Here is a 114930-nt window from a genome sequence, read left to right on the forward strand (position 1 = left end):
AAGTGATAGGTGACGCCGACGATCGTCAGGCCGACGAAGCCGCCGAGCGCGAGTCGGTAGTGGGCGTCGAACGCGGTCGCCGGGACGCTCGCCGCCGGCGCGAACGCGAACCACAGTCCAAGCAGGGCGACGAGTGCACCGGCGCCGACGCCGGCGAGGACCGCCCGGCCCCCCGCGCGGTCCCGTTCGGTCTGTCGGTGGAGGTCGGCGTACGCGATAGCGAATCCGACCAGCGCGATCGCCTCGAGGCCGGCACCGACGCGAAACAGCGTGCCGCCGCGGAAGTCGATCGCGAGCAACGCCGGGGCGAGTGCGCCTGCAGGGAGGACGATCGCGACGAGGGCCGGCGCGGGGTCGGCGACGAGCAGTCGCGGCAACAGCCTGACCCCGATCGCGAACACGAGCAGGGCCGCCGTTCCGGCCGCGAGCAGGTGGGTCGTCGGCGGGCCGTTCCCGGGCAGTCCCGGCGGCCCGACGCCGAGGGCGGCCGCCAGGGAAAGTCCCGACCCGACCAGCAGGTACGCGAGCACGACCGGGATAGCGGCGTTGGCGAATCGATCGACTCGCTCGCGGTGGGCGTCGGTCGCCCCGGTCGCGGTCTCACGGCCGGTCAGGTTGTCCCGGACCGTCCAGAGCAGGCTCGCGGCGAACGCGAGACAGCCGACGAACCAGCCCGTCGCGCCGACGAGGGCGAGCGGCCGGGAGCCGATCCCGGCACCAGCCGCGAACGCGCCGATCGTTCCGACCGTCGCGAGCGGAAGGTGAACCGCCGGCGCCAGCGGAACGGCGAAGGTCCGCCCGAAGTACGAGGGGATCAACTGGTACCCTTTGCCGAAGACGACGTGGAAGACGAAACCGTAGAGGCCGAGCGCGACGGTCGCCGATCGGAGATAGCCGGCGAGCACGGCGACCTGCCACGCGACGAAGAAGGCGACTCCGGTCGCGACGAACGCGCGCGACCAGCGTGCGACCGTCGCAGAACTATTCGCCCCCATCCGCGCCTAGAACGGAGAGGACCGCGTCCCGTCGGTCGCTCCGGCATCCGACTCGCCGGGGACCGCCCCGGTCTCGCGAAACTCGGCTTCGAGGCGCTCCAGCGCCTCGTTCAGTCCCACCGCCTGGTGGTGAGACGGGTGGACGCGAACCCGAACCAGATCGTACTCGTGGCGATCGCGAAGGCCGTTCCACGCCCGGAACGCACCTTTCACGAGCGCGTCGGCCTGCGGGCAGAACTCGGTCGTCGGGGTGAACTCGGCGCGCAACACGGCCGGATCGTCCGCGTCTTCGGCGTACCTGAACCCCGCTTCCGGGTGGCGACGATCGAGGTTGAGTTTCGCGAGGTTGTAGCCGAACGTCGCGTCGTAGACGCCGCGCTCTTCGAAGCACTCCCGCGTGAGGGCGTGGAAGGCGGCGTGTCTCGACCCGTCGAGGAGGTCGTGCTCGGTCAGGAACGGGCCGGGATCCGGGACGTTCTCGGGAACGAACGCGCCCCAGTCGTCGAAGCCGGGATCGGCTGCCGAGTCGGACGCGGACGACGCGCGTGAGAACGGGTTCATACTCGTGCGTACGGACGTGATCGTCCAGTACCTCCTCCCGAACATGTACCCCTGTCCGATCGTCGGGCATCGACCGGCCCGTCGCGTTCGATTCGCGGACGGCCGAGAATGGGCGAAGACGTTCGGGGGTACCTTCTGGTCGCTATCCGCGCAACTCGCGGGCGATGGCCGCTGGATCCCCGTCCGATCGCGAACGCGACTCGTTGTCCGTACAGTGTCTCCAGCGAGCCTGCGACGTGGAACGCGAGCAACGCGCCCGAGCGATCGAGCGCCTGGAGTCGGCCGCTGGCGACGACCTCACGGACGAACAGCGCGCGCTCGTCGCGGACCTGGCGCGATCGCTCACCACCGCCCTGGCACCGGTCGTCATCGAGACGGTTCAACGGTCCGGTGACACGGAGAACTAACGAACCCGTGCCCGCGATCGATCGGACGGCTGATCGACACCGGATCGGTCGCACCTTCGTGCGCTCTCGGTCGGCCACTGCGGCACGCTGGCAGGCTTCGTACGGTCTCAGTCGCCCCGTTCGGCGATCCGTACGTCGCCGCTGACGGCGTCGACGGCGACCTGGACCGGCCCGGACTCGGTCTCGAGGTCGACGATCCACGACCCGCTGGTTCGGTGTGGCTCCCCGACGATCGAAACGTCCGCGTAGCCGGCGTCTTCGGCGGTCTCTCTGGCGAGGCGGGTCGCCTCATCGACGTCCTCGATGCGGATCTCGTCGGTCAGCCTGACGGTGACGACCGGCACGTCGGCCATCCGGACGAGTCGTTCGGTGACGCTGCCGACGAGGACCCGATCGAGCCCGGTCCGTCCTTGGGTCCCCATGACGATCAGGTCCGCCCCTGACTCGTCCGCGTAGTCGAGGATCGCCTCGTGTGGCACTCCCCGGCGGACCGCCGTCGTCACCGGAAGGTCGTCGTCCCGCGCGTCGGCCTCGACGCGGGCGACGGCGCGCTGGGCCGCTCGCTCCGCCTCGTCGCTCTCGAGCGTCCCGAGCGGCCCCTCCGGCACGACCGACAGCGCGTGGACCGTCGCGTCGAACCGATCGGCGATCGTCAGTCCGTGGGCGATCGCCCGTCGCGTACCGTCGCTGCCGTCGGTCGGAATGAGCACGTCCTGGTACATCGTTTGGGGGTGGGTTAGGAGCACGCCCGTAAATACCCTCGACCCGGTTCGGGCCCGTTCGCCGCTCGATCGCGACGTCGTTCGATTCCGTCCGTGGGACGCGTGCCCCGGATGGAGCGGCGTCGCTTCGTCAAACCTGCAGTACTGTTACCTTCGGTAAAGAAAACCGGGCATTGAACCGAACAATGTAAATCTTTTTTACGATACACGGCAACGTCCCCCACGAGGCATGTCAAATCTTGTCACTAACGTCGCGGCAGCCGTCGAGGAGTACGGCGACACCCCCGCGATCGGATTCCAGGGCGAGGAGACCACGTACGAGGAGTTCTGGGCGCAGGCGGGCGCGTTCGCCGCCGCCCTCGAGGAACGCGGTCTCGGCGCGGACGACCGGGTCGCGATCTACCTGCCGAACGTCCCGCCGTTCGTGATCGCCTTCCACGGGACGCTCCGGGCCGGCGGGGTCGTCGTCCCGATGAACCCGCAGTACAAGGCCCGCGAGATCGGCCACCTGCTCGGCGACAGCGAGGCCAGGGTGGTCGTCACGCTCGCCGACCTCGTCCCGTTCGTCAACGAGGTACGGGACGACACGTCGGTCGAGCACGTCGTCAGCGTGGGCGGCGAGGCGGAGGACGCGACGCCGTTCGAGGAGTTCCTCGTCCGCGGCGCGCCCGAGATCGTCGATCGGGCCGACGACGACGTCGCGGTCCAGCCCTACACCAGCGGGACGACCGGCCAGCCCAAGGGCGTCCAGTTGACTCACGAGAACCTCGCGTCCAACGCCGACATGGCGGATCAACTCATCCCCGACGGCATCCGCCCGGACGACAAGCAACTCGGCGTCCTGCCGCTGTTCCACATCTACGGGATGACCGTCGTGATGAATTCGACGCTGTTCAACGGCGGCACGTACTACGCGGTCCCCGAGTGGGACGCCCAGGAGGCCGTTTCGATCGTCGAGGACGAGGAACTGACGCTGATGCACGGCGTCCCGGCGATGTACAACGACATCATCAACCAGCCCGACGCCGAGGAGTTCGACCTCTCCTCGCTGCGGCTCTGTGGCGTCGGCGGCTCCGGCATTCCGGTCGAGGTCCTGCGCCAGTTCGAGGACCGCTACGAACCGAAAATCTACGAGGGCTACGGCCTGACCGAGACGAGTCCGATCACCCACTTCAACAGCCCGATCGAGGGCCGGCGCGTCGGCAGCATCGGCAAGACCGTCCCCGGCGTCGACTCGAAGGTCGTCGACGAGAACTTCGAGGCGGTGCCGCCGGTCGAGGAAGGGCCGATCGACGAAGACGACGCAAATCTCGGCGAGGTCACCGGCGAACTCGTCGTCTCCGGTCCGAACGTGATGAAAGGCTACTACGGCCTGCCAGAGGCCAACGAGGAGGCGTTCACGGAGGAAGACGGCAAACGCTGGTTCCACACGGGCGACCTGGGCTATCACGACGAGGACGGCTTCTTCTACGTCGTCGATCGCGAGAAGCACATGATCGTCACCGGCGGCTACAACGTCTACCCGCGGGAGGTCGAGGAACTCCTCTTCGAGCACGAGGCCGTCGCCGACGCCGCCGTGGTCGGGATTCCCGACGAGCGCCGCGGCGAGACCGTCAAGGCGTTCGTCGTTCCCACGCCCGACGCGGACGTCACGCCCGACGATCTCAAGCAGTACTGCCTGACCAACCTCGCGGAGTACAAACACCCCCGCGAGGTCGAGTTCGTCGAGGAACTCCCGCGGACGACGACCGGCAAGGTCCAGAAGTTCAAACTCCGCGACCGCGACGAATCGGCCGCGGAGGCAGAGTGATGGCGCTCGGTGACGCAGTCCGCCTCGAGATCGAGGACGACGGCGTTGCGACGATCACGCTCGACCAGCCCGATCGCCGGAACGCGCTCTCGGCGGAGATCGGCGCGGGCATCGTGGCGGCCCTCGACGAGATCGAGGAGAGCGACGCTCGCTGCGTCGTGGTCGAGGGGTCTGGCGGGTCGTTCTCCGCCGGCGGGGACGTCGAGGCGATGATCGAGGGCATCCAGGGCGACGTGCCGATCGACGAGCGGGTTCGCCACCTCGAGCGGACGACCAACGAGACGATGGCGCGACTCGTCACGTTCCCGCTGCCGACGATCCTGGTCGACGGGCCCGCCGTCGGCGCGGGCGCGAACCTCGCGCTGGCCTGTGACATCCAGGTCGCGACCGAGGACGCCGCCTTCGGGTTCGTCTTCCGGCAGGTGGGACTGAGCGTCGACGCCGGCACGTCCTACCTCCTCCCGCGGGTCGTCGGCGAGAACGTCGCCCAGGAACTGGTCCTGACGGGCGACATCGTCGGCGCGGACCGCGCCGAGGAACTCGGCCTCGTCAACCACGTCTACGGTGACGACGAGTTCGACGAGCGGGTCGCGGATCTGGTGGAGACGATCGTCTCCGGCCCGCCCGTGGCGATGCGACAGATGAACCGCCTGGTCCGCGAGGGGCTGGACAAGTCCATCGAGCAGGCCCTGATCGACGAGGCGACCGCGCAGGGCATCGTCTTCGGGACCGACGACCACGAGGAGGGCGTCACTGCCTTCTTCGAGGATCGCGATCCGGAGTTCGAGGGCCGGTAGGAGCCAGCTGTCGGCAATTGGGCCCCTCCAGCTACGATTCGTTTTCGAACGGCAGTTGCCGGGCTCGAACCTGTCGCGCTCTCGGCGATCGATCAGTCGCGTCCGGGTCCGATCGGAACGAGCGTCGAGACGCGCGCGTTCTCCTTGAGTTCGAGGCCGCCGTCCGGGACGGTGAGCGGAATCAGGGGGAGATGCGACGCGACCTGGACGGTGGGGTGTGACCCCCCGCGGGCGAGGAGTTCGTTCCGCGGCTGGAGGAGCAACGGCCGATCGGGGTCGGTGAGGAACTCGTTGTGCTGGACGACGTACTGGCCGCCGTCGAGGTCCCACCAGCCGTAGTCGTCGTCGGGGTTGCGGAGACCGGTCGGGACCGGTTCGAGGCCGGCGTCCTCGAGTTCGTCGCCGCCGAAGTCGATGCGACCGGGGTCAACGACCTCGTAGATCGCGCTGACCGTCAGATCGATTCCCCCTTCGTGTACCTGTACCGGTTCGTACACCAGGTTGTCGACGATGTCGGCGAGCGGGTTCTCGGCGGACATATCGGGTCGAATGACGATCCGGAACGGCAAAAAGGGTACCGTACCGACGTCGCCGATCGGCTACCGCGCGGATTCGATCGCTCGCGCCACCCGGAGTGCCGTCGTCTCGTCGTGCCAGTCCGCGATCACCTGCAACCCGACGGGCGCGCCGGCTCGATCGTCGTCGGCGTCGGCGCCGGATTCGCCACACGGTACCGAGACGGCCGGCGACCCGGTCAGGTTGAACGGCGCGGTGTTGGCCATCGTTCGCAACAGGCTGTCCATCCCCTGCACCGCGCCGAGCGCGGGCGCCGTCGTGGGCGTCGTCGGGGTCACCAGCGCGTCGACGTCGATGAACTGCTCGCGAACGGTCGCCGTGAACCGACGCCGGAAGTCCGCGGCCGCGACGTAGTGTCGGCCCCCGAGCGCCTCGTTGAGCGCGCCGTTGTAGAGCAACTGCTCGCGGACGTTCTCGCCGAACTCGCAGTCCGCAGTGGCGTCGACGATCGCGTCGCGGAGGCACTTCGTCGTCCCCGTTCCCAACCCGTACTGGACGCCGCGGTCGGCGACGAACGCGGCGAACTCGGCCCCGATGAGCGTCCCCGCCGCCGCGCCGACGAGGTCGTAGCCCTCGATCGAGACCCGATCGATCGTCGCGCCGGCCGCCGCGAGGTCGTCGAGGGAGGTCTCGATCGCGTCGCGAACGTCGTCCGTCGCGAGTGCCATCGACTCCTCGACGACGCCTATGGTCTGCCCGTCGACGCCCGCGTCGAGCGCCGCCGGGAACGACGATCGGGCGCGCCCGGCCGGCGTCGCGTGGGTCGACGGATCCGCGATGTCCGGCCCGGCGATCGCGTCGAGTACGGTCGCCGCGGTTTCGACGTCGGACGCCAGCGGGCCGACGTGATCGAGCGACGGCGACAGGTCGACGACGCCGAACCGGGAGACGAGCCGGTGGGTCGGTTTGATCCCGACCACGCCGCAGAACGAGGCGGGGATGCGGATCGAGCCGGCGGTGTCGGTCCCGAGCGCGGCGTCGACGAGTCCGCCCGCGACCGCCGCGCCGCTCCCGCTCGAGGAGCCGCCCGGCACCCGACCGTCGGCGGCGGGGTTCTCGATCCGCCCGTGGGCGCAGGTCTCGCCGGTCGTGAAGTAGGCGAACTCGTCCATGTTCGTCGTCCCGACGATCGACGCGCCGTCGGCCCGGAGCCGTTCGACGACCGTCGCGCTGTAGGGCGGCGTGTATGAGAAGCCGGACGATCCGCACGTGGTCTCGACGCCGGCGACGACCGTGTTCTCCTTGACCGCGACGTCGAGCCCTGCGAGCGGGCCGTCCGTCGCGGCCGGCGGGAAGTCGAATTCCCGCCGGAATGCGTTGTACGGATCGTCACCCGGGCGCACGTCGGCTGGTTCGTCGCTGACCGGTGGCTCCACCTCGAACGCCTCGGCGGTCGCCGCGAGCGTTCGGATCGTCTCGCGGTGGGCCGGACGGTCGTCGTCGGCGACCGTCATCCCGTACCGATCGGCGACGCGCTCGATCGTCTCGTCGAGGAGGTCGTCGTCCATGGCCTGCGGTTCCAGAGCAGGCCCCAAATACGTCTGCCTCCCGGAACGCTATGTAGTCCGCGTCCGACGGTCCCGTATGGTCGAGGTACTCACGCCGGAGATCACCCGGTTCGTTCGCGCGGTCGGTCCGGAGCCAGACGAGACGCTCCGCGAGATGGACGAGCACGCCGAACGGGAGGGGTTCCCCCACGTCGGCCCCGAAGTCGGCGCGTTCCTCCGGTTCGTCGCACGACTCGCCGACGCGGAGCGGATCTTCGAGTTCGGTTCCGGCTACGGCTACTCGGCGTACTGGTTCGCCGACGCGCTCCCGGAGGGCGGCGAAATCGTCCTCACGGAGGTCGACGAGGACGAACTCGACCTCGCCCGCGAGTACATGCAGAAGGGGGGATACGACGATCGCGCCCGGTACGAACTCGGGGACGCGATGGACGCGATCGAGCGCTACGACGGCCCGTTCGAGGTCGTCCTGATCGACCACCAGAAACACCGCTACGCGGATGCGTTCGAGGCGGTCCGGTCGAAGGTGCCGGTCGGCGGGACGATCGTCGCGGACAACGCGATCACGGCCGGCCCGATCGAGTTCGAGAAACTGCTGGCCCTGGCCGAGGGTGGAGCGCCCGACGACGTGAACGACCACACCCAGGGGATCGCCGACTACCTCGAGCGCGTGACCGCCGATCCGGCCTTCGAGACGATCGTGTTGCCGCTCGGCGAAGGAATCGCGGTGAGTTACCGGGTCGAGTGAGCGCCGCCAGTCGTCGGGGAAGAATCAGTAGTCAGAGGGCGTTTCGCCGTCGAGAACCTGTTCTTCCGGGATGTCGGTGACGGCGTGGGAGCCGTACTCCCGGAACCCGAGAAACGCGGTCGTCCCGCAGGCCGACAGCAACGTCGCCCACGTGACGGCGGTGACGGCGAGACCGATCGCGTCGGACGGCCCGTAGACGATCGAGCCGAGGGTTTCGAGCCCGATGGCGTGAAGCGGAGCGATCGCGAGGAAGGCAACCCAGTAGCCGAGCGCGGCGACCGCGAGGGTCCGTCGGGACACCGCGCTGGCGTACCTGGCGAGGGCGTAGACGCCAGCGACGGCGAGTGCGGTCGCGCCGAGCGTCGGCGCGAGCGCGTCGACCGGCCCGGTCGCGACGCCGGCGACGGCGAACGAGGCGAACGAAACGGCGAGCAGGAACCGATCCGACCGATGTGCTGTCTGGATCACGTCAGGCACCGTTTTGCTGGGAAGAGTGTGCCATCGTACAAATACCTGTTGGGCCGCCACGGCCGCCGATCAGTCGTCGAGAACGCGTTCCTCGGGCGTGGGACGTCCCGGGTGGATACCGTACGTGGCGAAGCCGTAGAGGATCGTTATCGCCACGGCACAGCAGAGCACGGCGCCGGCGATCGACTCGAGGACGATCGCGGCAAGCGGTCCGGCGAGGGCGTCGCCGACGGCCGCCGCCGACTCGCTCTCGGGGGCCGTCACGAGTGCGTACGGCAGGAAGGCGACGAACGCGAGGACCCACCACCGTCGCGTTGCGAGACGGAGTCGATCGGGGGTGTACTCGCGGGCGCCGCTGGCCACGCCAGCCACGCCGGCGGCGACCAACAGCAGGGCCGGGACCATCCGGTACGGCGAGGTCAAGCCGGTATTAACCGCGACGCCGACGGCGACGAGAGCGACGGAGCCGACGAGGTGAGCCGATTCCGGGACCGAAAACGGGCGAGTCATGCCTGCTGAGGGGGTTGCGGGTCGGCCTACATAACCCTCCCGAACCGCCGCCGACGAACCGCGGGTCGGCTCCGTGCGATCTCGTGGCGACGACAACAAAGGACGTATTACCAGTGCCGACAAGACGGGGGTGAACACGAATGTGGAACGCAATCCAGGAGACGGCGACGCAAATGCTGGCGCGCGTCCGGCGAGCGGCCCCGTCGAGGGGCGACGTCGCCTCCAGGTTTGCGGGCCGCGGCGTGCTGGCGGCCGCGAGGCGACACTGGAAGCGACGCGTCACGGAACGGCCCGATCGGTACCAGGCGTACGTCTCGTTCCCGACCGACGGCGAGCAGTCGGAGGTCGGCGACGTCCACGACTGCATCGAGGACCTGGAACGCGTTTTCGAGGGGCGCCTCGACGTGTACGCACGCACGAACGGGATCGCGGTCGTCAGCGATCGCGTTTCCGCCGCCCAGTTCGACAGGGACGCCTTCGAACGCGCCGTCGCGCGGATCGAGGACTATTACGCCGACACCCACAGAATCGCACGACTCGAGAAGTGGCGGCCGGGTGGCGATCGACTCGTCAAGTCGTTCGTGATCGTCCCGGTCAAGCCGCTCTTTCCGCGCGAGTCGTCCGAAAAAGCGCCGCGGGTTCGGTCGGCCGCGGAGTAACTCGTACTGCGCGGATCAGTCGTCGTCGCTCGGACCGGGGCCGGGTTCGGAGCCCGGTTCGCGGTCGGCGCCGCGCGACTGGCTGCGGGATGGCTCGGCCGATCCCGATCGCCCGCCGCTGCTGGAACCTTCTTCGGGCGCCATCCTGGAGGTGCGCCCCATCCAGTTGTCGATGTTGTCGGCGACGTAGTCCTTGCCGCCCCAGCCGAACGCGACGCCCGCACCGATGGCGACGGCCGCGGCGAGTCCCCACGCGAGCGCTCGCGCGAAGACGTAGAGGATCCCCACGTCGATCCCCATCGTGTCGAGGCCGATGACGATCGCCGTGAAGTAAAGGAACATCCGGGCGCCGTTGGCGAACCAGCCGGCGTAGGCGGATTCCGTCGCCGCCCGCGTTCGCTCGATGACGTCACCGATGAAGTCGGCGACGACGAAGCCGAGGACGATGACGAGCAGGCCGGCGATGAACGCCGGCAGGTACGAGACGGCCGTCGAGATCCACTCCGACAGCGTCGCGATCGCGAGGGCGTTCGCTGCCGCCAGGAACGCGAGCGCGTAGACGAACCACTTCGCGAGCGATCCGAACGCGCTGGAGACGGCCCGTTCGGTGCCGCCGAGTATGCGGCCCAGCGGCGTCTCGAGGACCATTCGATCGAGTTCGATACCGTCGGCGATGCGCCGGACGACGCCCGCGGCGATCCGACCGATGATCCAGCCGACGAGGAGAATCACGAGCGCGCCGACGAGGCGCGGGAGGAACGTCACCAGTTCGGCGACGGGATCCTGGAGCCATTCGGGTACCTGCGCTTGAGCGGGATGTGGCTGTAGCATGTGCAATTGGCGTTGCCGGCGGCCGTCCTTTGTAATTGAGTGCCTATCGATCTATCGTGAAATCAACCAGTCGTCGCCGAAGACGACGACGCTATTGAAGTGTCCGTTATCCCGAATTGCGCGACGCACGGACCGTGACGGATCGATGGCGGAATCGACTGCCGGACTCGCCCGAAGCGGGGTAGGGGGATGCGACGAACGCCGTGCCCGCTAGCGATAACCGACAATTGGATTCGCCGCCGCGGTCCGCTGAAGCCAGTCCGGCGTGGCGCGGGCGGCGTCGAGACGCGACCCCCGCGAGTATCTACCGAGTTTCATTCATGATCGATCGGCGAGAGGTCGGCCGTTCGTCGGTCGTCGCGGGCGTCGATCGAGGGGGTCGGTCCGGTTGAAACCGTGAACCCGGGAACGACGCCGGTCTGGACGGGTCGATCGACGGAATCGAGTCGGTGCGAATGGGATCGAATCCGGTTCGAGCGATAGCTTCCGTAACGATCGATTAGTCCGATTGCGCCTGCAACTGCCGGGAGCGGAGCTATCAGTCGTCGTCAGGCCGCGATTCCACGTACGGTTCCGGCAGAAGTACCTCCCTCGGTTTGTCGTCGAGCCACTCGAGAAGGGCGACGAGCTGGTCCGTCGCGGCCTCGAACAGCCGTTCGCCGACCTCGGGGGTCGCGTCGGTCTGGTCGCCGAAGACGCCGTTCGGACTGTTCTCGATCGAGTCGTAGAACGTGCGCGCGCCGTGGACCAGCGCGGCGTCGTAGTCGAACGTCGCGCCGCCGTCGCGGGCGTCCTCGAGTCGATCCGTCCGGACGAGTTCCTCGGCGATGTGCATGATCATGGCCGTCTCCTTCGGCCCGCCGTGGGGGCCGGGCGTCTCGAAAACCTCCTCGATGAGTTCGGGGATCGACTCGTCCCACATCCACTCGATCGCGTACGCCGTCTCGTCCTCGTGGAGTCGCCGACCGACCTCCTGGAGGTGGGCGACGTTGCCCCCGTGGGCGTTGACGTAGACGATGCGATCGATCCCGTGGGTGGTGAGGTTCCGCGAGAAACTCTCGACGAAGTCCCGAAAGACCGGGGCATCGACCCACATCGTGCCGGGGAACTGTCGGTGGTGCGAACTGACGCCGATCCGGAGCGGCGGGGTACACAGGAAGCCGGTCCGGTCGGTCGCTTCGCGAGCGAGCGCCTCGGCGATCAGGTGATCCGTCCCTTCGGGGAGGTGCGGGCCGTGCTGTTCGGTCGAACCGATCGGGACGACGGCGAGCGATTCGTCGGTGACGTACCCCGATAGCTCGGGCCACGTTCGGTGTGGAAGGTACATGAGTGTCGATAACACCGGATCCGCAAAACTTGTGGGGTCACCTGTCGCACCGAATCGGCCGTCGTCACGATCGGGATGATAAACCTTAATAGATTTTGGCGGTTGAGTTATTATATGGCAGTTGTCAGCGTCTCGATGCCCGACGAACTTCTCGAGCGACTCGACCAGTTCGCCGACGAACACGGCTATACCGGCCGAAGCGAGGTCGTCAGGGAGGCCTCGCGGAACCTGCTCGGCGAGTTCGAGGAGACGAGACTCGAGGACCGGGACCTGATGGGAATCGTCACCGTCCTCTTCGATTACGAGACCACGAGCGTCGAAGAGCGCATGATGCACCTGCGTCACGAACACGAGGACCTCGTCGCCTCGAACTTCCACAGCCACGTCGGCGACCACTTCTGCATGGAACTGTTCGTGCTCGAGGGCGAACTCGAGGACATCTCGACGTTCGTCGGGAAGATTCGGGCGACGAGAGACGCGCTGACCGTCGATTACTCCGTGACCCCCGTCGACGAGTTCGACCCGATCGCCCGGGAGACATAGACGGGAATCCGCCGAAACCCCTCCGCTGAGTTACAGACACCAGTATCGTTTTACTGGTGTCCCATCGAAGTACTCTACATGTCCTACCGGAAGGTCAACTACGAGGAGGTCGATCAGGTCTCGAGCGCGATGCACTTTCTCAGCGATCCGCTGGAGACCGAACAGGTCGGGGTGACGGTAGCCCGCTGCGATCCCGGCTGGAAGAGCAAACCACACGATCACACGGACAACGACCACGAGGAGGTCTACGTGCTGATCGAGGGCGAGGCGACGGTCGTCGTCGACGACGATCCCGTGGCGATGGAGACCGGCGACGCGCTGTGGCTCCCGCCGGAGTCGACCCGCCAGATCCGCAACGGCGATCGGGAGAGCGCGTTCGTGCTCGTCAGCGCCCCCGGTATCGCGGACGAAGACAGCGACGACGCCGAATGGCTCCTCTCGGGATTCGCCGGCTGATACGGATCGTTGTAACGTTTTACCGGCGATCGCCCGACCGGGGCGGCGATCACCGGTGAAGAATCACAACAGACCGTACGAGGCCGTCGGGACGGTTTAGTGACTCGGCGTCGTCGTCGCCGACGGGGACTGCGATGTACTCGAAACACCACGCGGCCGTCTCGTTCGTCGTCGCCCTGCTCGTCGCGTACGCGCTCTCGCCGGTCGCCGTCGCCGGCGTCTCCCTGCCGATTCCGCTCGTCGTCGCCTACGGAACCGCCGTCGGCGTCCTCGTCGATCTCGACCACTTTCTCATCGCACGACTCAAGACCGGGACCTGGGACGCCGTCCGGTTCTGTTGCTCGAACCCTGTCGCCGCCGTCGCCGACCAGCGCCGGATCTTCGATCGGGGCGACGTCGGCGTCCTCTCGCGGCTCCTGAGCCACCTCGTGATCGCCGGGCTACTCGTTCCGGTCCTCGCCGTGGTGAGCGTCCCGCTCGCGGTCCTGACGGCCGTCGTCCTCTACGTCCACTTCGTCAGCGACCTGGCGTGGGATATCTGGCGGTTCGATCGGTTCGCGGACGTGCCGCGGGACGAACTCGTCCGAGAACTTCGGTGAGCGATCGCGTGTCCTGCGATCGGCGACGTGGCGACCTTGCATCGTTGCCCCTCGCCCTTTTGGGTATTGCCATGGATGACGAGGCATGGACCTGCTCGACGACAGCATCGTCCCGGAACACGCCCGCGATGTCAAGGAAGAGGCCCGCGACTTTGCCCGAGACCACATCGAACCCAACGCCCAGGAGTACTTTCAGGCGGGTGAGTATCCCCACGAGATCCTCGAGGCAGGCCAGGAGGCCAATCTGGTCGCACAGGACATCCCCGAGGAGTGGGGTGGCCGGGGGCTGGACCTGCCGCAGTTGCTCGCGCTCACCGAGGAGTTCTACCGGGCCGACGCCGGCATCGCGCTGACGCTCCAGCTCGCGAGTTTCGGCTGCGAGATCACCTACGAGTACGGCTCCGACGAGCAGTGCGAGGAGTACATCCGGCCGGTCGCCGAGGGCGAGCAACTCTCGGGGCTGGCCGTCTCGGAGCCGGAGACGGGCAGCGACCTCGCTGGAATGCAGACCCGTGCGGAGAAAGACGGCGACGAGTACGTGCTCGACGGCGAGAAGTACTGGATCGGCAACGGCGTCGAGGCGGACTGGGTGACCCTCTACGCGCGGACGGGCGACGACGAGGACAACCGGTACGGGAACCACTCCATGTTCATCGTCCCGACCGACGCCGACGGCTACGAGGCCGAACACATCCCGGAGAAGATGGCGATGCGCGCATCGAAGCAAGCCCACATCACCCTGGACGACTGCCGGATCCCCGAGGAGAACCTGATCGGCCACGAGGGAGCCGGGTTCATGATGCTCGCGGACTTCTTCAACCACGGCCGCGTCGTCGTCGCCGGGCACGGCCTCGGTCTCGCCGCGGCCGCGATCGAGGCGGCCTGGGAGTTCACGCACGATCGCGAGGAGTTCGGCCGGACGATCAACGAGTTCCAGGCGGTCCAGCACGGCCTCGCCGACATGCTCATCGAGTTCGAGAGCGCCCGGACGCTCACCTGGCGTGCCTGCGAGAAGGTCGAGAACCGCGAGAACGCGGGCTACTGGGCGGCGATGGCCAAGACCAAGGCGACCGAGACGGCCGTCGAGGTCTCCGAGCAGGGGATGCAGTTCCACGGCGGCCGATCGATCCTCGACGAACGCCGCATCGCCCGCGTCTACCGGGACGCACGGATCCCGGTCATCTACGAGGGGGCGAACGAGGTCCAGCGCAACCTCGTCTACGGACAGGCGGCGTGAGAACTCACGCCTCGGTCTCGCGACCACTCCGGGGCGAGCGATCCAGCCGACCGGTTCGGTCGAAAGATCAATCAGTTCGCCAGCCATTCGTGCAGGTAGACCACGCCCGTCGCGAGGGAGGTGTTGCGCTATCGCGAATCCGACCCACGTGAACCGACCACGCGTCCTCTGTGTGAGCAGCGATCGCTCGACGCGTGCGTCCATCACGCTCGCCCTGACCGACACGCCGGTCAACGTCGTCATCGCCCAGGACGCGGCGGCGGCCGTCGATCGGCTGCAGACGGAGTCGATCGACGCGATCGTCGTCGACGCGCGATCGATCGACGACCTCTCGGCACTCGTCGGTGCGGTCGAGTCCACCGCGTCGGAGACGCCGACGTTCGTCAACTGGGGCCGGAACGCCGCGGACTCCGTCGACGTGCTGGCGGAGGTCGTCGCGCAGGCCGACGAGACCGATTCGACGGAGCGACTGGCGGCCGCGGTGACCGAACGGATCGGGACCGAGGTGGGCGAAGCGCCGACCGCCCGGTCCCACGGGGACGGAATCGACGGGACCGGCCCCCCGGATCTCGACGCGATCGTCGCGGCCGTCCGACGGCGACTCGTGGACGTCACCTCGGCGGTGGCCGTCGAACGGGTCCTCCGCGAGGAGTTCACCGGCGGCGATCGGTTCACGTTCGCGTGGGTCGGCGAGTACGATCGGGGCGAACGGGAAATCATCCCGTGGTTGACCGATCCACAGGCGATGGAGTGGCCGATGCAACGGACGTTCGGCATCGGCGACGGCGACAACTCGCTTCTCGAACGGACGATGCGCTCCCAGGAGTTACAGGTCCTCTCGCCCGTTGCCAGCAGGGTGGACGCCGTCCCGTTCGGCGATCACGCGGTCGATCGCGACGTCGAGAGCGTCGCCGTCGCGCCGCTGGCCTCCGCCGACGAGTTCTACGGCGTGTTCGTCGTCTACGCTCCCGATCGGCTCTCGGAGCACGAGCGGAACGCGATCGCGTCGGTCGCCGACACGGCCTCGCACGTGCTCGAGTCGATCGCGATTCGCGGGCGACTCGACCAGCAGGAACGGACGCTTCACCGGTACGAGCGCCTCGTCGAGACGGCGGGCGACGGGATGTACGTCGTCGACGATACGGGGCACTTCATGACCGTCAACGACGCGCTCGTCGAGATGACCGGCTACAGCCGCGAGGGACTGCTGGGCGAACACGTCTCGATCGTCTTCGATCGGGACGACGTCGAGTCCGGCGAAGCGATCGTTCAGCGGCTTCTCGACGACCGGAAGAGTACGGCAGCCATCGAGGTCGCGCTCGAGACCAAGGCCGGATCGACGATCCCCTGCGAGGTCAAGGTCGCCATCCTCGAACGGGACGGTTCGTCCCTCGGCTCCGTCGGCGTCGTCCGCGACGTCACGGCGCGAAAACGCAGCGAACGAAAACTCCGCGAACAGAACGAACGCCTCGACGCGTTCGCGCGGATCGTGAGCCACGACCTCCGGAACCCGCTGGGCGTCTCACAGGGCTATCTCGACCTGCTGGAAGAGACCGGTTCGCTCGAGCACGTCGACAGTGTTCGCGACGGACTCGACCGGATGGAGTCGATTATCGAGGACGTGCTCGCGATCGCCCGGGACGGCGAGTGGGCGACGGCCGTCGAACGCGTCGATCTCGAAACGGTGGCCGCCGAGGCGTGGGAGCACGTCACCACGGAAGGGGCGACCCTCTCGATTACGGAAACGATGGTCCTCGAGGCCGATCGATCGCGGTTCCTGCGACTGCTCGAGAACTGTTTCCGCAACGCCATCGAACACGGCGGAAACGACGTCACCATCCGCCTCGGCCCACTGGGGACGGCCAGTGACGACGACGCACCGGCTGACACTCGAGGGTTCTTCGTCGAAGACGACGGCCGCGGCCTCCCCGACGATCTTCAAGATCGGCTGTTCGATCCGTCGGTGTCCTCGTCGTCGGAAGGGCTCGGAATCGGGCTCTGGATCGTCAGAGAGGTCGCGACCGGACACGACTGGTCGATCACGGCGACCGAAAGCGAGGATGGCGGGGCTCGGTTCGAGTTCGAACTCGCGGGCGATAGCAGCCACTGAAAATCGATGCAGCCCCGATCGCAGGACGACTTCGCGATCAGTGTGTAACTCGTTTCAGTGGCCACTATAGTTCTCGGACTGGAGGTCCTGGAACGCACCGACGAAGTCGTCGTGGGAGGACATCCGCGAGACGATCTCGTCGACCCGTTTCTCGAGTGCTTCGACGCGATCACACAGCTCCAGGTACTCGTCGTTCGCGGCCAGTTCACGGTCCGCTTTCTCGGACTCGAGCAGCGCCTTCTTCGAGACGAGTGCGTAGTACTCCTTGATGTCGGACTCGTAGTCCGATCGATCGGCGACGTCTTCCACCATGGCGACGAGTTCGTCCTTCGAAACGGGCTTGACGAGGTAGTCGTCGAACCCCATTTCGATGATGTCGAAGTCGGGGTCGACCGCCGTCACCATGACGACGCGGCAGTCGTATCCCTCGGCCCGGATATCCTCGAGAACCTCGTCACCGGAGAGCCCCGGCATACGCCGGTCGAGCAGGACGACGCCGACGGAATCAGCCATCTTCTCGAGGGCGTCCGAGCCGTCGTAAGCCGTTTCGACAGTCCAGTCGGTGCCGAGCCACGCGGCAAACAGATCCGCCAGACGAGTTTCGTCGTCCACGACGAGGACGTCCGGCCCGTCACTCACTGGCTGCCCCTCCGTTCTCGTCATCGATTACAGCCACGGCTCACACATGGATGCTCTCTGTGATAAATCTCGCGACCAGTTGTCAGGCCCCTCCTATTCCTGGACGCCCCTCGCGGTGCCCGCAACGGCCCGAGGATCGCGTTTTCGACCCGACCGGCCGTGAGACGGTCGGGACGAAAAACTCGGTTCGGATCGATCGCCGGGCGGTCCTACTTCCCTTCGAACTCGGGTTCGTCGTCGCCGAAGAAGGCGTTGATCCCCTCGTGGACGTCCTCGGAGTTGACGACGTGTCCGAAGCCCATGGATTCGACCTCGAGTCCGGCCTCGTGGTTGTCCCAGCCCTTCTGCATCGCACGCTTCGTAAAGCGCATCGCGAGCGGCGGGCCGCCCGCAAGCTTCGCGGCGTAGTCGTGAGCGGCCGACTCGAACTCGTCAGGCTCGACGACCTCGTTTACGAACCCGAACTCCGCCATCTCATCGGCGGGGAACCGCTCCGCGGTGAAGATAATTTCCTTCGCACGCCCCATGCCGACGATGCGCTGAAGACGCTGCGTGCCACCCCACCCGGGGAGCAGACCGAGGTTGAACTCGGGCTGGCCGAACTCCGATCGCGAACTGGCGATTCGGACGTCCGCACAGGTCGCGAGTTCCATGCCGCCGCCGAGGCAGTAGCCGTCGATGGCGGCCACGACCGGCATCTCGAGTTCCTCCAGGCGGCCGAACGTTTCCTGGCCGTACTTCGAGAGTTCGACCGCATCGAAGGGATCGGCGCCACCGCCGGCGATGCTCATGAAGTCCGCACCCGCGGAGAACGCCTTCGAACCGGCGCCCGTGAGGAGGAGTGCGCGAACGCTGTCGTCGTCGTCGACGACGTCGATCGCGGTGTCGAGTTCCTCGATGAGCTCCAGGCTGATGGAGTTCATCTGCTGGGGACGATCGAGTTCGATCTGTGCGACCTTGTCGCCGGGGTAGGTCAGCTCGATCGTGTCGAAATCCGGCGCCCTGTCCCCTTCGTCCGCGTCGTCGTCGTAGAACCCACCCTCTTCCGCGGCGGTGGCGAGGTAGTCGAAGGGTTCGTACCGCGGGTGGCCGGTTTCCTCGTAGGCGTCCCGGAGCGCTTCGGAGAGCGCGGCGACGCCGTATTCGTCGGCGAACTTCGCGGGCCCTTTCGGCCAGCGCCCGCCGAGCTTGACCGCGGTGTCGATCTCCTCGGGCGACGCGACGCCGTCGCCGACGAGGAAGGCGACTTCGTTCGCGAGCACGGCGAGCAGGCGCTCCTTGACGGTCTCGTTGAACAGGTCGTCGTCCATGGAGACGTCCGCGCCGTCACCGTCCTCGTAGTCGTAGAAGCCTTTGCCGGACTTCTGGCCGAACTCCTCGTTCTCGACTTTCGCTTCCATCAGCGGGCACGGTTCGTAGCGCTCGCCCGCGACCTCGTTCATGTAGTCGAGGACGTGGTAGCCGACGTCGATGCCGACGTAGTCCGCGAGTTCGAAACTCCCCATCGGCATCCCGATATCGAATTTCGTCGTCGCGTCGACCTCCGCGATGGTGGCAACGTCGTCTTCCACGAGCCACGCGGCCTCGTTCATGAGGGGAACGAGGATCCGGTTGACGACGAACCCGGGGACGTCCTTCCGGACGCGCACCGGCGTCTTCCCGAAGTCCTTTGCGAGCGCCTCGATGACGTCGAGCGTCGCGTCTTCGGTGTGCTCGCCGGAGATGACCTCGACGAGGTCCATCCGGATCGGCGGGTTGAAAAAGTGCATCCCACAGAACGCCTCCGGACGATCCGTGAACTCGGAGAGCTCCGTAATGGAGAGCGAGGACGTGTTCGTCGTGAACACCGCGTGGTCGGGGGCGTACTCCTCCACGTCCGTCCACGTGTCCCGCTTGATCTCCATCTTTTCCGGGACGGCCTCGATGACGACGTCCGCGTCCGCGACCGTTTCCTCGAGATCGACGAGCGGCGTCACGCGATCGAGCGCTTCCTCGGCGTCGCTCTCGGTGATCTGGTCGTTCTCCGCCAGCTTGCCGAGCGACCACTCGATCTGCTCGTAGCCGTTCTGGACGAACTCGTCTTTGATATCGCGCATATTCACGTCGTACCCGGCCATGGCGGCGACCTCCGCGATACCGTGGCCCATGTTCCCCGCTCCGAGAACTGCGATGGTGTTGATATCTTCCAGTTCCATGGTCACGTATGCTATCGGCACCGGTTTCAACGTTTCCCTATTCGGCAAAGGAAACTGCAGTTCTGTTTACTCCTGGTTACAAAGGACTTTATCGGTGGCATGATAACGATCGTCCATGGAATTCGGACTCACCGAAGAACAGGAGCAAATTCGGGAAGAAGTGCAACGCTTCGCCGAAAACGAGATCGAACCCGTCGCCGAGGAGTACGACGAGGAGGAGAAGTACCCCCACGATGTCGTCGACAAGGCCGCCGAGATGGGGCTGACGGGCGCGTACATCCCGATGGAGTACGGCGGCGCGGGCTACTCCATCCTCGACACCGCGATCATCACGGAGGAACTGTTCTCCTACGATCCCGGTATCGCACTCTCGATCGTCTCGACCTCGTTCGGCTGCGAGGCGATCATGAACTTCGGGACCGAGGATCAGAAGGAACGCTTCTTAGAGCCCGTCGCGATGGGCGAAAAGATCTCCGGCGCCGCGATCTCGGAGCCCGACACCGGATCGGACGTCTCCTCGGTCTCGACCGCGGCCGAGAAGGACGGCGACGAGTGGGTGATCAACGGCAACAAGATGTGGATCACCAACGGGACCGTCGGCGACTTCTTCGTCGTCCTCTGTAAGACCAACCCCGACGCCGAGGGTCGCTACAACGGCTTCAGCCAGATCATCGTCGAGTCCGATCGCGACGGCTTCTCGGCCGACAAGATCACCGGCAAACTCGGCATCCGCGCCTCCGACACGGCGGAACTCATCTTCGACGACGTGCGCGTGCCCGAGGAGAACCTCGTCGGCACCCGCGACGCCGCGTTCATGCAGCAGATGCAGTTCTTCGACGAAACGCGGACCGCCGTCGCCGCGCAGGGCGTCGGCATCGCGAAGGGTGCGACCCGCGCCGCCCTCGAGTACGCTCAGGACCGCGAACAGTTCGGCCAGTCGATCAGCGAGTTCCAGGCGATCCAGCACAAACTCGCCGAGATGGCGACGGACACCGAGGCCGCGCGCAACCTGACCTACAAGTCCGCCTGGAACGTCGACCAGGGCAACGACATCACCAAACTCGCCTCGATGGCCAAGGAGTACGCCTCCCGCGTCGCCGTCGACGTCGCCAACGAGGCCGTCCAGATCCACGGTGGCTCCGGCTACGTCAACGACTTCCCGGTCGAACGCTTCTACCGCGACGCCAAGATCACCCAGATCTACGAGGGCACCACGGAGATCCAGAAGAACGTCATCGCCCGCGAACTGCTCGGCAAAGGTTTCTAGAGACGAACTTTTGCTCTGCGTGCGGTCGCCTGTGGCGACCGCACTCGGCAAAATCTTCAAAAGAGCGCGAAGCGCTCTTTTGGACCTCGCGGGATCTTCGATCCCGCTCAGCTTCGATGAAAAGCCTCCTTCCTCCGTTCTCTCGCTCCTTGCAGTCGCTCGGTCACATCAGTCGTCGGCCCGCTCGCTCGTCCTTCGGACTCGCTCGCGGTACAAGGGCAGGAGACACTGCCTGTCCTCCCCCGAATCGCGTGCTCGGCGAGAATCGCCGAGCACGCTCTCGGCCATCAGCGACGCCCTCGTTCTCGATCGGTCTCCGTCATCCGTCACTGTCGGAATCGGAATCTCCGTCGTCACTATCGGAGTCGGTGTCCCTGCCCTCGGTATCGGAATCGGTATCTCCATCATCGCGATCAGAATCGGAATCAGTGTCGCCACCGATCCGATCGGAATCAGTGTCGGTGTCTCCGGTCCCGCTACTCGTCGGTCGTCGATCGACGCCGCGCGTGTGGGAGCGAGCGGTCGCCGATCGCTCCGGTTCGCCGGGACCCGACTCGTTCGGCGACGTGGTTTCCGTCGCGGGCACGAAACTGGGCTCGAAGACGTACAGGACGACGGGCGGAAGGACGTACGAGCCGATCGCGAGCGCCGCGAACCACGGATCGACGAAGACGAGAATGCCGAAAATCGCTAGCGCCGCGGTCGCGGCCGTGTGAATCGCCGTAGCCGTGTACCGGCGGTAGAAGGACCAGAAGTCCCGAATCCGGCTCCCGATCGTCGGCGACATCATCGGATCGACGTACGTTCTCCGGAGGGAAATCCGTTCGTGCGCGTCGGCCGTGGTCACTGGGGACCGGTTGGGCCGGGGACGACGCCGTTTCAGTCGCGACCGCGGCTCGTTCCCCCGCCGCGTCCGGGTCGATCGAGGCCGACGGCCTGACCGCTCCGGTTCGGATCGGCCGCGCCGGTGAGTTCGTCCTCGTCGATGTCGATGACCTGCACGTTACCGAGGGTGCTCGGTTCGTCGTCCCAGTTCAGGCCCCACTCGTCGGAGGTCTCGCGAGCCTCCTCCGGGACGCCGTCGTCCCAGCCGACGCTACCGTAACAGTGGGTGTAGACGTTCGGCTCCGTCACTGCCTCGAGCGGGTCCAGCCCGTAGACGTACCGGTAGAGGATCGTCTGCAGCGTCGTGGAGATGATCGACCAGCCGCCGGGGGAGCCGGCGGTGAACTCCGGCCGTCCGTCGTTCAGGACCATCGTGGGGCTCATGCTGCTCAGCGGGCGCTTCCACCCCTCCGGCTCGTTCGGGCCGCCCGGCTGGAAGTCGAAGTCCGTGAGTTCGTTGTTGATCATGAAGCCGCGACCGGGCACCATCTTGCCCGAGCCCATGAACTGCTCGATGGTCGACGTGTACGCGACGGCGTTGCCCCACCGATCGACGACCGAGAAGTGGGTCGTGTGACCGCCCGTGTCGTACTTCAGGGGGTCCCCGCCGCCGAAGCAGCCCTCGGTGTCCTCCATGACCGACGATCCGAGTTCGATCATCGACGCGCGCTCTCGCAGGTACTCGTCCGAGAGCAGGCCGTCGATGGGAACGTCGACGAACTCGGGATCGCCCATGTACTCCATGCGATCGCCCCACGCGACGACCGTCGCCTCGGCGATGAGGTGGTACATCTCGGGCGATCGGAGGTCGTACTCGTCGATGTCGAGGAACTCGAGCATCCGGAGGATCATCGCCACGACGGAGGGGCCGGAACTCGGGAGCGGCTGCCCGACGAGTTCGACGTCGTACCACTCCTTGCGAACCGGATCTTCGTGTGTCACGTCGTAGGCCGCGAGGTCGTCCTCGTCGACGGCGTGTTCGGACTCCCGGGCGTGGCGCTGGATCTCCGCCGCGAGGTCCTCGGCGATCGGTCCCTCGTAGAACGCCTCGGCCCCGCCGCGCTTGATACGAGCCAGGGTCTCGGCGAGGTCCGGGTTCGTCATGGTGTCACCCTCCCGGTAGAGGGTCCCGTTCTCGTCGCTGAAGGTCTCGAGAGCCGCGTCGTTGAACTTCCAGGTGTTGTTCGCGATCTGCTCGGCGAGGAACCAGTCGACGGTGAACCCGTCGCGGGCGAGTTCGATCGCGGGGGTGATCAGTCGCCCGCGCGGCCGGCTGCCGTAGCGTTCGCGGGCGGTCTCGAGCCCCATCACCGTGCCGGGGACGCCCATCGCCTCACCGGTCTGGATCGCGGCGTCGAAGGGGATCCCCTCGCCGTTCTCGTCGAGGAACATCTCCGGAACCGCGCCCCGAGAGGCGCGTTCGCGGCAGTTGACGATCTCGACCGAATCGGACGCGGCGTCGTAGACGACCATGAACCCGCCGCCGCCGATACCCGACCCGTGGGGTTGCGTGACGGTCAGGACGTACTGGAGCGCGATCGCGGCGTCGACCGCGTTCCCGCCCTCCCGGAGGACGCGCGCCGCGACGCCGCCCGCGATCGGATCGACCGTCGAGACCATCCCGTCCGCGGCAGTCACCTCCTGGCCGCAGGTGAACTGCGGGTGGTCGCAACGGAACCCGGAGACGTCCGTGACCTCCTGGTACTCCGCGTCGGCGGTTGCCGGGTTCGATCCGACCGCCAGTGCGCCGGCCGTCGTCCCGGTAAGAGCGAGGAACCGACGGCGATCGATTCGCCGCCCGCTCCCGTCGAGGCAATCTTGTTGTCGTCCGTTCGACGTATTGTATCTTCCCGCCATAGGCACGAACAAAGTACTGTGACGAAGCAATGAACGTCGCGTCAGACATCACGTGCTGAAAACGAGGTGATCCCGATCCAACAGAACGGTCGGCTGTGGCTCGACTTCGTTCCGATCGAGGTGGGCCGTTCGCGGAGCGATCGGTCGGGCGAACTGGATCGTCGTGTCGGGCAGTGACCGGGAACCCTATTCCGGGTGACCGCGTGTGCACTAGTTATGAGAGAATTCGTCTTCACCCTCGAGTACGAACCGGGAACGAACCCGGTCGCCGACGTGCTCGCCGAGTATCCCGACACGTCGGTCCGATCGCTGTCGTGTCACGTCACGAGCGACAGCCTCTGGCGGGTCGACCACGCGACCGGATCTCCGGAGGCGCTCGAAGCGCTCGAGCGCGCCTACGAGAACGCCGACTACTGCGCGGACTGTCTCGTGAAAGACGACTGCGGCGCGGACTGCGAGACGCAGGTGCTCGATCGATCGAACGGGACGCTGGTCGTCTACACCTACTGGGACCGAACGGAGGTCTGCACCTCGGTTCCCCACGTCGCCCTAGAGCACCTCGGCGAGGGCCTGCTGTTCGAGACCTACCGCGAGGGCCGGCGCTACCGCTGGCGGATCGTCCTCGCGAGCGACGCGCCGGTCCACGACTTCTTCGACGCGCTCGGCGACGAGGTCGGCGAGTGTACGGGCATCGAGGTGCTGCGCCTGACCGAACTCGATCCCGATCGGACGAGCGTCGATCCCGGCGAGGCGCTGCCCGCCGAACAGCGAGCGGCGCTCGAGGCGGCCGTCGAACACGGCTACTACGAGACGCCCCGCCGGATCGAACTCTCGGACCTCGCCGACCGGCTGGACGTGCCTCGATCGACGCTCTCCTACCGGCTTCGGCGCGCCGAAGCCACCCTCGCGACGGCGTTCGTCGACGTGAACGAGCCGATCGAGACGCTGGCCGCGAATCTCTGACCCGGGCGGCGATCGGCCGAAGTTGGCGTGCGCCAAATAACCCGTATATGGATCCGACCGCTAGTCCCAGGTGATGAACGAGTCCACCCCAGAGCCCTCCAGGTCGGCGGACTCGAGTCGGACGCTCGAGTTGCGCGTGCCGGAGATGGACTGTCCGTCCTGTGCGGGCAAGGTGACGAACAGCGTCGAGCGACTCGACGGGATCGAGGCCCTCGAACCGCGCGTGACGAGCGGCCGCCTCGTCGTCGAGTACGACCCCTCACAAGTGAGCGAGCGCGAGGTCCGCGAGCGGGTCCGTGCGGCCGGCTACGAGATCGTCGACGACGCCGGGGAACTGTCGGTATCGGTCCCCGGAATGGACTGTCCGTCCTGTGCGACCAAGGTCGAGAACGCCCTCGACGCGACCGAGGGCGTCGACGAGATCGAGACCAGACCCGCGTCGGGACAGGTCACCGTCTCGGTGACCGGCGGGACGGACGCCGAAACCGTCGTCGACGCGATCGAAGGCGCCGGCTACGAGGCGGAGGCGATCGACGGCGACCGGGACGGGATCGGGAGCGAAGAGTTGATCTGGCGGAGTCGACGGGCCGTCGCGACGGGCGTCGGTGCCGTCGTCCTGAGCGCCGGTCTGGTCCTCGAGTTCCTGGTTCCGGCCGCCGATCCGGCGCTGTTCTCGGTGATCGGCCGGACCTACCACCTCTCCGCGCTGCTGTACATCGCGGCCGCGGCTATCGCCGGCGTGCCGATCCTGCGCAACGGCTACTACTCGGCGCGAAACCGGAGCCTCGATATCGACCTCCTGATGGCGGTCGGCATCCTCGCGTCGGTGGCGGCCCACCACCCCTTCGAGGGGGCCACGCTCGCGGTCCTGTTCAGCATCGCCGAGTTGCTCGAGCGGTTCTCGATGGACCGCGCGCGCGACTCCCTTCGGGAGTTGATGGACCTCTCGCCCGATACCGCGACCGTCAAACGCGATGACGGGACCGAAGAGACCGTCTCCGCCGAGGCGATCGAACCCGGGGACCGCGTCGTAGTCCGGCCGGGCGAGAAGATCCCCGCGGACGGCGTCGTCCGCGAGGGCGAGAGCGCGATCGACGAGTCTCCGATCACGGGCGAGAGCGTCCCGGCCGACAAGGCAGTCGGCGACGAGGTCTACGCCGGGACGATCCCCGAGTCGGGGTATCTCGAGCTCGAGGTGACGAGCGAGGCAGACGACTCGACGCTCGCGCGGATCGTCCGCATGGTCGAGGACGCCGAGCGGGAGAAGACCGAGCGCGAGCAGTTCGTCGATCGGTTCGCGAGCGTCTACACGCCGATCGTCGTCACGCTCGCGGTCGCGGTGGCGTTCGTGCCGCCGCTTTTGGCCGGCTGGTCGTGGAACACGTGGTTCCTCCGGGGGCTCACGTTGCTGGTCATCGCGTGTCCCTGCGCGTTCGTCATCTCGACGCCCGTCAGCGTGGTGTCGGGGATCACGAGCGCCGCCCGCAACGGCGTGCTGATCAAGGGTGGACGGCACCTCGAGGCGGTCGCCGAGAGCGACGTGCTCGCGGTGGACAAGACGGGGACGCTGACCGAGGGTGACCTCTCGGTTACGGACGTCATTCCGCTCGAGGGAGCGGACGAGGCCGAGGTTCTCCGCCGGGCGAGCGCCGTCGAGCGCCGGAGCGAGCACCCGATCGCCCAGTCGATCGTCGGCTACGCCGAGGAACGGGGGATCGCCGTGAGCGACCCCGAGGTCTCGAACTTCGAGGCGCTGACCGGGAAAGGCGTCCGCGCGGACGTCGACGGAACCACCCACTACGTCGGCAAGCCGGACCTGTTCGACGGGCTCGCGGACCTCGAACACGTCCACGCGACTACCGACGGCGGGACGTCGCTCGCCGAGATGGGCTACGAGTCGGCGTCCCAGTGCGAGCGCGACGGCTGTGTCGACGTCCTCGCGGAGGTCGTCCCCGACCTCGAGTCCGACGGCAAGACCATCGTCGTCGTCGGCACCGAGGACGGTCCGATCGGGGTCGTCGGCGTCGCCGATCGCGTCCGTCCCGACGCGAAGTGGGCCGTCTCGCGCCTGCAGGAGCGGGGCGTCCGCGTGGTGATGCTCACCGGCGACAACGAGGGGACCGCCCGCGCGATCGCGAACGAGGTCGGCATCGACGAGTTCCACGCCGAACTGCTCCCCGACGAGAAACTGGCGTGGATCGATCGACTCGAGGACGAGGACGCGAACGCCGACGGCGACCACGGCCGCGTCGCGATGGTCGGCGACGGGATCAACGACGCGCCGGCGCTCGCGACCGCGAGCGTCGGGATCGCGATGGGAGCGGCCGGGACCGACACGGCACTCGAGACGGCCGACGTCGCCCTGATGGCCGACGACCTCTCCCGGCTCCCCTACCTCTACGAACTCTCGGGGGACGCGAACGCGGTCATCCGACAGAACATCTGGACGAGTCTGGCCGTCAAGGCCGTGCTCGCGGCCGGCGTCCCGTTCGGGCTCGTCACGGTGATCCACGCGGTCGTCGTCGGCGACATGGGGATGAGCCTCGGCGTGACGGGCAACGCGATGCGACTCGCGAACGTGGAGCCGGAATCGCCCGACGTAGGCGACGGAACGGACGCCTAACGCGAGGTCTCGTTTTTAGCGGATCGCCGACCGCCGGAAGATCGATCGGCTGCCTCCGCCCGGTAGCACTGATCCGGCGAGCAAAAATCCCGTCTGGAGCAGGTAGAGTTTCTGCAGAGTCCGAATTGCGTCGTTTGGGACCGACCCTATACCCGTCCAGCACCGAGATAACATCGATGACAAGAAAACCGCCCATCGACCAGCGAGCATCGACGAGAGAGTATACCGGCGGTGTCGAGGGGCGACTCGATGCCGCGGACGGGACCGACGATCGCAACCCGGACTACGAGGTCGTCACGGCCCCCGTGCTCGTGATCGGGGCCGGTGCGGCGGGGGCGCGGGTGGCGATCGAACTCGCGGAGTCGGGGATCGACCCGCTCGTGATCGGCAAGCGCGACCACGGCGACGCGCACACGACGTGGGCTGCCGGGGGAATCAACGCCGCGCTCGGGTCGCTCGACCCCAAGGACGACTGGACGATCCACGCGGCGGACACGGTGAACGAAGGTCACCACCTGAACGATCCCGAGGCCGTGGAACTGACCGCGAAGGGGATGCCCGATCGGATCCGCGAACTCGAGGAGTGGGGGATGGCGTTCGATCGCACCGAGGACGGGGCGATCAACCAGCGGTACTTCGGCGCCCAGTCGTACCGCCGGACCTGTTTCGTCGGCGATCGGACCGGCGAAGCCATGCTCGAGACGCTGATCGATCGCGCACGGGAACTCGACGTCCCGTACCGCGAGAACGTGATGGTCACCCGCCTGCTCTCGGACGGCCGCCGGGTCGACGGCGCGATCGGGTTCGACATGGAAACCGGCCGCGGGCTGCTGTTTCGCACGAACCACGTCGTGCTGGCGGCGGGCGGGTTCTCGGCGCTCTATCACCGCCACTCCTCGCGCGACGACGAGAACAACGGCGACGCCCAAGCGCTGGCGCTCGAGGCGGGCGCCCGACTCCTCGACACCGAGTTCGTCCAGTTCCACCCCACCGGAATGGTCGGGGAACGCTACGGCGACGAGTGGGACGGTCGACTCGTGACGGAGGCCGTCCGCGGGGAGGGTGGCCGACTCTACAATTCGGAGGGCGAGCGCTTCATGGAACGCTACTCGCCGGACCAGATGGAACTCGACGCCAGAGACGTGGTCGCACGAGCGATCGCCCAGGAGGTTCGCGAGGGGCGGGGGACCGAACACGGCGGTGTCTATCTCGACATCTCCCATCGCGACCCCGAGTACATCCGCGAGCGACTGCCGACGATGGTCGAGCGATTCGAGGGCCTCGGCGTCGATATCACGGAAGAGCCGATGGAAGTCGGGCCGACAGCCCACTACACGATGGGTGGCGTCGACATCGACTTCCAAACGGGTGAGACCGGCGTCGACGGACTGTACGCCGTCGGCGAGGCCGTCGCGGGCGTTCACGGGGCAAACCGCCTCGGCGGCAACTCGCTGGCCGAAACCGTCGCGATCGGCAAACTCGTCGGCGAGCACGTCAGCGAGCAGGTCGCTGCGGGCGACCACGACCCCTCGATCACCGACGGCCAGCGAGCCCTGGCCGAACGCGAGTTCGGTGCGCTCGCGGAACTGGCCGCCTCGGACGGCGACGTCACGCCCGAGACGCTGCTCGAGGATCTCGGTGAGTTGCTGTGGAATCACGCCGGCATCCTCCGCGACGAGGCGGGCCTGCGCGAGGGACTGGACCGACTCGAGGACCTGCGCGCCCGAACGGCTGACCTCCGGGTCGACGGCGACCGCACCGCCCGGTCGTTCGAGTACGCCGTCGATCTCTCGATGAGCCTCATCGTCGCCGAGGTGTTGCTCCGCACGGCCCTCGAGCGAACCGAGTCCCGGGGCGCACACTACCGGACGGATTACTCGGAGACGAATCCGAACTGGCGACAGAACCTCATCGTCGCCGCCGACGAGGGCGGACTCTCGATCCAACGCCGAGGGGTCGCCGAACCGAGCGAGCCGGTCCGCGACGCCCTCGAGGAAGGGTACGAACTCGACTATCACCACCTCGAGTAACCGACTCGAGACGAGCAGTCCGACGGAGGGCGTTGCCGTCCGGACCGCCGTCAGGCCTCGTATTCGGCCCAGATGTACCGCGTCGCGGTGCTCCGGTAGGGCCGCCACGGTTCGGCGATCTCGCGCATCTCGGCTCGCGTCAGGTCCGCACCGTCGTTGTACAACCTCTCGATCCCTCGTCGAACCGCGAGATCGCCAAGCGGCAACACGTCCGGTCGCTCGAGGACGAACATGAGGTACATGTTGGCGGTCCACTCGCCGATCCCTGTGATCTCGGTGAGTTCGGCGATCACTGCCTCGTTGGAGTACTCGGCCAGGCCAGCACGGGTGAGATCGCGTTCCTGAAACGCGCGAGCGGCGTTTTCGACGTAGTCGACTTTCGTCCGCGAGAGGCCAGCCTCGCGGAGTGCGTCTCGAGACGCGGCGAGCACCGTGTCGGGAGTGACCTCGCCGTCGAGAACCTCGAAGACGCGCTCGCGGACGGCCGCGGCGCTTGCCGTCGAGAGCTGCTGGTTGATGATCGACACGCAAAGGCGCTCGAACTCGTTTGCGACTGGCTCAAGCGGATGTGGCTCGCGGCGCTCGATCACGCCGGCCAGCACGGGGTCCTCTCGAAGGACGGACTCGGGTGCGTCGCGAGCGGTGGAGTCGGGATCGGCCATCGTCATCGATGGAGAGGGTCGAGCGATCAAAAGCGCGTTGTTCGGACGGATCGAGTCGTGACATCATTCCGACATGTATTGGCTGGACCGAGCGGTGTAATACGCTCTTATTCGTCGGAAAAAGTATGCAGGACTGTCGGATCGACCGGCTAAGACGTAATTACACACCCGACTATGCAGGCCACGAGAGGGGTCTCGAGAAACGAGACAGTACACCGACGGGACGGCCCTGTTGACTGAAGTACAGATCGGTTCTAGCGCTTAGGGAGATGGTAGACGATACATCTTCGACCGAGACAGGCACAGCCGAACAACGACGAATGACAACCGATCCCGAGCGGATCAGGGAGTGGGCCGAGGCCCATGACGCCGTTCCCGTCAGAGTTCGGGACAGCGACGACCACGGCCACTCGTTCGCCCGCCGGGACGAGATCGGCGAAACACACGAGGAGTACACCTGGGACGAGTTCAACGACCGGTTCGAGGACGAGGACCTCGTGTTCGTCTATCACGAGGAAGAACCGACCGGCGAGGAGCTGGGCTTTTTCGAGATCGTCGAGCGCGAGCAGGCGTTCGACCGAGCCGATCTGGGTCGCGACGAACTCGAGGACTCGCTCCGACGCGGCGAGACGGTGACGACCGAAATCGTCGAGACACAGGTGATCGAACAGGAGATCGTTGAACGGGACACGATCGAGAGCGAAGTGGTCGACACGGATATGGTCGAGCGAGAGGTCGTCGACTCCGAACTCCTGAGCCGCGAGATCGTCGACACCGAGTTCGTGAGCGACGACGTCATCGAGCTGATCGTCGACGAGGCCTACCTCGAAACCATCGAGGAGATCGAACGCTACACCGTCGAGAGCCGCGTCGTCGACGTCGACATCGAGCAGGACGAGGAACTCGAGCGCGACGAGATCGAGGCGGTCGAGACGGACATCGAACTCGATAGCGTCCAGCGATCGATCCTCGAAAGCGACGTCGTCCGCTCGGACGTGATGGCCGACGAAGTGATCGAACGGGAAGTGATCCAGAGCCAGCGGACCGAGGGCGATACCGTCCGGAGCGAACTCATCGAGCGCCGAACGGTCGAGGAGGAAGTGAGCGAGCAAGTGGAGATGCGATACATCCTCGAGGAGACCGAACTGCTCGAGTCCGAGGTGATCGCCAGCGACGTAATCGAGGGCGAGATCATCGACGTCGAGGAATACGGTGCGATGGAAGCCGGCGGGATGGACGCCGAATCCACCGAGACCACGGCCGGCGAACCGATGACAAGCGCTGAGACCGAGACCGGAACCGGCACGGGAACGCCAGACGAGGCAACCGAGCCGGCGGCGATCGAACTCACCCACGACGAGCAGGGCAAGGACGTGATCGACGATTCGGGCCAACAGATCGGCATGGTCGCCGAGGTCGAAGGGCAGACGGCGTACATCGATCCGGAACCGGGCCTCACGGATCGACTCAAAGCACGCCTCGACTGGGGCGGTCACGGTGACGAGGACTATCCGGTCGACGCGTCACAAATAAAAGAGATAACGGACGACGAAGTCGTCATCTACAGCGAGTGATCGGCACACGCGTCCGATAACGGACCTGCCGTGGAACGGCCGCAGTGACGGCGGCCGTCCGCCGAACGGTCGCCGCGGCTCGGTTACTCGAGGTCGAAGCGATCGAGCTTCATGACCTTGCTCCACGTGTCCACGAAGTCCTGCACGAATTTCTCCTCGCCGTCTTCGGACCCATAGACTTCCGCGATGGCGCGGAGTCGGGAGTGCGATCCGAAGATGAGGTCGATGCGGCTGCCCTTCCACTCGACCTCGCCGGTCTCGCGGTCGCGCAGCTCGTAGACCTCCCTGTCCTCGGAAACCTGGTCCCACTCGTAGCCCATGTCGAGCACGTTCACGAAGAAGTCGTTGTTCAGCGTCTCCGGCTCGTCGGTGAAGACGCCGAGCTCCGTGTCCTGGTAGGTCGCACCGAGCGCGCGCAGGCCGCCGACCAGGACCGTCATCTCGTCGGCCGTCAGGTCGAGCAGGTCGGCCTTGTTCACCAGCGACTCCTCGGCCGGACGATCGTGATCGCCCGGGAGGTAGTTACGGAACCCGTCCGCGTCGGGTTTGAGCGCCTCGAAGGACTCGACGTCGGTCTGTTCCTGCGTGGCGTCGGTCCGGCCCGGTTCGAACGGCACCGCGACGTCGTATCCGGCGTCCGCTGCGGCCTGCTCGACGGCGGCGTTGCCGCCCAGCACGATCAGGTCGGCGAGCGAGACCCGCACGTCATCCGATCGCGAGCCGTTGAACTCCTCCTGAATCGCTTCGTAGGTCGAGAGCACCGTCTCGAGCTGATCCGGCTCGTTGACCTCCCAGCTCCGCTGGGGTTCGAGGCGGATGCGGGCACCGTTCGCGCCGCCGCGCTTGTCGCTGTCGCGGTACGTCGACGCCGCCGCCCAGGCGGTCTTGACCAGCTGAGAGACCGAGAGCTCCGACGCGAGGATCTCCTCTTTGAGTTCGGCGACCTCCTCGTCGCCGATCAGGTCGTAGTCGGCGTCGGGGAGCGGGTCCTGCCAGATCATCTCCTCGTCGGGCACCTCCGGGCCGAGGAGCCGTTCCGGCGGGCCCATGTCGCGGTGGACCAGCTTGTACCACGCCTTCGCGAAGGCGTCCTGGAACTCGTCGGGGTTCTCCTGGAAGCGCTCCAGGATCTCCCGGTAGTCCGGATCCCGCTTCAGGGCGACGTCCGTCGTCAGCATCATCACGTCTTCGTTCTCTGCGGGATCCGCGACGCCCGGCGCGGCCTCGTCGAGTTCGCCGTCCTGCGTGGTCCACTGCCACGCGCCGCCGGGCCCCTTCTCGGGCCACCACTTGTAGTTCAGCAGGTTGTCGATGAAGCCGGTGTCCCAGCGGGTCGGTGCGGACGTCCACGGCCCTTCGATTCCGCTGGTGATCGTGTCGGGACCCGTGCCGTCGCCGTACTCGTTCTCCCAGCCGAGGCCCTGCTGCTCGATGGGGGCCGCTTCGGGCTCGGCGCCGACGTGCTCGTCGGGGTCGTCGGCGCCGTGGACTTTCCCGAACGTGTGTCCGCCGGCGATGAGCGCGGCCGTCTCCTCGTCGTTCATCGCCATCCGGCCGAACGACTCTCGAATTCGTTCCGCCGCCGCCTCAGGATCCGGTTCGCCGTCCGGCCCTTCCGGATTCACGTAGATGAGCCCCATCACGGTGGCGCCCAGGGGTTCCTCGAGTTCCCCGGCGTCGCTGAACCGATCGGATTCCTCCATCTTGTTCTCGGGCCCCCAGTAAACCGACTTGTCGGGCTTGAAGTCGTCCTCGCGTCCGCCGCCGAAGCCGAACGTCTCGAATCCCATCGACTCCAGCGCGACGTTCCCGGCCAGGATCATCAGGTCGGCCCACGAGAGTTGCTGGCCGTACTTCCGCTTGACCGGCCAGAGCAGACGACGCGCCTTGTCGAGGTTCGCGTTGTCGGGCCAGCTGTTGAGCGGCGGGAGGCGCTGTCGACCCCCGTCGGCGCCCCCGCGGCCGTCGCTGGTTCGGTACGTGCCGGCGCTGTGCCAGGCCATCCGAATCATCAACGGCCCGTAGTGGCCGTAGTCCGCCGGCCACCACTCCTGGGACGTCGTCAACACGTCTTCGATGTCCGCCTTCACTTCGTCGAGGTCGAGTTGCTCGAACTCCTCGGCGTAGTCGAACTCCTCGCCTCTCGGATCGACCTGCTCGCCGTTCTGATCGAGAATCTCCAGATCCAGCTGATTCGGCCACCAGTCTTGGTCAGAACCTATCATCATCAGGCAGTTGTTACCTTCGCCTATTAAGATTGTCTAACTCGGAAAGGAAGTCTTCTTTATGACCAAACGAATCTTATACATCTATAAATTTTTGTTAGTGTGGTTCGCGCCGTGCCCGCAGCACAACCGCCGGAAGACGTCACCGATTGCGGGTTGCAACGAGGCCAGCGATTCGGCCGCCCCGAGCGTCAGTACTCGTCCGGTGACGGCGCGGCGGCGGGACCCGCTATTCCTCCTCTTCGGGCGTGTCCGGGGCATCCGCGTCGATCCGCCGACTGACGTCGACCTGGTAGTTCTCCAGTATGTCTCGGCCGAGCAGGACGGGGTAGTCCATGTGGCTGCGGTCCTCGACGCTCGCCGTGACCGTGTGCTGGTTCCCGCCGACGCCGACGACGACGTCGACGACCGGCCTGCTCTTTGCCGTCTTGCTGCTTCCGGACCTGATCCGGGTGATCGACTTGATCGGTCCGGCACCGATGTCGGCCGCGAGGCTGGTGTCGATACTCGTCCGCGTCGCGCCGGTGTCCGACTTCGCGAGGACGGACTTCGAACCGCTGGTCCCCGCGAGAACGACCTCCTCCGTGTACCCGATCACCGACGGTTCCGCTTCCGATATCGACGACTCCGGCGGTCGCGCCGACGGCTGGGAATCGTCGAGGACGGTCGACAACTCCGCTACGCGGTCCGGATCGACCTCGCCGCCGGCGCGCTCGATCGCGAGTCTGGCGATAGTGGGTGCGGGACTGATCCCGGTTGCCTGGTAGAGGCCCTTGAATCCCGCTGTGGGGTTCACCTCGAGGACGAACCAGCCGTTGTCGCTCTCGACGAGATCGACGCCCGCGTAGTCGAGCCCGACGGCATCGGCGGCGCGACGCGCCATCTCGCGGGCTTCCTCCGGAAGCTCGTCCGTCGCGTTTTCGACGGATCCGCCCAGGGCGACGTTCGTCCGCCAGTCGTTGTCCGGTGCGTACCGGTACATCGCGCCGACGATATCGCCGTCGACCACGTAGACCCGGATGTCGCGGTGGCGCTCGTCTTCGCGATCGATGAGTTCCTGCAGGAACGCGTACCTGTTCCCGACTTTCGCGTTGACCGGGTCGTCCGGGCCGATCTTCCAGGTTCCGCCGCCGTGCGTCCCGATCGCGGTCTTGTAGACGGCCTCTTCGCCGTAGTTCTTCCGGGCCCTGTTGAGCCCCTCGTTGCTGAGCGAGAGGGTGACGTTCGGCGTCTGGACGTCGTTCGCCGCGAGGGCCGTCGCCGTCGAGAGCTTGTGGACTGCCGTCAGCACTGCCGCGGGCTCGTTGAGCATGGGGACCAGCCCGGAGAACGTGTTCGCGAGGCCGAGTTCCTCGCAGGGTTGTTCGGTGTTCGACAGCAGCATCCGGTTCGCGATCACGTCGACGTTCGGTTCGAGCACGACGCTGCCGTCGGTGACGCTGATCGTCGTGTTCTCGGCCCGGAGCCACTCGGTGTCGTGGCCGAGGGCCTCGACTGCGTTGAGTATCGCTTTCGTTTCCTTGCTGGTGTGCAGACTCAATACCCCGACAGTAACGGGATCGGCGGCCATACTATTTCGACGACGACTGTGCGGATAAGTATTAACACTTACCCGTAGGCCTGCCCCGTATTTGTCGGATATCTATCAGTTCTCCATCAGGTAACGACCGATCGGACCTGCTGGGGATCGACCAGACCGCTCACGACGGCGAGGACCGCCCACGTGAGGGTCCCGACCCCGATCGCGGCGACGAGCATGGCCAGATTCGAGATCAGCGGGGTCACGAGCAGGACGGCGACGGCCATCACGCCGGTGATGGCACAGATCAGGCCGATCCGTCGCGCGAGGCGTGAGACGCGAAGCGAGAGTTCGCTGTGGACGATGTAGAGGTTCACCGCCACGTAGAACGAGTGCGTCGCGACCGTCGCGGCCGCGGCTCCGACCACGCCGATCGTCGGGATGAGCACGAGGTTCAGCCCGAAGTTCGCGGTCGATGCCGCACCCTTCGCGATCGCCCGCGAGCGAGCGCGGCCGAGGTAGTCCAGTCCGTCGCTCGTCAGGTTGGTGATCGCCATGAGGACGACGAAGCCACAGAGGATCTGCAGGACCGGCACGGCGCCGCTGTAGTCCGGGCCGAACACCATCGTGACGAAGGGATCGGCGACGATCGCGAGCCCCACTGCCGCGGGAATGTAGAACAGCATCGTCTGCTCGAGCGAGGTCTCGTAGATCTCCCGGGCCTCGTCGAGTTGGCCCGCCGCTTTCTGCTCGGCGAAGTTCGGCGAGATCGTAAAGCCGAGCGACTCCGCGGGGGCGAGCACGAAGTCGGTGATCTGTTTCCCGAGGGTGTAGAACGCGACCGCGACGGGCGAGAGGAAAAAGCCGACGAGGACGACGTCGATCCGCTTGTCGATGACGTTGGCGCTCCGCGTCGCCGTCAGCGGAACGCTGTACTCGAGCAGCCGCCGCGAGAGCCCTTCCTCGTACTCGATCGCGGGCTCGTAGTCTCGATAGAACTCGAGATAGATGATGGTCATGCCGACGGCGGCCGCGACCGTGTACCCCACGATGTAGCCGAGGAATGCGCCGAGCGCGCCCAGTCCGAGCAGGGCGAAGGCGACCGCGAAGAGCAGCCGTCCGGCCCCGCTGATCGCCTTGACGGTCGCGCTGTAGCCGAGGTGGTTGAACCCCTGGAGCGCGATCTGCGTGAAGGTGCTAAACGAGAAGACCACGACGTAGAGCACGCCGGCCGCGAGAAACGGCGCGACGTCCGGATCGCGCAACAGGATCGCGATCCGTTCGTGGAACACGAACAGCGAGCCCGCCACGACTGAGAGCAAGACGAGTTTGAACGCGATCGTCGTGCGCAACAGGTGCGGTATCTGTCCCGGGTCCGCCTCGCGATACTCCGAGATGTACCGCGCGGCGGACTTGCCCAGCCCGAGATCCGCGAACAACTGGACGATCGCGAGGATGCCGATCGCCCAGTAGAGCGCGCCGTAGCCGTCCGGTTCGAGTAGGTACCGCGCGAGGAGAAACATCAGGAGCGCGCTCGAAAGCATGTAGACGGCTCGAGCGACGAGCGTTGCCTTGAATCCGTGAACGATGTGGTCCTGTCTACTCATTCGAATGCACTGTGACGACTGCGGGACTCGCGAGCGGCCGACTGGGAGTCGATAGTACCCGTCGATCCGATGGATCGAGCGAGTGTGCAATTGTAATGCAGCCCGAACGCGCGTAATGCAGTCACAACAGCCGCGATCCCGGCGAGATCGCCGTCTCAGGGGTGCCGTAACGTCCACCTACACTGGACGAATCCGGAGCGAAAGACCGGACGTAGAACGCGGATCGGACGGGTCGCTGGCGGCGTCGCTGTGTCGATCGCGATCGGATAGATCGGAGAACGGAACGCACCGGGGCCGGTCAGAGGTACGACGAGTCCCACCGGGTCGCCTTCCGGCGGTTGCCACAGACGTTACACTGGATGCGACCCATGGTGTCCATCGCGTTGTCGAGGGAGTCGCAGTTCCCGCAGAACCAGCCGTAGAGGTCCTCCTGGTCCGGCGTCTCGTAGGCGACGTAGAACGGCGACTTGGAGCCGCGGGCGGCTTCGCCGTAACTGACGTAGATCGTCTCGTCGTCGACCGCGAGTTCGTCGATCGCGCTCCACTCCTCGCCGCTCTCGATGTCGCCTTCGACGTAGACGTTCTCGGTGAACGTCTCGTCGCCGATCCCGACCTCGCGCTGGTCGGCCTGCTGAAAGCCGTGATCCGCGTAGAACTCGTTGCCGCCCTCGTTGTCCGCGAGGACGAACCCCTGAATCTGGTCGGCGCCCTTCTCCAGCAGTTTCTCGCGCGTCCGAACCAGGAGGCGCACGCCCGTGCCTCCCCCGCGGTGGTCGGGATCGATGTGCAGCCAGAGGATCTGGCCCGTGCCGTATCGCTGCCCGACCAGTTCGCTCTGGGAGAACCCGACGATCTCGCCATCGCGCTCGACGACGAGGAAGAGCGCGTGTTCGTCCGCGAGCGCGTCGGTCAGGGCGTCCTCGTCGTACCACTGGTCGACGGCGTCCGCGATCGTCTCCTCGTCGAGAAAGTCCGTGTACGTGGAGTTGAGAGAGTCGGACGCGATCGACCGGATCTCGTCGACGTCGGCCTCGGTTGCCTCGCGTATCTCCATGCGCGGCTATAGCACGCCATCGTACTAAACGTATGCCCAGCGGGTTACATTCGCCCCGATTTCCGATCGGCTCTCGTCGATCCGATTCGGTGGAGCGATTCGTCCACCGACCGGAAACGTTCTCAGTGCTGCCGCCCGACCACCGTGTATGAGCGACGCGGACGATCCGCCGATCGGCGGGAGCGACTCCGATCCCATGAACGACGCGTTCACGTACAACGGGGGCCGGGTCGATCCCGGCGAATCGGCCAACATCCGCTACGGCATCAGCGAGACCTACCTCGGTGACCCCGTCAGGATTCCGGTGACGGTGATCAACGGCGAACACCCCGGTCCGACGATGTTTCTCTCGGCGGCCGCCCACGGCGACGAACTCAACGGCATCGAGGTCGTGCGCGAGGTCGCCCACGACTGGGACCACTCGGACCTGCACGGAACCCTCGTCTGTATGCCGGTGATGAACGTTCCCGGCTTTCTCGCCCAGGAGCGGTACCTGCCGATCTACGATCGGGACCTCAACCGATCGTTTCCCGGCCGCGAGGGATCGACGAGCGCCAGACGGATGGCCCACCGTATCTTCACGAACTTCATCGAACCCTGTGATCTCGGTCTGGACTTTCACACGTCCACGCGCGGCCGGACCAACATGCTCCACGTCCGGGCGAACATGGACGATCCGCTGGTCGAACGCCTCGCCTACGCGTTCAGTTCCAACGTCGTCATCGCGGGCGAGGGACCCTCCGGGACGCTCCGCCGCGAGGCGACGGTATCCGGCGTACCGACGATCACGATCGAGATGGGCGAAGCCCACCGCTTCCAGCGTGCCCTGATCGATCGGGCGCTGACGGGAGTCGCGAGCGTTCTCGCCGAGTTCGGCCTCCACCCCGACTCCTCGGTCCACTGGCCCGGGTGGCGAACCGTCATCAACGACGACGACGAGAAGACGTGGCTGCGGGCGGACGCGGGCGGTATCGTCGACATGAAGCGCGGTCGCGGCGCGCTCGTCGAGGAAGGGGAGGTGATCTGTACGATCACGAACCCGTTCAAGGAGGAAGACGACATCGTCACGGTCGAGGCACCCTTTACCGGGCTGATCGTCGGCGTGCTCGAGAATCCGGTGGTGTACCCCGGGAACCCGCTCTGTCACCTCGTGGGCCTCTCGCCGGACACGCACACCGCGCTCGAACGCGAGCGGACGGTCGAGCAGTCCCGCGAGCAGTTGCGGGGGTGAGAGTCAGCAGGGGCAGAGTCGTTGGGTGGGAGTCAGCAGTTGCGGGGGCAGAGTCGTAGTCGTCATCGTTTCGCGCGGGTGCGCGCGGTGACGCCGTTTCGATGCCACGACCGGCGCACGGGACGGTCTACTACACCATCTGACAGGTTGACGTTCAGTTCCCGAACCGATTCGGTTTGGGAGCCAGGAATTACTGACTTTCGAGTACCAACTGTCGTCGGAAACGGGGAAATCGGCGCGCCAAAAGTAACTTCTATACCTCCACGCTCAAACCCTCCACATGAGCGCATGAGTCAGTCTTACAATCGCGGTCTCATCGAGGACTTCGGTCGCTGGAAGGAGTTCTCGGCCGGCATGTGGGCGTGGATCTTCCACAAGTTCACCGGGTGGATCCTGATCGGTTACCTGTTTACCCACATCGCCGTGTTGAGTACCGCCATCGGCGCAGCGGGAGATGCATCGGCGATCCAGGCGGAGACCGACGTCTACACGACGACGATCCAGGGGCTCGAGGAACTGTTCATCGTTCGGATCATGGAGGTCGGCCTGCTCGCGGTGGCCGTCTTCCACATCCTGAACGGGCTTCGCCTGCTGATGGTCGACCTCGGCGTTGGCCTCGAGGCACAGGACAAGAGTTTCTACGCGTCGCTGGTGCTGACGGGCGCGATCACCGTCGCCAGCGTTCCGACCTTCATGGTGGGGGTGTAACGATGGCGGAACGATACTCTTCCTTTACCCCTGGCGGGACGGGATGGCTCCTCCAGCGGATCACGGCGGCGTTTCTGGTGGTCGCTCTCGCGTTCCACTTCTTCCAACTACACTTCGTCAACCACGCGGCGGACGTAACCTTTGCATTGACGCAGGGCCGAATGGAGAACGTCGGATACTTCCTGACGATGGTGCTGTTCCTGATCGCCGGGGCCTTCCACGGCCTCAACGGCGTCTACAACGCCCTCGTCAACCAGGGGCTGGAAGGCACCCAGAAGAAGGTGGTGCTGGCCGTGCTGGTCGTCGCAGGCGTCGCACTCGTCGTGCAGGGACTCTACGTCGCGATCGCTATGGCGGGATGGTAACATGAGCACGCAACAACCCGAACCCGAGACGCAGGAAGCACCGGAAGACCCGGAGATGAAAGGCGCGGAGTCGCCGGTCGACGAACGAGAGAAAGAGGGCGGCATGGTCGACCAGACGTCGGTCGACGACGCCGACCTCGAGGGAGAGACGGTACACATCAAGGTGTTCCGGTACGACCCCGAAGTCGAGGCGAAGCAGGAACCGCGCTTCGACGACTTCCACGTCCCCTTCGAGAAGGGGATGACCGTCCTCGACGCGGTCATCTACGCCCGCGACGAGTACGACTCGTCGCTGACCTTCCGACACTCCTGTCGGCAGGCCGTCTGTGGCTCCGACGCCTTCTTCGTCAACGGCAAGCAGCGGCTGGGCTGTAAGACCCAGATCGCGGACCTCCAGCAACCGGTCCGCATCGAACCGCTCCCACACCAGGAGGTCGTCAAGGACCTGGTCGTCGACATGGACCACTTCTACGACCAGATGCACGCCGTCGAGCCGTACTTCCAGGACGAGGACACGCCCGACGCGAGCGACCTCGAAGAACAGCGCCAGTCCCGCGAGAACCGCGAGAAGGTCAAGATGTCCACGCGCTGTATCTGGTGTGGCGCGTGCATGTCCTCGTGTAACATCGCGGCCGGCGACAACCAGTACCTCGGACCGGCGGCGATCAACAAGGCCTACCGGTTCACGATGGACGAGCGCGAGAGCGAGGAGATCAAAGAGCACCGACTCCGCATTCTCGAGCAGGAACACGGCGTCTGGCGGTGCCAGACCCAGTTCTCCTGTACCGAGGTGTGTCCGAAAGACATCCCGCTCACCGAGCACATTCAGGAGCTCAAGCGGGAAGCCGTCAAGAAGAACCTGAAATTCTGGTAATCTATGTACGAACACGACGTTATCGTGGTCGGCGCCGGCGGCGCCGGCCTCCGGGCTGCGATCGCAGCGCACGAAGCGGGCGCCGACGTGGCGATCGTCACGAAACTGCACCCCGTCCGCAGCCACACCGGCGCAGCGGAGGGCGGAATCAACGCGGCGCTCCAGGAGGGCGACGACTGGGAACTGCACGCCTACGACACGATGAAGGGGTCGGACTACCTGGGCGACGCCCCGGCGGTCGAGACCCTCGCGCAGGACGCCCCCGAGGAGACGATCACCCTCGAACACTGGGGGATGCCGTTCTCCCGGGAGGACGACGGACGGGTCTCCCAGCGACCGTTCGGCGGCCTCTCGTACCCGCGGACCACCTACGCCGGCGCGGAGACCGGCCACCACCTGCTCCACGTGATGTACGAGCAGGTCGTCAAGCGCGGCATCCAGGTCTACGACGAGTGGTACGTGATGAACCTCGCGACGAGCGACGAACCGGACCCGAACGATCGGGAGTGTCACGGCGTCGTCGCCTACGACGTCCAGTCCGGGAAGGTCGAGGGGTTCAAGGCGAACCAGGGGGTCGTCCTCGCGTCCGGCGGACCCGGTCAGGCCTTCGATCACACCACCAACGCGGTCTCCTGTACCGGCGACGGACACGCGATGGCCTACCGTGCGGGCGTCCCCCTCGAGGACATGGAGTTCATCCAGTTCCACCCCACGTCGCTCCCCTCCACGGGAGTCCTCATCTCCGAGGGCGTCCGCGGTGAGGGCGGCATCCTCTACAACAGCGAGGGCGAACGCTTCATGTTCGAGCACGGCTACGCGAACAACTCCGGCGAACTCGCCAGCCGCGACGTCGTCGCCCGCGCCGAACTCACCGAGGTCGCCGAGGGTCGGGGCGTCGACGACGAGTACGTCCACCTCGACATGCGCCACCTCGGGGAAGAGCGCATCATGGACCGCCTCGAGAACATCCTGCACCTGGCGGAGGACTTCGAGGGCGTCGACGGCCTCGTCGAACCGATGCCGGTCAAGCCAGGCCAGCACTACGCGATGGGCGGGATCGAGGTCGACGAGAACGGGCAGAGCTGCATCGACGGCCTCTACGCGGCCGGCGAGTGCGCCTGCGTCTCCGTCCACGGGGGGAACCGCCTCGGCGGGAACGCCTTGCCGGAACTGATCGTCTTCGGCAAGCGGGCCGGCCGCCACGCCGCCGGCGAGGACCTCGGCAAGGCCCAGATCAGGACGGGCTACGGCGACGACGTCGAGGACGAGACCGAGACCGAGTTCCCGGTGACGCCCGGCAACGCCGGTATCGACACGAGCGACGGCGTCGCCGCCGACGGGGGCGTCACTGCGGACGCCGAAGGCCTGCTCGAGCGCGCCGTCGAACGGGAGCGCGCTCGCGTCGATCGGCTCATGGACAAGGACACGGGGGTCCAGCACGCGGAGATCCGCCAGAAACTCCAGAACGCGATGACCGACTACGTCAACGTGTTCCGCACCGAAGACGGCATCCGGAAGGCGCTGAAGATCATCCGCGAGTGCCGCGAGGAGTACCAGGACGTCTACGTCGACGACCCCTCGCGGACGTTCAACACGGACCTGCAGATGACCTACGAGACGCGGAACCTGATCGACGTCGCCGAGACGATCGCGATCGGCGCGCTCGTGCGCAACGAGTTCCGCGGCGCCCACTGGCGCCAGGAGTACCAGGAACGCCGCGACGACGAGTGGCTCAAGCACACGCTCGTCTCGTGGAACGACGGCGAGCCGTCGGTCTTCTACCGCCCCGTCATCCTCGAGGGCCAGGAGAAGACCTACGAGCCGAAAGAGCGCAGTTACTGACGCATTTCGGCCACCGTTTCGATCGTCGTTTGGCTTCGCTTGCGATCGACGTCGGCAGAATTATACTTCGGTGCAGGCCATCTCTGGTCGATGAGCGACGACAGAATCGTTCGCCGACTGAACGTCGTTATCGGACTCCTCCTCGTCATCATCGTCCTGCAGATCCGGGCGTTCGTACCACCAGTCGTGTTTCCCGTCGGCGTCGCGATTCTCGTTCCTGCGGCGATCCTGCTGGTTATTTGGGTCCTGGCGAAGGGGTCGCTCGCGATCGAGTCGTCCTGACCGGGGCCTCCGCTGTCGTTACGCGCCGAGTACGTCGAGTAAATCGATCCCGACGTCCAAGTGGTCGATCAGCTTGTACCCGACGTAGATCCCGATAATTCCCACGATACCGGGGAGTTCCGGCGGCGCCGGAATCGGGACGTTGAGAAAGCGAAACAGGACCCCCGTGGCCAATCCGGTCAGGAGCGCGAGGAGAGTAACGTGCGTCGACATCGTTCTCGTGCTCACTCGCAGCGTCGGGTACAAAAGCGCCTCGCCTGCCGGGTAGGGGCGCGTTAGCACCCATCGCGCACTATCGTATCACCGGTCGAAACGATCGGTGAAGGCAGAAGGTATACCTGTCAGCGACGGAATCTCTCGGTATGGGTTCGTCACCATCACCGGGGACAGACGTCTCGGTTCCCGCGGAACTCGATTCCGCGCGCGGCAAACTGGTCTATCTCTACGTGGCGCTCAACGACGGCGCGACGGCCGAAGAGCTCCGGGAACACCTCGATCTCAGTCGCGGTGTCGTCCTCTCGATTACCGGGACCCTCCGCGACGAGGGCCACCTCGAACGAACCGACGACGGGTTCGAGATCGCCTGAGCTGTCGTGTCGATCGACTGACGCGCGACCCCCAACCTGTTGGCCGGGAGCGAGATGCACCGCAGCGAGTGGTGCGTCCCGCGACCCGACGGAAGAGCGAGCCCTTCCGAGCATCGCGGACCCTTTGGGTCCCCTCAACGGGGGAGGGCAGGGTAGTTCACAGCTCGATCCGTTCGACGAGTTGCTCGCGGTTCTCGTTCGTGTTGACCGCGACGATCCGGATCTCGTCCTCGAGGCCGGAGCCCCGGAGTTTGGCCTTGAGCAGGTTGTCGACCTGGTAGACGCCCGCGGCGTTGGTCATGGCGATCTCGACCATCACGGGGCGGGTGTCGCCCTCCTGGAGCGAGACGCGGCTGATCGCCTGGCTCGAGAGGGTGTTGATGCCGCGCCCGCCGTGTTCGTATGGGATCCGCGATCGGCCGCTCTCCATGTCGAGCGCGTCGGCGACCCGGATGACTCCGGCCTCGGTCGTCAGGGGGTTCTCGGCGGTGTGGTGACAGAGGATGGCGTGGAGGACTTCGCCCTTGACGCGGACCTGCTCGGCGACGTCGTAGAACTCGGGCAGGACGCGATCGAGGATGTCGGCCGCGAGCGGAATCGAGTAGTAGACGTGCTCGTCGCGGTGGACGACGTGGCCGACGTCGTGGAGGGTGGCCGCCAGCGCGATGATGACCGACTCGTCTTCCTCCGCGAGTCCCTGCTGGCGCGCGCCGTTGAAGTCGACGTCACCGGCTTTCAGCAGGTCGTACAGGCAGAGCGCGCGGTTGCGGACGATCTCGATGTGCTTTTTGCCGTGATCGTTGTATCGCATCCGATCGACGGCGTTGACGTTCTGGGCCTCGAGATAGGTCTGGATCTCCTCGTCCTCGTCGATGAACGCGAGGACGCGATTGAGTTTCTCGTCGGGGAAGGGGTGGTCGTCGTCAGGGTCGTAGATGCGGCCGGAGGACTCAGTGTCGGCAGAATCGCTCATGAACACACCTCGGCTGCCGGCTAAAAAAGCCCTGCGACGCCGGCGATCAGGCTGCGTCCGCGACCGCCTGTTCGACCTCGTCGTACTCGGGTTCGACGCCGGGGTCGTCGCTGACCCACGCGTAGGAAATCTCGCCGCCGCCGTCGACGACGAACACCGATCGTTTGGCGACGCCGTAGACGCCGAGGTCGGCGAAGTCCATCTCGACGTCGTAGTCGTCGACGATCTCCTTGTTGTAGTCGCTGATGAGGCCGAACTCGAGGTCGTTCTGCGCGCGGAACTCGTTCAGGGTGAACGGGGAGTCGCGACTGACCCCGTAGACGGTCGCGTCGAGGTCGTCGAACGCCGCGAGGCGGTCCTGGAACTCGCACATCTCGGTGGTACAGACGCTGGTGAACGCGCCCGGGAAGAACGCCAGGACGAGCGGGGCCTCGTCGAGGCGGTCCGAGAGGGTGAACGACTCGATGTCGCCGGTTGCAAGCGGTGCGGTGAAGTCCGGAGCGTCGTCGCCAGTGGTTACCATCGTCGGATCATTACGGGTAACTCGGAAAGACAGTTTCGTTCGCGGAACAACGCGCCCGGCGGGCCGCCGATCGATTCACCATCCGGGCCGGACGTATCGGGACCGGTGAGTCAGAGGAGGGGCCTGGCAACCCGGAGGAAGGTATCACGCCGACGATTTCAGGGACGAGACTGAAGGCCGTCTGTTGGGTCATATCCACCAGGGTATGGTAACCAATGGACGTCACCGGCGACCGGTCGAACCCGACGACCGAGAGGGCACACACTGTGGCCACAAGAAGCGATCGGCCACGGATCAACGACTGGGATTGTGTTACGCCTGTCGCGAGACGAGGCGCACGAGCGACGAGAACTGGGTCTGACCGACCGCTGTGGCGATCGGATCGCCCGACGGCAGACCGTTCAGGCCGCTTCCGGGCCCGGGATCGCACCTGAAAGGGAGTCGATAGGACGGCGATAATCGGGGTGGTGCGTCGACCCGAAAGTCGTCGAGAGACCTTGTTCTCAGGGCGGAAGGTGTTTGATTCGGGTAGTGTCAGGCTGCTCGCTCCAAAAAGGTTATAATTGCCAGTCGGTAAGCCACGCATAGAGATGGTAGCCGAAATTGCACCGCTGTTCATCCCCGGCGCACCCGGGGGTCCGGAACTGCTGATCATCCTTTTCATCGCCATCTTGCTGTTCGGGGCCAACAAAATCCCGAAACTGGCGCGCTCGACCGGCGAGGCGATGGGTGAATTCCAGAAGGGGCGTGAAAAGGTCGAAACGGAACTCGAAGAGATGCGTGAATCCGGATTCGAAGAGGACGAGGAAGAAGACGACTTCGTCGACACCGAACCGGTCACCAGCGAGGAAGAGACCGAAACCGAGACCGAAACGGAAACCAACTGAGTTTTTCCGGGGCGTGTGGCCTAGCGGAGAGGGCAGGAGGTTCCTAACCTTCTGATCGCGGGTTCGAATCCCGTCACGCCCGTTATCGGGTGAGCGATAGCGAAGCCGATAACTGATCGTGCGGGAGTCGAATCAGGGAGTGAAGCGAACGCGGAACGACCGCGGTTCGAATCCCGTCACGCCCGTTCTGCGAGGAGCGGACGCGACGAGCGAACGGGCCCGGAGATTCGAACGAGAGAAGACGCGCGCAACGAAGTGAGCACGTCTTCGCGTAGTTCGAATCCCGTCCACGCACAGTCACCGATCGCCGCGAGCATCGAATCGATCGGACGGGTTATGGAGCACCGGAGCCGATCGATCTCCGGGAGAGTCACGAACGTCCGGAGCGATCGCCGACCGATTCGGTGCCGGAGGAGCTGATCGCTGTAGCAGACGCATTACTAACCCATCTCTCGGTGGGTGATTCCCTAACCGAATGAAACGGCGCAGATACGTTGCCGTGGCGGCAACGCTCTCGATCGGTGGCTGTCTGGGGACGGGTGGCGATGCGGGAGGGAACGAGACCACCGACGGGACGAGTGATTTCGACGCCGACGCGGATCCCGTGGCCGTCGAGGCAGGTACCTACGACGACTTCGAGACGCTCGAGGAGTGGCTCGTCGCGGGTGGATCGCTCGAGGCGGACGGGGAGCGGGCCGTCTCGGGATCGCAGTCGGGTCGGGTCACGACGAGCGAGACCGCCGATCGAGTCAGCGTCGTCTACGCTCCGGGCCAGCCGCTCGACGTGACGGGATACGCGCCCGGACTGGCGGTCGCGGCCGAACGGGACCTCGTCCTGCGTCTGCGGCTGCACGACGCGGCGGGTGACTTCGTCGAGTACCGAACGCGCGTCGTGGGCGGGCTGCCGTTCGATCGCCGGCAGTTCGGGATCGATCGCGTCGTCGGTGAGCCGTCCATAGACGAGGTGAGACGAATCGAGATACTGCGACACACCGGTGACGGGCCGTCCGACCTGTGGATCGACGACCTCCACTTCGTTCCCCGGCCCGATCCGGGGGCGGTGATGGTCCACTTCGACGGGGGGTACGAAACGGACTCCACGCGGGCCCTCCCGATTCTCGCGGAGCACGACGTCCCCGCAACGACGTTCGTCACGCCCGATCGGCTCCGCACGAACCCGCGTCACGAGGGTGACCGGTTGACGATATCACAGGTCGAGACGCTCGCGAACGCCGGCTGGACGATCGGGAGTCACGCGGCCCGCGGACTCGCGCTCACCGACGTGGCCGACGCGCGGGCCGACGTCGACGGCGCAGTGCGGTGGCTCGCGGCGAACGGCTACGACGAGGGTGCGCGATACTTCTCGTATCCGGCGGGCCAGTACGACGCGGCGAGCTACGGCCTCGCCGCCGAATATCACGATCTCGCGTTTGCGGGCGGCGGTGTCGCCCACGGTCACGTCACCGATCCACACCGGATCCCGCGTGTCGTCCATCCCGACGCCGAGACGGCCCGCGACGCGATCGACCTGACGGTAGCCCGTGGCGGAATCACCTCGTTCGTCTTTCACGAACTCGACGCCGACTCGGAAGCCGTGCTCGTGGACCTCGTCGATCGAATCGTCGAGCACGAATCGGCCGGCGACCTCTCGATCGTCACGCCCGAGGACCTGTCGGCGGAGTACCGCTATCGGCCGAATCAGTGACCGGCGACCGATCTGTCGTCGGAAACGGTATCGCGCCGCCCGTACCGGGACGTCAGTGACCGGCGACCGATCTGTCGTCGGAAACGGTATCGCGCCGCCCGTACCGGGACGTCAGTGACCGGCGCCGGACCGTCTGTTCGGCTGACCGAACCGGGTGACGGGCTCGAGTTCCGCCTCGTCGACGTCGTCGAAGGCGTGGCGGGCGATGACCCGGCGGTGGACCTCGTCGGCCCCGTCGACGATGCGGAACTGGCGGACCGACTCGTAGAAGTCCGACAGCGGGAGATCCTTGCCGATACCGTTCGCCCCGCAACACTGGACGGCGAGATCGATCGCGTCCTGGGTGACGTTGGCGGTGAAGACCTTGCACATCGAGACGGGCACCCGTGCTTCCTCGCCGGCGCTGATCCGATCGGCCGCGTCGCGGATCGCGGTCCGGGCAACGTGCAGTCGCGTCTCGGCATCGGCGATGCGGTGGCGGATGGACTGCTTGTCCGACAGCGCCGAGTCGAAGCCCTGCCGCTCGCTCGTGTAGGCCTTCGCGATGTCGAGCGATCGCTGGGCCATCCCCGAGAAGCGCATGCAATGGGTCAATCGCGCGGGGCCGAGTCGCTCCTGGGCGTGGACGAACCCCCGATTCAGTTCGCCGAGGAGGTGTTCTTCGGGAACGCGGACGTCGTCGTAGACGATTTCCGCGTGCGAGATGCCGTGTGCGCCACCACCCATGTGTGGGACGTTTCGGACGACCTCGACGCCGTCGGCGTCCGCGGGCACGATGAAGATCGAACACCCCTGGTAGGGGTGAGCGTCCTCGTCGGTCCGGGCCAGGACGAACAGAACGTCGGCCTCGACACCCTGGGTCGTCCACCACTTGTGGCCGTCGATGATCCACTCGTCGCCGTCCTTCTCGGCGGTGGTCTGGATCATCTTCGGATCGGAGCCGGCCCCCTGCATCGGTTCCGTCATCGAGAACCCCGATCTGATGTCGCCCGCGACGAGGGGATCGAGGTACTGCTCCTTCTGGAGGTCGTCCCCGGCGAGTTCGAGCAGGTGCATGTTCCCCTCGTCCGGCGCGTCGACGCGCATCGCCACCGGGCCGAGCAGGCTCCGGCCGGCTTCCTCGAAGACCGGGAGTGCGTCGCGGAAGTCGATTCCCATCCCGCCGTGCTCCTCGGGGATCTGTGGCGCGTAGACGTCGTACTCGCGTGCGGCTTCGCGGAGTTTCGTAATCGTCCCGCTCGAGACGGCCATCCCACCGGGACGCTCTCGCTCCATCGGGAGGACGACTTCCTCCATCAATTCGCGTGCGCGCTGAGCGAGTTCCTGGGCCTGCTCCGAGTCATCGTATCGCATATGCTCTCCTCGTTCGCGCGCTCGAAAGGTATATCTGCCGTTCCCACTCGGTAATTCTGATACCCAATATATTTATATATGGTTCCTATGAGTACTATCTTGGCTTACGATGTTAATATAACGGACCAGATTCCGTCCGGTGGAAGAACCCGGTATCGGCTCTCGATGGGAGAATCGAGGCCGAAATCCCTACCGTGCCGTCCAGCCACCGTCGGCCGCGACCACCTCGCCGGTGACGTAACTCGCCGCGTCGCTCGCGAGAAAGACCGCCGGGCCGGCGATCTCCTCGGGATCGGCGAACCGATCGAGCGGCGTCCGGTCGATGATCGACTGTCGGAGTCCCTCGTTGTCCCGGAGGTCGTCGGTCAGTTCCGTCGCGACGTAGCCCGGTGCGATCGCGTTGACCCGCACGTCGGGGGCCCAGTCGATCGCCACGCTCTTCGTGAGGCCGATGAGGCCGTGCTTCGAGGCGACGTAGGGGTGCTGGCGCGGCAGTCCGACAAGCCCGCCGACGCTGGCGACGTTGATCACCGCTCCGCCGTCGCTCTCGAGGAGGGCCTCGGCGGCGGCCGTCGTCACCTCGTAGGCACCGCTCAGGTTGACGTCGAGCACCCGATCGAGGCTCGCCGTCGAGACGTCTTCCGGGCGACCGAGCGCGTCGTCCGGGTTGAACCCGGCGTTGTTGACGACGATATCGACGCCGCCGAACGCGTCTGTCGTTCGATCGATGGCGTCCGCGACGGCGTCCGGATCGGTCACGTCAGCGGAGATGGCCAGCGCATCGCCGCCGTCGTCCTCGATTCGATCCGCTACGGTCTCGATTTCGGCCGTCGATCTGGCCACGGGGACGACCGTTGCCCCCGCGTTCGCCAGTCCGACGGCGATCGCGCGCCCGATTCCGCGTCCGCCACCGGTCACCAGTGCGACTCGTCCGGAGAGGTCGAAGAGATCACTCATCAGTCAACACCACGTCGATCCGTTCGCGTAATCCTTTCTTGTCGAACTTGCCGGTGGCCGTCTTCGGGATCGACTCGACGGGCCGTATCTCGTCGGGAAGCCACCAATCGGGTTGGTCGAGTTCGTCTGCGAGGTGGGACGCTAATTCGTCCTCGTCCGGGTCGGCTCCCTCCGCAGTCACGACGCAGGCGAGCGGGCGCTCCTGCCACTTCTCGTGGGGGACGCCGATCACCGCCGCCTCGACGACCTCTTCGTGGGCCATCAGTGCGTTTTCGAGTTCGATCGTGGAGATCCACTCGCCACCGCTCTTGATCACGTCCTTCGCCCGGTCGACGATTTCGACGTACCCGTCCTCGTCGACCGAGACGATGTCGCCGGTCTTGAGCCACTCGTCCTCGAAATCGGCTTTGGTGGCTTCTGGCCGATTGTAATACTCGGAGACGACCGTCGGGCCGCGAACCCAGAGTTCGCCGACGGCCTGGCCGTCCCACTTGATCTCCTCGCCGGCATCGTCTACGACGCACATCTCGAGTCCCGGAGAGAGCAGCCCCTGTTTCTTGCGTTTGTCGTACTTCCGGCTGCGGTCCCAGTCCGCCATCCGGGATTTAGGCCGGGAGACGGAACCGATGCTCATCGTCTCGGTCATCCCCCACGCGTGCTCCATTATGACGTCGAATTCGTCCTCGTACCGGCGCATGACACCCTCGGGGGCCGCGCTCCCGCCGACGACGATCCGGTCGAGGCTGGAGAGGTCGCCCCCGTGTTCGTCGACGTGTTCCAGAAGGTTGATCCAGACTGTCGGGACGCCAGCGGTCATCGTGACGTCCTCCCGCTCGATCAGGTCGAGCAAGTCGGCCGGTTCGGGCGACGGGCCGGGGTAAACCTGGGTCGCGCCAGCCATCGTCGCTGCGTAGGGAAACTCCCACGAGTTGACGTGGAACATCGGGACGACAGGCATCACGACGTCGTCCTCGGCGATGTTCAGCCCCGCGGGCGTCATTACCATCATCGCGTGGGCGTAGATCATCTTGTGGGTGTACTCGACGCCCTTCGGCCGCCCAGTGGTTCCGGACGTGTAGCACATCCCCGCGGGCAGGTCCTCTTCGAGATCGGGGAACTCGTCGTCCGCGATCGGGTCATGTTCCCCGAGCAGGTCCTCGTAGGCGATCGCGTCGACGTCGGTGTCGGGCACCGAGTCGTCCATGACGACGACCCGCTCGAGGGCAGGTCGGCCCAGAGTCGCTCGATCGTCTCGAAGGGGTCGCCCGGATCGACGAACAGGATATCGTCACCCGCGTCCTCGACGATGTGGACGATGTCGTCGTCGCCGAGCAGGACGTTTATGGTGTGCAACTGTGCCCCGGACAGCGGCACCCCGAAGTACGTTTCGAAGTGCCGGTGGTGGTTCCAGCCAAACGTCCCGATCCGATCGCCCTGCCCGAATCCGCGGGCGGACAGCGCGGCAACCAGCGATCGGACACGATCGCCGAACGCGTCGTAGGTGTAGTCGGTGATGCCAACGTGGGTTCGCGAGACGATTCGATTCTTCGGAAACAGGTTCGTCGGCCGCCAGAAGAACGGCCGGAGCGTCAGCGCTGTCATTGTCAGACGACTTCTTCGGGTGAGACTGCGAGGTACTTCTCGAGGAGATCCTCGCGGTTCTGGATCTCCTCGATCGATCCGTCGAACACGATCTGCCCAGTGTCGATGACGTACCCGCGGGTCGCCAGTTCGAACGCGAAGGCGACGTTTTGCTCCGAGAGCAGGACGGTCACGTCCTGGGAGACGACGTCCTGGAGCATCTCCCGGAGGTCGTCGACGATGACCGGGGCGAGCCCTTCGGTCGGTTCGTCGAGCAACAGCAGCGACGGTCGCTGGACCAGTGCACGAGCGACGGCGAGCATCTGCTGTTCGCCGCCGCTCAGGTTCTGGGCGTTGCTCGACCGCAGATCGTCGAGCATCGGGAACAGGTCGTACATCTCCTCGACCGGTTTCGGGTCGGCGGCGAGTTTGTGCGCGAGAACGAGGTTCTCCTGCACCGTCAGCGTCGGGAACACCCGCCGGTCTTCGGGGACGAGGGTGATCCCCCGTCCGTTGATCTCGTCCGGCGTAAGGCCGACGATGTCCTCGCCCCGGTAGACGATCGATCCACGGCGTGGCGGCGTTACGCCCATGATCGATCGCATCGTCGTCGTCTTCCCGGCGCCGTTGCGGCCGAGCAGCGCGACGACTTCGCCCTCCGCGAGATCGAGTGAGACGTCGTGGAGGACGTGGCTGTTTCCGTAGTACGTGTCGATGTCGTCGAGTTCGAGTACCGTCATACTGCTTCACTCCCCAGGTAGGCTTCCGTCACGCGTTCGTCGGCCAGGACTTCCTCGGGGTCGCCGTCGGCCAGTACCCCGCCCTCGGCGAGAACGACGATCCGGTCAGAGATGTCAGTGACGACGTCCATGTCGTGTTCGGTCACGACGAACGTCGCGTCGATGTCCTCGTTCAGTTCGTGAATGAGCGAAACGATTTCCTTCGTCTCGCTCGGATTCATTCCGGCCGTCGGCTCGTCGAGTAGGAACACCGTCGGTTCGATCGCGAGCGCGAGCGCGATCTCGACGGTCCGCTTTTCGCCGTGGCTGAGTTCGTCACACGGCGTTTCCGAGATATTCGTGAGGCCCGTGAGGTCGAGCAACTCGTCAACGTCCGCGTTGAGTTGCTCGTCTGCGGCCACAAGCGACCGGAAGTCCATCGTTCTGCCGTCGTGGCTGATCCGAGCGACCTGCAGATTCTCGCGGACCGTCAGCCCCTCGAAGACGTTCGTTATCTGGTAGGACCGCGAGAGGCCGCACTGTGCGACCTCGTGTGGCGGGGCGTCGGTGACGTCCCGGAGTTTGCCGTCTCTCCGCAACCAGATCGACCCGGCCGTCGGTTCGAGAACGCCCGTCAGTAGGTTGTAGAACGTCGTCTTCCCGGCCCCGTTCGGGCCGATGATGCTGGTGACGTCCTCTCGGTGAATCTCGAGCGAGACATCGTCGACTGCGACGAGGTCGCCGAACTGTTTGCGCAGGTCTTCGGTTTTGAGGACGGTCGTCATCGGGTCGCACCTCCGTGACCGATCGAGCGCACGCGATTCCACGCCGATCGGATTTTCGCAACGACTCGCTCGACGTTCCAAACGATCGCGTCCTTCGCTTCCCGGAGTTTCGTGGCGATCGAGTCGCGGACGAACGCGATCGCGGCGTCGGTGCCGTCGCGTTCGTACACCGACTGCACCTCGCGGAGCCAGTCGCGGAGCATGATCAGGCCACCGGCAGCGCCCTCCTTGAAGTAGAGGACGACGACGATGAGCATGAGCCCGAAGAAAAACTCCCAGTAGGCCTCGAGCGCGCCGAAGCGGCTGATCCCCCAGCGCACGTACAGGTAGACGAACGCGCCGATGATCGGGCCGCCGAAGTACGTCGCGCCGCCAATGACGGTGGCGACGACTGGAGTCGCGCTCTGGGTCCAGTGGGAGTGGGTGGGCGAGGCGACGCTCACGAGTCCCGCGATCAGGACGCCGGCGATTCCGACGAACACGGCCGAGAGAATGAACGTCATCCAGCGGTGGTACCGAACGTCGACGCCGAGGGCTGCCGCCCGGTCGGGGCTCTCGCGGATCGACTTGCAGATCGTCCCGAACGGCGAGTGGACGATTCGCCAGATCGCGTACGACGACGCGAGTACCGTCACGAGCGTCAAGTAGTAGTACGTCTGCCGATCGCCGAGTCTGATCTCAAGTCCGCCGAGTTCGATCGTGCCGAGCAGCACGAGGAGCCCGTCGGTTCCGTTGGTCAGTCCCCCGGGATCCTGGATGATGAGCGAGTAGCCGAGCATGCCGAACGCGAGCGTGATCAGTGCGAAGTAGATCTCTTCGAGGCGGACGGAGAGCCAGCCGACGGGGATCGCGATCGCGAGGACCAGCAGGACTCCGAAGAGGCCGCCGCCGGCGAACGTCACCAGCGGCGCGAGACCGCTGCCGACCGCGTCGGCGACCTCCGGCCGTAGCTCCGTAATGAAGATTGCGAGCCCGTAGGAGCCCCCGGCGTAGAACAGCGCATGACCGAACGAGAGGAGGCCGGTGTAGCCGTACAACAGGTTGAACGCGAGCGCGAATAGCGCGATGATGAGGAACTCGGTGAGCAGGTACACTTGGAACGAGGGGCCGAACCCGGCCAGGAACAGGCCAAGCAGTCCGAGCAGTACGAACCGCTCTGTGGTCCAGCCGTTCCGTACGGCCTCGTAACCGAACGATTCGATCCGTCCACTGATGCTGTCTTCTTGCGTTCTCATTCGCCGAACCCTCCGAAGAGTCCTTCCGGCCGAACCAGCAGGACGAGTACCATCGCGACGAACGGGATCGCGATGGACCCCGCTGCGATGAATTTCGGGCCCATCGCCTGCATCATGCCGACGAGCATCGCGCCCACGAACGCTCCCGACAGCGAGCCGAGGCCGCCGATGACGACGATGATGAACGCGTCGATGATGACCTGATCGCCGAGCGCCGGACTGATCGACTGCATCGGCGCGGCGAGCGCCCCGCCGAGTCCCGCGAGGAAGCTGCCGGCGAAGAACACCGCCGTGTACAGCCGCGGAACGTCGACGCCGAGCATCGAGGCCATCTCGCGATCGGACGACGTCCCGCGCACGAGCGCGCCGAAGTAGGTCTTCGTGATGAACACCCAGAGGCCGACCATCACGACGAGCGCCGCCCCGATGACGAACAGACGGTACGCGACGAACGTGCTGCCGCCGATCGGAATGGAGAAGTCGAGGAGGCCGGGGTATGCCATCCGATAGGGCTGGGACCCCCAGATCGACCGGACACCCTCGTGAATGACGAGGACGAACCCGAACGTGACGATCAGTTGGTCGAGTTCGCCTTCAAGTCGACCGTACAGCGGCCGAATGGCGATGACCTCGATGAGGACGCCGATCAGGCCGACTGCCGTCGCCCCGACGACGACGGCGAGCCAGAAGTTACCGACGTACTGGTTCGTCACGGCGAGCGCGACGTATGCACCGATCATGTAGAACGCACCGTGTGCGAAGTTGAGGACGCCGAGAACGCCGAATATCAGGCTCAATCCGACGGCGATCAGAAACAATCGACTCCCGAGGCTCAACCCGATAACGACGTCCGAAAGGCCGATAAACGCGGGCGTATTCATCGAGCGTCTCACACCCCCGAAGGGAGATCGGAGTCGCCGAGCGCGTCGTCGATTTCCTCAGGCGTAATCTCGTAGCGCTCGACCGGGTCGAGCACGTTGCTTTCCCAGTCGTCGTCGTAACTAACCGTGCCCCAGATCGAGGCCACAGTCGCCTGGTTCGTCTCCTCGTTGAACTGGTAATCGCCGACCGGTCCCGAGTGTTCCATCCCGGTGAATGTCTCCACGAGCGAATCGGGATCTGTGGATCCGGCCGATTCGATCGCCTCTTTGTACAGGTAGACCGCCCGATACGCACCTTCGGCGTTGTACGTCGGGAGCGTATCGTACTCGTCGGCGTACCGTTCGCGGAACGAGTTGTTCTCCTCAGTGTCCGGCACGAAGGGATCGTACCGCGTCGACACGTGCTGTCCCTCCGGGAGTGGCGAACCGTCGGAAGGGAGGTCAGTTCCCATGCCGACGCTAAACAGCGTGTACTCGATCTCGTCGAACCAGCCTCGGTCTTCAGCCTGGCCGAGGAAAGTGGTCAGGTCCGAGCCCCACAGCGGTGTAATCACGCCGTCCGGTGCTGCGTCCATGACCGAACTGATATACGGCGAGTAATCACCCGTCTCGAGGCCCGGATACTGCTCCTCGGTAAACTCCAAGTCGGCACCGAGGCCCTCGGTGAACGCCTGGAAGTAGTCCCACGTCTCGTACCCGAACGCGTAGTCAGGGCCGATCGTCGCCCACTCGGTCGCGTCGAGTTCCGTGGCTGTCTGGGCGGCACCGTACATATCCTGGGCGAGGTTGTTGCTACACCGGAACACGTAGTCGTTGCCGACCGAATTCTCGTGTTCGCCCTCCGGCGACGTCAGGAACGGCGTCGCGGCGTGGGTGACCATAAACGGCATCTGCATCTCGGCGATCTGCGGAGCCAGCGACTGGGCGACGCCACTGCTGTCCAGTCCGAACAATCCGTCGACGTTCTCCTCCTCGATCAGGCTTCGGAGCTGTCGGATCGCCGTGTCGGCGTCCGCTTCGGTATCCCGAGGGATCACCTCGACGTCTTCGCCGTCGATCCCACCGTCGTCGTTGATTTCGCTGACGGCGAGTTCGAATCCTTGCGTCGCTTCTTCGCCGTAGAGTGAGGCGAATCCCGAAGTGATGTACATCGCACCGAGCGAGATTCCGTCCCCACCGTCCCCTCCGAGACACCCCGCAACCGCGGTCAACCCCGCGCCGACGGCCGTCGTCTTCAGGAACGATCGCCGATCGAGGCCGGCGCCGCTCGTTTCGATCCGTGACGTGTTACCCGTGTTTGACCCTTCCATGGTATTGTAAGTCACATGGCCAACTGTGAAATGACCATATAAATAGATTATGTTTATAATATTATATTACTGGGGGAACTATCGATCGGAATTCCGTACTTTCCCGCGTATATCGATTGAGCAGGTAGTGTCATATTTCGAACTACAGAAAATATACATACTGTTTTCTTTACATTAGTGGCGCCGACATCGCCACTCTTACGCGGCCCCAGGTCCGACGGTCCCGACCGCCGAGAAATGAAGTAACGTCTACGGACCGTATTGTAATCGATACTATATTTATTTGAACGTACGGATTTCGAACCTATATATTACGTATCGGCGTTTCGTTACCATAGACACGTCGGAGAACCGATTCAATAGACGTGAAAATACCCTAAGAGCGGAGTACGACCTGTTCACTCCGAAGTTATCAGAAGTGGTAATCCGGACATGAATTTTTTGAAGGGGGAGGGATAGGGTGGATTCAATGGCTATTGACGACGCCGACCAGGCGGATGCCGGGCAATTTTCTGAGGGCGAGGCGTCCCAGTCTGTGTCGGAGGACCAACGATCCCACGAGTCGGACTCGAACGCTCACCCCGGTGAGTACACGTGGGCGGACTTCATGGAGGAACACGGACACGCTGACGAAGTTTCGGAGCTCTATCCGGACGATCCGCCCGGAGCCAGGAACCGGCTCGGACTCGACACCGGCGCGATCGATCCGGTACCGAGCGGGGACGACTGGGACCGGGTCGACTTCGATCCCGAGTCCTATCTGGGATTCCATCCGGACGACCTCGAGTCGATCATCACGGACACTGCGGTCCCGAACGCCGGGATGCTCCAGCGGATCTTCCTGGACCACGTCGATCCCGAGACCACCCCAGTCGTCAAGGACGTCTACTCGTGGGAACACTACAAGTGGGAGTACTACTACGAGGACGACGGCAGTCGACCTCGCGATAGTAACGGCGAGATCGTCCGTCACGACGAGGAAGCGGCGCTGGGCTTCGATCCCGACACGCTCGAGGACCGCCTCTCGATCGGCGACGACATCGCGATGGAACTCGACGACGTGGTCGAGGAACGGACGGTCAACGTCCAAGAGGACCTCGACGAGGACGAGTTCTTCTCGACGGCCGCGGGGAACACCACCGTCACCAACCGCTACGATCTCGAGAAAGCGGTCCCGATGGACAAGAAGACCCACTTCCAGGAAGTCGAGCGCTACTGGGTAAACAAACCCTACGCCTGCGTCGTCATTTTCCACTCGGAGAAGGAAAACGAGAAGAAGTACTACATGATCGAGCCGTACCAGAACGAGATCGAGACGGAACTCCAGGAGTTCCTCTCGGGCAAACTCAGGACGGCGATCAAGTACTCCGAGGAGGGGATCAAGGAGAAAGCGGCCGAGGAGGGTCGCCGGGAGGTCATCGAGGAGGAGACGCGCCGACTTCTGAAGCGGTACGATCTCTTCGAGAAGACATCGAGCGAGGCGTCGGCCGGGATCCTGGAGACGATACGGAACCTGCTGGACGACGAGGAGGACGACGAGGTCGAGATCGGTCCGAGCCAACTCGAGGGGATCGAGGTCCGCCCGGAGCCGGCGATCCTCGAAGACGACCCGGACACGTTGAACGAGTACCAGGTCGAGAAACTGCTGTATCTCCTGAAGCGCAACTTCATCGGCTACGAGCGGATCGACGGGATCAAACACGACATCAACGTCGAGGACATCTCCGTCGACGGCTACAACTCGCCAGTGTTCGTCTATCACTCGGAGTACGAGCAGATCATCTCGAACATCTACCACGGGGAGGAGGAACTCGACGACTTCGTCGTTAAACTCGCCCAGCGCTCCGGAAAGGGGATCAGTAAACGGCTGCCGCAGGTCGACGCGACCCTCCCCGACGGCTCGCGTGCCCAGTTGACGCTGGGCAAGGAGGTGTCCGATCACGGGACCAACTACACGATCCGCCAGTTCAAGGACGTCCCGTTCACCCCGATCGACCTCATCAACTGGAACACCTTTAGCCTGGACGAGATGGCGTTCCTCTGGCTCTGTATCGAGAACCACAAGAGCCTGATCTTCGCCGGGGGTACCGCGTCCGGGAAGACGACGAGCCTGAACGCCGTCTCCCTCTTTATTCCGTCCAACGCGAAGATCGTCTCGATCGAGGACACCCGCGAGGTCGAACTCCCACAGCGAAACTGGATCGCGAGCGTCACGCGACCCTCTTTCGCCGACGACGAGCAGGGTGACGTCGACGAGTTCGACCTGCTCGAGGCCGCACTGCGCCAGCGACCCGACTACATCGTGATGGGTGAGATCCGCGGCGAGGAGGGCCGGACGCTGTTCCAGGTCATGTCGACCGGCCACACCACCTACACCACGTTCCACGCCGACTCCGTCGACGAGGTGCTCAAGCGATTCACGACGGACCCGATCAACGTCTCGAAGACGATGTTCACCGCGCTGGATCTGGTGTCGATCCAGACCCAGACCCGCGTCCAGGGGAACAAGGTCCGCCGGAACAAGTCCCTGACCGAGATCAACCACTACGAGGCCGAACACGACGAGATCAACGTCCAGGACGTCTACCAGTGGCAGGCCGAGACCGACGAGTTCCTCAAGATGGGGGACTCCAACACCCTCGAAGAGATTCAGTTCGATCGGGGCTGGAACTCGGAGAAACTCGAGGACGAACTGTTCAAGCGGGAGGTGATCCTCGCGTACCTCATCAAGAACGATCTGAACACGTACGCGGAGGTCGCCGCGACGGTCCAGGCCTTTATCAACGATCCCGACACGATCCTCACGCTCATCGCGAACGGACAACTGGAGGACAGTCTCGACGACCTGCGGGAGATGGAGAGCGTGCTGATCGACGTCGACCAGGAGAAAGAGGAACTCGTCCCGCGGCCGGAGTCGACGTCGGAGACGTACAACCTCTCGATGGACATCCTCGAACGGGCCGAGGAGTCGCTGTTCGACGAGTACCGCGGAAAAGTACCGAGCGGCCTCGCGAGCGCGCTCGGTGACGTGGAACAGGAGAGCACGATCGAGGTCGATAGCGCGGACACGGACGACTTCGCCTTCGCCGGTGCCGTCGACGGCGAGGCCGGCCCGGACGAGTGGGAACTCGGTGACGGTACGACCGACTTCAGTGCCGGGACGGCCGGGGACGACGAACCGGCGTGGCTCGACGACGACACCGGCTTCGATATCGGAGGCGACGACGCCGAACCGGACCCGGCCGGCACGGAAGCGACCGCGAGCGCCGGGGCGGGGGCCGATGACAGTGAATCGTCTGCCGCGACTGGCGGTGGCTCGACCGGCGACGTCGGGACGGCCGACGGACCGACCGAGTCCGCGACGCTCCCGGACACGGTCGATCGGGACGAATCCGAGGTTCGCCCCGCGGACGACGCCAAGGACGGTGATCTCGGCGGCCTGTTCGACGACATGGGCGAAACGCTCGATCGGATGGAGGACGACTCCGGGCACGATGCGCCCGCGTCGACCTCCGGTACCGAGCACGACACCTCCGGATTCGACGCGATGTTCCCCGACGACGATCTCGACTCGATCTTCGATCCGAGCACCGACGACGACCAGTCGAACACGGACTTCAGCGACCAACTCGAGTCGGAACCCTCCGGTGTGGGGACCGACGCGATCGACCCGAGCGCGACGGCACCCGACGACGCCACCGACGGGACGTCGGAGGCTGACGACTCGACTACGCTAGACGCGACGCCCCCGACGATCGATCTCGGGGACGGTACGGCGACGGACGATCCGAGCGACGATCCCTCCGGGACGGACCCCGCACCACCGGACGCCCAATCGACCGATCCGCCGTCGACGGACGGCGAGGACGCGAGCGGCGACGGAGTGGCTGGTTCGGACGCCGAAGCGGATCCGGCGGCCGAGTCGACCGCGGATGCGTCCGGATCTGGAGACGGCACCGACACCGACGGCGAAGGATCGATATTCGGCGACGAATCGCAATCGATCTTCAGCGACGACGCTGACGACGGAGACGACGGAGACGACGGTGGGTCGCTGTTCGACGACGCTGAGGATGGTTCGCCGTTCGACGACCCGGACGAGGAGAGCGACGACGGCATCTTCGGTGGCGACGACGGGGAGAGCGACACATGAGCCTGCAAACCGACGATAGCGGGGGGTCGGGCGTCTCGACCGGATCCGACGCACTCGGCGAACGGTTCTACCCGCTGTACGATCGGCTGTTCGGCGAGGAGAGCGAGTTCGTCTCCGATCTGGAGAAGAAACTCGCGCAGGCGCGGATGACCGACACCGTCGAACTCTACCTCTCGCGTGCGCTTGGGATCGGGTTCATCGCGGGGCTCGGGTTGTGGCTGGTCGGGTTGATGCTCGGTTACGGGCTGTTCGCCACGGGCGTCGTCCAGGTCGACGAAATCCTCGGCATTCCGATCGGGAGCGAGGCGGTCCTGGAACTCATCGAAATGCTCCGTGTTCCGGCGCTCGTCCTGTTCACGGGCCTGCTCTTCGGAACGATCGGGTTCGCGCTCGGGTTCGGGACGCTGGTCGCGATTCCCTACTCGCGCGCCTCGGCCCGCAAGCGCGAGATCAACATGCTCCTGACCGACTCCGTCTCGTTCATGTACGCGCTGTCGGTCGGCGGGCTGAACCAGCTAGAGATCATCGACTCGATGGCCCAGGCCGACGACACCTACGGCGAGGTCGCAAAGGAGTTCCAGAGCATCGTCAAGGAGACGGAGTACTTCGACGTCGACTACCGGACGGCGATACGCAAACAGGCGATCGAGACGCCGAGCGACGAACTCTCGCAGTTCCTGACCGACATGCTCTCGATCGTCAACAGCGGTGGGGACATGGAGAGCTTCCTCGAGGACAAGAAAGAAAAGCACATGCGGACCGCCAAACAGGAGCAGGAACTGACCCTCGAGACGCTCGAACTGTTCGGGGAGATGTACATGACGCTGTCGCTGTTCCCGCTGCTCCTGATCATCATCATGGTCATCATGCAGATGATTCCGGGCGCGGACGTGACCGACCAGATGCTGTACATGACCGTCTACGGGCTGATTCCGCTGACCGGCGTCGGGTTCATCGTCCTCGTCTCGACGGTCAAACACGACGAACCCGGCGACGGCTACCTCACGCTCGGGAGCGGCGATCGCCGGATCGAGAACGCCACAGATCGGGGACTGCTCAACCTCGGCCTCGTCGAACAGTTCACCGGCGAGTACAGCGTCTTCGATCGAATCAAGAACCGCGAGGGGACCCACGAAACCGTGAGCGTCCTGAAGCGGCCGCACATCTTCTTCCGTGACAACCCGCTGTTGACGCTCCTGCTGACCGTCCCGACGGCGACGGTGATCGTCGTGACGGCGATGGTCTCCGGGTCCGCGCCGACCTCGTGGAACAGCATGGTGTCCAACCCGGTCTGGGGGACGTTCATCTACGTCTACCTCCCGCTATACCTGGTGGCGGTTCCGCTCTCGATTTTCCGGGAGTGGAACGTTCGCCACCGCAACGCCGTCGTGAACAAACTTTCCGAGGACCTCCGGAAGCTCTCGAGTGCGAACGACACCGGGCTCACGTTGCTCGAGTCGCTCAAGTCCGTCGCGGACACGACGAGCGGGAAACTGGCCCGCGAGTTCGAGATGATGCACACGAAGGTCAACTACGGGATGAGCCTGAAACAGTCGCTCATCGAGTTCAACAACAAGTACCACATTCCACGACTGGCCAGGACGACGCGGCTGATCACGGAGGCCCAGGAAGCGTCCAACCAGATTTCCGACGTGCTCCGGACGGCGGCCCGTGCAAGCGAGAATCACGACGACATCGAACGGGAACGCAAGTCCCGAACGCGGATGCAGGTCGTGATCATCATCATGACGTTCATGACGGTGCTCGCGGTCATCACGATCCTCAAGACCCAGTTCATCGACACGATGGCCGGACTCGAAGGAGGTAGTGCGGACATCGACGCGGGCGGTGCTGGAGGTGGACTCGCCGACGCCAACCTCAGCGAGAACATCGACGTCGACATGCTGTCGATGTTGTTCTTCCACGCCGTCACGCTCCAGGCGATCATCTCCGGGTTCATCAGCGGCTACATCCGGGACGCGGACCTGTTGAGTGGGCTGAAATACGCGATCCTCCTCGCGACGATCGCACTCGTCGGCTGGACGCTCGTGGCCTAACATGACCGGAGGAAACAGCCCCGAATCCCGGACGCGACGCAGTCGACCCCGGACGGTCTCGATATCGCTGTCGGACCGCGGACAGACGACGCAGGACTTCGCCGTCGGAATCGGCGTCTTCATCCTCGCGGTCGCGTTCGTCTTCTCCTACGTGCCGTCGCTGGTGACGCCGTACGACTCGTCGGTCGGCGGCGCCGAGACCGCCCAGGCCGATCGGATCGCCGATCGGATCGTCGAAAATACGGCCACCTCGTCGACGCCGAACGAACTCGACGGGAAGGCCTATCAGGAGACCTTCGCAGACGATCCCGAGAACCTGATTGCAGAACTTGGACTCCGGGCGAACGACGATGATGACGTCTTCGATCGGGTAAATATCACGATCGAATCGCTCGGTGACGACTCTGTCGACCACACCGACTGGAGCGGGGGCCACGACTACGACAACCAGTCCGCGGCCAGTTCCGCCCGGATCGTGACCGTCGACCATGAGGGCGCGTCCGGGAGTATCGACTGCGATCCGGCCTGCCGACTCATCGTGAGGGTCTGGTGATAGCATGAGGGGACAGACAGACCGCGCCCAAGCGTACACGCTCGAGGGGTTCATCGGCGCGATGATCCTCCTGCTGGCGATCCTCTTCGCCTTGCAGGCGGTCGTCATCACGCCGACCACCGGCGGGCTGGCCGATCGGACGGTGCAGGCCCAGCTCCAGCAGGAGTCACAGGACGCACTCGCCGTCGCCAGCGGGAGCGGGAACCTCTCGGAGATGGCCCGCAACTGGAACGCGTCCCAGGGGGATGATGGCCAGTTCCACGACGCGACCGAGTCCAGCAGCCCCGGGCAGGAGGAACAGACGTACGACCCCGACGAGTTCGCCAGCCAGTCGCGACTCGGGGCGATCCTGCAGGACCGGTACACGAACGACGGCTGGAGTTACAACGTCGAACTCGTCTACGAGAACGAGACCGGTGACGGATTCAACAGTACCCACTTGGTCTACCAGGGATCGCCGCCGTCGGACGCGTTTACAGCGAGTCACGTCGTGACGCTGTACGAAGACGATCACGTGATAGAAGGTGACCAGCGGCGTCTCACGGAAGTCGATGAGTATCCGATTCCACAGGCAGATTCCAGGAACGACGCGATCTACAATCTCGTTGAGGTACGGGTGATAATATGGTGAGATACGAACGGACGAACCGAGCGAATAGCACCGACCGTGAGCGACGCGACCGTGGACAGCTCATCCTCATCGGCGCGATCACGCTCGCGTTCATCGTCCTCGGTGTCGTCGTCGTGTTCAACGGCGTTCTCTACACCGAAACGCTGTCTTCGAGTGCGACGAGTCAGAGCGGCTCCGATGCAAACACGGTCGACGCCGAACTCGACAGCGGAATTAGCGGGGTGGCCCATCACGCGAATATCGAGGACCTCGATCTGAACGATACGATTGAAGGTGAGGGTGGATACGCCGAGAAGTACCTGAATGCCACGTCGAACAATCGGCCAGTGATTACAAACGTGAAAGTATCGGACACCGACGAGGCTCGCGTCGTCAGTGAACCGATCGGGAACGCCAACTACGACCTGTCCGATACCGAGATCGGTCACCTCGTGTTCGAACTCGAAGCGGTTGGCGGTAACGACGTCACCATCGAGGCTAACGAAACCTCCGCCGCCGATCCCGACAGCGTAAGGATCGAGGATCAATCCTCCGGGTTCGAAGTCTCTGGCCTCGACAACGACTGCACTATAGAACGGGCAAACGCGAATGTCGATCTCGTTGCCGGTACGGTCAACGGATCGGTGCCGGACGACTGCGACCGCGACGATCTCGCCTTGATCGACGTCGAAACCGAGTATAATAGTATAAATATCATCGAAGATGATATGCAGGGCTCGTACGAATTCGTTTCGAGAGGCGACGATAGTTTCGGGTCCGACGGTGTCTGGGCTGTCGAGGTCAAGATCGAGTATGACTCAAATGAGGTGTCGTACTCGAAAACCCACAAGATCGATGTCTACGGTGATGGCTCATGATCGGTCCTGCCCACCAACCGAACGATCGCGGCGTGTCGATCGCCGTCACGCACGTCCTGACGATCGGGATCACGACGATCCTCATCGCCCTGCTGGTGACGAGTTCGGCCGCGATGCTCGACACCGAGACCGATCGCAGCGCGGATCGATCGCTCGAGGCGATCGGGGAACGGCTGGCGGGCGAGATCGCGAACGTCGACGCGATCGCTTCGGACAGCGACGATGAGGACGTCACACTCACCACGGAGCATCCACGGACGGTTGCGGGGTCGGGCTACAGGGTCGAGGTACTCGATGCGGACGAAGACGTCTGTAGCGAGGCACCCCTTCTCACCGACGAGACCGACTGCCTGCGACTCACCGCCTCCAGCGCAGATGTGGAGGTGTACGTGCCACTGAAGGTCGACGTCGACGTCGATCACGAGAGTTCGGCCTCCGGTGGACTGATCGAGATCCGGTACGACGAGAGCGAGGACCATCTCACGATCGAGAGTGGGAACACATGAACGCACCAGGCACACCGATCGGACGAACCGACTCGAAGCGAGAGCGTGGCGTCACGGAGGTGATCGCGTTCATCCTCGTGTTCGCGATGGTCCTCAGTTCGGTGGCGGTGTTGTACACCACCGGCTTCCAGGCGATGGAGAGCTACCGGGAGACCGAACAGGGTACCAACGCCGAACGCGGGATGATCTCTCTGGCGGACAACTTCAACGACGTCCTGCGGTACGACGGCGTCGAGCGACGGTACGGCGAACTGACCCTCCGCGACGGGACCATCCGGACCGGCGGCGAAAATACCACGGTACACATCGCAACCGGCTGGGGGGGAGCCAACACCTCAAACGCACACAGTATGGAACTCGGTTCGTTCACCTACGAATCTGGTTCCGATTCGATCGCGTACGAGGGCGGTGGCGTGTTCCGCGCGAGCGGAGACAACAGTGTCGTAATCAAGCAACCACGGATGCAGTGTAATCCCGATGAGACTGCTATCGTGTCGATCTTGCGTCTCGATCACGACGGTGAGCGATCGATCCAGAGCAGCGACGGTGTCGGGTTCACGATCGACGAGACTGAGACGATACGACACACCGATATCCCCGAGATCGATCCGGACGAAGGCGAGATCAGGATCGTCGTCGACGACGGGCCGTATCAGGACGGGTGGAACCAGTCGTTGGAACGGAGCGACTGGAAAGATGACGATCCAGGATACACCTGCGACGTCGAAACCCTCGAGGTTCAGATCGTCACGGCCGAAATCGACTACTAATCAGGACACAGGATCGGCCGAACTAGCTCGGTTGATTCCTGGCGTGCCGTTACGATCCGTTCAGTCCGCGTCGGACTCCCAGTCGCCCGTCAGCATCGCCCGGAGTCCCGATCGGGAGGCCAGCGCCGAGACGCGGGCAGCGCGGTCGTCGACGCTCCCTCCCGTATTGAGATAGAGCCCGTTCGAGAGTTGTGCGGCGTCGGCCATCGGCGTGCCGTCCGCGCGAACCGGCTGGTCGTTGAGAACGGTTTCACCGTCGTCCGGGCCCCAGGGGAGGTCGACGCCGGAGAGGCCACGATCGAAACAGTACTCCGCGGCGTAGACGAGCGCCCGTTTTGGCGTCGAGTGGCCGATCGCTCCGATCGAGCCGCGATCGTTGAAAAAGCGGACGACGTACTCGTCGTCGTTGCCATCGGTCCCGCTGCTGTCGTCGCCGTCGCTGTCGTCGTCGGGACTACCGTCGGTGTCGCCATCGACCTTGCCGTCGCGATCGTCGATGTCGTCGCTCCCGTTCCGATCGTCGGCGTCCGCTACATTCGGTTGGGTCGTCTCCGTCGCCCCGTCCGCCGGAGCGTCACTGGAGTGGGCAGGGTCGTCCAGTCCGGTCGCGGGATCGGTGAACTGGATGGAGACGCTCGGTTCGGCGTCCGAGTCGTCGGCTGCGGGAAGTGCCGTGGTCTCGGACGCGAACGACGCCACGAGCCGCTCTATAAAACGATCGGTCGCGGATTCGAACTCGCTCTCGTAGGTCGACCCGCCGACGGCAACGAGGTCGTCGACGATCGAGTCGATCAGCGACGATCGATCGAGGGCCAGTCGTCGGGCGACGTGGTCCCGCGAGTGGCGTTCGAGACGGCGGCCGAGTCGGTCGGCCGTGAAGTGAGCGAGCGAAGACTCGTGGTCGTCGATCGCGGCGAGCCGACAGCTAGCCTGGTCGACGTCGCTCGAGCCGACCAGTAGCACCAACCGCCGTCCGTTCGTGTAGATGGCCCGATCGACGCCCGTCCATGCCATCGTCTGGCAGATCGCGGATGCGCGGTCCTGGTCCAGCGACTGGGGGAAGGGGTCGACGGCGACGAACAGCGCGGGAGTCGAGTCGACCGTACAGACGTACTCGAAGCGGGTCCCGTCCACGACCCGATCCGTCAGGCACGAGTCGGCGTGGACGTTCCAGCCGAGCGTTTCGAGGAGGGGATCGACGAGCCAGGCACGCGTCTCTCGACGGCCGGTCGGCGGCGTGCTGTCGACCAGCGCCCGGTAGCGCCTCGCAAACGAGCAGAGGTCGAGATCGGTCATTCAACGGAGCTACTCGAAGCACCTTCATGTAAGGACTGGTTATCTATCAATACACGTTGAAATAGGTGAATAGTTCTCACCGATGATAATCGTCCCAGAGGATTTATTGTTTTTCATGGTTTTTACCGGACCATGTCTGGCCCGGTACGAGACGCCATACCTGATTTCATCAGGAGGAGCTACGCACTCAAGTTCGCGCTTGTGTTGCTTCTTCTGGGTCTATCCGTGGGGGCGGTCGGGTACGTGGGAACGGAACTGGTCGCGGGAGAGGTCCAGGAACAGGTCCACGACGATCAGGAACGACTCGCGGCACAGGAGGCGAAGAACATCGAACAGTGGAGCGAGCGCAACGAATTTCTGGCGAGCGACGTCGCCAGTGGAATCGCGAACGCGGACGACGTCGGAGCGTACCTCGAGTCCGAAAAGGAGGCCGAGGACGGCATCTACGACATCCACCACGTCAACACGTCGACCGGCCTCATCGCGCACAGTACCAACGAGGAACTCGACGGCGCGACGATCTTCGACGCGAACGAGACGTGGGCCGCGCTCGACATCGAGGCGGCCGAGGAACGCGGCGGGATCGACAGCGAACCCCTGATCGGGACGGCCCACGACGGCGAAACGGCAGTGTTGTTCTACGCCGCGTACGTCGGGGAGGATCGAAACGAGGTCGCCGTCGTCGTGATCGACGTCTACGACTACGTCGACGAGATGATCACCGGCGAGGGGAGTGCCACCTATACGGTCTACACCGGGGACGCGAGTGGCATGCTCAACGAGGATCTCGCCGCCGAGGACGAACCGGTAGCCAGGGAGGAAGACGTCGTCGTCATGGACACCTCGGGTGAGGCGTTCTACGAGAACTACGAGAACGACGCGATCGACTTCGACGAGGTCACGCTGGAGCCGCAACTCTACGAGATGGGAACGCCGGGGGAACCGCTGACCCAGTCGATCGAGTCGGATCGCCACGACGACGAGTTCCTCGCGACGGCCGCACAAGTAAAGGAGGGTAGCAACTTCTACGTCGTGATCCACACCTCCAAGGCCGACGCTTACGGGATCGTCAACGACGTGACGACCTACGGCATCTACGCGTCGATCGCCGGCATCTTTCTCGTCATGCTGGTCGGCGGCGTGATGGGCCGGAGCACGTCCCGGTCGATCGATCTGCTAACATCGAAGGCCGAGCGGATGGAACAGGGGGACCTCGGCGTCGATTTCCAGACACAGCGCATCGACAGTATCGGTCGGCTGTACGAGGGCTTTGCCAGCATGCGCGACTCACTGCAGGACAAGATCCGGACGGCCCACGAGGCGCGCGAAGCGGCCGAACGGGCCCGCACCGAGACCGAACGAATTAACCAGCACCTCGAGGCGAAAGCCGACGCGTACAGCGACGTCATGCGCGAGTGTGCCGACGGCGACCTCACCGCCCGGCTGGATCCCGAGAGCGAGAGCGAGGCGATGGAGGACATCGCCCGCGAGTTCAACGAGATGATCGCCGAGATCGAACGAACGACGGGCGAACTCAAGGCGTTCGCCAACGACGTCGCGACGGCGTCCGAACAGGTGACGGCCTCGAGCGAAGAGGTCCGGTCGGCCTCGAAACAGGTCACCGAATCCGTCCAGGAGATCGCCAGCGGAGCCGATCGGCAGAACGAGTCGCTCCAGTCGGTCACCCACGAGATGAACGGGCTCTCGACGACGGTCGAACAGATCGCCGCGTCCTCGAACCAGGTCGCCGACCTCGCCGAACGAACGGCGACGACCGGTCGCCGTGGCCAGCAGGCCGCCCGGGAGGCGATCGAGGGGATGAACGAGATCGAAGCCGAGTCCGAACAGGCGGTCGAAGAGATCGCACGGCTCGAGGAGGAGATGGCCCAGATCGACGAACTGATCGAGTTCATCTCCGAAGTGGCCGAGCAGACGAACATGCTGGCGCTGAACGCGAACATCGAGGCCTCTCGCTCGTCGAACTCCGGGGAGGGGTTCTCGGTGGTCGCCGGCGAGGTCAAGGACCTCGCCAAGGAGACCCAGGAGGCAGCAGAGAACATCGAGGCTCGCCTCGAACGCATCCAGGAACAGACCGAGCGGACCGCCGAGGAAGTCCAGCAGACGAGTTCACACGTCGCCGAACACACGGACTCGGTCGAGGAAGCCGCGGACGCGCTCGAGGAGATCGCCGACTACGCCGAGGAGACCAACAACGGCGTGCAGGAGATCTCGGCCGCGACGGAAGAACAGGCCGCATCGACCCAGGAAGTCGTGGCCATGGTCGACGAGGTCGCGACCATTTCGGAGAAGACGACCATCGAGACCGACAACGTGGCCGCCGCCGCCGAGGAACAGACGACCGCCCTCACCGAAGTCTCCGAGAGCGCGAGCGACCTCGCGAGCCAGGCCGCATACCTTTCGGAGGCGCTGGACCGGTTCGACACGGACACCGACCCGGACGTGAACGCCGCTTCAGGTGACGACGGGGTCGCCGTGGAGGACTCGCCGCCAACCGCGTCGGAGTCCGGGGATGTAATCCCGCTCGGCAGTGGCGACGGTCCGGCCCGCGACGCCACGGATGCCGACTCGACCGAATCCGCCGACGACGATCGCGCCGACGGGTCACCCGATGCGGACGAGGTCTTCTCCTTCGGGAACACCGAAGACGACCAGTGACATCCTCCCCGGCGTGAACGCTGGGGCTTCCCGTACCGCAGGTTGGGATATTTGCCGGTCTACGACACGACCTGTTCTCTCGTACGAAACGTCCCGCTCTCGCGGTCGAACAGGTGTACCGATGGCTGTGCCACACAGCCGTTACTCCTATCCTCGCCATGAGGACTCGGAGTTATCTTCTGGCGCATATTCTCCGCCCCGTTACAATCCGCGTTCCCGACCAACTCACAGGACGAGCAGACGTACAGGCCACGTTCGACACGGTTCGACTTCGTGTCGTCGCCACATCGTGAACACGTCTTCGAGGTATCCCACTCGTTCTCCTTCAGCACCTCAACGCCATGTTCTTCGCCTTTGTACGCGAGATACTGGTAGATACGGTCGAACGCCCACGTGTGTAACTTTTTGTTTCCGGTCCTCCCCCAATCCCATTCTCGAACTTTCTCGGGCCAACTCACCGCGAGCGTGCCAACCTCTCGTTCGACGCATTCGGTGATGATGGTGTCCGTGAGGGTGTGGTAGAAGTGGGTTTCACGATTAGTGAGTTTCTGTCGTGCCCATATCGACTTCTCTGACGGCCCGTTCTCACCTTCGGTGTCGTAATCGGCACGTGTGTAGTAGTGCTTGTCCTGTTTGAGCGAGTTGCCGGGGTACAGGACGTACTCGTCTGGGAACGCGACCGTGGCAATGTTCTTGACGCCGAGGTCGATGCCCGCCACTCCGTCGCCTGCCGAATCGTTGGTTTCGAGTTTGACTTTGCAGACGAAGTGCAGTTCCCACTCGTTGCCGTTCCAGACCGCTCGGACATTCTGCACCTGGTTGACTTCTGAGAGGTCAACATCCGGGCGCGTCTGGTATTCACAGAGGATGAAGTCCGACCAACTCTCTTTCAGGCTCAAGCCTTTCGAGAGTCGGATACGGTTGTTTTCGGGGTCGTGTGTGAAGCCGTCTGTTTTGAAGGTGACCGTGCTTCGCAGGCGAGTATCGCCGTGTTTGCGGTAGCCGGGTGGATTCGCCTCGTCGTCTTTTTGCCGCAGGTTGAACCACGACTGGAAAGCGTCAGACAGTTCTTCGATGACTTTCTGACTGGATTGTGCGTTCAAGTCTTTCCAGCACGCTTGGTTCTTCATGTACGCTTTCAGCGTTCCTTCATCGGGAATTCCGCCGGTTTCTTCCCATATGCGGTCGGTTGTCCAGCGTGCGACGTTCCAGATTTTCGAGGCAGAATCGCCGAGCGAGTCGAGGTCATCGCAGACCTGTCGCTGGTTCTGAATGGAACCAACGTAGGTGCGAGTGACCTGAATCGCCATACATAGCCTATGTAGAAAACCCAACTTGATGGTATGGATTAGTGTTGAACATCCATTCTGCTATCAACGGTGGCGTGGTAGTCGAGTGACGCGATTCACGCCCGGCGTAAACGCCGGGATTCTCTCGCTGATTAAAGATAGACAACCCGCAACGGGTCGTCCGGTCGCCACACGCCGGTGCATTTTATGGTGGCCTGAATCGACGACAGTCGTGGATGAGCGTCCAGTTCCGGACCGATCGACCGACGAGGGGGGAGTGACGATCGGCGGGACGAGGTCTCGAGTGGCAGACGCAGGGACTGACGCGGCGCTCTCGACGATCAAGTCGCAGGTCGCCGGAAAAACCAGTATCAGATGCTGGAACCGGTGTCTACACGGCCCGTGTTGGGTTCGCCCTCGGCGTCAGCTGGGTCGCGTTGATAGATTCGAAGCCGGGCGTCGCGGACTGAAAACGCCGACTTGAGGTTCGGCGGGATCGTCTCCGCCTTGCCGATGACGAGGTAGCCTTCCGGACGGAGGGACCGCGAAATCGTCCGGAGCATGGGCTCTTTGTACGCGTTGTCGATGTATATGAACAGGTTCCGACAGACGACGAGGTCGAACCCTGACTTTGGCTCGTCGTTGATCAGGTCGTGGCGTTCGAAGCTAACGTTTCGTTTCACCCCGGGCCCGATCTCGTACCGTCTGCCGTCGACGTCGACGTACTCGCGGTAGTCGTCGAGAAAGTCGAGTTGGTCGTCCAGGTCGACGGTCCGGGACTCTTCGTAGACGCCCGATCGGGCCGTCTCGAGCGCCGGAGTACTGATGTCGGTCCCGAGGATGGAAACGCCGGACTCGTCGATCCCTGGATCGGCCCGAGCGAGCATCGATAGCGAGTACGGCTCCCGACCGTCCGCACAGGCGGCACTCCAGATGCGGACGGCGTCGTTGGCGGCCGACAGCGATCGGAGCACCTCGCGGATGCCCGCCCAGACGTCGGGGTTGCGAAAGAAGCCGGTGACGTTGATGCTCATCGAATCGAGCAACGCCTCCTGTTCGTCGGCGTCCTCGCGCAACAGGTCGAAGTACTCGCCGTACGTGTCTGTCTGTGTCCGACGCATCCGGGAGGAGATGCGTCGATCCAGGTAGCTATCGTTGTAGTGGCTCGTCGCGAACGCCAGTTCGTCCTCGACGTACTCGAGGAGGGCGGTAAAGTTCGCGTCGCGATCGTCGCTCACAGTTCCGTCACTCCGTTCACGTCGTCGGCGGAGGTCTTCACGACGAGCGTGCCCGATCCCGGCGTGAACTCGACGGTGCGGCCGTGTTCACCGCCGACGTCCTCCGCGACGAGCGGGACCCCGAGTTTCTCGAGTTCCTCCTTCGCGGCGGCGATGTTTCGTTGGCCGACGCCGTCGCCGAAGCTCTCGAACTCGAACATGTCGCTGCCGCCCGCGATCTTGGCTTCGACGGTCGTGTAGTTGGCCCCCTGCTCGACCATCCGGCGCAGGAGCGCGCGGATCGCCGTATCCGCGTACTTTCCGGGTTTGACGTCGCTGTTTTCGGCCTGATCGCCGTCGGGGAGCATAGAGTGTGCGAGGCCGCCGATCGCGGAGTCCTCGTCGTACAGTGCGATCGCGAGACAGGACCCGAGTCCGTAGGACTTGAGCGTGTCGTCGCCCTCGCTGACCACCAGTTCGGAGATGCCAACCTGGACCGGCGTCGGTGCGCCCGGTTCTGAGCCGTAGGTCTTCATGCGTTATCGACTTCCTGAAACTCCGCAGTCGTCGGTGCCTCCTCGATCCGATCGACGTCGAGATCGTTCAGTGCCCGTTCGAGGTCGTCTTCGTCGGGGATGGCGTACACTTCGCAGTCGAACTCGCATCCGTCCGCGACGACGACGGTGTCGAAGACGAACGCGAAGTCCTGGTTCTCCCCGAGCTGGATGATGACGGGATCGACCGCCGCCGCCCCGATGTCGTGGATGAACTCCGGCGTCGAGTGGTCGATCGTCGTGTCGAGCACGTTCGCCCAGCCGTCGAGGAAGCCACTGGCCATGATGTTGCCCAGTTCCTTGATCGCGCTGGTCCCCATCTCGCCGAATCCGTCCTCCTCGATCTCCGTCGGGACCATCGCGTCGACGATCTCGTGGGCCGACTCCTCGTCGAACATGAAGACGAGATAGCCGCTCGGCATCCCGTCGAATTCGAAAGCGACGCCGACGAGTTTCTCGTTCGCGACCTGTTCGGGGATCGCCTCGAGCGAGACGAAGTTCAACCGGCGGATCTCGACGCTGGTGTCGATCCCGGTCAGGGTCGTCGCCGTCTTGGCCATCTCTTCGGCACCGCGTTCGGCCATCCGATCGAAGCCGTCGAGTTTGTCGTACTCGATCCCGTCGTTCGTCCGGAGCTGTTCTAACAGTTGGGACATCGACTCCCGTTTCGGGAAGAGATAGTGGCTGAATCCGACCTCGGTGCCGACGGTCTCGATCCGGCTCTGGAAGAGCAGGGCGAGGTCGTCGTCGTCGGGTGCTTCCGCGATGTCGCCGAAGAACGTCTCCGCCGACTGGCCCTCGACGAACTCGGGAGTCGAGACGTCGATCACGGCCTCCAGGACGTCGGCCCAGCCGTCGATGAACCCGCTGTTCATGATGTGGCCGACCTCGGTGGCGGCGCTCCGGGTCATCTCGTCGAATTCCTCGCCGTCGGCCTCCGAGAGGAGGGTCTCGACGAGTCGGAGCGCATTTTCGCGTTCGAAGATCACCACCGAGTAGCCCTCGATGGCGCCCGTGAGTTTGACGCGGATACCGACCTTCTCGTTCGAGTCGTCGAAGTCGCGGCGGATCTCCCGACCACGCATGAAGTTGAGTTTCGTGACCCCGACCTGCGTCTCGACGTCGGTCATGTGTGTCAGCCGGCCGGCAGCGAGGCCCGCGCCCTCGCGAGCCATGCGATAGAACGTCCCGAGCGCGTTGACGTCGAGCTTCATGCAGGCTGGACTTCGATTCCGTTGACCATCTCGACGAACTCTGCGAGGTCCGGGAACGCGTATATCTCCGCCTCGATCTGGTAGCTCGGCACGGTCAGATCGGAGTCGAAAAACAGCGCGAGGTCGTCGCCGCCGAGGCTGGCCGTTCGGGTGACGATGTCGCCTGCCGGCGCGTACACTAGCTGTGGCGCCGCGATATCGATCGCCCGCCCGAGCACGTCGGCCCAGCCGTCGATGAAGCCACTCGCCATCATGTTCCCCATCTCCTCGACGGCGCTTCTGGCCATTTTGCCGGAGACGTCGGACATGTCGTCGACGACGTCGCGAAGCATGATCGCCGTGATCTTCTTCGCGCTCGCCTCGGGGAACAGGATCAGGATGTGTCCGTGCGGGGGATCGAGGAGCCGAACGCGGACGCCGACTCGTTTCCCGGGATCGAGTTGACTCTCGATGTCGTCGACGTCGATGAAGTTCGTCTTCGTGACCTCCATCTGGGCGTCCTCGCCCGTCAGTTTGCTCATGTTGTCGGCGACGCCGTTCGTGCCGACCTTTGCCATTTCGTTGATGAAACTCAGCTTCCGAATGTCGACTTTCATCGTCATAGGTTCCTCTGTGGGTGTTCGTGTTCGTTCATAGTGTCGTCACGTCCAGAATGTTGACTACCTCTCCCCGACCCCGCACCGTTGCCCCACTGAGTCCGGGGATACCACGCATGAAGCCCTCGAAGGGCTTGACGACGACCTCCTGCTGGCCGTGTACGTGATCGCAGTGAAGTGCGATCGGCCGGACCTCGTCGCGGATGCGAACGATCATCCCGTCACCGTTGGCGCCGGCTCGTGGCGTGTCGAGCACCTCGTCGAGCTGGACGAGCGACCACTCCCCCTCCTCGTCGGAGAGGACGGGCTCGCCGTCTCGGGCCTCGATCACGGACGCGTCCTCGATGTCGGCGACGGCCTTCGTCGGGACGCCGAACTCCTCGCCGCCACACTCGACGAACAGGATGTCGTCGATCGCGACCGACACCGGTAACGTCATCGTCACCGTCGTCCCGCCACCGGCCTCGCTGTCGATCTCGACGGTGCCGTTCAGGTCCTCGATCGTCCGTTTGACGACGTCCATCCCGACGCCGCGGCCGCTGACGTCGGTCACCTCGTCGGCCGTCGAGAGACCGGGGTGGAAGATGAGGTCGTACGCCTCGTCGTCCGACAGGTCGGCCGCCTCGTCCTCCGTGAGGATGTCGGCATCCACGGCCTCGGACCGCAGGCGATTCGGATCGAGGCCGCTCCCGTCGTCGGAGACCGTGATCCGGACCTGGTCGCGCGATCGATCGGCGGTCACGGCCACGGTCCCCTCCCGGGACTTGTCGGCGGACTCCCGTTCTTCGGGGGGCTCGATCCCGTGGTCGACCGCGTTGCGAACCAGGTGGATGAGCGGGTCGCCGATCCGATCGAGGATGCTCCGATCGAGTTCGACGCTCTCCCCGGTCATCTCGAACGCGACCTCCTTGTCCTGTTCGCGCGCGATGTCGCGCACCACGCGTGGCAGGCGGTTCGCGACCGTCTCGAGCGGCACGAGACGGACGTCCATCACCGTCTCCTGGAGGTCCGTCGTCAGGTCCTCCAGGTCGTCGAGTTCGGCCGCAATCGCCTGCAAGTCCTGCCCGGTTTCGATCGCGTGCCGGAGGCGAACGCGACTCGTGACCAGTCCCTCGACCAGGGTCAGCAGCGAGTCGATCTGTTCGACGTCGACCCGGACCGACTGGATTTCGTCGGTCTGTTGCTCGGCGTTCGGCCGATCGGATTGCTCCGGGATCGTGATGTCCGGAATCTCGAACTCCGGTTCGTCGACGACCCGGACGACGTCGTCCTCGTCGGCCGCATTGACCGCGTCGTCTCCGAACGCGTCGACGGGGTCGTCCGCCGCGTCGAACTCCGTGTCCGGGGTGTCGAACTCGCCATCTGCGATCGCATCGTCGTTCTCGAACCCGATATCGTCGAGCACGTCGTCGAACGAGTCGTCGTCGAACGCGTCGTCGTCGAACGAATCATCCTCGAACGCGTCGTCGTCGAACGAATCATCCTCGAACGCGTCGTCGTCGATCACGTCAGCGCCGAACGCGTCGTCGTCGATCACGTCAGCGCCGAACGCGTCGTCGTCGAACGAATCATCCTCGAACGCGTCGTCGTCGATCACGTCAGCGCCGAACGCGTCGTCGTCGAACGTGTCCTCGTCTTCGAACTGGTCGTCGACCCCGTCCGTGAAGGAATCGGCCTCGTCGACCGCGAAGTCGTCAGACTCGATCGTGCCCGCGTCGGACGCCTCGAACCCGGTCTCGACGGAGTCGTCGGTCTCCGCGACGGATTCGTCGACCTCGAAATCATCGTCTTCATCGTCTGCGGCGGGTTCGTCGATCGCGAAGTCGTCGTCCGCGACGGCCGCCGTGTCGTCGAACGCGGCTTCGACGTCGGAGTCGGCGGCAGGAGCATCGTCGATTACCTCGCCTGCCGGTTCCGCCTCGACTGCGTCGTCCGTCGCGCCGGGCGATCCGCCATCCTCGGGTTCGATCGGCGACGTATCGGCGTCGTCCGCCGCCGTCGCCGACTCGTCACCGACCGCGTCGGCGTCCGACTCGTCGGTCACGGAGTCCGCGTCGATCGTCTCCGCCGTGACGTCGTCGGGGTCGCGCTCGATGTCGTCGTTCTGGTCGGCGCTGGCCGTCTCGGAACCGTCTTCTCCGGCTTCGATCGGCGATTCCTCGTCCGCGTCGGATTCGTCGACCGCGTCGTCCGGTTCGGCCGTCGCGGCCGCACTGTCCGCGGATCCGGTCGACGTAGTCTCGTCGGTCGTCGCGTCGGCGCCAGCGTCGATCGCCGAGTCGTCCTCGACATGCGCGTCGTCGGAATCGACCGCGGCGTCGGCCGCTTCCGGCGACTCGTCGTCGCCAAGCACGCCGTCCGCGTCGGCCGGCGAGTCGTCGCCCAGCATCTCGTCGATCGCGTCGTCCGAGGGCTCGTCCTCGAGGAACGAGTCGTCGTCGAGGTCGACGTCCTCGCCGAGCAGTTCGTCCATGTCGACCTCGTCTTCGTCGTCGAACTCGTCGAACTCGAGGTCCTCGAGTTCGTCCTGGAGTTCGTCGAAGCCGACCATCTCGACCTCGTCTTTGAGTTCCTCGAAGACCGCACCGGCGTCGTCGACTTCCTCGTTGCCAGCCGAGGCGGGTTCCCCGGCCGCGACGTCGGCCGATTCGGCGTCCTGGGTCTCGTCGTCCGAGGGGGGTGCGGGCTCGTCCTCGACGTCCGCCTCGTCGAGGAGGTCGTCGAAGGATCCCGCGTCGCCCATCTCGTCGAACGCGTCCAGGTCGTCGTCCTCGAGTTCCTCGACCTTCTCGTCCAGGTCGTCGAACTCGTCGAACTGGTCGAGCAGTTCGTCGACCTCGAGATCCTGGGCCTCCTCGTTGGAGAGTCCGCCCGCGAGGTCCTCGTCGGCGACGGGTCGGGCTTCGTCCGCGGTTCCGTCGGTCGCTCCATCGGAGCCAACTGCGGCTGCGTCGAACCGATCGGTCACGTCGACGATCTCGAAGTCGGTGACCTCGTCGACCGGTTCCAGCCCGGACCGGATCGCGGCCTCGCCGACCGCGCTGCCGAAGACCGCGTCGAACCACCCGCCGTACTCGTCGGCGTCGATCCGCTCGCGCCCGGGCACGGTTCCGATCATGTCGAACGCGTCGATCAGGGCCTCGACGACCAGCGGGCCGTTGTTGATCTCCTCGTCCGGGGTGATCGCGAGGCGTGCGAGATACGCGTCGTGTTCGTCGTCGGCCGGCGGGTCGAACCGCGAGAGGACGTCGTCGATCTCGTCCTCGCTCGGCGGATCGATCGACGGTGGCCCGGACGGCTCTCCGAGTTGATCCCGGAGGGCCTCGATCGTCGCCGACGGATCGGTCTCGATTTCGCCGGTCGCCTCGACCTCGTCGATCATCGTCTCGAGTTCGTCGACGGCGTCGAAGACGACGTCCATCAACTCCGACGTGACGTCGAGGTTGTCGGCCCGGACTGCGTCGAGGAGGTCTTCGATCGCGTGGGCGAGATCGCTCGCCGACTCGAGTCCCATCGCACCGCAGTTCCCCTTGAGCGTGTGGGCGATACGGAAGATGTTCTCCATCGCCTCGTCGTCGTCGGGGTCACGCTCCAGCGTGAGTAAGGCGTTGTTCAACTCCGTGATTTGTTCGTCGCTCTCCTGAACGAAATCGGTCACGTAATCAGTCATCGTTCTCACCGTCCGTTGCAAACGCGTCGACGAGCTCGTCGACGATCTCGCTCGCGGGGGCAACCTCGTCGATACAACCCGTTTCGATCGCCTGACAGGGGATGCCAAAGACCGGACTCGTCGCCTCGTCCTGGGCGATGGTGTGGCCGCCGGCGGCCGAAATCGCCTCGATACCGGCGGCCCCGTCACGACCCATGCCGGTCAGCACGACGCCACAGAGCGGATCGGCGCCCGCCCCAACGGCGGTCTCCATCGTCACGTCGATCGCCGGCCGAACGCCGTGGACCCGCGGCCCGTCGTCCAGTCGAAGCACGAGCGTCTCATCGATAGCCAGTGACACTTCGAGGTGGTGATCGCCGGGTGCGACCGCCGCCTCGCCGGGGCCGAGTCGATCGGCGTCCGACGCTTCGCGGACGTCGTACTCGCTCAACGAGTCGAGCCGATCGGCGAACCGACCGGTGAAGCCGACTGGCATGTGCTGGACGACGAGGACCGTCGCACCCAGCGCCGCCGGCAGCCGCGTGAACAGTCGTTCGACGACCTTCGGACCGCCGGTCGACGCACCGATCACGATCGTCGGACCGACGTCGGGTTCGTCGTCGATCGGAACCGGTTCGGTCGCCTCGTCCTCACCTGCCGGGACCGGATCGGCACCTGTCCCGGGAACCGGTGTCGGACTGGCTCCCGGCGAGGCCGTCGCCGTCCCGGCTTCGGTGACGGGGCCCGCCGCGGGCGTGGTCGCCCTGTTGCTCACGGCCTCCGTCGCACCGCCACTGCTCGTCGAGTGGACGGCCGCGGCAGCCCGGGCGAGAGCGAGCGAGGAGACGTCCGCGTCGGCGAGTTCGTCGACCGTCTCGACGACCTCGTCGGCGAGGTGTGCGATGTTCTTCGATTCCGGATTGCCGGGGTCCGGCTTGTGGAGGAACTCCACGGCGCCGCGTTCCAGCGCGTCGAGCGTGGCTTCCGTGCCCGCTTCCGTATACGCACTGAGCATGAGAATGAGCGTCGGATTCGTCGCCATGATCCGCTCGACAGCCTCGATCCCGCCCAGTTCGGGCATCTCGACGTCCATCGTCACGACGTCGGGATCGTACTCCGCGACGGCGTCGATCGCCTCCGCGCCGTTCGATGCCGTTTCGACGTCGTAGCCAGCGTCGGAGAGCGCGTTGCCGATGACTGTCCGCATGAACTGCGAGTCGTCGACAACGAGTACTCCCGTCATGCAGCGACGACGTCGGAGAGGGCTTTTCTGACGCTGGGTTCTTCGAACGGTTTCGTGACGTAGCCGTCCGCGCCAGCTTTCACGGCGAGTTTCATCTTCTCCCGCTGGCCGACGCTCGTACACATGATGACGCGCGAATCGGGGTCGAGTTTCTTGATCGCCGCGGTGGCCTTGATACCGTTGCATTTCGGCATCACGATGTCCATCATTACGATGTCCGGATCGTGTTCTTTGTACAGTTTGACTGCTTCAGCGCCGTTGGACGCCTCTCCGAGAATGCGGTAATCCTGCTCGAGGATCTGTCGGAGTAAATTCCGCATAAAATGAGAGTCGTCCACGATGAGCACCCCTGTCGACATTCAGTAGTACACCAACCGCTGATAGAAATACAACTACCATAAATGCTGTCTCTCGATTATCAGTAATGATAAACGACGAATACGGCTGTGAGAGGCGCCTCAGACCCCGACATCTGAGATCCCGTCTACGGGCCGTTCGCGCCGTGTCCCGACGCTACTAGCAGTTTGTCGACGTCGATCACCGCGGTCGTCTCGACGACGATTTCCCGGGTCTCGTCGTCCGATTCCGCCGCGTCGTCGACCGCTTCGTCGGCGTCGATATCGAACGTCTCACCGATCGATTCGAGGCCGCTCCCCATCGACTGACCCCGCGATAGCGCGGCCACACCGCCCAGTCCGCTCGCGGTCCCGGTGTCGACGGCGCCCTCCTCGTCGGCCGTCGCGACGGCACTCCCCGCGGGACGGTCCGGTTCGCGTTCCTGTTCGACGAGCGCCACGACGAGCGGGTGCTCGAGCGCGTCGCCCGAGAGGTCACGGTCCTCGACGGCGGCCTCGTCGAGGACGTTCCGTTCCGGGACGGCTTCGACGCCGATCACGTCGTCGATCCGGATCCCCGCGGACTGCTGATCGGCCGGACGATCGAAGACCAGCAACCGTTGGCGTCCCGACTGATCGTCCGTCACGGGAAAGTGAACACGTGGATCGACGACCGCTGTGATGTCGCCCCGGAGATCCGTCACCCCCTCGATTGCCGGCGGCGATCGGGGTACCCGCGTCAGGTCCGCCGGGGGTTCGGTGATCGTCTTCACCTCGTCGACCGGGAGTGCGAGTCGGTGTTCTCCGAGGCGGATAAAGACGAACTGTCGTCGTTCCTCCTCGTCGACCGAACCGTCCGACTCCTCTCGTCGCTCGTCAGTGTCGTCGATAGTAATCCCGAGAAGCTTTTCGGGCAGATCCGGGGCCATGTTCCTGTTCGTCTATCACATTCCACCAATAAAACGTTGACTGCCGACACCGTCACGGACGCTGACGGAACCGATCGTGTTATCCGGCCGAACCTGGCGATCTGACGACAGTCCCGCGTCGGTACCGGTCGCCGAATACACGAGACGTATTTTTTGTAGTGGGTACCGAACGTGTCCGATGACGTCGGTTTCAAATTCGCGTGACGACGGCGATGTCGGCGCCGTACCAGCTGTCGTTACCGCAAGCCCGGCGGTGGGCCGCCGTCGTCGTCGTCATCGAGGTCGACGTCTATCCCCATCTCCTCTCGCTGTTCGCGAAGCCGTTTGACTTTCCGGTAGTAGTACCCGATCCCGACGCCACCGAGCAGGACGACCGTTCCCACGAGTCCGGCGAACAGCGCGATGTCCCTGGTGTGATAGTACCTGAGCGAGATCGTACTGTCGACCTCGTCCCAGACCAGCCGTTCCCGGTTGCCGTCGACCGTCTCGCGCTCGTAGCCGCCCGGAGTGACGTCGCCGAACAGGAAGTTCGTCGTCCGGTGGTCTTCCGGGAGGGTCACCTCGTACGACCCCGTCACGTACGCCGGCAGACGGAAGGTCTTGCCGCCTGCCGCCCCCGAGAACGCGAGGGTGCCGTTGCCGTCCGGCACGCGGACCTCGGTGCTCGATCGGCTCTGGTCGACGTCGAGTTCGGAGCCGTTCAGTTCCGTCCCGTTCGGGTACCAGTAGCGGACGCTGTGGATGTCGAGCGCCTCGTCGCGGTAGAACGTCGACCGGTACAGCGAGAGTTCCTCGGTGTCGTTGAGGTCGTACACCGCACGGAACTCGCCGTCGCCGATCAGGCTCCCGCCCTCGATGTCGATCGCGACGTCGGCGTCGCTCTCCCTGAGATCGTCGTACTCCTGTTCGCGATCGAGTTCCTCGTCGGAGATGCCGCCGAAGATCGCCGAACAGCCGGCGCCCGTCGTGAGGAGTGCGACCGCGAGGATCACGAGAACGAGCCGTCGGTTCATACTAGGGAACGACACAGCGCAGTTCCGCGGGGAGGTACTCGCCGACGCTCGCCAGCAGTCCCGGCGGATCGGTGTCCTCGGTGCAGATCACGCTCTGTTCGAGCAGACCGATCCGTTCGACGGTGACGTAATCCTCGGCGTGTCCGGCCCGGTTGAGCGTCGCCCGCACCTCCGCTCGCGTGGCGCTGTTGACGTTGAGCCGGCCGCTTCCGCGGGTCCACTCGTAGAGCCGATCGACCTCGTCGTCGGCGAGTCGGATCCGCCCGTCCGCATCCGGGTCCGCGTAGACGAACCGCAACGGCATGTGCTGGACCAGGCCGTAGCGCTCGCGGATCTGTTCGGGAGACCCCGGACCCAGCCGGAGTTCGTCCGACGGAACGCGTACCCCCTCGCCCTGTCCGGCGTCGAGGACGAACCCGTCGTCGTCCCACGATTCGAGGGTCCCGACGTAGGTCTCGCCGGGCGCTAAGTCGGGGACGATCTCGCCGAACTCCTCCCGCAGGACGTTCCGCGCGACGACCGCGTCGTCGCCCTCGATCGTTACCGACGGGAACTCGTCGTGGCGAACGCCGATCTCGAACTCGACGTCCAGGTCGCCGATCTCGTTGTCGACGAGCGATCGGAGCGAGTCAAGCGCCCGATCGCGGGCGTCGCCCTCCACGTACAGTTTGGTTGCGAGTACTACCATCAGGCTCCTGCGTCGATGTTGAGTTCGTCCTCGAGCGCCTCGAGTCGATCGTCCATCGCGTTGACGAGTCGGTCGTTGTCCATCGATTCGACCGGCGAGCCACACTCCGGACACTCGAAGCCGAAGTCCATCGCCTCGCCGAACTCGAACCGGATCGAGCAGATCTCACAGAGGTAGAACTCGTGGTTGCGCTCGTACTCCCGGCGGTCCTCCAGGGCCTCGTGGAGCCGGTACATCTCCTCCTCGAGATTCTCCGGAATGTTGTCGTACTCGAAGGTCCAGAGGTAGGTCAGCCACCCCGAATCCTCGTCCCGGAGCCGACGGTACGTCGCCAGGTCGTTCTCGTAGAGAATAAACAGCGCCCGGCGCACGTCGTTCAACTCGAGGTCGAGTTCCTCGGCGAGTTCCTCGTCGGTCACTTCCCCGTCCGGCGGTGCCGCCGCGACGGGCATTCCCTTGGGACCGACGAGCTCGTGCAAGTACTTCTGGATGACCGGATCCTCGAGCAGGTCCTCAAAAGCCATTACCTATCTATAACGCCATCCGGCCATTAAGTCTTGTCAACTGCCCGCGGTGGCGCGGGACTCGGCAGCGACCTCGGCCGCTACCGACACCGTCCTCGACCGGACTCACAGCGGGTACCGGTCCGAGCCAGACAGTGACTCGAGACGATCCGACGGGACGACAGGAAGACGTTCCGACTGTACGTACGAACACCGGTTTCGAGTTCAGGTGTCTGGCTGTCCGGCGATGAAGTACCGGATCCGGCTGCCGTCGAACACGGCGCTCCGGAACGATCATATTGAACGTCGTGAGAAACCGAAAAATTTTAATTATTGAATATGTGATTTATGGGCGGTGTATGTGAATGACAAACACCGACACACCCATATCAGCGACGGAATCGAAGGCAGACTCAGTCGCGGCCGACGACAGCGAGGGCAGTGACCCCACGCGACGGACGGTCCTGAAGCTCGCTGGAACGACCGCGGCGGCGACGACCGGTATCGCGGCGTTCTCCGGAAACGCGGCGGCGCTCAGTTGCGGCGACTACCTCGACGCTTGGACTGGCTACCCCCACCTGTACTACGGACGCCTCAACGGCGTTCGGGACGGGATGACCTACCGTCTCGTGAATTCGGACTACCCGGACAAAGTGATGGAGGTCGAAGGGGCGTCCACCGACGACGGGGCCGACGTCCACCTCTGGGACTGGGACGGCGGCGACAACCAGAAGTGGCAGATCGATTGGGTCGGCGACGGCTGGCGATTGACCGCCCAGCACAGCGGAAAAGTGTTGGACGTGGAAGCCGCGTCCCAGGACGACGGCGCGAACGTCTACCAGTGGGAGTGGCTGGACAACGACAACCAGACGTTCGACATCTTCCTCACGGACGGCAACGGCGACCTCAGACTCGAAGCCCAGCACAGCGGTAAGGTTGTCGACGCCGACAACTACGAAGGCGATAACGGCACCAAAATCTTCCAGTGGGACTGGTGGGGCGGCGAGAACCAGCAGTGGTCCCCCGAGTTCGTCGACAACGACGGGACGTTGGTCATCTTCACGCACGGGTGGCTCGAGGAGATCGGCGGCACCGCCGAGGACCAGGCCTACACGGCAGGGGACGCCCTCAGGAACGAGGGCGTGAACGTCCCCGTCATCGGCAACAAGTACGATTCCAAGACGTTAGACTGGTGGGACGCCAAGGACGAGGCCAAGAACGCCGGGAACTACTTCGGCGACTGGCTCTCCGAGTTCATCGACCGAAACCCGAACGTGACGATTCGTGTCATGGCCCACTCCCTTGGTGCGATGATGACGCTAACGGCGCTGAACCGCCTGGCCGAGCACGGGAAGCGCATCGCCACCCTCGACCTCGTCGGCGGCGCGGTCGACCACGACTCGATCGAGGACACCTGGGCCGAGGGCGTCCAGAACGCCGCGGGCGAGGTACACAACTACCACAGCTACAACGACGGCGTCCTCGACGTCATCTACGAGGTCGGCGAGTGGGACGACGCGCTGGGATACTCCGGTGCCGAGGGCTGGACGCCCGGCAACTACTACGATCACGACGTCTCCGACGACGTCGGCTCGCACTGCGAGTACTTCAAGCGCGACGGCTGCATGCACCGCGTCGTCGCCAACTGGTGAGTCGGCAGGGGTATTCGATCGCCCACGCGTCTCGCCGCCGGTTCTCGCCACTAGTCGTATGGTTCGCCCGACGACGTTCGATCTCTTGCCGAACGGGTCACGCGGAATGTGGAGGATAGATTAAAGTCGCTTTCCTCGTCTTTTAATATATGACGCACCGGCTCCGGTTTTTCGAACGGTTCAGACAGACGATCGCTTCGGTCATTCACCTTCCGCTCTCTGCAGTCGGCCTCTATGCCGAACGGAAGACGCCCCGCGACCAGTACGCTCTCACGGTCCGAGCGCCGAACGGCGAGTTCGAAGCGACGCTACACCGCCTCGGGTTCGTCCGCAACTTCGTCTCCTCGCTAAAGCGCCGCGAGTACGATGCCCCGCCCGAGATCTCGGTGGCCAGCTGGGTATGGTACCCCGACAACGCGCTGTTCAGCACGCACCAGCTCCACATCGCCCTCTACGTCGGTCCGAACGAGGAGACGACCGACGTATACGCACACTGGGAGCCGTCGTGGATCCGACACCCGATTCGCCACTACCGGGCCCGCGAGGTCGACAACTCGAAAGGCGTCCAGCGAATCCGTGAGATCCTCTCGGATGCGGACGTCGAGTGCTTCGAAAAGCCGGCCGACGAGCGATTCCCGACCGCAGACGAACGACGGTAGGAGTGATCCGGATCCGACTTACGAATCACCGATCGCCGGAAACGCCGCCATCGAAATCGACGGCATCGACGCCGACGGGGTACAGGTCCTCGCCTCGGTCGCCACCTCGATCACCGCCACCGTCCCGCCGTTCGCGATCGTCGTCCGTAGTCCGGTTACGACGCCGATCGAACACCGTGTCCTCGGACCAATGACCCTACCTTCGCTCGATCCGAACGCTACAACCCGAACGCGACGACGGCGTTCGATACTACCGGACGACGTGATCGGGACGACGCGTACTCCGTCGCGTAGTCTCCTCCCGGAGAGTCGGTCGGCGAATCGAATCACAAAACCGTTTTGATAGTCGTTCGCCTCTATACGATATGGACCAGCCAGCGGAGACGCCGACACGCGAGCTGCTCGCACACGTTCTCGTTCCCGTCGCACACGAGGCCGACGCCAGAGTGACGGCGCGCGCGCTCGAGCCGTACGACCCGAATCGCGTCACGGCACTCCACGTCGTCGAGAAGGGCGAGGGCGTGCCGGACAAGACCCCGGTCGAACAGTCCGAGGAAGTGGCTGCGGACGCCTTCGAAGCCATCCGAGAGGTGTTTCCCGACGCCGACGACCACGTCGCGTACGGCCGGAACGTCGCCGACTCGATCTTCGCGGTCGCCGACGAGGTCGACGCGAGCGCGATCGCCTACCGGGCACGGGAGGGCGGTCGGCTCGCCCGATTCCTCTCCGGCGATCTCACGCTGAAACTCGTCACGGAGGCCGATCGGCCCGTCGTCGCGCTTCCCAAAGTCGACGGTAGCGAGGACTGAGCCCGCCGAGACGCGACACGCCGAACCCGCGTCGATTCGTGTCGACGAAAATCGTGGGATTCTCCGATACAGCAAATGCAAAAGGTTCAAATTCACTTCGCCTATCGAATAGATATGTTGACTTCGAAGATGGATACCGCTAGTCGTCGCCACGAGACCGTGAGACGACCGGGGTCGGGGCGGCCAGTTCGGAACAGTCCACGAGCGCCTGCCGGGCGATTTCTCGCGTGGTGAGTGGACATGAGCACTGAAGAAGAACTCGCGAAGGACCTCGGTCCGCTCGCCGCCCTGACGATCGGGATCGGGACGATGATCGGTGCCGGCATTTTCGTTCTGCCAGGGACGGCAGTCGCACGGGCCGGACCGCTCGCCGCGGCGACGTTCGTCCTCGGCGGGGTCATCGCGCTCTTTACCGCGCTGTCTGCCTCCGAACTCGGGACGGCGATGCCCAAGTCCGGCGGCGCGTACTTCTACGTCAATCACGCGCTCGGACCGCTGTTCGGATCGATCACCGGCTGGGCGAACTGGATCGGCCTCGCCTTCGCCTCCGCGTTCTACATGTACGGCTTCGGCGAGTACGTCAACGCGCTGGTCGGTATCGGCGGCCTCGAACTCGGGCCGCTCGTGCTCTCGGCCGGCCAGTTGATCGGGTTCGTCGGTGCGTTGCTGTTTATCGCCGTCAACTACCTCGGGGCGAAAGAGACCGGGACGCTCCAGATCTTCATCGTGATGACGTTGCTCGGCATTCTGGCGCTCTTTACCGTCGTCGGCCTGTTCAACGCCGACCTCGACTCGCTCAGGCCGATCGCACCGCCGGGGACGGCGACTGAGGTGTTACCGGTGACCGCCGTCGTCTTCGTCTCCTATCTCGGCTTCGTCCAGATCACGTCCGTCGCCGAGGAGATCAAGGATCCCGGCAGGAACCTTCCGCGCGCGGTCATCGGCTCCGTCGTCATCGTCACCGTCGTCTACGCGCTGTTCCTCCTCGTGCTCCTCGCGGCGGTCCCGAACGACCTCGTGGCGGACAACGATACCGCGGTCGTCGACGCGGCCCGACTCCTGTTCGGCCAGTACGGTGCACTCGGATACGGATTCGGTGCGATCGGTGCCGGCCTGCTCCTGATCGGCGGCCTGCTGGCGACCGCATCCTCCGCGAACGCGTCGATCCTCTCGTCGTCCCGGATCAACTTCGCGATGGGCCGGGAGAAGATCGTCACACCGAAACTCAACGAGATCCACCCGCGCTTTGGCACGCCCTACAAGTCGATCGCCATCACCGGCGGCCTCATCCTCCTCTTCCTGCTCGCCGGCAATCTCGAGTTGCTGGCAACGGCTGGCTCGGTACTCCACCTGATCGTCTACGGGTTGCTCAACCTCGCACTGATCGTGATGCGAGAAGCCGACCCCGAGGACTACGATCCCGACTTCGAGGTCCCGTTCTACCCGTTTGTCCCGGTTATCGGCGCGATCGTCTCCTTCGCCCTGATCGCGTACATCGAACCGACCGTCATCGTCCTGTCGGTCGCCTTCGTCGGCTTCGCGGCGCTGTGGTACCTGCTGTATGCGCGCCGGAAGGTCGAGACGTCCGGTATCCTCGCGAACTGGATCCTCGATCGCTCCGAAGAGATGCCCGACGCGGCCGTCTCCGCGGCATCGTCCGTCCAGCCCGAAAAGAGCACCTATCGCGTGATGGTGCCGCTGGCGAATCCGGCGACCGAGAAACACCTCATCACGCTCGCCTCGGCGATCGCGAAAGAGCGCGACGGCACCGTCGTCGCGGTCAACATCGCGAACGTGCCCGACCAGACGTCGCTTGCGGCGGCCCGCGACCGGGGCGCGTACGACGCCGCCAACGAACTGCTCGAGACCGCGAAAGCGGACGCCGAGACGCTCGGCGTCGACGTGGAGACGTACGTAATCCTCTCACACCGGACCTTCGAGGAAGTGTTCGACGCCGCGACGACCTTCGACGCGGACATGACCGTGATGGGGTGGGGAGACGACTCCCACCACGCGCCCGGCCGCGCGGAATCCGCGATCGACGAACTTGCGCACAACCTGCCCTGCGACTTCCTCGTGTTCAAGGATCGCGGCTTCGATACGTCGCGCATCCTCGTCCCGACCGCCGGCGGCCCGGACTCGGCGCTCTCGGCGACAGTCGCAGGGACGCTCAGCGAGGAGTTCGACGCCGAGGTGACCCTCCTTCACGTCGCCGACGATACCGACGCCGGGGAGGCGTTCCTGGAGAAGTGGGCGGCCGACCACGGACTCGAGGACGCGACACGTCGCGTCGAGTCCGGCGACGTCGAGAACCGTATCGCGGAGGCGGCGACGGATGCAACGTTGCTCATCATCGGCGCGACCGAGAAGGGGCTGCTCTCGCGACTTGTCCGCGGCTCGCTCGTCCTCGACGTGCTGGACGACGTCGAGTGCTCGGTCCTGCTCGCCGAGACGCGTCACAAGCGCGGTCTCAGGGAACGAATTTTCGGTTCCCGCGATCGCGCCCCGGAACGGAACGAACCGGCGAACGAAGCCCGGACGAAACCGTAGGAACGCCCTCGACGGGTCGGAGGGGCGTGTTTGCTCGTATTCTGCGAATCGCTTCGAAGCCGTCGTCGGACCGGCGATCCGGCGTGTCGCCCCTGTTCGTCGCGGTACGCTGACGAGACGATCTCGCGATTACCGCCGCCAGAACGCCCCGGTAAACACGACGAGCGCGGGGATGATCTCGAGGCGGCCGATCCACATGAGGAAGATCATCAGGAGTTTTGACGTGTACGGGAACTCGAGATAGCTTCCGAACGGGCCCAGCGAGCCAAAACCCGGCCCGATGTTCCCGATCGTCGCGATGCTCGCGCTGATCGCCTCGAGTGCGGTCAACTCGTAGCCGACGCGGGTGGCGTCCAGCGCGAGTAGAACCGTCGAGAGTCCGAAGATGAGGAAGTAGATGAACGTGAATCCGAGCACGCCCCGAACGGCGTCCTCGTCGACCACGTAGCCGCCGAGCCTGATCGGCCGGACCGCCTCGGGGTGAGCGGCGGTAAACAGTTCCCGATGGGCGACCTTCAGGACGATCAACCAGCGGATTATTTTGACGCCACCGCCGGTGGACCCGGCGCTCCCGCCGATGAACATCGTGAACAGGAGCAGCACCTGGGCGTTCGTCTCCCAGTCCGCGAAGTCGCTCGTCGCGTACCCCGTCGAGTTCAGTAGCGACACGATCTGGAACGTGGCCTGTCTGAGCGCCGGTTCGATCGTTCCTTCGGTGGTCCCGCCGAGTGGCCCCAGTGCCGGCGCCGCTCCGCCGTAGAGGAGCGTGCCGAGGATTCCCGTCAGGACTGCGATCGCACCGGCGTAGGTTCGAAATTCCGTGTTCCGGACGAACCGCCGCGGTTCGCCCCGGAGCAGGTACCAGAACAGCGCGAAGTTCGTCCCCGCGACGACCATGAACGGGATGATGACCCACTGGACGATCGCCGAGAACGCGGCGATGCTGTCGGCCTCCGGGGAGAACCCGCCGGTCGGCAGGGTCGTAAAGCCGTGGGCGACTGCGTTGTAGAACGTCATCTCGGGGGCAAGCCCGAGGAGGTGGAGCCCGTACAGCAGACAGATCAACAGGACGGTAAAGCCGAAGTAGACGAGCCACAGGATCCGCGCCGTCTCGGCGATCTTCGGCGTGAGTTTCTGGAGTTCCGGCCCGGGTGCCTCGGCGCGGATCAACTGCGCCCCGTTGACCGCGAGTTCGGGGAGGATGGCGATCATCAGGACGATGATCCCCATCCCGCCCAGCCACTGGGTGAGTTGTCGCCACATCATGATCGCGTGGGAGTGGCGCTCGACCGAAATTTCCCCGAGGACCGTCGCGCCAGTGGTCGTGAACCCTGACATCGACTCGAAGAGGGCATCGATCGGGTGCGAGAGGGCCGACGCGGTTCCGTACCCCGCCAGCACGTACGGAATCGCACCGACGATCGCGACGGCGAGCCAGGAGATGGCCACCAGGAGCATCGCCTCCCGCGGCTGGAGATCCGGATCCGGATCGAGTCGTTCGAGCGCGTGCCCGATCGCGATCGTGAGCGCGATCGTCGCGACGAATTCGAGGAGGTGCTCCCCGTAGACGAGTGCGACGACCAGGGGGACGACCATCGTCAGCGCGAGGTACTTCAGGATCGTCCCGGTGAGCGCGACGCTCGCGCGCCAGTCGATCCGCACCATCAATCCCACCCCGCCGACTGGCAGCTCATCGTTCCGCCCGACGATCGCACGTCCGTCATCCTGTCGACAGACGACTCGGGGAGACGACTAAAGGACTTCGTCTCGTAGCGTTCGCATGGCCGTGCGACTGCCCAGCGTCCGCGACCCGCGTTCGTTTGTCGACGTGTTCGGAGTCGTCGTCATCGCGGTCGGACTGATGGCCGCCATCCTGTCCGTCTGGCGCGGAACGATCGTCCGGATCGAGATAGTCGCGTTCGTTCTCCTGGTGTCCGTCTGGGTAGTATGGGCAGTGGACAGAATCCTCGAGCGATCGGTCGAGGGAGCCAAACGGGAGTCGAGCCGGAACCGGGAGTGGCGGCGCTGATCGCGTCACTGCCGACCCGATCGCTGTCGCATCGGCGGTGATGCGGTAGCCGGCTTAGATGAGGTCGATGACGTCGTCGAGGACTCTCGCGTCGACGAAGAGCACGACGTGGTCGCCCGATTCGACGACCGTCGTTCCGCGGGGCGTTACGAGTTCGCCGCCGCGAGAGATCGCCCCGATCACGACGCCGTCGGGCAGGTCGGCGGTCGCCTCGGCGATCGGTCGGCCCGTCAGCACGCTGTTGATGTTGGCCTCGATCTCGATCACCTCGGCGCGATCGTGTTCGAGCATGGCCACCTTCTCGGTGTGGTCGGCGCGGGTAAAGCGGACGATTTCCTCGGCGGTCTCCTCGCGCGGGTTGACCGCGACGTCGATCCCGACGGTCTCGAAGACGTCGGCGTACTCGGGGTGTTCGATGACGGCGACGGTCCGATCGACGCCGAGACGGCGGGCCAGAAGCGAGACGAGCAGGTTCTTCTCGTCGCTGTCGAGGGCGGCGACGACGATGTCGGCCTCGTCGACGTGTTCGCGGGCCAGAAACTCCGCGTCCGTCGCGTCGCTTTCCATCACCATCGTGTTCGGGAGTTTCTCCGCGACCTCGCGGGCGCGATCTGGGTCCCGTTCGATCAGCCGCGGGCGATTGCCCTGTTCCTCGAACAGGCGGGCGACCTGGAAGCCGATTTCGCTGGCCCCGACGATGACGACCTCCTTGGACCCGTTCGACTCGGTCGTGACGATGTCGGTCGCGAACCCACTGACGGAGTCGGGACTACCGATCACGACCACCCTGTCGCCGGCGCGGATCATCGTCTCGCCGGTCGCGACCATCATCTCCCCGTTGCGGAAGATGCCGGCGAACGTCAGCGAGTCGTACTGGTCGGCCTCGCGGACGGTCTTGTCTGCGACGGGACTTCCCGGCCCGATGTCGAACTCCGCCATTCGAACCAGGCCGCCGGCGAACATCTCGACGTCCTGGGCCGCGGCCAGGCCCGAAATCCGGAAGATCGCCTGGGCGGTCAGCAGGTCCGTACAGGCCATGAAGTCCACGCCGAACGCGCCCTGGGAGCCCTGCCAGGTCTCGAGCAGGGTGCGGCGCTTGACGCGGGCGATCGTGAACGCGTCGCTTCTGGTCTTTGCGGCCCCGCAGACGACGAGGTTGGTCTCGTCGTCGTCCGTACAGGCGATGACCAGCCCGGCGGACTCGATGCCCGCCTCCTCGAGCGTCTCGATATCCGTCCCGTCCCCTTCGATCGCCAGAACGTCCAGCGAGTAGGTCAGCTCGTCGACGACGTCGCCGTCTCGATCGACGATCACGACGTCGTGCGAGTCCTCGAGGTTGGCGGCGATCGTGCGCCCGACCTCGCCGGCACCGACGACGATCACGCGCACGGCGATCCCTCGCGAGTCATTATTATCGATGATTTTTCGAGAAGGGGGATATACGTTACGCACGATCACTGTACGGCTTAAGAGGGGGCGCTACACCCCGTCGCCGTCCGTATCGGTCGACTCGACCCGCTTGCCCGTCTCCATCGGGATCACGCGCCGATCGGCGTCCGCCCACTCGCGGTCGAGTTCCCGGCCCTCGAAGAGTCGATCGAGGAAGACGGCGAGACCGGCCACCTCGGAGTGGGGTTGGTTGGTGACGCCGACGTTCCAGTCGGCCGCCTCGTAGACGTCGAAGGGGACCTTCTCCGCGCCGACGACGACCAGGAGCGGGTCCTTGTCGTCGCGGTGGGCCGATCGGATCTCGCCCTCGACGTCCTGGACGCGCTCGCCGTACATCGTGAGGTGGACGATCCGGCCGTCCCAGTCTCGGATGAGCGCCTTCGGCGACGCCGTCAGTTCGACGTCGAACGGACCGCCGAACCGATCGGTGATGTCCGCGACCGTCTCGTGGGACTGGCCCGCGTTGTCGGGGAAGACGGCCCGATCGGCCCCGAGCGCCCGCGCGGTCAGCCCGACGTGGGTCGTCATTCGCTCGTCCCGGCCGGGGCGGTGGCCGAGTCGAAGGACGGCGACCTCGGGAAACTCCTGCATGAGGGTACCCACTGGATCGGGAGGTTAGGGAATTTCGTTTTCGGCCTCGATTCCGGGAGATCGATGGCCATGCTGACACTGATCTTATTGAGCCGCTCTCACATGCCGTGTACTATGGAGAAGATCAACGAATCCGCCCTCGACTGGGACGAGTACGATCGCGACGAGACGGACGGCGAGACCGCCTTCCGGCGCAAGGAACTCGCGAACGCGGTCGACGCCGACGCCCTCGGCTGTAGCCTCTACGAACTGCCGCCGGGGAGTCGATCGTGGCCGTACCACTACCACACGGCGAACGAGGAGGCGATGTACGTGCTGTCCGGCCAGGGACTGCTCAGGGTCGCGGACGGCGAGGAATCGCTGACGGCCGGGGACTACGTGACTTTCCCGGCGGACGAGAGCGGCGGCCACCGGGTCGTCAACGACGGCGACGACCCGCTCCGGTACCTGATGGTCTCGACGATGACCGAACCCGATATCACCGTCTACCCCGAGATGGAGACGTTCGGCGTCTACGTCGGCTCCCCGCCCGGCGGGCGGGACGAGCGATCGCTCGAGGGGTACTACCGGATCGACGACGACGTCGACTACTGGGAGTAGTCGGTCGACGATTCCGTGCGACCGGGAGCCCGACGATCGGGACACGACGCGCCACGATCGTCGATCGATCCCGATGCGCCAGGTCCTCGCCGGACAACCGGGACGACCGCGGGCGCCGACAGGCTTTTTCAGGTGCCGGAAAAATTCGTACACGATGGCCAAACACGTGGTTCGACGGGTGAGCGATCGATGAGCGGTATCGGCGACTGGCTCGAAACCGCCCGCGAGGAGCGCTGGGGAATGCTCACGGATCTGCTGTTCGCGATCGTCTGGGTGTCGATCGTCGACCTCCTCTTTCGCGTCGTGACGGGGCCAACGTGGGCGTATTACCTGCTGATGCTCTCGGGTATCGCCGCGTACTACGCGTTCGTCTGGAACCTCGAACTGGCGCGCAAGTGGCGCGAATCCGAGTGAACGCTCGCGGCTGCCGGTTCTCCACCCGACGAGTACGGCGAATCGGAGCGCTCGGCTGGCGCTCGACGGATCGACGCGGGCGCAATAAAAAACCGATCGGCGACCGTCGTTACTCGTTTCGCTGTGCGTCGACGACGAGCACCGGGACGTGCGTCGATCGCAGCGTCCGTTCGGTGACGCTCCCGAGCAGGGCGCGCTTGACGCCGGCGCGACCGTGGCTGCCCATGACGACGAGGTCGATGTCGTTGTCGTCGGCGTAGGTGGCGATCATGTCGTGTGGTCGGCCGCCCGAGTAGTGTTCGACCACCGAGAGGCCGCGGGCCTCCGCCTGTTCGCGGACCGAGCCGGTCGCGGCTTCCGCGTCGTCACGGAGTTCCGTCATGCCTTCGAAGTTACCCTGCCGAAGGCGATCGACCTGTTCCGTCCCGAGGCTGTACGCGACGGCGTCGGTGTCGACGACGTACAGCGCGTGTATCTCCGAGTCGTATCGTTCCGCGATATCGATCGCGTGGTCGACCGCCAGTTCCGCTACGTCGCTTCCGTCCGTGGGGATGAGTATGCGTTCGTACATGGCTCAGTCGTCCGCAGGTGATGGTCCGCCGCTGTTTCTCTCGGCGACGACGTCGGCCGCCGTCTTGTCCTTCGGCATCGGTTCCGGGCTGTGACACTGCCGAACCATCTGCTTCGTCTCGAGCGGCGGTTCGTCGGTGACCAGCGAAACCGCGATGGTGATGGCGAACACGAGCGGCACGCCGATCAGGGCTGAGCCGATCGCGGGCATCCAGGTCGCGAGGACGTCAATCCCGATGCCGGGACCGAAGTGGCCCTCGTTGAACATCGGGATGAGCCAGAGGATTAATCCGCTGCTCATCCCGGCGAGCGCACCCTGCCGGTTCGTGTTCTCCCACCAGAGACCGAGGAAGAACATCGGGAACAGCACGATGGCTGCCAGCGAGAACGCGAAGCCGACCAGTGCGGCGATCGGCTGCGCAGGGTCGAGCGAGAACAGGATCGTCAGCACGCCGAGCGCGATGATGCTCAGCCGGCCGACGAGGACCTGCTGTCGCTGGGTCGCGTCGGGGTTGATAATGTTCGCGTAGATGTCGTGCGAGATCGCCGAGGAACCGGCGATGAACAGGCCGGCGACCGTCGCGACCGCCGCGGCGATACCGCCTGCCGCGACGAAGCCGACGAGCCAGGTCGGCAGGCCGGCCAGCTGCGTCGCCAGCACGACGATGACGTCACCCGCGGCTCCGCTCATACCGTTGTCACCGTAGACGGGGCCGACCTCCTGTGCGTAGAGGTCGGTACCGAACGCCGCGTACGCGGGCGCGGACAGGTACAGCAGGGAGATGAAGAACAGTCCCCAGGTGCACGACCAGCGGGCGGTTCGCTCGTTCTCGACCGTGTAGAAGCGAACCAGCACGTGCGGCAGGCCGCAGGTCCCGAAGATCAGGCTGAACGCCGTCGCGATCCACAGGTAGTAGCTGCCGCCGGCAAACGGTTCGTAGAACTCGCTGCTGAGTTCGGTGACCAGTTGGCCGTACTCGAGCTGGGGCAGTATCGTCGAGTAGTCTCCCGCGAGACCGGTCGCCAGCAGCCCGATCAGGAACGCGCTGATGAGGATGACGTACTGGAGGACCATCGTTTTCGTCGCCCCGAGCATCCCCGACAGCGAGAGGTACGCGATCGTGATGACCATGAAGATGATCATCATCGCCTGGTAGCCGCTCAGTCCCGGAATCCCGGGGTCGCCGAGGATGTACAGGCCGACCAGACCCATCCCGCGAGCCTGTCCGAGCGCGTAGACGAACCCGATGAGGAACGTCGTGATCGCCGCGATGGCGCGGGCGGCATCGGAATTGAATCGATCGCCGATGAAGTCCGGTGCGGTGTACTTCCCGAACCGTCGCATCTGGGCGGCCAGGAAGATCAACAGGACGAAGTAGCCGGTCGTCCAGCCGACGACGAACGCCAGGCCGTAGACGCCCGACAACGCGATGAGCGCGGCCATCCCGAGATAGGACGCCGCCGACATCCAGTTGGATCCGATAGCCATCCCGTTTTCGACGTTCCCGATCGAGCGGCCGGCGACCCACATGTCCGTGGTGTCGGCGACCTTGTAGAAGTAGCCGGCCACCAGGAACAGCGTCATCATCGCGATGACGATGATCGCCGGAAGGGGCTTGAACCCGATGTTCAGTCCCTCGGGAAGCAGTTCCTGGTCGGCCTGGAGCGGTACCAGCACGTTCCCAACGAGCGCGTTGGCCACTGCGAGCCCGCTCATCGATCGACACCTCCGTCAGTTGCCGCGGGTTCCTGGCTGCCGGTGTCCGTTCGCTCCACGTCGGCCGCCGCGAACTGTTCGATGTCGTACTTTTCGTCGATCTTGTCGCGCTTTCGGACGTACCAGACCGACAGCAAGAGTGCGCCGCCCGGTCCGCCGACCGCGATCAGGAAGTAGTGAAGCGGGAATCCGAGAACCGGCATCGTCGACGTCATCACGCCCGGTGCGAGCCGGGTCGCCGTAATCGGCCCGAACGTGCTGAGGATCCAGATCGCGAACCCGGTCAGGATGACCCGGTTGTGGTCCCGCATGAACGGGGTCTGGGGCTTCAGTAGGTTGATCTCGACGTCCAGATAGTCGATTTGCTTCTCCCGCTCGACTTCCGAGAGGCCTCCGTCCGTCTGGAGTTCACTCGATTCCTCCTTCGTGTTCTGAGTGTTATTGTCTGTCATATTTCGAATCGTGATAGTTCTGTTCTGTGTGGATCCTATAAATAGGTTGAGGACGACTACTCTGTCTCGACCTGCTCCGCGATGTCGTCGACGACCTCGGGGTTGCGAAGCGTCGAGGTGTTTCCGAGTTCGTTCCCGCTCGCGATGTCCTCGAGCAGCCGGCGCATGATCTTGCCCGATCGCGTCTTGGGCAGTTCGGGCGTGAAGATCACTTCCTCGGGCTTGGCGATCGGCCCGATCGAGTCGAGGATGCCCTCGGCGGCCCGCTCCTCGAGTTCCTCGTCGCCCTCGTAGCCGTCTTCGGGGATCGCGTAGACGTACACCGCTTCGCCCTTGACCTCGTGGTCGCCGCCGACGACGGCGGCTTCGGCGATTCCCTCGACGCCGACGACGGCCGACTCGATCTCCATCGTCCCGAGCCGGTGGCCGGAGACGTTGATCACGTCGTCGACCCGGCCGAGGATGGTGATGTAGCCGTCATCGTCGATCTTGGCCCCGTCCTCGGGGAAGTAGACCCACTCGTCGGCCTCCTCGTCGGAGTACTCCTGCCAGTACTCCTCGATGAACCGGTCGTCGTTGTTGTACAGCGTCCGGAGCATGCCCGGCCACGGGTTGTTGACCGTGACGTAGCCGGCCTGGCCGGCGTCGACCTCCTCACCCTGCGCGTCGACGACGCGCGCGTCGATGCCCGGTAGCGGCGGCCCCGCGGAGCCGGGTTTCATGGTATTGACACCCGGCAGCGTGGTGATCATCATGCCCCCGGTCTCGGTCTGCCACCAGGTGTCGACGATCGGGCACTCCTCGTTGCCGATGTGCTTGTAGTACCACTTCCACGCGCGCGGGTTGATCGGCTCCCCGACGGTGCCGAGCAGTCGCAGCGAGGAGAGGTCGTGATTCTCCGTGTACTCGGCGCCCCACTTCATGAACGCCCGGATCGCCGTCGGTGCGGTGTAGAAGATGTCGACCTCGTTCTTCTCGACGATCTCCCAGAGGCGATCCTTGTCGGGGTAGTCCGGCGTTCCCTCGTACATCACCGACGTCGTGCCCAGCGCGAGCGGGCCGTAGACGATGTAGGAGTGGCCGGTGATCCAGCCGATGTCCGCCGAGCACCAGTAGGTGTCGTCGGCCTCGATGTCCAGCACGGCGTGGCTCGTCCAGGCGGTGTACGCGAGGTAGCCGCCGGTGGTGTGCTTGACCCCCTTCGGCTTGCCGGTCGTTCCCGACGTGTACATCAGGAACAGCATGTCCTCGGCGTCCCGCGAGACCGGTTCGACCGTCGCCCCCTCGTGCTCGGCCACCAGCTCGTCGTAGTCGTGCTGGTTGTCCGCGAGGTCGTGCTCTAAGTCGTCGCCCAGCCGATCGACGACCACTACGTCGGACACCTCGTGGTCGACGCCCTCGAGACCCTCGTTGGCCTTCGAGATGTGATCGAGCGCGTCGCCGCGGCGGTAGTAGCCGTCGCAGGTGACGAGGTACTCGCTGTCCGCAGAGTTCATCCGCGTCGCGAGCGCGTCCGCCGAGAAGCCGGCGAAGACGACCGAGTGCGGTGCGCCGATGCGGGCACAGGCCAGCATCGCGATCGGCAACTCGGGAATCATCGGCATGTACAGCGTGACGACGTCGTCCTCCTCGACGCCGAGGTCCCGCAGGGTCGCTGCGAAGTCCTCGACCTCGTCCAACAGTTCGTCGTAGGTGTACGTCCGCGTCTCGCCGAGTTCACCCTCCCACTCGATCGCTACGCTGTCGCCGGCACCGTCCTCGATGTGCCGGTCGAGACAGTTGTACGACGCGTTGAGTTCGCCGCCGGTGAACCACTCGTAGAACGGTGCGTTCCCGTCCTCGAGGACGGTGTCGTACTCCTCGTCCCAACTGAGCAGGTCGGCGGCCTGCTCCCAGCACTCCGGCCAGTTCTCCTCGAACTCCTCGTATACCCCCGGATCAGTGACGTTTGCCTGCTCGACGAACGACTCGGGCGGCTCGAAAGCCTCCTGCTCCTCGAGTCGTGCCTCGAGATCGGCGTTGTCCTGTGACATGGTACAGCCAATCAATCGAGTACCCACTTAGTAAAGCCGGCCTCTAGTTGTACAAAATCGACCCGATTCTCGGAGGAGTACCTAGCATATATTGACTGTTTTAAGACATGATAGCCGGTTTCGACGGCCGTTTTGCCCGGGTATCGACGGCGCGGCGGACCATCACCGGACGGTCCGCGTCGACTGCGTGGCGAACCGTCCGTGATTTCAAACGGTTCGGACGAAATATCTAGAGATATAGTACCGGATCGATCGCGATCGCTTCGTGTGCACCTCGTCGTGATCGCCGGCGGCCGTCCAGTCAGTCGACGCTACTCGTCCGGATCGTCGAAGAAGGTCCGGAGCAACTCGTGTTGCCCCTTCCGGAGGTGGTTGTGTAACGTCGGGGAGGAAACCCCCATCGCGTCGGCGACTTCCTCGGCCGTGCTCTCCCGGGGCCAGTCGTAGTAGCCGCCGAAATAGGCCGCTCGAAGCGCGGCCTCCTGGCGGTCCGTCAGCCGATCCTCGAGTCCCTCCCGGAACTCGCGTGCCGTCTGGACGGTTCGCTCGGCCTCGCGTTTCCCCACCAGTTCGGAGTCCGGGAACGTAGAGCGAAGGCCGTCGAGAATCGTCCGGACGTCGGCGTCGGCCGCGCAGTCGCCGGTGATCGTCGCCGATCCGCCCTCGAAGACCGCCTCGTGGACGGTCACCCCGTACTCGGTGAGCGTGACGATCGGGCAGGAACTCTCGATGACGAACTCGACGCGCCAGCCGTCCTCGTCGGTCTCGATCAGCCGGCAGTCGTCGATTCCGGGCGCAGCGTCCGCGAGGTCGAAGACGTCGGCCGGCGACGCCCCCTCGAGTCGGACGTAGTAAAGCTGCGTCGACTCCTCGATCGGAACCAGCGAGTCGAGTTCGAACCGGCATCCGAGTTTGCGCGAGGCATCGACGAAGAACGATCGACCGTCGCGACAGGCGACCTCGAGTTCGATGACGCGATCGGACAGCAGGAGGTTCCGCCGGCGGATCGCGGCGATCGCGTAGCCGACCTGCCGGCCGATCGTCTCGAGCCACGCCCGTTCGTCGTCGTCGAACGCCCCCGATCGCTCGCTCGCGACCGAGAGCGTCCCGTAGACGGTGTCGCCGTAGGTGAGGGGGACTCTCGCGACGGCGCCCTCGAACGTGCCGTCCTCGAGGGTCGCTTCGATATCGTCCGCGACGGTCACCGCTCCGTCTCCGGATTCGTCGACTCCCGGGTCGGATCGACCGATCCCAGCCGTCGATCCGTCCCTGCGCCACTCGTCCGGAACGACTCGATCGACGACGCCGGGGTCGATTCCGCTGGACGCGCGCCACTTCCGGCGGCGATCCGACATGGTCGCCCGGTCGATCCAGGCGAACTCGTAGGCCCGTCCGTCGGCGAGTGCGACACACGTGGCCGTCTCGACCTCCTCGTGGTCGGTCGACTCGAGCAACGCGTCGGTCACAACCCGGTGTCGCCGCGAGACCGCGTAGCGCCGATCGAGTTCGTCCCGGCGTTCGCGAACGGCCTCGAGTTCCTCGTGGACGGCCGTCGTGTCGCGGACGAAGACGGCGAACCCGCGGTGGCGACCCTGGTCGTTTCGAAGCGGCGAGACGACCTCGGTCGCGTGGAACTGCGAGCCGTCCTTGTGGACGCGCCAGCCGGCGGTTTCGCAGCCCGACTCGTCGAGCGCCGTCGAGAGCGTCCGTTCCGGAACGCCGTCCTCGACGGCGTCGTCGGTGTAGAACGTCGAGACGTGGGTCCCGACGATCTCGCCGGCCCGGTAGCCGAACATCGCGGCCGCGCTGCGGTTCCAGCGTTCGACGTAGCCGTCGGCGTCGAGGCGCACGAGGGCGTAGCGGTCGCTGGCGGCAAGTAACAGTCGAACGACGCTGTCGTCGCTCACCGCGGGACCGGACCGGTGGTCACTCGATCGGGGACCGGAGGGACCCTCGACGGCGTCGAAGGCGTCGACGATCTCGGTATCCGTCGGCTCGGGCAGGTAGGACTCGAGGGCTTCGAAACTGCGCCAGCCGCCCGCACTCTTGACGACGCGGGGGTTCACGTCGTGGTCGACCAGCGCGGTGTGGGCGAAGTACTGTCGGAGGTCGCTCGTGGAGACGTCGCCGAGGCCGGGGTCGTCGAACAGGTCGCTCGCCCGATCGGCGACGTCCGAGACCAGCATCTGGAGCCGACGCGGCGTCACGGTGAAAATCCGATCGTCGGCGGAGAGGTCGTTACTCCGGGCGTACCGTTTCAGTTCGCGTTCGACGCGAGTCGGCAGGTACGCGGTCCGGCCCCCGCTGTCATCGTCGGACGGCACCCGGACGAGGTACCGGGGCGGATCGATCCGGACCTGCTCGACGTCGTCGATCGTGAGCCGCGTCAGTTCGGCCGGCCGGAGTCCGACGTCCCCACAGAGCCGGATCACCAGCGCCTCGCGGTAGGTCTCCGCGGCGTCCAGAAGCGATTCGTACTCCCGCCGCCGGAGCACGGCCCCCGTCATCCCCTCGAGACTCATGGGTCTGGTTCGGTCATTCTGGTGACGCGAACATAACTGTATCGCCTCTCGTTTCCGTCTGCGCGAGAGTTGCGAGTACGACGACGGTCGATGGCGGGAACGGGATTTCGCCAGCGTAGAAATTGCGAAACGTTACGAGTCGCGTACGTTCCCGTCGCCCTCGTCGCCGATTTCGGCCTGGATCTCGCCGACGATCTCCGGGTTCCGAAGCGCACTCGTGTCGCCCAGTTCCTCGTCGTTCGCGACGTCCTCGAGCAGACGGCGCATGATCTTGCCCGATCGCGTCTTGGGGAGTTCCGGGGTGAACACCACCGCCGCGGGCCGGGCGATCGTACCGATCGTGGATTCGATGTTCTCGAGAATCGATCGGCGGACCGCCCCGTCGGCGTCCGAACCGCTCTCAGTGCTCACGTACGCACAGATTTCGGTGTCGCCGGCCCCGGTCGTGCGACCGACGACGGCGGCTTCGGCGACGCCGGTGACGTCGGCGATCACGGACTCGATCTCCATCGTGCTCAGCCGTCGTCCCGACACGTTGATCACGTCGTCGACCCGGCCCAGCACGGTGATGTAGCCGTCCTCGTCGATCCGGGCCGCGTCGCCGCTCTCGTACCACCACCGGTCCGTCTCGGGATCCGAGAACCGGGTCCAGTACTCCTCGATGAACCGATCGTCGCCGTCGTACAGCGTCCGGGCCATCCCCGGCCACGGTCGGGCGAGGACGAGGTAGCCGGGTTCGCCCGGTGGGACCTCCGATCCCGAGTCGTCGACGACGCGGGCGTCGATTCCCGGCAGGGCCGGCCCCGCAGCGCCGGGTTTCATCTCGTCGACGCCGGGGAGCGTCGAGACCGTGATGGCTCCCGTCTCGGTCTGCCACCACGTATCGACGATCGGACACGCCCCGTTACCGATGTGCTCGTGATACCACTCCCACGGTCGCGGACTGATCGGCTCTCCGACGGTGCCGAGCAGCCGCAGGGAGGAGAGATCGTGCTGTTCGGGATACTCCTCGCCCCACTTCATGAATGCCCGAATCGCCGTCGGCGCGGTGTAGAACACGTCGACGGCGTTCCGATCGACGATCTCCCAGAGCCGGTCCCGATCGGGGTAGTCGGGGGTCCCCTCGTACATCACAGTCGTCGTGCCCAGCGCGAGCGGGCCGTAGACGATATAGGAGTGGCCCGTGATCCAGCCGATGTCGGCCGCACACCAGTAGGTGTCCTCGGGTTTGACGTCCAGGACGGCGTGGCTCGTCCAGGCGACGTGGGCGAGGTAGCCGCCCGTACTGTGGACGACGCCTTTCGGCTCGCCGGTCGTCCCGGAGGTGTACATCAGGAACAGCATGTCCTCGGCGTCGCGGGACACCGGATCGACGGTCTCGCCGGTGAACTCCGCGCAGAGATCGTGGTAGTCCCGTTCGCCCTCACCGAGCACGTGGGGGAGGTCGTCGCCGAGTCGATCGACGACGACCGTCTGGACGTCGTGGTCGAGCGCGATCCGGGCGTTGTCGACCTTGCTCTTCTGGTTGAACGCGTCGCCGCGGCGGTAGTAGCCGTCGCAGGTAAGCAGGTACTCGCTGTCGGCGGCGTCCATCCGGGTGGCGAGCGCGTCGGCCGACAGCCCGGCGAAGACGACGCTGTGAGGCGCCCCGATCCGGGCACAGGCCAGCATCGCGATCGGGAGTTCCGGGATCATCGGCAGGTAGATCGTCACGACGTCGTCCTCCCCGACGCCGAGTTCCCCCAGTGCCGCCGCGAGTTCGTTGACCTCAACGAACAGGTCCTGATAGGTGTAGGTCTCGCGTTCGCCGCGTTTGCCCTCCCACCTGATGGCGGTGTGGGTCTTTCGCCCGGCCTCGATGTGCCGATCGAGACAGTTGTACGATGCGTTCAGTTTCCCGCCGGTGAACCAGCGGTAAAACGGGGCGCCCTCGTCCTCGAGGACGGTGTCGTACGGTTCGTCCCAGGTGAGTAGATCGGCAGCCTGCTCCCAGCCTGCCGGCTCGTCGAACTCCTCGTGGATCCGGTCGTCCGTCACGTTCGCCTGGTCGACGAACGACGGGGACGGATTTCGAGGCGACCCGGTGGGGGCGGGTCGCTGCCGACCCCACCCGTTCCGATCGTCCATGTATCGTCCGAATCGAGGACGGTCAGACGAATAAACGTTCCTCCAGCGATGCGAAATCGGCACCCGGTCCGCGGAGTGACCGTCGGACGCCCCGACCGATCGGGTGCGTTCACCGAACCCGTTCGCCGACCGTTCGGTTAGAACTGGTCCCCCGTCGAGTCGATGTCCGAGATTTCGTTGGGGTCGATCTCGTCGGAGGGGCGACGAACGACGTAGACGTCGTACCGGTGGTCGTTCGCAACTGGGCTCCCGACGCTCGACTGCGGTGCGATCACCGATCCGGCGTTTTCGGAGCCGATGAACACGACGGAGGCCTCGACCTCGGCAGCGACGCGTCGGATCTCCCGGACGACGTTCGTCGTCGCCGTCGCCGTCGGTTCGTCGGAACTGACCCGCTCGACCCGGACCGTCGCCTCCGGCGCGACCTCTTTAGCTCGCGATCGAAGTCCCGACTCGATCCGCTCCGACGCGAACGGTTCGCCTTGAGTGATCCAGCCCCGTTCCACGGCGTAATCCGCATCGTCGGGGATTACTGTCAGCACGACGACGTCTTCGTCGAGCAGGTCGCCGAAGGTCGACGCTTTCTCGAGCGCGTTCGTCGCCAGTTCCGAGCCGTCGAAGGGGACGAGGAGTGTCATGGCGTTATCTCTAACGAGAGCGGTGGTAAATGTTCGCCCTCCCCCTCTCGAACGAATTTAAGAACAGAGAACACGTTTTTAATTTCCAACGACGAGCACCGGCCGATCGGCGAACCTGACGACGCCGTCGACGGTACTCCCGAGCAGTGCCCGCCTGAGGTTCGATCGACCCTCCGCCCCCACGACGATGACGTCGACGTCACGATCTGCCGCGTAGTCGACGATCTCCTCGTGGGGAACGCCCGATCGAATCGTCGTCTCGACGCCGATGCCCGCCTCGCTGGCGGCGGCCTCGACGGCTGCGATCGATTCCGCCGCCTGCTCGCGAAGCGCGCGTTCTGCTTCCTCGGGGTCGACGATCGCGTTGTCGTAGGCCGTCCGGGTCTCGACGACGGCGATGCCGAACAGGGCGGCGTCGAATCGTGTCGCGAGTTCGATCGCGTGCTCGGTCGCGTTCATCGCGGCGTCGCTACCGTCCGTGGCGACGAGGATCCCGTCGTACATACCCGACGAGAGGGGGCCCCGACACTAAACTCCCACACCCGATAGTGGTGACGCTCCCGATCGACCCGCAACGAGCCAGTAGTCTGGTGTTCGCCCGGTCGAAGTCCTCTAAGCGTCGATTTCCTCGTCCGCAGACACTGCTGCAACGACGTTCTGGACGTACCGCATGCTCGTCGCGATCGACATGACGCCGTCCATCAAGCGCTGCTGACTCGCCCCGTCGGGATAGATCCGGTACTCGACCTGTACCGTCTCGGCGTCCCGCAACTGGCAGGCCGTACCCTCGGGATCGAGAAACGTGTAGAACCCCGGCGTCGACGCGAGCATCGGTCCGACGTACTCCAGTAATTCGCTCCGTCGTCGATCGTCCCGGAGCAGATCCCTCGCGCGATCGGTGTCGAACCCGCTTCGACCGACGATCCGAACCGGTCCGAACGGTTCCTCTTTGATCACGTGTACCGGCAGCCGCGAGAGTTCGATCTGGAAGTTGAACTCGGTGTCCTCGTCCGCGTGGCGCGTGACGTCCCTGATTGCCGTGTCGTCCAGCCAATCGCGGACCTGTTTCTCGCTGACGTGTCTCGACATAGGAGTGCCACGACCGATACGAGAATAAGGCTTCAGCGCGCGGTATCCTGCCGTCGCGATCGGGTTCCTCAGTTCTTCTTCGGCATCGTCGAGTGGCGCCTGACGGCGCGCATGTCCGCTCGCTCAGATGGCGGCGGCGCCATCGTGGAGTGTCTCGAGGACCCGCTCGACCCGCTCCGAAGGTCCTGGTCCGCGCCGAGAAGGCCGTCCTCGTCCGTCCCGAGGACTCCGCCTTCGTCCGCGGTCTCGGCATCTGCGGTCTCCTCCGCTTCGGTCGTCGTCTCCTCGACTTCGTCGTCCGCCGACGTCGCCTCGTCAGTCTCGTCACCGGACGCCTCGCCAATCGCCGCTTCCAGTTGCTCCTGGAGCGACGAGACGTCGTCGCCGAAGTCCGCCACCCGATCGGACAGGGTCGATCGGATCCGGTCCTCGAGATCGTCCGTATCCTCGTCTCCGGACCCGGGTTCGCCCTCGGACTCCGCCTCCGCCCCGGCTTCGTCGCCGGGTTCGTCCCCGGCCTCGCCCTTTGACGACTCCGAAGTTCCGCCCCCCGACTCGATCGCCTCCCTGAGGCTCCCGACCGCGTCGTCGAGGTCGCCGTCGCCGGTCCGATCGGCCAGGTTCGCGAGGTGCAGTACCCGCTCGAGATCGGCCACTCGCTCCGGATCGCCCCGCGCGATCGCGTCGGGGATCGTGTCCGGTTCGGAGCCGTCGGGAAGCGTGTCGAGACCGACCGCGGCGAGCAGGTCCTGCGGATCGGCCGAGTCGACGATCTCGCTCGCTTCACGGACGGTCTCGTCGAGCGACGGCTCCTCCGAGTCCGCGCGCTCGTGAGAGAGGGCCGCCTTGCTCGCGGCGTCGGCCTCGGTCAGCAGTTCGTCGACGCGTTCGGATAGATTTTCGCTCATGTGTTTGCTTGTCCGTCGGACCACGATCGTCGACTGTGGTGGTTACTCCGCTTCCTGGGTCGCCTCGTCCGCAGACTCTCCGTCCTCATCCGCCGGCGCCTCGTCATCGCCCGCCGTCGCCCCGTCGTCGCCCGTCACCGTCTCGATGATCTCGTCGGTCATCTCCTCCCGACTCAGATTCGCCTTGACGTCGACGTCCTTGGCGATCGACTGGAGGTCCTGGTAGGACATCACCCCGAGGAAGTCCGCCAGCGTCTCCCGCCTGAGATCCTCGAGGTCTTCGACCGACGGTTCGGAATCGGATTCGTCCTCGTCGGCCTCCTCGGCCGCTTCCTCGCCTTCTGCCGCTTCGTCCTCTTCTTCTTTCTCTTCAACCGCCTCCTCGTCTTCCTCTAGCGTCTCCTCCTCTGCCTCTTCTTCGCCTTCCTTTGCCGCTTCCTCCTCTTCTTCTGCCGTTTCGTCCTCCCCAGCCGCCTCCTCGTCTTCGATCGCCGACTCGCCGCCGGCCTCGTCGCGATCGAGCAGGCCTCCCAGTCGACCCCCGTCGGTGACCGACCCGGCCAGCGATTCGAGGGCCCCCCGCCCGCCGAGTTGGTCCAGGGCGTCACCGAACCCCTCCCTGACTCCCGACGTGACGTCGGATCGAAGCTCCGAGAGGTCCTTTTCCTCCTCGACACCCTGGGCGAGCGCCTCGTGGACCTCGCGGCCGATCGAACCGCCCAGTTCCCGACCGATCCGCTCGCCGAACCGGCGGCCGACTGCCGCCCCGATCTCGTCGCCGTCGATCTCGTCCTCGAGTTCGCCATCGCCGAGCAGTTCGGCGACGCCGACCTGATTCGTGACCTCGTCGGTGACGGCCTCCGTCAGCCCGGCCTCGTCACTCATCCGCGTCACCTCGCGTCGATCGATCGTCGATGGAACGAGTCGTCGTCACGTGACTAGTCCTCCTCGTCGCTGTCATCGCCGTCGTCTTCGGCCTCCGTTTCGTCACTCTCGTCGGCAGTGTCTTCGTCCGTCTCGGCTTCGGCTTCGGCTTCTTCGCCCTCGCCTTCTGTCTCTTCACCCTCTGCCTCCTCGGCTCCTTCTTCGTCGGCCGCTTCTTCTGCTTCCTCGGCGGCTTCTTCGTCTTCCTCCGCTTCCTCGACTGCTTCTTCTTCCTCCGCTTCCTCGACTGCTTCTTCTTCCTCCGCTTCCTCGGCGGCTTCTTCCTCCTCCGCCTCGTCTTTCTTCCCGAAGAGTTCCTCGACGACGAGGTGTCCGATCGATCGGCCGAGGGTTTCGCCGAGCTTGCGCCCGACGACCGCGCCGATCATGGCACCGAGGGCCTCTCCGAGTGGTTCGTCTTCGTCGATCTGGTCCTCCCACTGGGTTCCCTCGATCAACTCGTTGAGGTTGATGTTCTCGGTGATCGATTCGTAGTCGATCCGCTGGGTCATCGATTCGGTTTCCTGACTCATTGTTATGTCTCCGCCGGCGCGCCTTCTCGCTCCTGTGCATCCGCCTCGTCGCGGTCACCCTCCGGCTCGAGTTGCTCGAGGAGTTGCTGGATCACGCTCCGAACGATCGTCGCGATGACCTCCTCGACCGGGAGTCCCGGGACGAGACCGACGAGTTTCTCCTTCAGCCAGCCCGCCGCGCCCGACAGTTTCGATCGGACCCACTGGGCCGCCGAGGCGATCCGTCCGGGTTCGGCCTCCGCTTCCTCGGTCGGTTCTTCCTCGGCCTCCGCTTCCTCGGTCGGTTCTTCCTCGGCCTCCGCTTCCTCGGCTGGTTCTTCTTCGGCCGGTTCTTCCGCCGCAGGCTCTTCCGCCGCTTCCTCTTCGACCGCTTCTGTCTCACCCCGACTGAAGAGGCTCCTGAGGAAGGCCCCGGGTTTACGGACCAGATCGCTGAGCCCGCTCTTTACCCGCTCCGACAGGGAGCCGAGCCACTCCCTGGGCTTGCCGAGTATCGACTTCAGCTTGTCCGTCAGGGAGCCGAGCCACTCCAGTGGCTTCCCCAGCAACGACGTCACCTTGTCCAGCAGCGCACTCGGGCCGTCCAGCAGGCCCGTCACCGAGGACAGCAAGTTCCCGAGCAAATTTCCACCCCCGGGCCGGGCCGAGACGTCGAGGGTGACCGGGTTCAGGTTGACCTCGAGCCCGAGCAGGTCCAGGAACAGGCCGTCGAGATCGAGGTGCAGGACGCCGGAGGCGTCGTCACCCTCGTACACGGTTTCGGCGTCGTCGGCGTGGCCCTCAGCGCGATCGTCTTCGACGAGGTCTCCAGTTGCGTCCAGTCCCGCTTCGGCTTCTTCTTCAGCTTCGTCTTCCCCCTCTTCCTCGGCCTCTCCTGACTCTTCTTCGGCCTCTTCCTCGGCCTCTCCTGACTCTTCTTCGGCCTCTTCCTCGGCCTCTGTTGACTCTTTTTCAGCCTCCTCTTCGGTCCCTTCTGTCTCTTCCCCGGCGTCAGCCTCACCATCGTCCTCTGCCTCCTCTTCGGCGTTTGCCTCGCTCTCGTCGTCCGCCCGGGGTTCGGCCTGTGCCTGCCCGCCGTCGGTCATCACACGTCGGGATGACTGGGCCCGTCGATCGGCCGCATCGTGACGGCTCGAGGAGGATTCGACCACTACGGGATCCGAACACTCCTCGTCGCCATCATCTCCTAATCCCGCTGTCATTATTCGGGAAAACAGATGGGAGACAGCGTTGTGGTGGTTTCCCTTGCGTGTGCGACTACGAACAGAACCGACAACCGGACGCGATCGACGGCCCGGCGCTCGGGAGCGAACGCCGGCGTCGATCGAACGGGCAGTTACCCGTCGATCGATCCGACGTGAACGGCGTACTCGCCGCGCGTCTCGCCCTCGTCGTGGTACTCGACGGGTTCCTCGATCGCGGCGATCGTCCCGTCCGCGATGGCGGCGGCGGTCGCGATCCCGTCGAACCCCTCGACGCCGCCGGTGTCCGTCTCCCGATCGAACCAGCGGACGGCGTGGGTCCCGGGATCCCGGACCCGGAAGTTCTGCGCGCAGGGCGCGACGATCGTCCCGTCGGCGGCCTCGAGTCCGTGGACGAAGCCGCGAACCGCGTCGTCCCACAGGAGGTCACCGTCGACGTCGACGGTCGCGACGCGGTGTTCGTTCGGGTGCCGATTCTCGGTTTCGCGGCTCTCCTCGGCGTAGGTGTTGCCGGTCACGAAGGCGACGCGACCGTCGCTCGCGGAGACGTGGTTCGGGTAGGCGTACAGCGTCTCCCCGTCGATCTCGGTCTCCACCGCGAGATTGACCCACCAGCGCTCGGCACCGCCCGGCCCGAGCAGGTAGCCGCGCTTGTCGCCGTGGCTCGCGACGGCGAGTCGATCGCCGTCGAACGAGACGTCGCCGACGCGCCGATCGCCCGGCGTCCCGGGATCCCACGTCCATTCCGGGTCGCCGGTCGCCGCGTCGAGGACGACGAGGCCGTGATCGTGATCACCCAGACAGCGGTTGTAGCCGACAGCCAGCCGGTCTCCGTCGGCGGCGAGGTCGATCGCGATCGGCGAGGCGTCGGTCTCGTACCGCCAGCGAACGGTACCGTCGGGGTCGAACGCGAGGACGGTGCTGTACCAGCGCCGGTCCTCGCCGTCCCGTTCGTACCGACGGGTCGCGGCGTAGAGCCGTTCGTCGCCCGCGTCCGTGTCGCCGGTCTCGATCGCGACGACGTACGGCAGGTAGAACACGGAGTCCGTAACGGGGTCGCCGACGTCGGCCGCGGCGTCGTAGCGCCACTGCTGGTTCCCGGTTTCGGCGTCGTAGGCCGCGATCGCCCCCGTCTCGCCGCGGCCGGCGACGACGATCGTGTCGGCGTCGGTGCCGCTCCCCGTCCCGGACCCGTCCCCGAGCGTCGCGATCCCGACCGCGTGATCCGGGTGGGAAGCCGTCCACCGCGTCTTGAGGGAGTCGGCGTCGAACGCGGTGACGGTGCCGTCCCACTGTCCCGTGAGGACGAGGTCGCCGGTGACGTGGACGGCCGATCGGGTCCACATGTGGCGACTCCGGGCGGTCTCTATCTCGCCGAGGGTGATTTGCCGGAACTCGCCGTTTCGATCGGCTCGTGTATCGGTGTCGGATTCGGAACTCACCATTCTCACTCCTCTACGGGGAACGTTTCGTGGAGGGTGTCGTGCGCCTCGCCGAGGCCGTCGACGATGCTCTCTCCCTGCGCAGTGAGTCGCTGGACCGCGCGCTCGGCGTTACGAACCTCGAGCAGACGGCCGCGGGTGTAGTCGTAGGCCGGATCCTCGCGATCCATCGTCGCGACTGTTTCCTCCAGGTCGACCAGCGCCGCGTCGAGATGGCGCTGGAGTTCGACGAGGCTCTCGGCGTTCGCGAGCCCCTCGATCGGTCCCTCCAGGTGGCCCGCGAGTTCTTTCTCCGCGTGTTCGCGGGTGCTCTCGTCCCCGACGCCGAGGACGGTCATCAGTCCGAGTCGTAGCGCTTCGATTTCGTGACAGCTCATGCGTGTTCGTGGTGAGTCGTATCGGTCGTCGTGTGTTCGGGAAGCGATGCGATACTACAGCGTCCGATCGACGAGGTCGCTGACGATCCGATCGCGATCGAGGTGGTCGGCGACGATCCGCTCGGCGTCGTCGCGGTCGACGTCGCCGTACCAGATCCCGTCGGGATAGACGGCGACCATCGGGCCGTCACCGCAGCGGCCGAGACAGGACGATCGGGTGATCCGGGCGTCGCAGTGGTCCGAGTCGCGGGCCGCCTGGCGAAGCCGTTCGATCACCGCCGGGGACCCCATCTCGGCACAGGTCCGGTTCGTACACACCGCGACGTGTTTCGCGGGCCCGTCGTGACTGTGCGGCTCGTCGTCGACGTCGTCCCGATCGGCGTGGGCCCCCTGGTGGGTGAGCGCGCGGAGCATCGCCCGTGCGCCACCGACGTCCTCCTCGTAGCCCTCGAGATCGACCTTGTACTTGCAGGTGTCACAGGACATCTCGACGCTTCCCGTCCGGGCCTCCTGCCACCGATCGGCGAAGACGTCGAGCAGCCGCGAGTCGGTCCCGAGCGGGTCGCCCGCCAGCGCATCGACGTAGGGATAGTCGTCGTCGAACGCTGCGGTCCAGTCGCGGACGCGCCCCGTGAGGACGCCGTCCCCGAGCATGTACGGCAGGACGACGACCGCGTCGGGCCGGTGTTTCGCGAGTCCGTGGAGGGACTCCTCCAGCGTCGGCTCCGTGACGCCGACGAACGAGGCCTCGACACGATCGAACGCCCGTCCCTCGTACAGCAGCCGGGCCAGTTTGTGGACGTCGCCGTTTGCGTCCGGATCGCTCGATCCGCGCCCGCAGAGGACGACGGCGACGTCGTCGGTCTCCCGATCGACGCCGAGTTCGCGCTCGACCGCGGCGGCCCGATCGTCGAGCAGGTCGACGATCGCCGGGTGAATCCCCAGGTGCGAGCCGTTGGTGATCTCGACGTCGTGGGCCGCGCGGGCCTGTTCGATCGCCAGCGGGACGTCGTTCTTGACGTGGCTCGCGGCGAACAGCGAGCAGTGAACGACCGTGACTCGCGAGACGACCGTCGCGAGTTCGGCGAACGCCTCGTCGAGCGCCGGGTCCGCGAGTTCGAGGAACGCCGCGTCGACCGGAATGCCCAGTCGGGACTCGAGGTCGGCAGCCAGGTCCCGGACCTGCTCGTTCGACTTCTCCCGGCGGGAGCCGTGTCCCACCAGGAGGACTGCCTCGTCGTCGAAGGCCGTCGTGGACGGTGTGTTGTCGGGTGTGCTCATCGTGTCTCGTATGCGTGGATTACCGCTGGGGCTCGTCGTACGCCGCGGCCTGTTCGAGGCTCCGCTCGAGTTTGCGTCGGCGACTCGGGGCGAACAGGCCCGTCTCCTCGCAGTCCTCGTAGAGCCACGTGCCGAACGCGGGCGCGGCGTCGTCGTCGACGCCGAACCAGTAGCCGCCCGAGGAGGTCTCCGAGAGCGATCCAGTGGGGACATCGACCGGACAGTCGGCGATCGCATCCTGCACGAACGCGAGCAGGTCGCGATCGTCGTGGACGAACGAGATTCCCACGCTGGCGCTCGAGGACTTGAAACAGATCGTTCCGCAGCCCTCGAGCAGCCCACGGATCAGTTCCCGATCGTACGCCGAGAACGCGCCGAACCGGTAGTTATCGCGGCCGTCGACGGGGAGGCCGATCGCTCCGCGTCGTCCGAGGAGGCGCGGGTCGTCCTCGCCGTCGGCGTCCCCGGCCTCGATCGAGAGCGTGTACTCGTCCTCGGTCCGGGTGATCGACGCGTCGTGGGCGTACTCGCGACTGGTGGTCCGGTGCTCGAGTTCACCGCCCGCGATCGCCGCGAGCACCTGTGCGGACGACTCGTCGTTCGTGACGACTTCGATGCCCGCGTCGCTGACCGTCCCGCTTCCGGCGACGTGGCCCCAGAAGTACGCCGTCGCGGGGTGACCCGCGAGTGGGTCGGCCGGCACCTCGATCTCGATTCCGGTCGCCTCGTCGTCGATCGGCGACGCCGCGTCGCTCATTCGCCCACCTCCTCGACGACGATCGCGTCCGTCGGACACGCCGCCGCGGCCTGTCTCGCCTCGTCGATCCGATCGTCGTCGAACGTCGCGACGACGCGCTCCGCGGTGTCCGTGACCGCTCCCTCGCAGTCGTACACCGGGTCTGCGCCGGGGTCGATCGTCGCGAGGCCGTCCGTGCCCTCGACGAACCGCGGATCCCGGGTCAGGCAGGCGAAGATACCGTCGCAGGCGTCCTTCTCGATGGTGACTTCGTATCGTGGCATTGTGGATATCCTCCGAATTTCGCTCAGTAGTCGTACTTCGTCTCGTAGCCGCGCGGCGTGACCATCCGATCGTCCCAGACGTAGGTGTCCTCGGTGCCGACGACGATCGTCGTCGTCATGTCGACGATCTCGTGTTCGCCTAGCGCTTCGAGTTCGCCGAGTTCGGTGATCAGCACCTGTTCGTCCTCGCGGCCGGCGCCGTGGACGATGCCGACCGGCGTGTCGGGATCGCGATGCGTCAGCAGGATCTCGCAGGCCTTCTCGAAGTTCTCCCGACGCTTGCGACTCCAGGGGTTGTAGATCGTGATCGTGAAGTTCTCGCTCGCGACCGCGTGCAGTCGCGACTCGATCTCGGGCATCGGGACGAGGTGGTCCGACAGCGAGACCGAGACGGTGTCGTTCACCAGCGGTGCGCCGAGCCGGGCCGCACAGGACTGGGCCGCCGGGACGCCCGGCACCACGTCGAACTCGACCATCGACGCCGTCGCACCCTTGGACTCGAGAATCTCGAGTGCCAGCCCCGCGAGCGCGTAGACGTTCGGATCGCCGCTGCCGACGATGGCGACGTCGTTGCCCGCGAGCGCGCGATCGATCGCCTCCTCGGTCCGGGATACTTCCCCGCACATCGGCGTGTCGTAGATCTCGTCGGCCGCCTCGGTGATCTCGTCCGGAACGAGTTCGATGTAGGTCGTGTAGCCGACGATGTGGTCGGCCTCGAGCAGGGCGGTCTTGGCGCGCTCGGTCATCCCCTCCGGGTGACCGGGGCCGAGCCCGACGGCCGTCAACTGGCCGGGGTCCGCGTCGAAGTCCTCGATCGTCGCGCCGACCTCCTGTTCGGTCGAGTCGTCGTTGGAGTTCGAGGCGCCGCACTTGCTCGAGGATGACGAGGTACTCGAGGAACCACCGCATTTGGAACTACTCGAGGAGTCGCCGCTGCTGCTCGATGCGCCACACTTGGAAGTCGATTCGTCGTCGGCGTCTGCGTCGGTGTCCGTGCTCATGGCTGTTGGTCAGAAATCGTCGACGTCACGCCCGCCGCGCGGGGTGACCAGGTACGTTCGATCGTCGTTGCGCCAGGTTTCGGTCTCGTGGGTGCCGATTATCAGCGAGGTGCCCATTCCCGACACCCTGTCGTCGTGGTCGGCGGCCTCGCCGAGGGTCGTGACGAACTCGCTCTCGCCGTTGCGACCGGCGTCCGCGCGGCCGGCGTCGTTGACGATCGCCACGAGGGCGTCGTCGGTCCGCTCTTCGCGGACGATCTCGACGGCCCGTTCGTAGTTTCGCCAGCAGTTGTACAGGACGATCACGAAGTCCGAGACCGCCGCCGCGCGCAGTTTCTCCTCGATCTCGTCCCAGCCGCGCCACTTGTCCGACAGCGAGACGGTACAGAAGTCGTTGCACAGCGGTGCGCCGACGTTGGCCGCGCCGCCCAGGGCCGCGGTCAGGCCGGGCACGATCTCGATCGGCACGTCCGTCGCGTCGTCCTCGTCTGCCATCTTGAAGATCAGGTCGGACTTGCCGTAGACGGAGGGGTCGCCGCCCGAGACGTGGGCAACCGTCTTCCCCTCGCGGACGTAGTCGAACGCCGCGCGAGCGAGTTCGATCTGCCGCCCCATGGTCGATCGGACGATCTCCTGCTCGAAGCCGTCCTCGCGGGTCGCGACCCCGTCCTCGTCGACGGCCTCCTCCGGGGGGAGCGTGCCGTCCTCGCGCAGGAACTCCTGGTAGAGGCTCGAGGCGATGACGACGTCCGCCGATTCGATGACCCGCTTTGCCTTCGCGGTCATGTGGTCCGGCAGACCCGGTCCGATGCCGACGACGTAGAGGGTGCCGTGGTCGTCGGGGGTGCCGCCG

At 65.2% G+C, this 114930-nt stretch carries 103 protein-coding genes, 1 tRNA gene and 1 pseudogene (2 of these 105 only partly in view); 40 read left to right on the plus strand and 65 right to left on the minus strand.

Annotated elements, in window-relative coordinates:
- Positions 1-995 carry the 5' portion of a hypothetical protein gene (locus AC6I6X_RS15010; RefSeq protein ID WP_497931356.1) on the minus strand. It extends 211 nt beyond the left edge of the window, so the window shows 995 of its 1206 coding nt (coding positions 1-995); the start codon lies at positions 993-995; the stop codon falls past the left edge of the window.
- Positions 996-1001: 6 nt separating this feature from the next.
- The gene (locus AC6I6X_RS15015; RefSeq protein ID WP_497931357.1) at positions 1002-1601 is read right to left on the minus strand and encodes a DUF7998 family protein; all 600 of its coding nucleotides are present in this window, start codon (positions 1599-1601) and stop codon (positions 1002-1004) included.
- Between the two features lie 119 nt (positions 1602-1720).
- On the opposite strand from AC6I6X_RS15015, the gene AC6I6X_RS15020 reads away from it, so the two are divergent.
- Positions 1721-1963 (plus strand): hypothetical protein, encoded by a 243-nt coding sequence (locus tag AC6I6X_RS15020; RefSeq protein WP_497931358.1) that lies wholly within the window; start codon positions 1721-1723, stop codon positions 1961-1963.
- Positions 1964-2070: 107 nt separating this feature from the next.
- On the opposite strand, the gene AC6I6X_RS15025 is transcribed toward AC6I6X_RS15020, so the two are convergent.
- Positions 2071-2685, minus strand: coding sequence for a universal stress protein (locus AC6I6X_RS15025; protein WP_497931359.1), 615 nt, complete (start codon positions 2683-2685; stop codon positions 2071-2073).
- Positions 2686-2914: 229 nt separating this feature from the next.
- Here AC6I6X_RS15025 and AC6I6X_RS15030 point away from each other — a divergent pair, with 229 nt between their 5' ends.
- Together AC6I6X_RS15030 and AC6I6X_RS15035 are read left to right on the plus strand one after the other, a co-directional pair.
- Positions 2915-4495 (plus strand): long-chain-fatty-acid--CoA ligase, encoded by a 1581-nt coding sequence (locus AC6I6X_RS15030; RefSeq protein WP_497931360.1) that lies wholly within the window; start codon positions 2915-2917, stop codon positions 4493-4495.
- Positions 4495-5292: an enoyl-CoA hydratase/isomerase family protein gene (locus AC6I6X_RS15035; protein WP_497931361.1), complete on the plus strand. Its 798-nt coding sequence runs from the start codon at positions 4495-4497 to the stop codon at positions 5290-5292. Before AC6I6X_RS15030 ends, AC6I6X_RS15035 begins: the two co-directional genes overlap by 1 nt.
- Positions 5293-5384: 92 nt before the next feature.
- On the opposite strand, the gene AC6I6X_RS15040 is transcribed toward AC6I6X_RS15035, so the two are convergent.
- Both AC6I6X_RS15040 and AC6I6X_RS15045 read right to left on the minus strand, forming a co-directional pair.
- On the minus strand, positions 5385-5831 hold the full coding sequence (locus tag AC6I6X_RS15040) for a dCTP deaminase/dUTPase family protein (RefSeq protein ID WP_497931362.1): 447 nt from the start codon (positions 5829-5831) through the stop codon (positions 5385-5387).
- A gap of 60 nt (positions 5832-5891) precedes the next feature.
- Positions 5892-7376 carry an amidase gene (locus AC6I6X_RS15045; RefSeq protein ID WP_497931363.1) on the minus strand — a complete coding sequence of 495 codons (1485 nt, stop codon included), beginning with the start codon at positions 7374-7376 and terminating at the stop codon, positions 5892-5894.
- Positions 7377-7452: 76 nt separating this feature from the next.
- Here AC6I6X_RS15045 and AC6I6X_RS15050 point away from each other — a divergent pair, with 76 nt between their 5' ends.
- Positions 7453-8121: an O-methyltransferase gene (locus tag AC6I6X_RS15050; protein ID WP_497931364.1), complete on the plus strand. Its 669-nt coding sequence runs from the start codon at positions 7453-7455 to the stop codon at positions 8119-8121.
- 24 nt (positions 8122-8145) lie between these two features.
- On the opposite strand, the gene AC6I6X_RS15055 is transcribed toward AC6I6X_RS15050, so the two are convergent.
- Both AC6I6X_RS15055 and AC6I6X_RS15060 read right to left on the minus strand, forming a co-directional pair.
- A complete protein-coding gene (locus AC6I6X_RS15055) occupies positions 8146-8598 on the minus strand; it encodes a hypothetical protein (protein ID WP_497931365.1) in 453 nt (150 codons plus the stop codon).
- Between the two features lie 60 nt (positions 8599-8658).
- Positions 8659-9099: a DUF1467 domain-containing protein gene (locus AC6I6X_RS15060; RefSeq protein WP_497931366.1), complete on the minus strand. Its 441-nt coding sequence runs from the start codon at positions 9097-9099 to the stop codon at positions 8659-8661.
- A 140-nt stretch (positions 9100-9239) separates the two neighbouring features.
- Here AC6I6X_RS15060 and AC6I6X_RS15065 point away from each other — a divergent pair, with 140 nt between their 5' ends.
- Positions 9240-9758: a hypothetical protein gene (locus AC6I6X_RS15065; protein ID WP_497931367.1), complete on the plus strand. Its 519-nt coding sequence runs from the start codon at positions 9240-9242 to the stop codon at positions 9756-9758.
- Positions 9759-9773: 15 nt separating this feature from the next.
- Here the strand turns inward: AC6I6X_RS15065 and AC6I6X_RS15070 are convergent, their stop codons facing one another.
- Both AC6I6X_RS15070 and AC6I6X_RS15075 read right to left on the minus strand, forming a co-directional pair.
- On the minus strand, positions 9774-10589 hold the full coding sequence (locus AC6I6X_RS15070; protein WP_497931368.1) for a mechanosensitive ion channel family protein: 816 nt from the start codon (positions 10587-10589) through the stop codon (positions 9774-9776).
- A gap of 538 nt (positions 10590-11127) precedes the next feature.
- A complete protein-coding gene (locus AC6I6X_RS15075; protein ID WP_497931369.1) occupies positions 11128-11916 on the minus strand; it encodes a creatininase family protein in 789 nt (262 codons plus the stop codon).
- Positions 11917-12030: 114 nt separating this feature from the next.
- On the opposite strand from AC6I6X_RS15075, the gene nikR reads away from it, so the two are divergent.
- The 5 genes from nikR (at position 12031) to AC6I6X_RS15100 (ending at position 16861) form a co-directional block, all read left to right on the plus strand.
- Complete coding sequence (gene nikR / locus AC6I6X_RS15080; RefSeq protein ID WP_497931370.1) at positions 12031-12459, plus strand: nickel-responsive transcriptional regulator NikR; 429 nt, start codon at positions 12031-12033, stop codon at positions 12457-12459.
- Positions 12460-12537: 78 nt separating this feature from the next.
- Complete coding sequence (locus AC6I6X_RS15085) at positions 12538-12915, plus strand: cupin domain-containing protein (RefSeq protein ID WP_497931371.1); 378 nt, start codon at positions 12538-12540, stop codon at positions 12913-12915.
- A 134-nt stretch (positions 12916-13049) separates the two neighbouring features.
- The gene (locus AC6I6X_RS15090) at positions 13050-13514 is read left to right on the plus strand and encodes a hypothetical protein (protein WP_497931372.1); all 465 of its coding nucleotides are present in this window, start codon (positions 13050-13052) and stop codon (positions 13512-13514) included.
- An 85-nt stretch (positions 13515-13599) separates the two neighbouring features.
- Positions 13600-14751, plus strand: a complete 1152-nt coding sequence (locus AC6I6X_RS15095; protein ID WP_497931373.1) for an acyl-CoA dehydrogenase family protein — start codon at positions 13600-13602, stop codon at positions 14749-14751.
- A gap of 148 nt (positions 14752-14899) precedes the next feature.
- Complete coding sequence (locus tag AC6I6X_RS15100; protein ID WP_497931374.1) at positions 14900-16861, plus strand: PAS domain S-box protein; 1962 nt, start codon at positions 14900-14902, stop codon at positions 16859-16861.
- A 54-nt stretch (positions 16862-16915) separates the two neighbouring features.
- Here the strand turns inward: AC6I6X_RS15100 and AC6I6X_RS15105 are convergent, their stop codons facing one another.
- Together AC6I6X_RS15105 and AC6I6X_RS15110 are read right to left on the minus strand one after the other, a co-directional pair.
- Entirely contained in the window at positions 16916-17500 is a 585-nt protein-coding gene (locus tag AC6I6X_RS15105) for a response regulator transcription factor (protein WP_497931860.1), read from the minus strand.
- Positions 17501-17709: 209 nt separating this feature from the next.
- Positions 17710-19695 (minus strand): 3-hydroxyacyl-CoA dehydrogenase/enoyl-CoA hydratase family protein, encoded by a 1986-nt coding sequence (locus AC6I6X_RS15110; RefSeq protein WP_497931376.1) that lies wholly within the window; start codon positions 19693-19695, stop codon positions 17710-17712.
- Positions 19696-19810: 115 nt separating this feature from the next.
- Here AC6I6X_RS15110 and AC6I6X_RS15115 point away from each other — a divergent pair, with 115 nt between their 5' ends.
- Positions 19811-20962 (plus strand): acyl-CoA dehydrogenase family protein, encoded by a 1152-nt coding sequence (locus AC6I6X_RS15115; RefSeq protein WP_497931377.1) that lies wholly within the window; start codon positions 19811-19813, stop codon positions 20960-20962.
- A 319-nt stretch (positions 20963-21281) separates the two neighbouring features.
- Here the strand turns inward: AC6I6X_RS15115 and AC6I6X_RS15120 are convergent, their stop codons facing one another.
- Positions 21282-21749, minus strand: coding sequence for a hypothetical protein (locus tag AC6I6X_RS15120; RefSeq protein ID WP_497931861.1), 468 nt, complete (start codon positions 21747-21749; stop codon positions 21282-21284).
- A gap of 92 nt (positions 21750-21841) precedes the next feature.
- Entirely contained in the window at positions 21842-23704 is a 1863-nt protein-coding gene (gene ggt, locus AC6I6X_RS15125; protein WP_497931378.1) for a gamma-glutamyltransferase, read from the minus strand.
- A 216-nt stretch (positions 23705-23920) separates the two neighbouring features.
- Here ggt and AC6I6X_RS15130 point away from each other — a divergent pair, with 216 nt between their 5' ends.
- The 3 genes from AC6I6X_RS15130 to AC6I6X_RS15140 all read left to right on the plus strand — a co-directional run bounded on the left by AC6I6X_RS15130 (position 23921) and on the right by AC6I6X_RS15140 (position 29320).
- The gene (locus AC6I6X_RS15130) at positions 23921-24667 is read left to right on the plus strand and encodes a helix-turn-helix domain-containing protein (protein WP_497931379.1); all 747 of its coding nucleotides are present in this window, start codon (positions 23921-23923) and stop codon (positions 24665-24667) included.
- Between the two features lie 73 nt (positions 24668-24740).
- Positions 24741-27290, plus strand: a complete 2550-nt coding sequence (locus AC6I6X_RS15135; RefSeq protein WP_497931380.1) for a heavy metal translocating P-type ATPase — start codon at positions 24741-24743, stop codon at positions 27288-27290.
- Positions 27291-27466: 176 nt separating this feature from the next.
- Positions 27467-29320, plus strand: a complete 1854-nt coding sequence (locus tag AC6I6X_RS15140; RefSeq protein WP_497931381.1) for an L-aspartate oxidase — start codon at positions 27467-27469, stop codon at positions 29318-29320.
- Positions 29321-29370: 50 nt separating this feature from the next.
- Here AC6I6X_RS15140 and AC6I6X_RS15145 read toward each other — a convergent pair whose 3' ends face one another.
- A complete protein-coding gene (locus AC6I6X_RS15145; protein ID WP_497931382.1) occupies positions 29371-29988 on the minus strand; it encodes a DNA-3-methyladenine glycosylase family protein in 618 nt (205 codons plus the stop codon).
- Positions 29989-30251: 263 nt separating this feature from the next.
- On the opposite strand from AC6I6X_RS15145, the gene AC6I6X_RS15150 reads away from it, so the two are divergent.
- Complete coding sequence (locus AC6I6X_RS15150; RefSeq protein ID WP_497931383.1) at positions 30252-31556, plus strand: DUF8593 domain-containing protein; 1305 nt, start codon at positions 30252-30254, stop codon at positions 31554-31556.
- 83 nt (positions 31557-31639) lie between these two features.
- Here the strand turns inward: AC6I6X_RS15150 and katG are convergent, their stop codons facing one another.
- From katG to AC6I6X_RS15170, 4 genes are all read right to left on the minus strand, one after another.
- Positions 31640-33781 (minus strand): catalase/peroxidase HPI, encoded by a 2142-nt coding sequence (katG, locus tag AC6I6X_RS15155; protein WP_497931385.1) that lies wholly within the window; start codon positions 33779-33781, stop codon positions 31640-31642.
- Between the two features lie 229 nt (positions 33782-34010).
- A complete protein-coding gene (locus tag AC6I6X_RS15160) occupies positions 34011-35351 on the minus strand; it encodes a RimK family alpha-L-glutamate ligase (RefSeq protein WP_497931386.1) in 1341 nt (446 codons plus the stop codon).
- Between the two features lie 86 nt (positions 35352-35437).
- A complete protein-coding gene (locus AC6I6X_RS15165) occupies positions 35438-36907 on the minus strand; it encodes an oligosaccharide flippase family protein (RefSeq protein ID WP_497931387.1) in 1470 nt (489 codons plus the stop codon).
- A gap of 298 nt (positions 36908-37205) precedes the next feature.
- Entirely contained in the window at positions 37206-37961 is a 756-nt protein-coding gene (locus AC6I6X_RS15170; RefSeq protein ID WP_497931388.1) for a GNAT family N-acetyltransferase, read from the minus strand.
- A 148-nt stretch (positions 37962-38109) separates the two neighbouring features.
- On the opposite strand from AC6I6X_RS15170, the gene AC6I6X_RS15175 reads away from it, so the two are divergent.
- The 6 genes from AC6I6X_RS15175 (at position 38110) to AC6I6X_RS15200 (ending at position 43263) form a co-directional block, all read left to right on the plus strand.
- A complete protein-coding gene (locus AC6I6X_RS15175) occupies positions 38110-39192 on the plus strand; it encodes a succinylglutamate desuccinylase/aspartoacylase family protein (RefSeq protein WP_497931389.1) in 1083 nt (360 codons plus the stop codon).
- Between the two features lie 288 nt (positions 39193-39480).
- Complete coding sequence (gene sdhC / locus AC6I6X_RS15180; protein WP_497931390.1) at positions 39481-39900, plus strand: succinate dehydrogenase, cytochrome b556 subunit; 420 nt, start codon at positions 39481-39483, stop codon at positions 39898-39900.
- Between the two features lie 2 nt (positions 39901-39902).
- Positions 39903-40265, plus strand: coding sequence for a succinate dehydrogenase/fumarate reductase transmembrane subunit (locus tag AC6I6X_RS15185; protein ID WP_497931391.1), 363 nt, complete (start codon positions 39903-39905; stop codon positions 40263-40265).
- Position 40266: 1 nt separating this feature from the next.
- Positions 40267-41139 carry a succinate dehydrogenase/fumarate reductase iron-sulfur subunit gene (locus AC6I6X_RS15190; protein WP_497931392.1) on the plus strand — a complete coding sequence of 291 codons (873 nt, stop codon included), beginning with the start codon at positions 40267-40269 and terminating at the stop codon, positions 41137-41139.
- Positions 41140-41142: 3 nt separating this feature from the next.
- Positions 41143-42981 (plus strand): FAD-binding protein, encoded by a 1839-nt coding sequence (locus tag AC6I6X_RS15195; RefSeq protein WP_497931393.1) that lies wholly within the window; start codon positions 41143-41145, stop codon positions 42979-42981.
- 90 nt (positions 42982-43071) lie between these two features.
- Positions 43072-43263, plus strand: coding sequence for a hypothetical protein (locus AC6I6X_RS15200; protein ID WP_497931394.1), 192 nt, complete (start codon positions 43072-43074; stop codon positions 43261-43263).
- A gap of 18 nt (positions 43264-43281) precedes the next feature.
- On the opposite strand, the gene AC6I6X_RS15205 is transcribed toward AC6I6X_RS15200, so the two are convergent.
- The gene (locus AC6I6X_RS15205) at positions 43282-43476 is read right to left on the minus strand and encodes a XapX domain-containing protein (RefSeq protein ID WP_497931395.1); all 195 of its coding nucleotides are present in this window, start codon (positions 43474-43476) and stop codon (positions 43282-43284) included.
- A 149-nt stretch (positions 43477-43625) separates the two neighbouring features.
- On the opposite strand from AC6I6X_RS15205, the gene AC6I6X_RS15210 reads away from it, so the two are divergent.
- The gene (locus tag AC6I6X_RS15210) at positions 43626-43850 is read left to right on the plus strand and encodes a MarR family transcriptional regulator (RefSeq protein WP_497931396.1); all 225 of its coding nucleotides are present in this window, start codon (positions 43626-43628) and stop codon (positions 43848-43850) included.
- A 157-nt stretch (positions 43851-44007) separates the two neighbouring features.
- Here the strand turns inward: AC6I6X_RS15210 and AC6I6X_RS15215 are convergent, their stop codons facing one another.
- Together AC6I6X_RS15215 and AC6I6X_RS15220 are read right to left on the minus strand one after the other, a co-directional pair.
- Entirely contained in the window at positions 44008-44823 is an 816-nt protein-coding gene (locus AC6I6X_RS15215) for an HD domain-containing protein (RefSeq protein ID WP_497931397.1), read from the minus strand.
- 46 nt (positions 44824-44869) lie between these two features.
- The gene (locus AC6I6X_RS15220) at positions 44870-45346 is read right to left on the minus strand and encodes a redoxin domain-containing protein (RefSeq protein ID WP_497931398.1); all 477 of its coding nucleotides are present in this window, start codon (positions 45344-45346) and stop codon (positions 44870-44872) included.
- A gap of 590 nt (positions 45347-45936) precedes the next feature.
- Here AC6I6X_RS15220 and tatA point away from each other — a divergent pair.
- The 3 genes from tatA to AC6I6X_RS15235 all read left to right on the plus strand — a co-directional run bounded on the left by tatA (position 45937) and on the right by AC6I6X_RS15235 (position 47938).
- The gene (tatA, locus tag AC6I6X_RS15225; protein WP_497931399.1) at positions 45937-46233 is read left to right on the plus strand and encodes a twin-arginine translocase TatA/TatE family subunit; all 297 of its coding nucleotides are present in this window, start codon (positions 45937-45939) and stop codon (positions 46231-46233) included.
- 9 nt (positions 46234-46242) lie between these two features.
- A tRNA-Arg gene (locus AC6I6X_RS15230) sits at positions 46243-46315 on the plus strand.
- Between the two features lie 393 nt (positions 46316-46708).
- Entirely contained in the window at positions 46709-47938 is a 1230-nt protein-coding gene (locus AC6I6X_RS15235) for a polysaccharide deacetylase family protein (RefSeq protein ID WP_497931400.1), read from the plus strand.
- A 111-nt stretch (positions 47939-48049) separates the two neighbouring features.
- Here the strand turns inward: AC6I6X_RS15235 and AC6I6X_RS15240 are convergent, their stop codons facing one another.
- The 8 genes and pseudogenes from AC6I6X_RS15240 to AC6I6X_RS15275 all read right to left on the minus strand — a co-directional run bounded on the left by AC6I6X_RS15240 (position 48050) and on the right by AC6I6X_RS15275 (position 56759).
- A complete protein-coding gene (locus AC6I6X_RS15240) occupies positions 48050-49291 on the minus strand; it encodes an acyl-CoA dehydrogenase family protein (protein ID WP_497931401.1) in 1242 nt (413 codons plus the stop codon).
- Positions 49292-49480: 189 nt separating this feature from the next.
- The gene (locus AC6I6X_RS15245; protein WP_497931402.1) at positions 49481-50248 is read right to left on the minus strand and encodes an SDR family NAD(P)-dependent oxidoreductase; all 768 of its coding nucleotides are present in this window, start codon (positions 50246-50248) and stop codon (positions 49481-49483) included.
- Positions 50241-51850: pseudogene (locus AC6I6X_RS15250) on the minus strand (long-chain fatty acid--CoA ligase). Before AC6I6X_RS15250 ends, AC6I6X_RS15245 begins: the two are co-directional and overlap by 8 nt.
- Before the next feature lie 2 nt (positions 51851-51852).
- Positions 51853-52569 carry an ABC transporter ATP-binding protein gene (locus tag AC6I6X_RS15255; protein WP_497931403.1) on the minus strand — a complete coding sequence of 239 codons (717 nt, stop codon included), beginning with the start codon at positions 52567-52569 and terminating at the stop codon, positions 51853-51855.
- Complete coding sequence (locus AC6I6X_RS15260) at positions 52566-53333, minus strand: ABC transporter ATP-binding protein (RefSeq protein WP_497931404.1); 768 nt, start codon at positions 53331-53333, stop codon at positions 52566-52568. Before AC6I6X_RS15260 ends, AC6I6X_RS15255 begins: the two co-directional genes overlap by 4 nt.
- Entirely contained in the window at positions 53330-54568 is a 1239-nt protein-coding gene (locus tag AC6I6X_RS15265) for a branched-chain amino acid ABC transporter permease (RefSeq protein WP_497931405.1), read from the minus strand. The genes AC6I6X_RS15260 and AC6I6X_RS15265 overlap by 4 nt, the downstream gene beginning before the upstream one ends.
- The gene (locus AC6I6X_RS15270; RefSeq protein WP_497931406.1) at positions 54565-55449 is read right to left on the minus strand and encodes a branched-chain amino acid ABC transporter permease; all 885 of its coding nucleotides are present in this window, start codon (positions 55447-55449) and stop codon (positions 54565-54567) included. Before AC6I6X_RS15270 ends, AC6I6X_RS15265 begins: the two co-directional genes overlap by 4 nt.
- Before the next feature lie 8 nt (positions 55450-55457).
- Entirely contained in the window at positions 55458-56759 is a 1302-nt protein-coding gene (locus AC6I6X_RS15275) for an ABC transporter substrate-binding protein (protein ID WP_497931407.1), read from the minus strand.
- Positions 56760-57228: 469 nt separating this feature from the next.
- Here AC6I6X_RS15275 and AC6I6X_RS15280 point away from each other — a divergent pair, with 469 nt between their 5' ends.
- From AC6I6X_RS15280 to AC6I6X_RS15310, 7 genes are all read left to right on the plus strand, one after another.
- Positions 57229-60912, plus strand: a complete 3684-nt coding sequence (locus tag AC6I6X_RS15280) for a type II/IV secretion system ATPase subunit (RefSeq protein WP_497931408.1) — start codon at positions 57229-57231, stop codon at positions 60910-60912.
- Positions 60909-62969 carry a type II secretion system F family protein gene (locus AC6I6X_RS15285; protein WP_497931409.1) on the plus strand — a complete coding sequence of 687 codons (2061 nt, stop codon included), beginning with the start codon at positions 60909-60911 and terminating at the stop codon, positions 62967-62969. The genes AC6I6X_RS15280 and AC6I6X_RS15285 overlap by 4 nt, the downstream gene beginning before the upstream one ends.
- 1 nt (position 62970) lies before the next feature.
- Complete coding sequence (locus AC6I6X_RS15290; RefSeq protein WP_497931410.1) at positions 62971-63522, plus strand: DUF7287 family protein; 552 nt, start codon at positions 62971-62973, stop codon at positions 63520-63522.
- Positions 63523-63526: 4 nt separating this feature from the next.
- Positions 63527-64153 carry a DUF7288 family protein gene (locus tag AC6I6X_RS15295; RefSeq protein ID WP_497931411.1) on the plus strand — a complete coding sequence of 209 codons (627 nt, stop codon included), beginning with the start codon at positions 63527-63529 and terminating at the stop codon, positions 64151-64153.
- Positions 64154-64266: 113 nt separating this feature from the next.
- Positions 64267-65010: a hypothetical protein gene (locus AC6I6X_RS15300; RefSeq protein WP_497931412.1), complete on the plus strand. Its 744-nt coding sequence runs from the start codon at positions 64267-64269 to the stop codon at positions 65008-65010.
- Complete coding sequence (locus AC6I6X_RS15305; protein ID WP_497931413.1) at positions 65007-65516, plus strand: DUF7266 family protein; 510 nt, start codon at positions 65007-65009, stop codon at positions 65514-65516. The genes AC6I6X_RS15300 and AC6I6X_RS15305 overlap by 4 nt, the downstream gene beginning before the upstream one ends.
- Positions 65513-66286, plus strand: a complete 774-nt coding sequence (locus AC6I6X_RS15310; protein ID WP_497931414.1) for a DUF7289 family protein — start codon at positions 65513-65515, stop codon at positions 66284-66286. Before AC6I6X_RS15305 ends, AC6I6X_RS15310 begins: the two co-directional genes overlap by 4 nt.
- Positions 66287-66346: 60 nt before the next feature.
- On the opposite strand, the gene AC6I6X_RS15315 is transcribed toward AC6I6X_RS15310, so the two are convergent.
- On the minus strand, positions 66347-67582 hold the full coding sequence (locus tag AC6I6X_RS15315) for a hypothetical protein (protein WP_497931415.1): 1236 nt from the start codon (positions 67580-67582) through the stop codon (positions 66347-66349).
- Between the two features lie 132 nt (positions 67583-67714).
- Here AC6I6X_RS15315 and AC6I6X_RS15320 point away from each other — a divergent pair, with 132 nt between their 5' ends.
- Positions 67715-70258: a methyl-accepting chemotaxis protein gene (locus AC6I6X_RS15320; protein WP_497931416.1), complete on the plus strand. Its 2544-nt coding sequence runs from the start codon at positions 67715-67717 to the stop codon at positions 70256-70258.
- Positions 70259-70317: 59 nt separating this feature from the next.
- Here AC6I6X_RS15320 and AC6I6X_RS15325 read toward each other — a convergent pair whose 3' ends face one another.
- The 12 genes from AC6I6X_RS15325 to AC6I6X_RS15380 form a co-directional block, all read right to left on the minus strand.
- Positions 70318-71568, minus strand: coding sequence for an RNA-guided endonuclease InsQ/TnpB family protein (locus AC6I6X_RS15325; RefSeq protein WP_497931417.1), 1251 nt, complete (start codon positions 71566-71568; stop codon positions 70318-70320).
- Between the two features lie 350 nt (positions 71569-71918).
- Positions 71919-72785 carry a CheR family methyltransferase gene (locus AC6I6X_RS15330; protein WP_497931418.1) on the minus strand — a complete coding sequence of 289 codons (867 nt, stop codon included), beginning with the start codon at positions 72783-72785 and terminating at the stop codon, positions 71919-71921.
- Positions 72782-73300: a chemotaxis protein CheD gene (locus AC6I6X_RS15335; protein WP_497931419.1), complete on the minus strand. Its 519-nt coding sequence runs from the start codon at positions 73298-73300 to the stop codon at positions 72782-72784. The genes AC6I6X_RS15330 and AC6I6X_RS15335 overlap by 4 nt, the downstream gene beginning before the upstream one ends.
- A complete protein-coding gene (locus AC6I6X_RS15340) occupies positions 73297-74532 on the minus strand; it encodes a chemotaxis protein CheC (RefSeq protein WP_497931420.1) in 1236 nt (411 codons plus the stop codon). The genes AC6I6X_RS15335 and AC6I6X_RS15340 overlap by 4 nt, the downstream gene beginning before the upstream one ends.
- Complete coding sequence (locus tag AC6I6X_RS15345; protein WP_497931421.1) at positions 74529-75134, minus strand: chemotaxis protein CheC; 606 nt, start codon at positions 75132-75134, stop codon at positions 74529-74531. The genes AC6I6X_RS15340 and AC6I6X_RS15345 overlap by 4 nt, the downstream gene beginning before the upstream one ends.
- A 28-nt stretch (positions 75135-75162) precedes the next feature.
- On the minus strand, positions 75163-78798 hold the full coding sequence (locus AC6I6X_RS15350; protein ID WP_497931422.1) for an Hpt domain-containing protein: 3636 nt from the start codon (positions 78796-78798) through the stop codon (positions 75163-75165).
- A complete protein-coding gene (gene cheB, locus AC6I6X_RS15355; protein ID WP_497931423.1) occupies positions 78791-80020 on the minus strand; it encodes a chemotaxis-specific protein-glutamate methyltransferase CheB in 1230 nt (409 codons plus the stop codon). Before cheB ends, AC6I6X_RS15350 begins: the two co-directional genes overlap by 8 nt.
- Entirely contained in the window at positions 80017-80379 is a 363-nt protein-coding gene (cheY, locus tag AC6I6X_RS15360; RefSeq protein WP_497931424.1) for a chemotaxis protein CheY, read from the minus strand. The genes cheB and cheY overlap by 4 nt, the downstream gene beginning before the upstream one ends.
- Before the next feature lie 125 nt (positions 80380-80504).
- Positions 80505-81284, minus strand: a complete 780-nt coding sequence (locus tag AC6I6X_RS15365) for a chemotaxis protein CheW (RefSeq protein WP_497931425.1) — start codon at positions 81282-81284, stop codon at positions 80505-80507.
- A gap of 236 nt (positions 81285-81520) precedes the next feature.
- The gene (locus tag AC6I6X_RS15370; RefSeq protein WP_497931426.1) at positions 81521-82297 is read right to left on the minus strand and encodes a DUF5803 family protein; all 777 of its coding nucleotides are present in this window, start codon (positions 82295-82297) and stop codon (positions 81521-81523) included.
- A gap of 1 nt (position 82298) precedes the next feature.
- Positions 82299-82985: a DUF2110 family protein gene (locus AC6I6X_RS15375; protein ID WP_497931427.1), complete on the minus strand. Its 687-nt coding sequence runs from the start codon at positions 82983-82985 to the stop codon at positions 82299-82301.
- Complete coding sequence (locus tag AC6I6X_RS15380) at positions 82985-83509, minus strand: transcription factor (protein WP_250138503.1); 525 nt, start codon at positions 83507-83509, stop codon at positions 82985-82987. The genes AC6I6X_RS15375 and AC6I6X_RS15380 overlap by 1 nt, the downstream gene beginning before the upstream one ends.
- Before the next feature lie 344 nt (positions 83510-83853).
- On the opposite strand from AC6I6X_RS15380, the gene AC6I6X_RS15385 reads away from it, so the two are divergent.
- The 4 genes from AC6I6X_RS15385 to AC6I6X_RS15400 all read left to right on the plus strand — a co-directional run bounded on the left by AC6I6X_RS15385 (position 83854) and on the right by AC6I6X_RS15400 (position 89158).
- The gene (locus AC6I6X_RS15385) at positions 83854-85140 is read left to right on the plus strand and encodes an RICIN domain-containing protein (RefSeq protein ID WP_497931428.1); all 1287 of its coding nucleotides are present in this window, start codon (positions 83854-83856) and stop codon (positions 85138-85140) included.
- A gap of 149 nt (positions 85141-85289) precedes the next feature.
- Positions 85290-85799, plus strand: a complete 510-nt coding sequence (locus AC6I6X_RS15390; protein WP_497931429.1) for a hypothetical protein — start codon at positions 85290-85292, stop codon at positions 85797-85799.
- Between the two features lie 365 nt (positions 85800-86164).
- Positions 86165-86608 (plus strand): universal stress protein, encoded by a 444-nt coding sequence (locus AC6I6X_RS15395; protein WP_497931430.1) that lies wholly within the window; start codon positions 86165-86167, stop codon positions 86606-86608.
- A gap of 240 nt (positions 86609-86848) precedes the next feature.
- Positions 86849-89158: an amino acid permease gene (locus AC6I6X_RS15400; RefSeq protein WP_497931431.1), complete on the plus strand. Its 2310-nt coding sequence runs from the start codon at positions 86849-86851 to the stop codon at positions 89156-89158.
- Positions 89159-89287: 129 nt separating this feature from the next.
- On the opposite strand, the gene AC6I6X_RS15405 is transcribed toward AC6I6X_RS15400, so the two are convergent.
- Positions 89288-90826, minus strand: coding sequence for a TrkH family potassium uptake protein (locus tag AC6I6X_RS15405; RefSeq protein ID WP_497931863.1), 1539 nt, complete (start codon positions 90824-90826; stop codon positions 89288-89290).
- 112 nt (positions 90827-90938) lie between these two features.
- Here AC6I6X_RS15405 and AC6I6X_RS15410 point away from each other — a divergent pair, with 112 nt between their 5' ends.
- Entirely contained in the window at positions 90939-91187 is a 249-nt protein-coding gene (locus AC6I6X_RS15410) for a hypothetical protein (RefSeq protein WP_497931432.1), read from the plus strand.
- 54 nt (positions 91188-91241) lie between these two features.
- Here the strand turns inward: AC6I6X_RS15410 and trkA are convergent, their stop codons facing one another.
- Positions 91242-92576: a Trk system potassium transporter TrkA gene (gene trkA, locus AC6I6X_RS15415; RefSeq protein WP_497931433.1), complete on the minus strand. Its 1335-nt coding sequence runs from the start codon at positions 92574-92576 to the stop codon at positions 91242-91244.
- A 90-nt stretch (positions 92577-92666) separates the two neighbouring features.
- On the minus strand, positions 92667-93227 hold the full coding sequence (locus tag AC6I6X_RS15420; RefSeq protein ID WP_497931434.1) for a tRNA (cytidine(56)-2'-O)-methyltransferase: 561 nt from the start codon (positions 93225-93227) through the stop codon (positions 92667-92669).
- Positions 93228-93341: 114 nt separating this feature from the next.
- Between AC6I6X_RS15420 and AC6I6X_RS15425 the strand changes: the two genes are divergently transcribed.
- Positions 93342-93827 (plus strand): cupin domain-containing protein, encoded by a 486-nt coding sequence (locus AC6I6X_RS15425; RefSeq protein WP_497931435.1) that lies wholly within the window; start codon positions 93342-93344, stop codon positions 93825-93827.
- Positions 93828-94016: 189 nt separating this feature from the next.
- The gene (locus AC6I6X_RS15430; RefSeq protein WP_497931436.1) at positions 94017-94241 is read left to right on the plus strand and encodes a DUF8119 family protein; all 225 of its coding nucleotides are present in this window, start codon (positions 94017-94019) and stop codon (positions 94239-94241) included.
- 109 nt (positions 94242-94350) lie between these two features.
- Here AC6I6X_RS15430 and AC6I6X_RS15435 read toward each other — a convergent pair whose 3' ends face one another.
- The 20 genes from AC6I6X_RS15435 to AC6I6X_RS15530 all read right to left on the minus strand — a co-directional run.
- Positions 94351-94812, minus strand: coding sequence for a universal stress protein (locus tag AC6I6X_RS15435; protein WP_497931437.1), 462 nt, complete (start codon positions 94810-94812; stop codon positions 94351-94353).
- A gap of 3 nt (positions 94813-94815) precedes the next feature.
- Positions 94816-96528 (minus strand): VC_2705 family sodium/solute symporter, encoded by a 1713-nt coding sequence (locus tag AC6I6X_RS15440; RefSeq protein WP_497931438.1) that lies wholly within the window; start codon positions 96526-96528, stop codon positions 94816-94818.
- Positions 96525-96980 carry a DUF4212 domain-containing protein gene (locus AC6I6X_RS15445; protein WP_497931439.1) on the minus strand — a complete coding sequence of 152 codons (456 nt, stop codon included), beginning with the start codon at positions 96978-96980 and terminating at the stop codon, positions 96525-96527. Before AC6I6X_RS15445 ends, AC6I6X_RS15440 begins: the two co-directional genes overlap by 4 nt.
- A gap of 56 nt (positions 96981-97036) precedes the next feature.
- Complete coding sequence (gene acs / locus AC6I6X_RS15450) at positions 97037-99013, minus strand: acetate--CoA ligase (RefSeq protein ID WP_497931440.1); 1977 nt, start codon at positions 99011-99013, stop codon at positions 97037-97039.
- 311 nt (positions 99014-99324) lie between these two features.
- Entirely contained in the window at positions 99325-101535 is a 2211-nt protein-coding gene (locus AC6I6X_RS15455; RefSeq protein ID WP_497931441.1) for a bacterio-opsin activator domain-containing protein, read from the minus strand.
- Positions 101536-101667: 132 nt separating this feature from the next.
- Entirely contained in the window at positions 101668-103662 is a 1995-nt protein-coding gene (gene acs / locus AC6I6X_RS15460) for an acetate--CoA ligase (protein WP_497931442.1), read from the minus strand.
- A 137-nt stretch (positions 103663-103799) separates the two neighbouring features.
- Complete coding sequence (locus tag AC6I6X_RS15465; RefSeq protein ID WP_497931443.1) at positions 103800-104300, minus strand: universal stress protein; 501 nt, start codon at positions 104298-104300, stop codon at positions 103800-103802.
- A 78-nt stretch (positions 104301-104378) separates the two neighbouring features.
- Positions 104379-104804 carry a universal stress protein gene (locus AC6I6X_RS15470; RefSeq protein ID WP_497931444.1) on the minus strand — a complete coding sequence of 142 codons (426 nt, stop codon included), beginning with the start codon at positions 104802-104804 and terminating at the stop codon, positions 104379-104381.
- Between the two features lie 108 nt (positions 104805-104912).
- Positions 104913-105389 carry a DUF2299 family protein gene (locus tag AC6I6X_RS15475; RefSeq protein ID WP_497931445.1) on the minus strand — a complete coding sequence of 159 codons (477 nt, stop codon included), beginning with the start codon at positions 105387-105389 and terminating at the stop codon, positions 104913-104915.
- A gap of 68 nt (positions 105390-105457) precedes the next feature.
- Positions 105458-106297 carry a hypothetical protein gene (locus tag AC6I6X_RS15480; RefSeq protein WP_497931446.1) on the minus strand — a complete coding sequence of 280 codons (840 nt, stop codon included), beginning with the start codon at positions 106295-106297 and terminating at the stop codon, positions 105458-105460.
- A gap of 42 nt (positions 106298-106339) precedes the next feature.
- Complete coding sequence (locus AC6I6X_RS15485; RefSeq protein ID WP_497931447.1) at positions 106340-107182, minus strand: hypothetical protein; 843 nt, start codon at positions 107180-107182, stop codon at positions 106340-106342.
- 53 nt (positions 107183-107235) lie between these two features.
- Complete coding sequence (locus AC6I6X_RS15490; protein WP_497931448.1) at positions 107236-107754, minus strand: hypothetical protein; 519 nt, start codon at positions 107752-107754, stop codon at positions 107236-107238.
- Positions 107755-107756: 2 nt separating this feature from the next.
- A complete protein-coding gene (locus AC6I6X_RS15495) occupies positions 107757-108956 on the minus strand; it encodes a DNA primase (RefSeq protein WP_497931449.1) in 1200 nt (399 codons plus the stop codon).
- A 134-nt stretch (positions 108957-109090) separates the two neighbouring features.
- Positions 109091-110401 carry an outer membrane protein assembly factor BamB family protein gene (locus tag AC6I6X_RS15500; RefSeq protein ID WP_497931450.1) on the minus strand — a complete coding sequence of 437 codons (1311 nt, stop codon included), beginning with the start codon at positions 110399-110401 and terminating at the stop codon, positions 109091-109093.
- A gap of 2 nt (positions 110402-110403) precedes the next feature.
- A complete protein-coding gene (locus AC6I6X_RS15505; RefSeq protein WP_497931452.1) occupies positions 110404-110775 on the minus strand; it encodes a DUF3209 family protein in 372 nt (123 codons plus the stop codon).
- 54 nt (positions 110776-110829) lie between these two features.
- Complete coding sequence (locus AC6I6X_RS15510) at positions 110830-112056, minus strand: CbiX/SirB N-terminal domain-containing protein (RefSeq protein WP_497931453.1); 1227 nt, start codon at positions 112054-112056, stop codon at positions 110830-110832.
- A 19-nt stretch (positions 112057-112075) separates the two neighbouring features.
- Positions 112076-112813: a cobalamin biosynthesis protein gene (locus tag AC6I6X_RS15515; protein ID WP_497931454.1), complete on the minus strand. Its 738-nt coding sequence runs from the start codon at positions 112811-112813 to the stop codon at positions 112076-112078.
- Positions 112810-113076, minus strand: coding sequence for a ferredoxin (locus AC6I6X_RS15520; RefSeq protein WP_497931455.1), 267 nt, complete (start codon positions 113074-113076; stop codon positions 112810-112812). The genes AC6I6X_RS15515 and AC6I6X_RS15520 overlap by 4 nt, the downstream gene beginning before the upstream one ends.
- A gap of 23 nt (positions 113077-113099) precedes the next feature.
- Positions 113100-114077, minus strand: coding sequence for a precorrin-3B C(17)-methyltransferase (cobJ, locus tag AC6I6X_RS15525; protein WP_497931456.1), 978 nt, complete (start codon positions 114075-114077; stop codon positions 113100-113102).
- Between the two features lie 9 nt (positions 114078-114086).
- A protein-coding gene (locus AC6I6X_RS15530) for a precorrin-3B C(17)-methyltransferase (RefSeq protein ID WP_497931457.1) crosses the window boundary here: on the minus strand, positions 114087-114930 show its 3' portion. It continues 44 nt past the right edge of the window; 844 of the gene's 888 nt are visible here — the last part of the coding sequence; its start codon lies beyond the right edge, outside the window; the stop codon is at positions 114087-114089.

It is taken from the genome of Halosolutus sp. YCN4, from assembly GCF_059736495.1.

Coding starts and splice junctions, on each gene's coding strand:
- cobJ (WP_497931456.1), bottom strand. CDS start 114,077: ATGAGCACGGACACCGACGCAGACGCCGACGACGAATCGACTTCCAAG.
- AC6I6X_RS15435 (WP_497931437.1), bottom strand. CDS start 94,812: ATGTACGAACGCATACTCATCCCCACGGACGGAAGCGACGTAGCGGAA.
- AC6I6X_RS15425 (WP_497931435.1), top strand. CDS start 93,342: ATGGAGAAGATCAACGAATCCGCCCTCGACTGGGACGAGTACGATCGC.
- AC6I6X_RS15380 (WP_250138503.1), bottom strand. CDS start 83,509: ATGGCTTTTGAGGACCTGCTCGAGGATCCGGTCATCCAGAAGTACTTG.
- AC6I6X_RS15495 (WP_497931449.1), bottom strand. CDS start 108,956: ATGACAGCGGGATTAGGAGATGATGGCGACGAGGAGTGTTCGGATCCC.
- AC6I6X_RS15240 (WP_497931401.1), bottom strand. CDS start 49,291: ATGCGATACGATGACTCGGAGCAGGCCCAGGAACTCGCTCAGCGCGCA.
- AC6I6X_RS15305 (WP_497931413.1), top strand. CDS start 65,007: ATGATCGGTCCTGCCCACCAACCGAACGATCGCGGCGTGTCGATCGCC.
- AC6I6X_RS15315 (WP_497931415.1), bottom strand. CDS start 67,582: ATGACCGATCTCGACCTCTGCTCGTTTGCGAGGCGCTACCGGGCGCTG.
- AC6I6X_RS15410 (WP_497931432.1), top strand. CDS start 90,939: ATGGCCGTGCGACTGCCCAGCGTCCGCGACCCGCGTTCGTTTGTCGAC.
- AC6I6X_RS15070 (WP_497931368.1), bottom strand. CDS start 10,589: ATGCTACAGCCACATCCCGCTCAAGCGCAGGTACCCGAATGGCTCCAG.
- AC6I6X_RS15430 (WP_497931436.1), top strand. CDS start 94,017: ATGAGCGGTATCGGCGACTGGCTCGAAACCGCCCGCGAGGAGCGCTGG.
- AC6I6X_RS15260 (WP_497931404.1), bottom strand. CDS start 53,333: ATGACGACCGTCCTCAAAACCGAAGACCTGCGCAAACAGTTCGGCGAC.
- AC6I6X_RS15510 (WP_497931453.1), bottom strand. CDS start 112,056: ATGAGCACACCCGACAACACACCGTCCACGACGGCCTTCGACGACGAG.
- AC6I6X_RS15130 (WP_497931379.1), top strand. CDS start 23,921: ATGAGAGAATTCGTCTTCACCCTCGAGTACGAACCGGGAACGAACCCG.
- sdhC (WP_497931390.1), top strand. CDS start 39,481: ATGAGTCAGTCTTACAATCGCGGTCTCATCGAGGACTTCGGTCGCTGG.
- AC6I6X_RS15480 (WP_497931446.1), bottom strand. CDS start 106,297: ATGAGCGAAAATCTATCCGAACGCGTCGACGAACTGCTGACCGAGGCC.
- nikR (WP_497931370.1), top strand. CDS start 12,031: ATGGCAGTTGTCAGCGTCTCGATGCCCGACGAACTTCTCGAGCGACTC.
- AC6I6X_RS15395 (WP_497931430.1), top strand. CDS start 86,165: ATGGACCAGCCAGCGGAGACGCCGACACGCGAGCTGCTCGCACACGTT.
- AC6I6X_RS15185 (WP_497931391.1), top strand. CDS start 39,903: ATGGCGGAACGATACTCTTCCTTTACCCCTGGCGGGACGGGATGGCTC.
- AC6I6X_RS15350 (WP_497931422.1), bottom strand. CDS start 78,798: ATGACTGATTACGTGACCGATTTCGTTCAGGAGAGCGACGAACAAATC.
- AC6I6X_RS15245 (WP_497931402.1), bottom strand. CDS start 50,248: ATGAGTGATCTCTTCGACCTCTCCGGACGAGTCGCACTGGTGACCGGT.
- ggt (WP_497931378.1), bottom strand. CDS start 23,704: ATGGCGGGAAGATACAATACGTCGAACGGACGACAACAAGATTGCCTC.
- AC6I6X_RS15065 (WP_497931367.1), top strand. CDS start 9,240: ATGTGGAACGCAATCCAGGAGACGGCGACGCAAATGCTGGCGCGCGTC.
- AC6I6X_RS15390 (WP_497931429.1), top strand. CDS start 85,290: ATGACGCACCGGCTCCGGTTTTTCGAACGGTTCAGACAGACGATCGCT.
- cheY (WP_497931424.1), bottom strand. CDS start 80,379: ATGTCGACAGGGGTGCTCATCGTGGACGACTCTCATTTTATGCGGAAT.
- AC6I6X_RS15115 (WP_497931377.1), top strand. CDS start 19,811: ATGGAATTCGGACTCACCGAAGAACAGGAGCAAATTCGGGAAGAAGTG.
- AC6I6X_RS15035 (WP_497931361.1), top strand. CDS start 4,495: ATGGCGCTCGGTGACGCAGTCCGCCTCGAGATCGAGGACGACGGCGTT.
- AC6I6X_RS15375 (WP_497931427.1), bottom strand. CDS start 82,985: ATGGTAGTACTCGCAACCAAACTGTACGTGGAGGGCGACGCCCGCGAT.
- tatA (WP_497931399.1), top strand. CDS start 45,937: ATGGTAGCCGAAATTGCACCGCTGTTCATCCCCGGCGCACCCGGGGGT.
- acs (WP_497931440.1), bottom strand. CDS start 99,013: ATGTCACAGGACAACGCCGATCTCGAGGCACGACTCGAGGAGCAGGAG.
- AC6I6X_RS15515 (WP_497931454.1), bottom strand. CDS start 112,813: ATGAGCGACGCGGCGTCGCCGATCGACGACGAGGCGACCGGAATCGAG.
- AC6I6X_RS15160 (WP_497931386.1), bottom strand. CDS start 35,351: ATGGCCGCCGATCCCGTTACTGTCGGGGTATTGAGTCTGCACACCAGC.
- AC6I6X_RS15290 (WP_497931410.1), top strand. CDS start 62,971: ATGACCGGAGGAAACAGCCCCGAATCCCGGACGCGACGCAGTCGACCC.
- AC6I6X_RS15175 (WP_497931389.1), top strand. CDS start 38,110: ATGAGCGACGCGGACGATCCGCCGATCGGCGGGAGCGACTCCGATCCC.
- AC6I6X_RS15090 (WP_497931372.1), top strand. CDS start 13,050: ATGTACTCGAAACACCACGCGGCCGTCTCGTTCGTCGTCGCCCTGCTC.
- AC6I6X_RS15215 (WP_497931397.1), bottom strand. CDS start 44,823: ATGAGCGATTCTGCCGACACTGAGTCCTCCGGCCGCATCTACGACCCT.
- AC6I6X_RS15485 (WP_497931447.1), bottom strand. CDS start 107,182: ATGAGTGACGAGGCCGGGCTGACGGAGGCCGTCACCGACGAGGTCACG.
- AC6I6X_RS15050 (WP_497931364.1), top strand. CDS start 7,453: ATGGTCGAGGTACTCACGCCGGAGATCACCCGGTTCGTTCGCGCGGTC.
- AC6I6X_RS15200 (WP_497931394.1), top strand. CDS start 43,072: ATGAGCGACGACAGAATCGTTCGCCGACTGAACGTCGTTATCGGACTC.
- AC6I6X_RS15025 (WP_497931359.1), bottom strand. CDS start 2,685: ATGTACCAGGACGTGCTCATTCCGACCGACGGCAGCGACGGTACGCGA.
- AC6I6X_RS15205 (WP_497931395.1), bottom strand. CDS start 43,476: ATGTCGACGCACGTTACTCTCCTCGCGCTCCTGACCGGATTGGCCACG.
- AC6I6X_RS15015 (WP_497931357.1), bottom strand. CDS start 1,601: ATGTTCGGGAGGAGGTACTGGACGATCACGTCCGTACGCACGAGTATG.
- AC6I6X_RS15075 (WP_497931369.1), bottom strand. CDS start 11,916: ATGTACCTTCCACACCGAACGTGGCCCGAGCTATCGGGGTACGTCACC.
- AC6I6X_RS15135 (WP_497931380.1), top strand. CDS start 24,741: ATGAACGAGTCCACCCCAGAGCCCTCCAGGTCGGCGGACTCGAGTCGG.
- AC6I6X_RS15365 (WP_497931425.1), bottom strand. CDS start 81,284: ATGGCCCCGGATCTGCCCGAAAAGCTTCTCGGGATTACTATCGACGAC.
- AC6I6X_RS15490 (WP_497931448.1), bottom strand. CDS start 107,754: ATGAGTCAGGAAACCGAATCGATGACCCAGCGGATCGACTACGAATCG.
- AC6I6X_RS15265 (WP_497931405.1), bottom strand. CDS start 54,568: ATGAGAACGCAAGAAGACAGCATCAGTGGACGGATCGAATCGTTCGGT.
- AC6I6X_RS15500 (WP_497931450.1), bottom strand. CDS start 110,401: ATGGTGAGTTCCGAATCCGACACCGATACACGAGCCGATCGAAACGGC.
- AC6I6X_RS15030 (WP_497931360.1), top strand. CDS start 2,915: ATGTCAAATCTTGTCACTAACGTCGCGGCAGCCGTCGAGGAGTACGGC.
- AC6I6X_RS15195 (WP_497931393.1), top strand. CDS start 41,143: ATGTACGAACACGACGTTATCGTGGTCGGCGCCGGCGGCGCCGGCCTC.
- AC6I6X_RS15220 (WP_497931398.1), bottom strand. CDS start 45,346: ATGGTAACCACTGGCGACGACGCTCCGGACTTCACCGCACCGCTTGCA.
- AC6I6X_RS15235 (WP_497931400.1), top strand. CDS start 46,709: ATGAAACGGCGCAGATACGTTGCCGTGGCGGCAACGCTCTCGATCGGT.
- AC6I6X_RS15140 (WP_497931381.1), top strand. CDS start 27,467: ATGACAAGAAAACCGCCCATCGACCAGCGAGCATCGACGAGAGAGTAT.
- AC6I6X_RS15110 (WP_497931376.1), bottom strand. CDS start 19,695: ATGGAACTGGAAGATATCAACACCATCGCAGTTCTCGGAGCGGGGAAC.
- AC6I6X_RS15295 (WP_497931411.1), top strand. CDS start 63,527: ATGAGGGGACAGACAGACCGCGCCCAAGCGTACACGCTCGAGGGGTTC.
- AC6I6X_RS15345 (WP_497931421.1), bottom strand. CDS start 75,134: ATGACGATGAAAGTCGACATTCGGAAGCTGAGTTTCATCAACGAAATG.
- AC6I6X_RS15280 (WP_497931408.1), top strand. CDS start 57,229: ATGGCTATTGACGACGCCGACCAGGCGGATGCCGGGCAATTTTCTGAG.
- AC6I6X_RS15270 (WP_497931406.1), bottom strand. CDS start 55,449: ATGAATACGCCCGCGTTTATCGGCCTTTCGGACGTCGTTATCGGGTTG.
- AC6I6X_RS15475 (WP_497931445.1), bottom strand. CDS start 105,389: ATGTCGAGACACGTCAGCGAGAAACAGGTCCGCGATTGGCTGGACGAC.
- AC6I6X_RS15455 (WP_497931441.1), bottom strand. CDS start 101,535: ATGAGTCTCGAGGGGATGACGGGGGCCGTGCTCCGGCGGCGGGAGTAC.
- AC6I6X_RS15170 (WP_497931388.1), bottom strand. CDS start 37,961: ATGGAGATACGCGAGGCAACCGAGGCCGACGTCGACGAGATCCGGTCG.
- AC6I6X_RS15400 (WP_497931431.1), top strand. CDS start 86,849: ATGAGCACTGAAGAAGAACTCGCGAAGGACCTCGGTCCGCTCGCCGCC.
- AC6I6X_RS15060 (WP_497931366.1), bottom strand. CDS start 9,099: ATGACTCGCCCGTTTTCGGTCCCGGAATCGGCTCACCTCGTCGGCTCC.
- AC6I6X_RS15165 (WP_497931387.1), bottom strand. CDS start 36,907: ATGAGTAGACAGGACCACATCGTTCACGGATTCAAGGCAACGCTCGTC.
- AC6I6X_RS15465 (WP_497931443.1), bottom strand. CDS start 104,300: ATGACACTCCTCGTCCCCTTCGACGGCTCGGAACTGGCGACGAACGCG.
- AC6I6X_RS15440 (WP_497931438.1), bottom strand. CDS start 96,528: ATGAGCGGGCTCGCAGTGGCCAACGCGCTCGTTGGGAACGTGCTGGTA.
- AC6I6X_RS15420 (WP_497931434.1), bottom strand. CDS start 93,227: ATGCAGGAGTTTCCCGAGGTCGCCGTCCTTCGACTCGGCCACCGCCCC.
- AC6I6X_RS15045 (WP_497931363.1), bottom strand. CDS start 7,376: ATGGACGACGACCTCCTCGACGAGACGATCGAGCGCGTCGCCGATCGG.
- AC6I6X_RS15190 (WP_497931392.1), top strand. CDS start 40,267: ATGAGCACGCAACAACCCGAACCCGAGACGCAGGAAGCACCGGAAGAC.
- AC6I6X_RS15370 (WP_497931426.1), bottom strand. CDS start 82,297: ATGAACCGACGGCTCGTTCTCGTGATCCTCGCGGTCGCACTCCTCACG.
- AC6I6X_RS15335 (WP_497931419.1), bottom strand. CDS start 73,300: ATGAAGACCTACGGCTCAGAACCGGGCGCACCGACGCCGGTCCAGGTT.
- AC6I6X_RS15385 (WP_497931428.1), top strand. CDS start 83,854: ATGACAAACACCGACACACCCATATCAGCGACGGAATCGAAGGCAGAC.
- AC6I6X_RS15320 (WP_497931416.1), top strand. CDS start 67,715: ATGTCTGGCCCGGTACGAGACGCCATACCTGATTTCATCAGGAGGAGC.
- AC6I6X_RS15310 (WP_497931414.1), top strand. CDS start 65,513: ATGAACGCACCAGGCACACCGATCGGACGAACCGACTCGAAGCGAGAG.
- AC6I6X_RS15145 (WP_497931382.1), bottom strand. CDS start 29,988: ATGACGATGGCCGATCCCGACTCCACCGCTCGCGACGCACCCGAGTCC.
- AC6I6X_RS15520 (WP_497931455.1), bottom strand. CDS start 113,076: ATGCCACGATACGAAGTCACCATCGAGAAGGACGCCTGCGACGGTATC.
- AC6I6X_RS15020 (WP_497931358.1), top strand. CDS start 1,721: ATGGCCGCTGGATCCCCGTCCGATCGCGAACGCGACTCGTTGTCCGTA.
- AC6I6X_RS15150 (WP_497931383.1), top strand. CDS start 30,252: ATGGTAGACGATACATCTTCGACCGAGACAGGCACAGCCGAACAACGA.
- AC6I6X_RS15255 (WP_497931403.1), bottom strand. CDS start 52,569: ATGACGGTACTCGAACTCGACGACATCGACACGTACTACGGAAACAGC.
- AC6I6X_RS15275 (WP_497931407.1), bottom strand. CDS start 56,759: ATGGAAGGGTCAAACACGGGTAACACGTCACGGATCGAAACGAGCGGC.
- AC6I6X_RS15340 (WP_497931420.1), bottom strand. CDS start 74,532: ATGAAGCTCGACGTCAACGCGCTCGGGACGTTCTATCGCATGGCTCGC.
- AC6I6X_RS15095 (WP_497931373.1), top strand. CDS start 13,600: ATGGACCTGCTCGACGACAGCATCGTCCCGGAACACGCCCGCGATGTC.
- AC6I6X_RS15120 (WP_497931861.1), bottom strand. CDS start 21,749: ATGTCGCCGACGATCGGGAGCCGGATTCGGGACTTCTGGTCCTTCTAC.
- acs (WP_497931442.1), bottom strand. CDS start 103,662: ATGGACGATCGGAACGGGTGGGGTCGGCAGCGACCCGCCCCCACCGGG.
- AC6I6X_RS15285 (WP_497931409.1), top strand. CDS start 60,909: ATGAGCCTGCAAACCGACGATAGCGGGGGGTCGGGCGTCTCGACCGGA.
- AC6I6X_RS15210 (WP_497931396.1), top strand. CDS start 43,626: ATGGGTTCGTCACCATCACCGGGGACAGACGTCTCGGTTCCCGCGGAA.
- AC6I6X_RS15325 (WP_497931417.1), bottom strand. CDS start 71,568: ATGGCGATTCAGGTCACTCGCACCTACGTTGGTTCCATTCAGAACCAG.
- katG (WP_497931385.1), bottom strand. CDS start 33,781: ATGATAGGTTCTGACCAAGACTGGTGGCCGAATCAGCTGGATCTGGAG.
- AC6I6X_RS15445 (WP_497931439.1), bottom strand. CDS start 96,980: ATGACAGACAATAACACTCAGAACACGAAGGAGGAATCGAGTGAACTC.
- AC6I6X_RS15470 (WP_497931444.1), bottom strand. CDS start 104,804: ATGTACGACGGGATCCTCGTCGCCACGGACGGTAGCGACGCCGCGATG.
- AC6I6X_RS15040 (WP_497931362.1), bottom strand. CDS start 5,831: ATGTCCGCCGAGAACCCGCTCGCCGACATCGTCGACAACCTGGTGTAC.
- cheB (WP_497931423.1), bottom strand. CDS start 80,020: ATGACGGGAGTACTCGTTGTCGACGACTCGCAGTTCATGCGGACAGTC.
- AC6I6X_RS15505 (WP_497931452.1), bottom strand. CDS start 110,775: ATGAGCTGTCACGAAATCGAAGCGCTACGACTCGGACTGATGACCGTC.
- AC6I6X_RS15085 (WP_497931371.1), top strand. CDS start 12,538: ATGTCCTACCGGAAGGTCAACTACGAGGAGGTCGATCAGGTCTCGAGC.